100 protein-coding genes, 1 tRNA gene, 1 pseudogene and 2 CRISPR repeat arrays are annotated in these 115,343 nt (G+C 53.8%); of the genes and pseudogenes, 60 read left to right on the top strand and 42 right to left on the bottom strand.

The window, feature by feature from the left end:
• Positions 1-266: 266 nt before the first annotated feature.
• Positions 267-650 carry a biofilm formation regulator BssR gene (gene bssR / locus OGX80_RS10910; RefSeq protein WP_024130501.1) on the top strand — a complete coding sequence of 128 codons (384 nt, stop codon included), beginning with the start codon at positions 267-269 and terminating at the stop codon, positions 648-650.
• Between the two features lie 103 nt (positions 651-753).
• Entirely contained in the window at positions 754-1,869 is a 1,116-nt protein-coding gene (locus OGX80_RS10905) for a PQQ-dependent sugar dehydrogenase (RefSeq protein WP_115181798.1), read from the top strand.
• On the opposite strand, the gene OGX80_RS10900 is transcribed toward OGX80_RS10905, so the two are convergent.
• Entirely contained in the window at positions 1,866-2,492 is a 627-nt protein-coding gene (locus OGX80_RS10900; RefSeq protein WP_049008548.1) for a glutathione S-transferase family protein, read from the bottom strand. The two genes, OGX80_RS10905 and OGX80_RS10900, sit on opposite strands and share 4 nt — an antisense overlap.
• 244 nt (positions 2,493-2,736) lie before the next feature.
• Between OGX80_RS10900 and dacC the strand changes: the two genes are divergently transcribed.
• Positions 2,737-3,939 carry a serine-type D-Ala-D-Ala carboxypeptidase gene (gene dacC, locus OGX80_RS10895; protein ID WP_024130500.1) on the top strand — a complete coding sequence of 401 codons (1,203 nt, stop codon included), beginning with the start codon at positions 2,737-2,739 and terminating at the stop codon, positions 3,937-3,939.
• A gap of 106 nt (positions 3,940-4,045) precedes the next feature.
• Here the strand turns inward: dacC and deoR are convergent, their stop codons facing one another.
• The gene (gene deoR / locus OGX80_RS10890) at positions 4,046-4,804 is read right to left on the bottom strand and encodes a DNA-binding transcriptional repressor DeoR (RefSeq protein WP_058668858.1); all 759 of its coding nucleotides are present in this window, start codon (positions 4,802-4,804) and stop codon (positions 4,046-4,048) included.
• 71 nt (positions 4,805-4,875) lie between these two features.
• Positions 4,876-5,484 (bottom strand): undecaprenyl-diphosphate phosphatase, encoded by a 609-nt coding sequence (gene ybjG / locus OGX80_RS10885; protein ID WP_012133117.1) that lies wholly within the window; start codon positions 5,482-5,484, stop codon positions 4,876-4,878.
• Positions 5,485-5,796: 312 nt separating this feature from the next.
• On the opposite strand from ybjG, the gene OGX80_RS10880 reads away from it, so the two are divergent.
• Entirely contained in the window at positions 5,797-7,029 is a 1,233-nt protein-coding gene (locus tag OGX80_RS10880; protein WP_058668863.1) for an MFS transporter, read from the top strand.
• A 38-nt stretch (positions 7,030-7,067) separates the two neighbouring features.
• On the opposite strand, the gene OGX80_RS10875 is transcribed toward OGX80_RS10880, so the two are convergent.
• Together OGX80_RS10875 and OGX80_RS10870 are read right to left on the bottom strand one after the other, a co-directional pair.
• A complete protein-coding gene (locus tag OGX80_RS10875) occupies positions 7,068-7,883 on the bottom strand; it encodes a Cof-type HAD-IIB family hydrolase (RefSeq protein ID WP_012133115.1) in 816 nt (271 codons plus the stop codon).
• A complete protein-coding gene (locus tag OGX80_RS10870) occupies positions 7,883-9,091 on the bottom strand; it encodes an MFS transporter (RefSeq protein WP_024130499.1) in 1,209 nt (402 codons plus the stop codon). Before OGX80_RS10870 ends, OGX80_RS10875 begins: the two co-directional genes overlap by 1 nt.
• A gap of 86 nt (positions 9,092-9,177) precedes the next feature.
• Here OGX80_RS10870 and OGX80_RS10865 point away from each other — a divergent pair, with 86 nt between their 5' ends.
• A complete protein-coding gene (locus OGX80_RS10865; protein WP_071259595.1) occupies positions 9,178-9,720 on the top strand; it encodes a TetR/AcrR family transcriptional regulator in 543 nt (180 codons plus the stop codon).
• Positions 9,721-9,887: 167 nt separating this feature from the next.
• Here the strand turns inward: OGX80_RS10865 and OGX80_RS10860 are convergent, their stop codons facing one another.
• On the bottom strand, positions 9,888-11,573 hold the full coding sequence (locus OGX80_RS10860; protein WP_115181797.1) for an aspartate:alanine antiporter: 1,686 nt from the start codon (positions 11,571-11,573) through the stop codon (positions 9,888-9,890).
• Between the two features lie 270 nt (positions 11,574-11,843).
• Between OGX80_RS10860 and OGX80_RS10855 the strand changes: the two genes are divergently transcribed.
• Positions 11,844-12,221, top strand: coding sequence for an inner membrane protein YbjM (locus OGX80_RS10855; RefSeq protein WP_024130498.1), 378 nt, complete (start codon positions 11,844-11,846; stop codon positions 12,219-12,221).
• A 30-nt stretch (positions 12,222-12,251) separates the two neighbouring features.
• Here OGX80_RS10855 and OGX80_RS10850 read toward each other — a convergent pair whose 3' ends face one another.
• Complete coding sequence (locus tag OGX80_RS10850) at positions 12,252-12,515, bottom strand: GrxA family glutaredoxin (protein WP_115181796.1); 264 nt, start codon at positions 12,513-12,515, stop codon at positions 12,252-12,254.
• Positions 12,516-12,685: 170 nt separating this feature from the next.
• On the opposite strand from OGX80_RS10850, the gene OGX80_RS10845 reads away from it, so the two are divergent.
• The 12 genes from OGX80_RS10845 to OGX80_RS10790 all read left to right on the top strand — a co-directional run bounded on the left by OGX80_RS10845 (position 12,686) and on the right by OGX80_RS10790 (position 23,782).
• Positions 12,686-12,976, top strand: a complete 291-nt coding sequence (locus OGX80_RS10845) for a YbjC family protein (RefSeq protein WP_049009778.1) — start codon at positions 12,686-12,688, stop codon at positions 12,974-12,976.
• A complete protein-coding gene (gene nfsA, locus OGX80_RS10840) occupies positions 12,960-13,682 on the top strand; it encodes a nitroreductase NfsA (protein WP_071259591.1) in 723 nt (240 codons plus the stop codon). The genes OGX80_RS10845 and nfsA overlap by 17 nt, the downstream gene beginning before the upstream one ends.
• 52 nt (positions 13,683-13,734) lie before the next feature.
• A complete protein-coding gene (rimK, locus tag OGX80_RS10835) occupies positions 13,735-14,637 on the top strand; it encodes a 30S ribosomal protein S6--L-glutamate ligase (protein WP_024130496.1) in 903 nt (300 codons plus the stop codon).
• 89 nt (positions 14,638-14,726) lie between these two features.
• Entirely contained in the window at positions 14,727-15,203 is a 477-nt protein-coding gene (locus OGX80_RS10830) for a YbjN domain-containing protein (RefSeq protein WP_047457888.1), read from the top strand.
• Between the two features lie 417 nt (positions 15,204-15,620).
• Complete coding sequence (gene potF, locus OGX80_RS10825; RefSeq protein ID WP_012133103.1) at positions 15,621-16,733, top strand: spermidine/putrescine ABC transporter substrate-binding protein PotF; 1,113 nt, start codon at positions 15,621-15,623, stop codon at positions 16,731-16,733.
• 97 nt (positions 16,734-16,830) lie between these two features.
• Positions 16,831-17,964 carry a putrescine ABC transporter ATP-binding subunit PotG gene (potG, locus tag OGX80_RS10820; protein WP_012133102.1) on the top strand — a complete coding sequence of 378 codons (1,134 nt, stop codon included), beginning with the start codon at positions 16,831-16,833 and terminating at the stop codon, positions 17,962-17,964.
• Positions 17,965-17,973: 9 nt separating this feature from the next.
• Complete coding sequence (potH, locus tag OGX80_RS10815; protein WP_012133101.1) at positions 17,974-18,927, top strand: putrescine ABC transporter permease PotH; 954 nt, start codon at positions 17,974-17,976, stop codon at positions 18,925-18,927.
• Entirely contained in the window at positions 18,924-19,769 is an 846-nt protein-coding gene (potI, locus tag OGX80_RS10810; RefSeq protein ID WP_012133100.1) for a putrescine ABC transporter permease PotI, read from the top strand. The genes potH and potI overlap by 4 nt, the downstream gene beginning before the upstream one ends.
• A gap of 60 nt (positions 19,770-19,829) precedes the next feature.
• The gene (locus tag OGX80_RS10805) at positions 19,830-20,318 is read left to right on the top strand and encodes a YbjO family protein (protein ID WP_012133098.1); all 489 of its coding nucleotides are present in this window, start codon (positions 19,830-19,832) and stop codon (positions 20,316-20,318) included.
• A 40-nt stretch (positions 20,319-20,358) separates the two neighbouring features.
• A complete protein-coding gene (rlmC, locus tag OGX80_RS10800) occupies positions 20,359-21,489 on the top strand; it encodes a 23S rRNA (uracil(747)-C(5))-methyltransferase RlmC (RefSeq protein ID WP_115181795.1) in 1,131 nt (376 codons plus the stop codon).
• 132 nt (positions 21,490-21,621) lie between these two features.
• Positions 21,622-22,329, top strand: a complete 708-nt coding sequence (locus OGX80_RS10795) for a response regulator transcription factor (protein ID WP_047457883.1) — start codon at positions 21,622-21,624, stop codon at positions 22,327-22,329.
• Entirely contained in the window at positions 22,313-23,782 is a 1,470-nt protein-coding gene (locus OGX80_RS10790; RefSeq protein WP_115181794.1) for a sensor histidine kinase, read from the top strand. Before OGX80_RS10795 ends, OGX80_RS10790 begins: the two co-directional genes overlap by 17 nt.
• Positions 23,783-23,819: 37 nt before the next feature.
• On the opposite strand, the gene artJ is transcribed toward OGX80_RS10790, so the two are convergent.
• The 6 genes from artJ to OGX80_RS10760 form a co-directional block, all read right to left on the bottom strand.
• Positions 23,820-24,551, bottom strand: coding sequence for an arginine ABC transporter substrate-binding protein ArtJ (gene artJ / locus OGX80_RS10785; protein WP_012133094.1), 732 nt, complete (start codon positions 24,549-24,551; stop codon positions 23,820-23,822).
• 263 nt (positions 24,552-24,814) lie between these two features.
• On the bottom strand, positions 24,815-25,483 hold the full coding sequence (gene artM, locus OGX80_RS10780; RefSeq protein WP_012133092.1) for an arginine ABC transporter permease ArtM: 669 nt from the start codon (positions 25,481-25,483) through the stop codon (positions 24,815-24,817).
• Positions 25,483-26,199: an arginine ABC transporter permease ArtQ gene (gene artQ, locus OGX80_RS10775; protein ID WP_049009773.1), complete on the bottom strand. Its 717-nt coding sequence runs from the start codon at positions 26,197-26,199 to the stop codon at positions 25,483-25,485. The genes artM and artQ overlap by 1 nt, the downstream gene beginning before the upstream one ends.
• Positions 26,200-26,205: 6 nt before the next feature.
• Positions 26,206-26,937 carry an arginine ABC transporter substrate-binding protein ArtI gene (artI, locus tag OGX80_RS10770; RefSeq protein WP_024130494.1) on the bottom strand — a complete coding sequence of 244 codons (732 nt, stop codon included), beginning with the start codon at positions 26,935-26,937 and terminating at the stop codon, positions 26,206-26,208.
• Between the two features lie 17 nt (positions 26,938-26,954).
• Entirely contained in the window at positions 26,955-27,683 is a 729-nt protein-coding gene (gene artP / locus OGX80_RS10765) for an arginine ABC transporter ATP-binding protein ArtP (RefSeq protein WP_024130493.1), read from the bottom strand.
• A 392-nt stretch (positions 27,684-28,075) separates the two neighbouring features.
• Entirely contained in the window at positions 28,076-28,591 is a 516-nt protein-coding gene (locus OGX80_RS10760) for a lipoprotein (protein WP_115181793.1), read from the bottom strand.
• 128 nt (positions 28,592-28,719) lie between these two features.
• Between OGX80_RS10760 and OGX80_RS10755 the strand changes: the two genes are divergently transcribed.
• The 3 genes from OGX80_RS10755 to OGX80_RS10745 all read left to right on the top strand — a co-directional run bounded on the left by OGX80_RS10755 (position 28,720) and on the right by OGX80_RS10745 (position 30,786).
• On the top strand, positions 28,720-29,043 hold the full coding sequence (locus OGX80_RS10755) for a heavy metal-binding domain-containing protein (protein WP_012133087.1): 324 nt from the start codon (positions 28,720-28,722) through the stop codon (positions 29,041-29,043).
• Entirely contained in the window at positions 29,040-29,870 is an 831-nt protein-coding gene (locus OGX80_RS10750; protein WP_071259576.1) for an N-acetylmuramoyl-L-alanine amidase, read from the top strand. The genes OGX80_RS10755 and OGX80_RS10750 overlap by 4 nt, the downstream gene beginning before the upstream one ends.
• A 292-nt stretch (positions 29,871-30,162) precedes the next feature.
• Positions 30,163-30,786, top strand: coding sequence for a helix-turn-helix domain-containing protein (locus OGX80_RS10745; protein ID WP_012133085.1), 624 nt, complete (start codon positions 30,163-30,165; stop codon positions 30,784-30,786).
• 85 nt (positions 30,787-30,871) lie between these two features.
• Here the strand turns inward: OGX80_RS10745 and OGX80_RS10740 are convergent, their stop codons facing one another.
• Together OGX80_RS10740 and OGX80_RS10735 are read right to left on the bottom strand one after the other, a co-directional pair.
• Positions 30,872-31,372, bottom strand: a complete 501-nt coding sequence (locus OGX80_RS10740; protein ID WP_115181787.1) for a type II secretion system protein GspB, cryptic system variant — start codon at positions 31,370-31,372, stop codon at positions 30,872-30,874.
• Complete coding sequence (locus tag OGX80_RS10735) at positions 31,372-32,949, bottom strand: ExeA family protein (RefSeq protein WP_115181786.1); 1,578 nt, start codon at positions 32,947-32,949, stop codon at positions 31,372-31,374. The genes OGX80_RS10740 and OGX80_RS10735 overlap by 1 nt, the downstream gene beginning before the upstream one ends.
• A 300-nt stretch (positions 32,950-33,249) precedes the next feature.
• On the opposite strand from OGX80_RS10735, the gene gspC reads away from it, so the two are divergent.
• The 15 genes from gspC (at position 33,250) to OGX80_RS10660 (ending at position 49,514) form a co-directional block, all read left to right on the top strand.
• Positions 33,250-33,981 carry a type II secretion system protein GspC gene (gspC, locus tag OGX80_RS10730; RefSeq protein ID WP_024130492.1) on the top strand — a complete coding sequence of 244 codons (732 nt, stop codon included), beginning with the start codon at positions 33,250-33,252 and terminating at the stop codon, positions 33,979-33,981.
• 13 nt (positions 33,982-33,994) lie between these two features.
• Complete coding sequence (gene gspD / locus OGX80_RS10725) at positions 33,995-35,917, top strand: type II secretion system secretin GspD (RefSeq protein ID WP_115181785.1); 1,923 nt, start codon at positions 33,995-33,997, stop codon at positions 35,915-35,917.
• Positions 35,918-35,931: 14 nt separating this feature from the next.
• Entirely contained in the window at positions 35,932-37,410 is a 1,479-nt protein-coding gene (gene gspE / locus OGX80_RS10720) for a type II secretion system ATPase GspE (RefSeq protein WP_012133077.1), read from the top strand.
• On the top strand, positions 37,410-38,618 hold the full coding sequence (gspF, locus tag OGX80_RS10715; RefSeq protein ID WP_104868859.1) for a type II secretion system inner membrane protein GspF: 1,209 nt from the start codon (positions 37,410-37,412) through the stop codon (positions 38,616-38,618). The genes gspE and gspF overlap by 1 nt, the downstream gene beginning before the upstream one ends.
• A gap of 2 nt (positions 38,619-38,620) precedes the next feature.
• Positions 38,621-39,070 (top strand): type II secretion system major pseudopilin GspG, encoded by a 450-nt coding sequence (gene gspG, locus OGX80_RS10710; protein WP_012133075.1) that lies wholly within the window; start codon positions 38,621-38,623, stop codon positions 39,068-39,070.
• Positions 39,070-39,555, top strand: a complete 486-nt coding sequence (gene gspH / locus OGX80_RS10705) for a type II secretion system minor pseudopilin GspH (protein ID WP_012133074.1) — start codon at positions 39,070-39,072, stop codon at positions 39,553-39,555. Before gspG ends, gspH begins: the two co-directional genes overlap by 1 nt.
• A complete protein-coding gene (gspI, locus tag OGX80_RS10700) occupies positions 39,548-39,928 on the top strand; it encodes a type II secretion system minor pseudopilin GspI (RefSeq protein ID WP_110494437.1) in 381 nt (126 codons plus the stop codon). The genes gspH and gspI overlap by 8 nt, the downstream gene beginning before the upstream one ends.
• Complete coding sequence (gene gspJ / locus OGX80_RS10695) at positions 39,925-40,590, top strand: type II secretion system minor pseudopilin GspJ (protein WP_115181783.1); 666 nt, start codon at positions 39,925-39,927, stop codon at positions 40,588-40,590. The genes gspI and gspJ overlap by 4 nt, the downstream gene beginning before the upstream one ends.
• Positions 40,587-41,603, top strand: coding sequence for a type II secretion system minor pseudopilin GspK (gene gspK, locus OGX80_RS10690; RefSeq protein WP_115181782.1), 1,017 nt, complete (start codon positions 40,587-40,589; stop codon positions 41,601-41,603). Before gspJ ends, gspK begins: the two co-directional genes overlap by 4 nt.
• A 15-nt stretch (positions 41,604-41,618) precedes the next feature.
• Complete coding sequence (gspL, locus tag OGX80_RS10685; RefSeq protein ID WP_115181781.1) at positions 41,619-42,764, top strand: type II secretion system protein GspL; 1,146 nt, start codon at positions 41,619-41,621, stop codon at positions 42,762-42,764.
• On the top strand, positions 42,761-43,246 hold the full coding sequence (locus OGX80_RS10680; protein WP_012133069.1) for a type II secretion system protein M: 486 nt from the start codon (positions 42,761-42,763) through the stop codon (positions 43,244-43,246). The genes gspL and OGX80_RS10680 overlap by 4 nt, the downstream gene beginning before the upstream one ends.
• A complete protein-coding gene (locus OGX80_RS10675) occupies positions 43,243-44,040 on the top strand; it encodes a prepilin peptidase (RefSeq protein WP_115181780.1) in 798 nt (265 codons plus the stop codon). The genes OGX80_RS10680 and OGX80_RS10675 overlap by 4 nt, the downstream gene beginning before the upstream one ends.
• 264 nt (positions 44,041-44,304) lie before the next feature.
• Entirely contained in the window at positions 44,305-46,971 is a 2,667-nt protein-coding gene (locus OGX80_RS10670; RefSeq protein ID WP_115181779.1) for a glycosyl hydrolase family 18 protein, read from the top strand.
• 133 nt (positions 46,972-47,104) lie between these two features.
• Positions 47,105-47,548: a type III secretion system invasion protein IagB gene (iagB, locus tag OGX80_RS10665; protein WP_047457844.1), complete on the top strand. Its 444-nt coding sequence runs from the start codon at positions 47,105-47,107 to the stop codon at positions 47,546-47,548.
• 145 nt (positions 47,549-47,693) lie between these two features.
• Complete coding sequence (locus OGX80_RS10660; protein WP_115182343.1) at positions 47,694-49,514, top strand: glycoside hydrolase family 19 protein; 1,821 nt, start codon at positions 47,694-47,696, stop codon at positions 49,512-49,514.
• Between the two features lie 150 nt (positions 49,515-49,664).
• Here the strand turns inward: OGX80_RS10660 and OGX80_RS10655 are convergent, their stop codons facing one another.
• From OGX80_RS10655 to poxB, 4 genes are all read right to left on the bottom strand, one after another.
• The gene (locus tag OGX80_RS10655) at positions 49,665-50,678 is read right to left on the bottom strand and encodes a 3-beta-hydroxysteroid dehydrogenase (RefSeq protein ID WP_115181778.1); all 1,014 of its coding nucleotides are present in this window, start codon (positions 50,676-50,678) and stop codon (positions 49,665-49,667) included.
• Positions 50,679-50,776: 98 nt separating this feature from the next.
• Positions 50,777-52,207: an SDR family oxidoreductase gene (locus tag OGX80_RS10650; protein WP_286471188.1), complete on the bottom strand. Its 1,431-nt coding sequence runs from the start codon at positions 52,205-52,207 to the stop codon at positions 50,777-50,779.
• Between the two features lie 10 nt (positions 52,208-52,217).
• The gene (ltaE, locus tag OGX80_RS10645; protein ID WP_115181777.1) at positions 52,218-53,219 is read right to left on the bottom strand and encodes a low-specificity L-threonine aldolase; all 1,002 of its coding nucleotides are present in this window, start codon (positions 53,217-53,219) and stop codon (positions 52,218-52,220) included.
• 38 nt (positions 53,220-53,257) lie between these two features.
• Positions 53,258-54,976: a ubiquinone-dependent pyruvate dehydrogenase gene (gene poxB, locus OGX80_RS10640; RefSeq protein WP_115181776.1), complete on the bottom strand. Its 1,719-nt coding sequence runs from the start codon at positions 54,974-54,976 to the stop codon at positions 53,258-53,260.
• Positions 54,977-55,129: 153 nt separating this feature from the next.
• Here poxB and OGX80_RS10635 point away from each other — a divergent pair, with 153 nt between their 5' ends.
• On the top strand, positions 55,130-55,564 hold the full coding sequence (locus OGX80_RS10635; RefSeq protein WP_024130489.1) for a DoxX family protein: 435 nt from the start codon (positions 55,130-55,132) through the stop codon (positions 55,562-55,564).
• 89 nt (positions 55,565-55,653) lie between these two features.
• Here the strand turns inward: OGX80_RS10635 and hcr are convergent, their stop codons facing one another.
• The 4 genes from hcr to aqpZ all read right to left on the bottom strand — a co-directional run bounded on the left by hcr (position 55,654) and on the right by aqpZ (position 60,203).
• Positions 55,654-56,622 (bottom strand): NADH oxidoreductase, encoded by a 969-nt coding sequence (gene hcr / locus OGX80_RS10630; RefSeq protein WP_024130488.1) that lies wholly within the window; start codon positions 56,620-56,622, stop codon positions 55,654-55,656.
• A gap of 11 nt (positions 56,623-56,633) precedes the next feature.
• On the bottom strand, positions 56,634-58,286 hold the full coding sequence (gene hcp, locus OGX80_RS10625; RefSeq protein WP_024130487.1) for a hydroxylamine reductase: 1,653 nt from the start codon (positions 58,284-58,286) through the stop codon (positions 56,634-56,636).
• Between the two features lie 145 nt (positions 58,287-58,431).
• Positions 58,432-59,331 carry a LysO family transporter gene (locus OGX80_RS10620; protein WP_012133055.1) on the bottom strand — a complete coding sequence of 300 codons (900 nt, stop codon included), beginning with the start codon at positions 59,329-59,331 and terminating at the stop codon, positions 58,432-58,434.
• A gap of 176 nt (positions 59,332-59,507) precedes the next feature.
• Positions 59,508-60,203 (bottom strand): aquaporin Z, encoded by a 696-nt coding sequence (gene aqpZ / locus OGX80_RS10615; protein WP_024130486.1) that lies wholly within the window; start codon positions 60,201-60,203, stop codon positions 59,508-59,510.
• 289 nt (positions 60,204-60,492) lie between these two features.
• Here aqpZ and OGX80_RS10610 point away from each other — a divergent pair, with 289 nt between their 5' ends.
• The 3 genes from OGX80_RS10610 (at position 60,493) to macB (ending at position 65,358) form a co-directional block, all read left to right on the top strand.
• Entirely contained in the window at positions 60,493-62,151 is a 1,659-nt protein-coding gene (locus OGX80_RS10610) for an ATP-dependent endonuclease (RefSeq protein WP_115181774.1), read from the top strand.
• A 166-nt stretch (positions 62,152-62,317) separates the two neighbouring features.
• Positions 62,318-63,415 (top strand): macrolide transporter subunit MacA, encoded by a 1,098-nt coding sequence (macA, locus tag OGX80_RS10605; protein ID WP_370662145.1) that lies wholly within the window; start codon positions 62,318-62,320, stop codon positions 63,413-63,415.
• A complete protein-coding gene (gene macB / locus OGX80_RS10600) occupies positions 63,412-65,358 on the top strand; it encodes a macrolide ABC transporter ATP-binding protein/permease MacB (protein WP_233644121.1) in 1,947 nt (648 codons plus the stop codon). Before macA ends, macB begins: the two co-directional genes overlap by 4 nt.
• A 136-nt stretch (positions 65,359-65,494) precedes the next feature.
• Here macB and cspD read toward each other — a convergent pair whose 3' ends face one another.
• Positions 65,495-65,716, bottom strand: coding sequence for a cold shock-like protein CspD (cspD, locus tag OGX80_RS10595; protein WP_000447499.1), 222 nt, complete (start codon positions 65,714-65,716; stop codon positions 65,495-65,497).
• 150 nt (positions 65,717-65,866) lie between these two features.
• On the opposite strand from cspD, the gene OGX80_RS10590 reads away from it, so the two are divergent.
• The 9 genes from OGX80_RS10590 to cas6f all read left to right on the top strand — a co-directional run bounded on the left by OGX80_RS10590 (position 65,867) and on the right by cas6f (position 78,961).
• A complete protein-coding gene (locus tag OGX80_RS10590) occupies positions 65,867-65,941 on the top strand; it encodes a hypothetical protein (RefSeq protein WP_213164981.1) in 75 nt (24 codons plus the stop codon).
• A gap of 98 nt (positions 65,942-66,039) precedes the next feature.
• Positions 66,040-66,360 carry an ATP-dependent Clp protease adapter ClpS gene (gene clpS, locus OGX80_RS10585; protein ID WP_012133050.1) on the top strand — a complete coding sequence of 107 codons (321 nt, stop codon included), beginning with the start codon at positions 66,040-66,042 and terminating at the stop codon, positions 66,358-66,360.
• A gap of 30 nt (positions 66,361-66,390) precedes the next feature.
• Positions 66,391-68,667 carry an ATP-dependent Clp protease ATP-binding subunit ClpA gene (gene clpA, locus OGX80_RS10580; RefSeq protein WP_012133049.1) on the top strand — a complete coding sequence of 759 codons (2,277 nt, stop codon included), beginning with the start codon at positions 66,391-66,393 and terminating at the stop codon, positions 68,665-68,667.
• A 242-nt stretch (positions 68,668-68,909) separates the two neighbouring features.
• A CRISPR array of direct repeats spans positions 68,910-70,804; the repeat unit is 28 nt; unit sequence GTTCACTGCCGTACAGGCAGCTTAGAAA.
• A 113-nt stretch (positions 70,805-70,917) separates the two neighbouring features.
• The gene (gene cas1f, locus OGX80_RS10575) at positions 70,918-71,895 is read left to right on the top strand and encodes a type I-F CRISPR-associated endonuclease Cas1f (RefSeq protein ID WP_115181772.1); all 978 of its coding nucleotides are present in this window, start codon (positions 70,918-70,920) and stop codon (positions 71,893-71,895) included.
• Positions 71,892-75,122, top strand: a complete 3,231-nt coding sequence (cas3f, locus tag OGX80_RS10570; RefSeq protein WP_233644120.1) for a type I-F CRISPR-associated helicase Cas3f — start codon at positions 71,892-71,894, stop codon at positions 75,120-75,122. The genes cas1f and cas3f overlap by 4 nt, the downstream gene beginning before the upstream one ends.
• Before the next feature lie 17 nt (positions 75,123-75,139).
• On the top strand, positions 75,140-76,462 hold the full coding sequence (gene csy1, locus OGX80_RS10565) for a type I-F CRISPR-associated protein Csy1 (protein ID WP_115181770.1): 1,323 nt from the start codon (positions 75,140-75,142) through the stop codon (positions 76,460-76,462).
• Positions 76,450-77,385: a type I-F CRISPR-associated protein Csy2 gene (gene csy2, locus OGX80_RS10560; RefSeq protein WP_115181769.1), complete on the top strand. Its 936-nt coding sequence runs from the start codon at positions 76,450-76,452 to the stop codon at positions 77,383-77,385. The genes csy1 and csy2 overlap by 13 nt, the downstream gene beginning before the upstream one ends.
• Before the next feature lie 10 nt (positions 77,386-77,395).
• Complete coding sequence (gene csy3, locus OGX80_RS10555; protein WP_115181768.1) at positions 77,396-78,397, top strand: type I-F CRISPR-associated protein Csy3; 1,002 nt, start codon at positions 77,396-77,398, stop codon at positions 78,395-78,397.
• A 9-nt stretch (positions 78,398-78,406) separates the two neighbouring features.
• Positions 78,407-78,961: a type I-F CRISPR-associated endoribonuclease Cas6/Csy4 gene (gene cas6f / locus OGX80_RS10550; protein ID WP_115181767.1), complete on the top strand. Its 555-nt coding sequence runs from the start codon at positions 78,407-78,409 to the stop codon at positions 78,959-78,961.
• 446 nt (positions 78,962-79,407) lie between these two features.
• Here the strand turns inward: cas6f and OGX80_RS10545 are convergent.
• The 3 genes from OGX80_RS10545 to OGX80_RS10535 form a co-directional block, all read right to left on the bottom strand.
• A tRNA-Ser gene (locus OGX80_RS10545) sits at positions 79,408-79,495 on the bottom strand.
• A 147-nt stretch (positions 79,496-79,642) separates the two neighbouring features.
• Positions 79,643-80,320 (bottom strand): isochorismatase family protein, encoded by a 678-nt coding sequence (locus OGX80_RS10540; protein WP_049011452.1) that lies wholly within the window; start codon positions 80,318-80,320, stop codon positions 79,643-79,645.
• A 21-nt stretch (positions 80,321-80,341) separates the two neighbouring features.
• Positions 80,342-81,208 carry a pirin family protein gene (locus OGX80_RS10535; RefSeq protein WP_058668951.1) on the bottom strand — a complete coding sequence of 289 codons (867 nt, stop codon included), beginning with the start codon at positions 81,206-81,208 and terminating at the stop codon, positions 80,342-80,344.
• 108 nt (positions 81,209-81,316) lie between these two features.
• Between OGX80_RS10535 and OGX80_RS10530 the strand changes: the two genes are divergently transcribed.
• Positions 81,317-82,228 carry a LysR family transcriptional regulator gene (locus OGX80_RS10530; protein WP_012133045.1) on the top strand — a complete coding sequence of 304 codons (912 nt, stop codon included), beginning with the start codon at positions 81,317-81,319 and terminating at the stop codon, positions 82,226-82,228.
• A 145-nt stretch (positions 82,229-82,373) separates the two neighbouring features.
• Positions 82,374-83,002: a CRISPR direct-repeat array (repeat unit 28 nt; unit sequence GTTCACTGCCGTACAGGCAGCTTAGAAA).
• A 140-nt stretch (positions 83,003-83,142) separates the two neighbouring features.
• Here the strand turns inward: OGX80_RS10530 and infA are convergent.
• The 5 genes from infA to trxB form a co-directional block, all read right to left on the bottom strand.
• Positions 83,143-83,361, bottom strand: a complete 219-nt coding sequence (infA, locus tag OGX80_RS10525; protein WP_001040187.1) for a translation initiation factor IF-1 — start codon at positions 83,359-83,361, stop codon at positions 83,143-83,145.
• A gap of 284 nt (positions 83,362-83,645) precedes the next feature.
• Positions 83,646-84,350, bottom strand: coding sequence for a leucyl/phenylalanyl-tRNA--protein transferase (gene aat / locus OGX80_RS10515; protein ID WP_012133041.1), 705 nt, complete (start codon positions 84,348-84,350; stop codon positions 83,646-83,648).
• A gap of 44 nt (positions 84,351-84,394) precedes the next feature.
• A complete protein-coding gene (gene cydC / locus OGX80_RS10510) occupies positions 84,395-86,116 on the bottom strand; it encodes a heme ABC transporter ATP-binding protein/permease CydC (RefSeq protein WP_115181765.1) in 1,722 nt (573 codons plus the stop codon).
• A complete protein-coding gene (cydD, locus tag OGX80_RS10505) occupies positions 86,117-87,883 on the bottom strand; it encodes a heme ABC transporter permease/ATP-binding protein CydD (protein ID WP_115181764.1) in 1,767 nt (588 codons plus the stop codon).
• Positions 87,884-87,995: 112 nt separating this feature from the next.
• Positions 87,996-88,964: a thioredoxin-disulfide reductase gene (gene trxB, locus OGX80_RS10500; RefSeq protein WP_012133038.1), complete on the bottom strand. Its 969-nt coding sequence runs from the start codon at positions 88,962-88,964 to the stop codon at positions 87,996-87,998.
• A gap of 547 nt (positions 88,965-89,511) precedes the next feature.
• Here trxB and lrp point away from each other — a divergent pair.
• From lrp to OGX80_RS10460, 8 genes are all read left to right on the top strand, one after another.
• Positions 89,512-90,006: a leucine-responsive transcriptional regulator Lrp gene (lrp, locus tag OGX80_RS10495; RefSeq protein WP_000228469.1), complete on the top strand. Its 495-nt coding sequence runs from the start codon at positions 89,512-89,514 to the stop codon at positions 90,004-90,006.
• A 134-nt stretch (positions 90,007-90,140) separates the two neighbouring features.
• Entirely contained in the window at positions 90,141-94,007 is a 3,867-nt protein-coding gene (locus OGX80_RS10490; RefSeq protein ID WP_233644119.1) for a DNA translocase FtsK, read from the top strand.
• Positions 94,008-94,129: 122 nt separating this feature from the next.
• Positions 94,130-94,741, top strand: coding sequence for an outer membrane lipoprotein periplasmic chaperone LolA (gene lolA / locus OGX80_RS10485; protein WP_024130482.1), 612 nt, complete (start codon positions 94,130-94,132; stop codon positions 94,739-94,741).
• A gap of 10 nt (positions 94,742-94,751) precedes the next feature.
• Positions 94,752-96,095: a replication-associated recombination protein RarA gene (gene rarA / locus OGX80_RS10480; protein WP_024130481.1), complete on the top strand. Its 1,344-nt coding sequence runs from the start codon at positions 94,752-94,754 to the stop codon at positions 96,093-96,095.
• Between the two features lie 91 nt (positions 96,096-96,186).
• Positions 96,187-97,479 carry a serine--tRNA ligase gene (gene serS, locus OGX80_RS10475; protein ID WP_233644118.1) on the top strand — a complete coding sequence of 431 codons (1,293 nt, stop codon included), beginning with the start codon at positions 96,187-96,189 and terminating at the stop codon, positions 97,477-97,479.
• A gap of 241 nt (positions 97,480-97,720) precedes the next feature.
• On the top strand, positions 97,721-100,165 hold the full coding sequence (gene dmsA, locus OGX80_RS10470; protein ID WP_104868845.1) for a dimethylsulfoxide reductase subunit A: 2,445 nt from the start codon (positions 97,721-97,723) through the stop codon (positions 100,163-100,165).
• Between the two features lie 10 nt (positions 100,166-100,175).
• Positions 100,176-100,793 (top strand): dimethylsulfoxide reductase iron-sulfur subunit DmsB, encoded by a 618-nt coding sequence (gene dmsB / locus OGX80_RS10465; RefSeq protein WP_012132456.1) that lies wholly within the window; start codon positions 100,176-100,178, stop codon positions 100,791-100,793.
• A gap of 1 nt (position 100,794) precedes the next feature.
• The gene (locus OGX80_RS10460) at positions 100,795-101,658 is read left to right on the top strand and encodes a dimethyl sulfoxide reductase anchor subunit family protein (RefSeq protein ID WP_114848450.1); all 864 of its coding nucleotides are present in this window, start codon (positions 100,795-100,797) and stop codon (positions 101,656-101,658) included.
• Between the two features lie 97 nt (positions 101,659-101,755).
• On the opposite strand, the gene ycaC is transcribed toward OGX80_RS10460, so the two are convergent.
• The gene (ycaC, locus tag OGX80_RS10455; protein ID WP_012133028.1) at positions 101,756-102,382 is read right to left on the bottom strand and encodes an isochorismate family cysteine hydrolase YcaC; all 627 of its coding nucleotides are present in this window, start codon (positions 102,380-102,382) and stop codon (positions 101,756-101,758) included.
• A 313-nt stretch (positions 102,383-102,695) separates the two neighbouring features.
• On the opposite strand from ycaC, the gene OGX80_RS10450 reads away from it, so the two are divergent.
• Positions 102,696-103,844 (top strand): MFS transporter, encoded by a 1,149-nt coding sequence (locus OGX80_RS10450; protein WP_110494425.1) that lies wholly within the window; start codon positions 102,696-102,698, stop codon positions 103,842-103,844.
• A gap of 40 nt (positions 103,845-103,884) precedes the next feature.
• On the opposite strand, the gene OGX80_RS10445 is transcribed toward OGX80_RS10450, so the two are convergent.
• The 5 genes and pseudogenes from OGX80_RS10445 to OGX80_RS10425 form a co-directional block, all read right to left on the bottom strand.
• Positions 103,885-104,319: a PTS sugar transporter subunit IIA gene (locus OGX80_RS10445; RefSeq protein WP_115181762.1), complete on the bottom strand. Its 435-nt coding sequence runs from the start codon at positions 104,317-104,319 to the stop codon at positions 103,885-103,887.
• A 50-nt stretch (positions 104,320-104,369) separates the two neighbouring features.
• A complete protein-coding gene (locus OGX80_RS10440) occupies positions 104,370-105,281 on the bottom strand; it encodes a transketolase family protein (protein WP_058668959.1) in 912 nt (303 codons plus the stop codon).
• The gene (locus OGX80_RS10435) at positions 105,281-106,078 is read right to left on the bottom strand and encodes a transketolase (RefSeq protein WP_058668960.1); all 798 of its coding nucleotides are present in this window, start codon (positions 106,076-106,078) and stop codon (positions 105,281-105,283) included. The genes OGX80_RS10440 and OGX80_RS10435 overlap by 1 nt, the downstream gene beginning before the upstream one ends.
• A 12-nt stretch (positions 106,079-106,090) precedes the next feature.
• Positions 106,091-107,352 (bottom strand): annotated as a pseudogene (gene ulaA, locus OGX80_RS10430) (PTS ascorbate transporter subunit IIC).
• Between the two features lie 17 nt (positions 107,353-107,369).
• Positions 107,370-107,645 carry a PTS sugar transporter subunit IIB gene (locus OGX80_RS10425; protein ID WP_058668962.1) on the bottom strand — a complete coding sequence of 92 codons (276 nt, stop codon included), beginning with the start codon at positions 107,643-107,645 and terminating at the stop codon, positions 107,370-107,372.
• A 121-nt stretch (positions 107,646-107,766) separates the two neighbouring features.
• Between OGX80_RS10425 and OGX80_RS10420 the strand changes: the two genes are divergently transcribed.
• Complete coding sequence (locus OGX80_RS10420) at positions 107,767-108,615, top strand: MurR/RpiR family transcriptional regulator (protein ID WP_058668963.1); 849 nt, start codon at positions 107,767-107,769, stop codon at positions 108,613-108,615.
• A 94-nt stretch (positions 108,616-108,709) separates the two neighbouring features.
• Here the strand turns inward: OGX80_RS10420 and pflA are convergent, their stop codons facing one another.
• The 4 genes from pflA to ycaO form a co-directional block, all read right to left on the bottom strand.
• Complete coding sequence (pflA, locus tag OGX80_RS10415; RefSeq protein ID WP_024130479.1) at positions 108,710-109,450, bottom strand: pyruvate formate lyase 1-activating protein; 741 nt, start codon at positions 109,448-109,450, stop codon at positions 108,710-108,712.
• Between the two features lie 191 nt (positions 109,451-109,641).
• Positions 109,642-111,924 (bottom strand): formate C-acetyltransferase, encoded by a 2,283-nt coding sequence (pflB, locus tag OGX80_RS10410; protein ID WP_012133023.1) that lies wholly within the window; start codon positions 111,922-111,924, stop codon positions 109,642-109,644.
• 51 nt (positions 111,925-111,975) lie between these two features.
• A complete protein-coding gene (focA, locus tag OGX80_RS10405) occupies positions 111,976-112,836 on the bottom strand; it encodes a formate transporter FocA (RefSeq protein ID WP_024130478.1) in 861 nt (286 codons plus the stop codon).
• A gap of 405 nt (positions 112,837-113,241) precedes the next feature.
• Entirely contained in the window at positions 113,242-115,002 is a 1,761-nt protein-coding gene (gene ycaO, locus OGX80_RS10400) for a 30S ribosomal protein S12 methylthiotransferase accessory factor YcaO (RefSeq protein WP_024130477.1), read from the bottom strand.
• Positions 115,003-115,343 lie beyond the last annotated feature (341 nt).

Here is a 115,343-nt window from a genome sequence, read left to right as displayed (position 1 = left end):
AAGCCGATTTTCGGCTGGCGGGTTACATTGCTCATAGCTTAAAAATTGTTCAGTTATTGGAATGGTCAGGGCAGGGATTCTACAGAGATCCGGGCAAAAAATGTATCGCTATCTCATCGCCTGTGCGGGTAAGCGCGCCACGGGGTTTATAGCAAATATGTAAAGTATGTTAATACCGAGTGAATTATTGATCTCAGGCAGCACTTTGTTCAAAAAATGACCATACTATTAAGTTGCAGTATGGTTGGAAAGAGGAGGAACAAGGTATGGTCGTTGACAGACTAAGAACCGAGCTACTTAACAAGCTGATAAACGCCCGAATCGATCTCGCCGCTTATTTGCAGTTAAGAAAGGCGAAAGGCTATATGTCAGTCAGCGAAAGTGATCATCTGCGTGACAACTTTTTTGAACTGAATCGTGGACTTCACGATAAATCACTGCTGCAAGGTCTGCATCTGGATCAGGAAGAATGGAATGCTTTACATCGTGCTGAAGGCGCACTGGCAGCCGCCGCAGTATGTCTCATGAGCGGACACCATGACTGTCCGACGTTTATCGCCGTCAACGCAGAGAAACTTGAAAACTGTCTGACAACATTGACGCTGAGTATCCAGAGCCTGAAAGCGCAATCACCGCTTGAACAGGTCTAAGTCAGGGGGAGGCGACTCCCCCTTTTCGTTAAGTTTTTGTAAAAATCATTCCGCGCTGTCCCTTGCTGACTACGCTTTAACGCAGGGTCATACAGGAGGCGGTATGCGTCGGACACTTTTCTCTGTTGCCTTATTGGCACTGTTTTCTCCCTTCGTGAATGCAGAAACCCCGGCGGTGAAGGTGGAGGTTTTGCAGACCAAACTTGATCACCCCTGGGCGCTGGCTTTTCTGCCGGATAATCGCGGTATGTTGATAACTCTCAGAGGCGGCCAGCTTCGTCACTGGCAGGCGGATAAAGGGCTTTCCGATCCGATAACGGGCGTGCCGAAGGTCTGGGCGAACGGGCAGGGGGGATTACTGGACGTGGCGCTCGCGCCTGATTTTGAGCAGTCTCGCCGCGTCTGGCTCAGTTTTTCTGAGGCCGATCGCGAGGGGAAAGCCGGAACGGCGGTTGGCTTCGGGCGACTCAGCGATGACCTGAAACATCTGGAAGAATTCCAGACTGTTTTTCGTCAGATGCCGAAACTCTCAACCGGTAATCATTTCGGCGGACGACTGGTATTTGATGGCAAAGGCCATCTGTTTATCGGGCTTGGCGAAAATAATCAGCGCCCTACCGCACAGGATCTGGACAAGTTGCAGGGCAAAGTGGTGCGCCTGACCGACCAGGGGAGCGTGCCGCCGGATAATCCCTTTGTGAATCAGACCGGCGCGCGCCCTGAGATCTGGTCGTACGGCATACGTAACCCGCAGGGTATGGCGATAAACCCGTGGAGCGGTGCGCTGTGGTTGAATGAGCATGGCCCGCGCGGCGGCGATGAAATCAATATTCCCGAAAAAGGTAAAAATTATGGCTGGCCGCTGGCAACCTGGGGCATCAACTACAGCGGCTTTAAAATCCCGGAAGCGAAAGGTGAAATTGTCGAGGGAACGGAGCAGCCGATCTTCTACTGGAAAAAATCGCCAGCGGTCAGCGGCATGGCGTTTTATAACAGCGACACGTTCCCTCAATGGAAGCAGAAACTGTTTATAGGCGCGCTGAAAGAGCAGGATGTGATTGTCCTGAGCGTTAACGGCGATAAGGTGACGGAGGACGGACGGATTCTGGGCGACAGAGGGAAACGTATTCGCGATGTGCGCACAGGACCCGACGGTTATTTATATGTCTTAACCGACGAGTCCGACGGAGAACTGCTGAAAGTCAGCCCACGCGCTTAGCTGACCGGGATCATCACCGTTTTACGAAACGCCGGGCGTTCGGTAAGTTGCTGATACCAGCGCTCAAGGTGAGGGCGCGGCGTCCAGCTCAGGCCAACGTTAAACAGGTTGTAGACGAAGGGGGCGATCGCGATATCCGCCGTGCCGAACTCCGCGCCGGAGAACCAGGTCTGGCTGGCCAGCGCCTCATCAAGAATGCCAAACAGGCCGTCGCAGACGTTGGCGCCGGCGTCGATCGCCGCCTGGTCGCGCTGCTCCGGCGGGGTGCGGACTAAACCCATCAGGATCACGCGATGCGCCGGGCTTAACGTCTGGTTTGCCCAGTCCATCCACTTTTCCCCTTCTGCCCGTCGCGCCGGAGAGTCTACCCACAGACGTTTTTGCCCATACTGCGCCGCCAGATAGCGGACGATGGTATTGGACTCCCAGAGCAAAACGTCCGTTTCATCATCGCGCAGCAGCGGCACCAGGCCATTCGGGTTCATCGCCAGATAGTCAGCGTCATGATTCAGCCCGAACTGCCCGCCTGCCAGAATTTGCGTATAAGGCAGCTCCAGTTCATCGAGCGTCCATCGCACTTTTTTGACGTTGGTTGAGTTATTCCGTCCCCACAGCGTAATCATAGTTACCCCTCAAATTGTTCTGCAATCGGTATCCGACTCGTCCCATGGTGGGATAAAGCTAACATTTACGCAACAGCTTGCAAAAAAATCCTCACGGAGGCAGCGCAGCGTGGCGTTATTGCATAAACTTTAAAAACTTTACCAACTTACGGTTTCTTTAAGTTCGTTAGTGCGTTATTACTCACCGCACTTATAACACGGTGGTATGGCGTGTTTTTTTGGAATGGATACTCGGGTGGCATTTATGACGCAATACTCTTCTTCCCTTCGTAGTCTTGCTGCGGGTTCAGCACTCTTATTCCTTTTTGCGCCGACGTTACAGGCGGCTGAGCAGACAACGGCGCCGCCGAGCGTTGATGCGCGCGCGTGGATTTTAATGGACTATTCCAGCGGCAAGGTGCTGGCGGAAGGCAACGCCGACGAGAAACTGGACCCCGCCAGCCTGACCAAAATTATGACCAGTTACGTCGTCGGGCAGGCGCTGAAGGCCGGAAAAATTCAGCTCACGGATATGGTGACGGTAGGAAAAGACGCCTGGGCCACGGGCAACCCGGCTCTGCGCGGTTCGTCGGTCATGTTCCTTAAACCCGGAGATCAGGTCTCGGTATCCGATCTCAACAAGGGTGTGATTATTCAGTCGGGTAACGACGCCTGTATTGCGCTTGCGGATTATGTTGCCGGGAGCCAGGAGTCGTTCATTGGTTTGATGAATGGTTACGCGAAAAAACTGGGGCTGACCAACACAACGTTCCAGACGGTTCACGGCCTGGATGCGCCGGGGCAGTTTAGTACCGCGCGTGATATGGCGCTGCTGGGCAAAGCGCTGATCCATGATGTGCCGGAAGAGTACGCCATTCACAAAGAAAAAGAGTTCACTTTCAACAAGATTCGCCAGCCGAACCGTAACCGCCTGCTGTGGAGTTCTAATCTGAACGTTGATGGCATGAAAACCGGGACAACGGCAGGCGCCGGATACAATCTGGTGGCCTCTGCGACTCAGGGAGATATGCGTTTGATCTCCGTCGTGCTGGGGACGAAAACCGATCGCATCCGTTTTAATGAGTCAGAGAAATTGTTGACCTGGGGCTTCCGCTTCTTTGAAACGGTGACACCCATTAAACCTGACGCGACGTTCGTGACTCAGCGCGTCTGGTTTGGGGATAAGAGCGAGGTGAATCTGGGCGCGGGAGAGGCGGGTTCCGTGACGATTCCACGCGGACAGCTGAAAAACCTGAAGGCCAGCTTTACGCTGACGGAACCGCAGCTAACCGCGCCGTTGAAGAAAGGCCAGGTTGTCGGCACTATCGACTTCCAGCTCAACGGAAAGTCCATTGAACAGCGTCCGCTGATGGTGATGGAAAACGTGGAAGAGGGCGGCTTCTTTGGGCGGATATGGGACTTCGTCCTGATGAAATTCCACCAGTGGTTTGGCGGCTGGTTCTCTTAATCGCGGTGACGGTGCCGGATGGCGTTAACGCTTATCCGGCCTACGATACGTGCATATTTGTAGGCCGGATAAGGCGCGGCAGCGCCGCCATCCGGCAAACCCTACATCAATACATCAACGTAATGCGCTGCGCTTTGGCATAATCGACAAACTCATCGTCGGGGCGGCAGTCGCTCACTACCGCATCAAAACGCGTTAATTCGCCCATCCGCGCGGGTCGCACCTTGCCGAATTTACTGTGATCCACCACCAGGACATGGTATTGCGCCATCGACATGGCCCAGTGTTTCACCGGCAGTTCTTCGAGGTTAAAACAGGTTGCCCCTTTGCTGATATGAACGCCTGCGGCGGAATAAAAGGCGATATCAGGGCAGATATTATTCAGGGTTTCCTGAAAATCGAGCGGTTTGAAAATGGCGTTGCTGGCGTGAAATTCCCCGCCGCACAGAATCGCCCGGCACAGCGGTTTTTCCTGGAGCGCCAGAAACGTATTCAGGGAATAACAGACGGCGGTGAAAGGCAATTCGTTATCAATGGCTTCAATGATCCACGGCGTAGTGGTGCCGCAGTCAAAAAAAATCGTCTGATGCGCCTGTACCAGACCGGCGGCCAGCTGCGCGGCGCGGCGCTTCTCTTCAACCAGACGGGATTTTTGATCGCTCAATAAATAATGGCTGGCGCTGCGGGGTTCCAGAACAATATACCCGCCCAGTAACACGACGGGCGCGCTTTTATTATTCAGGTCGCGACGAATGGTCATCTCCGATACGCCCAGCAGAGTCGCGGCTTCTTTCAGGTGTAATTTATCGCTGCGTTTTAGCGCTTGCAGCAATTGACCAATACGCTCGTCGCGTCGTGTTTCCATAATTCCCCTGGACAGTTGAATAAGCACTCTGCACAGTACAGAGCGCTTAATACTACTCTTTTTTCACCAGGTTAGTCACGTACCCAGCCTTTACGAATGGGCAGCGCGAAGCAGACGCGGTAGCACGTTTGTAGGCCGTGGTAGAGAGCAACCCCATATTTTTGCCACAGCATTTGCGTGCTCAGGCAGCCGATCATCCCGACCAGCAAACCGCCGAGCATATCCAGCGGCCAGTGAACGCCGAGGTAAACGCGTGACCAGGCAACCGTCACGGCCAGCGCCATGAGCAGTACGCCAGACCAGACGCGGTGCCAGAATAAAAACGCCAGCGCAAAGGTAAAGACAACGGTGCCGTGGTCGCTCGGGAAGGAGTCATCGGGCGCGTGATGCAGGAAGTTATAGCCGATACGATCGACAAAAGGGCGATCGTGCGGGAAAAGATGCCCCATTATCCAGGAGATCGTCAGGCTGATGAGCAGCGCGATACCCATTTTAATCACCAGCTGGCGTTGAGCGCAGACCCGATCGCGCGGCCCCCATAACCAAAGCACAACGGCCAGCAGCGGCACGATGTTAATCAAATCTCTGGCAATGAAAATGGCCAGAGCGATCATCCACTGTGCGGAGTCGGGGGTGGCATTGATTAAGTAAAACAGCGAGTTGTTAAGGTTTTCCAGCATAACATCCAGACTCAGTGCAGTGATTAAACGAAACGACCCTACGTGCTCCGGGTAAGGGCGAGAATACAAAGTGCCGCAACGGGGGGAAAGCGGTATTGTCTTATTTATCTGTAAAATGAGGAGATTTAAGACAATGGCGCGAGCTTATTCGCCATGATAGCGCCAGCAACTTAAATTAACCTTAAAGCAAAAGGTCACGAAGGATGATTATGTAAAAATGTGCGCATTTTGTTTTTAAATCACATAATTCGCTATCTCAGGTAACGTACTTTCATTACACTTTGCGCGATTTTTTATTTGCGAAGAGATTGCATGCAAAACCTTTCACAAACAGGCGTCCGGCTCGGACGTCAGGCACTGCTTTTCCCTCTCTGTCTGGTGCTTTACGAATTTTCTACGTATATCGGCAACGATATGATCCAGCCGGGGATGCTGGCGGTGGTGGAACAGTATCAGGCCGGGATCGACTGGGTTCCGACCTCGATGACCGCCTACCTGGCGGGTGGGATGTTTTTGCAGTGGCTGTTAGGGCCGCTGTCGGATCGTATTGGACGCCGCCCGGTGATGTTAGCGGGCGTGATCTGGTTTATCGTCACCTGCCTTGCCACACTGCTGGCGCAAAACATTGAGCAGTTCACCCTGCTGCGTTTTTTGCAGGGGGTAAGCCTGTGCTTTATTGGCGCCGTGGGGTACGCCGCCATTCAGGAATCCTTTGAAGAAGCGGTGTGTATCAAAATTACGGCGTTAATGGCTAACGTTGCCCTGATTGCGCCGCTGCTGGGGCCGCTGGTGGGCGCCGCCTGGGTGCATGTTCTGCCGTGGGAAGGGATGTTTGTTCTGTTTGCCGTACTGGCGGCGATTGCTTTTGTCGGCTTACAGCGCGCGATGCCGGAGACCGCGACCCGCCTCGGCGAGAAGCTGTCGCTTAAAGAACTGGGGCGGGATTACAAGCTGGTGCTGAAAAACGTGCGGTTTGTTGCCGGCGCGCTGGCGCTGGGGTTCGTCAGCCTGCCGCTGCTGGCGTGGATTGCCCAGTCGCCGATTATTATCATCAGCGGTGAGCAGCTCAGCAGCTATGAATATGGCTTGTTGCAGGTTCCTGTCTTTGGCGCGTTGATTGCCGGGAATCTGGTGCTGGCGCGGTTGACCTCCCGGCGAACGGTGCGCGCATTGATTATCATGGGCGGCTGGCCGATTGTGGCGGGATTGCTGATCGCCGCAGCCGCGACGGTGGTCTCTTCCCATGCATATTTATGGATGACGGCGGGTCTGAGCGTCTACGCCTTTGGCATCGGCGTGGCGAACGCGGGGCTGGTGCGTCTGACCCTGTTCGCCAGCGATATGAGCAAAGGCACGGTTTCTGCGGCGATGGGGATGTTGCAGATGCTGATCTTTACCGTGGGTATTGAAGTGAGCAAGCATGCTTATCTGAGCGGCGGCAACGGCTTATTCAGCCTCTTCAACCTGGCGAACGGCATTCTCTGGCTGCTGCTGATGGTTATCTTCCTGAAAGACAAACGGGTAGGGGATTCACGGGAAGGGTGAGGCCCTCCGGCGCAGCGCCATCAGGCCTCAAAGAGGCATTACCCACTGAACGGGGCTTCGTTTTTCAGCACGCGGTCGATAACGTCCAGCACGCCTTCCGCGTTATTCGAGCCCGCCCGATATTTCGCCGCAGAGGCCACCGCCGCTCCGGCGTTTTCCATCGCAAAACTGAAGCCGGCCTGACGCAGCATCTCAATATCATTGCCGCCGTCGCCAAACGTCACGACCTCATCATTGTTAATCCCCCAGCGTTGTTGCAGCAGACGCAAGCCGTTCGCTTTGTGTACGCCGGGAATGATCAAATCGATGCTGCCGTAACCGGTGTGAACCGGCACCATGATATCGCCAATCGCATCATGCAGCGCCGTCTGAACCTGGGGAATACGGTCATCAGTAATGTTGAGGCCGAATTTAAAGAACACGTCATTGATGTTGTCGAAGCTGTCCACGAACTCAAGGCGATGGTAGTACATCGCCGCAACCTGTTTCAGTTCATCGTTGTACTGTTTCAGGGTATAGGCGCTGTTTTTACCGCAGGCGATGATTTCAATATCCGCGCGGGTCAGCAGATGATCGACAACGGCAGCAAAATCCTCTTTCGCCAGTTCGCCGTTGAACACGTCTTCGCCCTCGCTGACCACCCAGCCGCCGTTTTCAGCGACAAAGGCGATTTCGTGGGCGATCTCTGGAAAGAAAGAGATTAACTGGTAATACTGATTACCGCTGGCGACCACAAAACGGATGCCTTTCTGCTTCATTAGCCGATACTGCGCCATAAACCGGTCGCGATTATAGGTTTTTTGATCGCTCAAAAAGGTGCCGTCCATGTCTACCGCAATTAGCTTGATACCCATTAACTATTCTCCATAACAGATTGAGTGTTTGATGTTGGTTTGGCGACAGCCTTTGCGACAAGAGCGGCCAGGATGACCAGCGCCAGCACAACCAGCATTGCGCTGCGCAAACCATAATGTTCGCCAAGATAGCCCAGCAGCGGTGGCCCCACCAGGAAGGCCAGATAACCGGTTGTCGCCACCACGCTGACGCGGGTTGGCGCGTCCGGGCCGGTATCGCTGGCCGCTGAAATCGTTAGCGGGAAGCCAAGCGACGCCCCAAGCCCCCAGAGAATAACGGAAACGCCCGCGACCCAGGCGCTGTCGACGAAGATAATCAGACCAATACCGAGCGCCCCCATTAGCGCGCTGGCGCGGACTACCGCCACGCGGCTATAACGGTCGATAAACCAGCCGCCGGTAAAGCGCCCGACGGTCATACCGAGCGTAAAGCCCGCATAAATCAGCGAGCCAGACGTTGGGCTGAAGCCGTGACCATCCACCATCAGAAGCGGCAGCCAGTCGTTGGCGGACCCTTCAGCGAAAGCCATTGCCAGTACCACCACGCCGATCAACAGTAGCTGGACATCGCGATAAAAAGGTACGCCTTTTTCCGTTGTGTGGGCGCCGTCGGCGGCGTTTTTCCCCGTGCCGTCGGGAATGGCGCGAATAGCAATAAAAATGGGGACGATCGCGACGAGAGCCGCCAGCAGGATATGAGCGTTGGCAGGGACGTTAAAGGCGGTTAGCGCCATGCCGACGCCAGCGCCAGCCAGCGTACCGAAGCTGTAAAAACCGTGCATCATCGGCAGGACGGTTTTATTCATTTCACGTTCAACCGCCGCCCCTTCGACGTTGATAGCGACTTCGGCGGCGCCAAAGCTGGCGCCGAATACGCCTAAGCCAAGCGCAAAAACCAGCGGAGAAGCGAACCACAGCGCAATGCTGAGGATAACCATCCCCGCAACGGCGCAGGACATGGTGGTCTGAATGACGTTGCGCGTGCCAAATCGCTTTACCAGCCAGGCGGAGCACAGAATACCGCTCATCGAACCGATGGAAAGCCCAAACAGCACCGCCCCCATTTCTGCCGTTGAGACCGAGAGGATATCGCGAATGGCGGGGGTGCGGGTTGCCCATGAGGCCATCAACAGCCCTGGCAAGAAGAAGAACATAAAAAGCGCCCAGGTCCGGCGTCTTAAGGCTTTACGTGATGAGATGGCGGTCATTGATTCAAACTGAAAAAAGAGAATACAGAGGACAACACTAGCAAGTTTGTGTACATTTGTACACAAACGTGATGAGAGGAAAAGCAGTGCGACGAGCTAACGATCCCCTGCGGCGAGACAAAATCGTTCAGGCCACGCAGGAAGCGATAATAACGCATGGCATTCACGGCGTTACGCACCGCAAAATCGCGGCGATAGCGCAGGTGCCGCTCGGGTCGATGACCTATTATTTTTCGGGAATCGATGAGTTGCTGATCGAGGCGTTAAGCCGGTTTACAGAAACAATGTCGCACCAGTTTCAGTCATTCTTTGCCGATGTCACGAACGTTCAGGAAGCCTGTCACGCCATTACCGACATGATCTACAGCTCGCTGGTGACCACGCCAGATAATATGGAGCTGATGTACCAGCTGTATGCCTTCGCCAGCCGAAAACCGGCGCTGAAAACGGTGATGCAGAACTGGATGCAGCGCAGTCAGCAAACGCTGGAGCAGTGGTTTGAACCGGTGACCGCCCGCGCGCTGGACGCGTTTATCGAAGGCATGACCCTCCATTTCGTCACCGACAGAGCGCCTTTAACGCGGGACGATATTCTGGTCATGGTGAAGCGTATTGCCGGGCAGGCGTGAAATTCAGGCAACAAAAAACCCATCAACCTTGAACCAAAATGGCGGGGTTGATGGGCTCCACAAATTGGGGACATCAAAGAAAAGCAGTGGCACTAGTTATGACTGACGCCTTGAAGAAAAGTTCTGCTTACCTGCAAAAATTTTTCACTTAAAGGCAAACTTCAGTTTTATCCTAAGCCCGGCCAGATGATGACAATAAGTGTCCCCGCCAGCGTTAACAGAACGTTGGCTATCGCATAGGTTCCCGCATAGCCTAATGCCGGAATGTTGCTGCGCGCCGTGTCGCTGATGATCTCCATCGCCGGAGCACAGGTGCGCGCGCCCATCATGGCGCCGAAGAGCAGGGCGCGGTTCATACGTAATACATAAGCGCCGAACAGGAAGCAGATAATGACCGGCACCAGGCTCACCACAAGACCGGCAATCAACATTTGCCCGCCGACCGCGCCAAGCCCGTTCCCGATGCCGCTGCCCGCGCTCAGGCCGACGCCGGCCATAAAGACCATCAGACCAAACTCTTTCACCATGTTCAGCGCGCCCTGCGGGATGTACCCGAAGGTGGGGTGGTTAGCTCGCAGGAAACCGAGCATGATCCCGGCGAACAGCAGTCCGGCGGCGTTGCCGATGCCAAAGCTGAAATTACTGAACTGGAAGGTGATCATCCCGATCATCAGGCCGATGATAAAGAAGGCGCAGAAGGCCAGCAGATCGGTTACCTGACTGTGAATCGAGATAAAGCCGATACGGTCCGCGACGGTTTTCACGCGACGCGCATCGCCGCTCACCTGCAAGACGTCGCCTTTATTCAGCACCACGTTGTCGTCGATCGGCATTTCAATCTGGCTGCGGATCACGCGGTTAAGGAAGCAGCCGTGGTCGGTCAGCTTCAACTGGGCGAGACGGCGGCCTACGGCATTGTGGTTTTTCACGACGATCTCTTCGGTCACGATGCGCATGTCGAGCAGGTCGCGGTCGAAGACTTCTTTGCCGTTACGGAAGCTGGGGTCCAGCCGGGCATGTGCATCCGGGTAACCGACCAGGGCAATCTCATCGCCCATCTGCAATACCGCGTCGCCATCCGGGTTTGCCAGAATACCGTTACGGCGGATGCGCTCAATGTAGCAACCGGTCTGACGATAGATGCCCAGCTCGCGCAGATTTTTCCCGTCGGCCCAGGCCACCAGTTCCGGGCCAACGCGATAAGCGCGGATGACCGGCAGATAGACCTTGCGGTTGGCATCGGTATCCAGGCCGCGCTCGCGGGCAATCTGCTGGGCGCTGGTTTGCAGATCCTGATGTTGCAGTTTCGGCAGGTAACGTGCGCCGACAATCAGGCTGACCAGGCCGATGAGGTAGGTCAGCGCGTAGCCCAGGCTCAGGTTGTCCAGCGCGACCGAGAGCTGCGAACTCTCCATACCGGAATGGCGTAACGTGTCGCCTGCGCCGACCAGCACAGGGGTCGAGGTCATGGAGCCCGCCAGCATACCGGCGGTCAGGCCGATATCCCAGCCAAAGAGCTTACCCAGCCCTAATGCGATCAGCATCGCGCTACCGACCATGACCAGAGCAAGCATCAGGTAATTTTTGCCGTCGCGAAAAAAAATAGAAAAAAAGTTGGGGCCAGCTTCGACGCCGACACAAAAAATAAACAGCATAAAGCCCAGATTTAGTGCATCGGTGTTAATACTAAAGTGCTGCTGCCCTAATAATAGGGAGACCACTAAAACGCCAATGGAATTACCGAGTTGGACTGAACCCAGGCGTAACTTACCCAGACATAGCCCGAGAGCCAGGACCACAAATAATAACAGGATGTAATTCCCATTTAACAAATCTGCGACGTTTATATTCACGGAGACTAACTTCTTGTTTACCAGTAAGCTGTTGAAAGAAATGACAATTTACGCTAATGTTTTTGCCAGAAATTATGAGGCGTCGGCATCGTATCGGCGCTCAAATAAAAGCAGCACAACAATTTAATTCGCTAGTTTAATCTCATTACGTATCAACGGCTATAAGAATCGTGTGGGTGTGTTTTTGGCATGGAATGCCGAACGACTTTATCTGACTGGACGCCTTCGGGCGAAAAAAGTGTTCGATAGAGATAGTGTCAGGAGGAACGATTGAAACATAAACAAGGTTGGGCGGGTGCAATCTGCTGCTTTGTACTCTTTATTGTGGTGTGCCTTTCATTAACGATGCATATGAAAGGGGCATTTCGGGTTGCCGGGCATCCTGAGATTGGGCTGTTGTTTTTTACGTTACCTGGCGCGGTGGCCAGTTTTTTTTCCCATCGCAGAGAAGTCATTAAACCTCTTATCGGCGCCATGCTGGCCGCACCATGTTGTCTGGTTCTGATGCGATTTGTTTTTATGCCTACGCGCTCCGTATGGCAAGAACTGGCGTGGTTGTTCAGTGCGGTGTTCTGGTGTGCGCTCGGCGCGCTTTGCTTTTTATTTATCAGCAGCCTGTTTAGTCAGCGGCGTAAAAAGAACCGATAACGCCCTCCGGGAGAGGGCGTAAAGCAGCGATCAGGCGAACAGGTTCAGATTCTCTTTTGCCCAAACCTCAAAATCGGTGTAACCGCCGATGTGTTTCTGATCGACAAAAATCTGCGGTACGGTCTCTACCGGTTTACCCACGGTTTTTTCCAGATCCGCTTTGGTAATGCCTTCAGCATGAATATCAATATAGCGATAGTTAAAATCATCGCGCTCAGTGCTCAGTTTTTCTGCTAACTCTTTCGCACGCACGCAATACGGGCACCCTGGGCGACCAAAAATAACGGTAAACATTGTTTTTTCCTCGAACTCATAGCCTTGTGACGAATGGCGGCTATGATGCCGTTAAACGACGCGTCTGAAAAGCAGGTTGCGCCTGTTGCTTTGATACCTATAGGCTATATCTGTTAAACACGATAAACCTGAACGCGTTACACTGAGCATCCGTTATCCGGGAGGCCCTTATGCGCTCGATTGGCGCTTTACCCAAAAGCGTGTTGATTCTGGAAATTCTCGGTATGGTTTTGCTGGCAGCGGCGTTGCTGTCGCTCAATCAGTACCTCACATTACCCGCGCCGATGAACAGCCCGCTGGCGGTAACGGTGATGATATTTCTCGGTATCCTGCTTATGCTTCCCGCTGCGGTGGCGCTGATGTGGCGGATCGCGCAGCTTATTGCGCCGCAACTGATGACGCGCTCACCCGATTCTTCTTCCCGTTCAGCAAGAGAAAAACCGCATGACTCCAACCATTGATTTAATCCGTGGTCACCGTTCTATTCGTCATTTCACCGATGAGCCGATTTCCGATGCGCAGCGTGAGTCGATTATTGCTGCCGCGCGGGGAACCTCAAGCTCCAGTTTTTTACAGTGCAGTTCCATTATCCGCATTACCGATAAAGCCATGCGCGAAGCGCTGGTGCCCCTGACGGGCGGGCAAAAGCACGTTGCGCAGGCCGCGGAATTCTGGGTTTTCTGCGCTGATTTTAATCGTCACTTACAGATTTGCCCGGACGCGCAGCTCGGGCTGGCGGAACAACTGCTGCTGGGCACGGTCGATACGGCGATGATGGGGCAAAATGCGCTGACCGCTGCCGAATCCCTGGGGCTGGGCGGCGTCTACATCGGCGGTATCCGCAATCATATTGAAGCGGTTACGGAACAGCTGAAATTACCGAAATATGTCCTGCCGCTGTTTGGGCTGTGCCTCGGCTGGCCTGCGGATAACCCTGGCGTTAAGCCGCGCCTGCCCGCAGAACTGGTGGTGCATGAAAATCACTATCAGCCTGTGGATGCCGCGCTGCTGGCGCAATATGATGAGCAGATCGCGGAGTATTACCTGACCCGCGACAGCAATACGCGCCGCGATACCTGGAGCGACCATATTCGTCGTACCATCATCAAAGAGAATCGCCCGTTTATTCTGGACTATTTGCATAAACAGGGTTGGGCGACGCGCTAACACCCGGTGTATGATACGCAGGCTTTTACCAGGTCTTTTAGAGAGGTGCAGGGTGAAAATTGCCATATTGTCCCGGGACGGAACGCTCTATTCTTGTAAACGCCTGCGCGAAGCGGCGATGAAGCGCGGCCATCTGGTCGAAATACTCGATCCGCTTTCCTGCTATATGAACATCAGCCCGGCGGCCTCTTCTATTCACTATAAAGGCCGCCAGTTGCCGCATTTTGATGCCGTCATCCCCCGTATTGGCTCCGCCATCACGTTTTACGGTACAGCGGCGCTGCGTCAGTTCGAAATGCTGGGTAGCTATCCGCTGAACGAATCCGTGGCGATTACCCGCGCGCGCGATAAACTGCGTTCGCTACAGTTACTGGCCCGGCAGGGAATTGACTTGCCTGTTACTGGCATTGCGCATTCGCCGGATGACACCAGCGATCTGATCGACATGGTCGGCGGCGCGCCGCTGGTGGTAAAACTGGTGGAAGGTACGCAGGGCATTGGCGTGGTGCTGGCGGAAACCCGGCAAGCCGCAGAGAGCGTGATTGATGCGTTTCGTGGCCTCAACGCGCACATTCTGGTGCAGGAGTACATCAAAGAGGCCAGAGGGCGTGACATCCGTTGTCTGGTCGTGGGCGACGAAGTGGTGGCGGCCATTGAGCGGCGGGCAAAAGAGGGCGATTTTCGCTCCAACCTTCATCGCGGCGGTATGGCGAGTATCGCCAGTATCACGCCGCGTGAACGAGAGATCGCGATAAAAGCGGCGCAGACGATGGGGCTGGATGTCGCTGGCGTCGATATTCTGCGCGCGGAGCGTGGGCCGCTGGTCATGGAAGTGAACGCCTCTCCGGGTCTGGAAGGGGTAGAAAAAACGACGGGTGTGGATATCGCCGGGCGAATGATCCAGTGGATCGAGCGTCACGCCACCCCCGAATTTTGCCTTAAAACGGGCGGTTAATCGCAATATCGTTCCCGATCGTGGTATGACGCGGTCTTTTTGCGTAAGCTGTGCCGGTAATTTTTTATCGTAAGAGGTAGCACATTATTATGACATCACTGGTCGTTCCTACTCTGGATACGTTGCGTCAATGGCTCGACGACCTGGGCATGAGTTTTTTTGAATGTGATACCTGTCAGGCGCTGCATTTGCCCCATATGCAAAATTTTGACGGCATTTACGATGCGAAAATCGACCTGGTGGATAACACGGTGCTGTTTTCCGCAATGGCGGAGGTAAGACCCTCTGCGCTGCTGCCGCTGGCTGCCGATCTGTCGGCAATTAACGCCAGTTCGTTAACGGTGAAAGCGTTCCTGGATATGCAGGATGATAATCTGCCAAAACTGGTGGTTTGCCAGTCTTTATCCGTTATGCGGGGCGTGACGTATGAACAGTTCGAGTGGTTTGTTCGTCAGAGCGAAGAGCAGATTTCTATGGTGATTCTGGAAGCCGGAGCGCATCAGCTGCTGTTCAGCGCAGAAGAAGACGCGCAAAAAAGTAGCGCTGAAAATCATTTTCTTCACTGAAATCTGCGCACATGCAACCTGAAGAATGACGCGTATAACGCAGTCGCTGCCAGAGCGGCTGCTGTTTGCATTTTTTTATTCTGCCTTTAACCTTTCTTTAAAGAATAATTCACCTCCTTTCCGCCTGTTTCGCTTTATCACATAGACAAAACCTGCATAAAAAATTGATAAAAGGCGTTTTTTAATCTGAGCTATAGCCTCGAACCCTGGCTAAAGTTATTCTTGCGAAGCTTTTACACGTCATCCTTCAGACAACCTCCTGAATGATTTTGTGTATTTATGGCGAGCAATGACGGCAGGGAGAGAGCCCTCTCTTCTGTAACTGTGTCGAGTGACAAAATATGCACGTTTCTTGCATATCTTAGAATGCAACTTTTTTGGTTCGTTTGTTAACGAACTTTCAGAAGGAAAGAGATTATGACCGCCTTAAATAAAAAATGGCTATCGGGTCTGGTTGCGGGTGCTCTGATGGCCGTCTCTGCCAGCACGCTCGCCGCTGAACAAAAAACACTGCATATCTATAACTGGTCTGATTATATCGCCCCGGATACGGTCGCGAACTTTGAAAAAGAGACCGGTATCAAAGTGGTCTATGACGTCTTCGACTCCAACGAGGTACTGGAAGGGAAACTCATGGCCGGGAGCACCGGCTTCGACCTGGTTGTCCCGTCGGCCAGTTTTCTGGAACGCCAGCTCACTGCGGGCGTATTCCAGCCGCTGGATAAAAGCAAACTACCTGGCTGGAAAAACCTCGATCCAGAGCTGTTGAAGCTGGTAGCGAAGCACGATCCTGACAACAAATATGCGATGCCGTATATGTGGGCGACCACCGGTATCGGTTATAACATCGATAAAGTCAAAGCGGTGCTGGGGGCTGACGCGCCGGTCGATAGCTGGGATCTGGTGCTGAAACCTGAAAATCTGGAAAAACTTAAAAGCTGCGGCGTCTCCTTCCTTGATGCGCCTGAAGAGGTGTTCGCGACCGTGCTGAACTACCTGGGGAAAGATCCCAACAGTACCAAAGCGGATGACTACACGGGGCCTGCGACCGATCTGCTGCTGAAGCTGCGCCCGAACATTCGTTATTTCCACTCGTCTCAATACATAAACGATCTGGCGAACGGCGATACCTGCGTGGCGATTGGCTGGGCAGGGGACGTATGGCAGGCGGCTAACCGCGCGAAAGAAGCGAAAAACGGCGTGAATATCTCCTTCTCCATTCCGAAAGAGGGGGCGATGGCGTTCTTTGATGTGTTCGCGATGCCTGCTGATGCGAAAAACAAAGAAGAGGCTTATCAGTTCCTCAACTACCTGCTGCGCCCGGATGTGATCGCCCACATTTCCGACCATGTGTTCTACGCCAACGCCAACAAAGAAGCGACGGCGCTGGTCAGCGCTGAAGTGCGTGACAACCCGGGCATTTATCCGCCAGCGGATGTGCGAGCGAAAATGTTCACGCTGAAAGTGCAGGAACCGAAGATCGACCGTGTGCGTACGCGTGCCTGGACGAAGGTGAAAAGCGGTAAATAAGCCGCTGTATCAGAACGTTGCCCGGTGAGGTTTTCCGGGCAATGCGCACTTTTATGGTGCGTTTGCACTGATTTTTGTTTATGCCGGAGAGCACCCCGTGAACGACGCGACCCCCCGCCCACAGGCGAAAACTCGTAAAGCGCTGACGCCGCTTCTTGAAATCCGCAACCTGACAAAATCATTTGATGGTCAACACGCCGTGGATGATGTCAGCCTCACCATCTATAAAGGCGAAATATTTGCGCTGCTTGGCGCATCGGGCTGCGGGAAATCCACGCTGCTGCGTATGCTGGCCGGATTTGAACAACCCTCCGCCGGGCAAATCATGCTCGATGGCGTCGATCTGGCGCATGTCCCGCCTTATCTGCGCCCTATCAATATGATGTTTCAGTCCTATGCGCTGTTCCCCCATATGACGGTGGAGCAGAACATTGCGTTTGGGCTGAAGCAGGACAAGCTGTCGAAGGCGGAAATCACCGCGCGCGTGAACGAAATGCTGGGGCTGGTGCATATGCAGGAGTTCGCTAAACGTAAGCCTCATCAGCTTTCCGGCGGCCAGCGTCAGCGTGTGGCGCTGGCGCGTAGCCTGGCGAAACGCCCGAAGCTGTTGCTGCTCGACGAACCAATGGGTGCGCTGGATAAAAAGCTGCGCGACCGGATGCAGCTGGAAGTCGTCGATATTCTTGAGCGCGTTGGCGCGACCTGCGTGATGGTAACGCACGATCAGGAAGAGGCGATGACGATGGCCGGGCGAATTGCGATCATGAACCGTGGGAAATTCGTGCAGATTGGCGAACCGGAAGAGATTTATGAACATCCGACCACCCGCTACAGCGCGGAATTTATCGGTTCTGTGAATGTCTTTGAAGGCTTGCTGAAGGAACGTCAGGATGATGGGTTGGTCATTGATTCGCCGGGGCTGGTGCATCCTCTGAAGGTGGATGCGGATGCGTCCGTTGTCGATAACGTTCCGGTGTATGTCGCGCTGCGCCCGGAAAAAATCATGCTGTGCGACGCGCCGCCAGAAGACGGCTACAACTTTGCCGTGGGTGAAGTGGTGCATATCGCCTACCTCGGCGATTTGTCGATTTATCATGTGCGGTTGAAAAGCGGCCAGATGTTGAGCGCTCAGTTACAGAACGCGCATCGCTATCGCAAAGGATTGCCGACCTGGGGCGATGAAGTGCGTTTATGTTGGGATGCGGACAGCTGTGTGGTGTTGACGGTTTAAGGAGCGAAAATGAGTACACTTGAACCTCCGGCTCGCGATAAAAAGCCCGGCGGCCTGACGCTGTGGCTGGCGCGGATGCAAATGAAGCATGGGCGTAAGCTGGTCATCGCGGTGCCGTACCTTTGGCTGATCCTGCTTTTCCTGCTGCCGTTTCTGATCGTGTTTAAAATCAGCCTGGCGGAGATGGCGCGGGCGATCCCGCCCTATACCGATCTGATGGCGTGGGCCGACGGGCAGCTATCCCTGACCCTCAACCTGGGAAACTTCCTGCAACTGACGGACGATCCGCTCTATTTTGACGCCTATTTGCAGTCTTTGCAGGTGGCGGGCGTTTCGACTCTCTGCTGTTTGCTGCTGGGGTATCCGCTGGCCTGGGCGGTGGCGCACAGCAGGCCGTCAACGCGTAATATTCTGCTGTTGCTGGTGATCCTGCCGTCCTGGACCTCGTTTTTGATCCGCGTTTACGCCTGGATGGGGATTCTGAAAAATAACGGCGTGCTGAACAACTTCCTGATGTGGCTGGGGGTTATCGATCATCCCCTGACGATTTTGCACACCAATCTGGCGGTGTATATCGGTATTGTCTACGCCTATCTGCCGTTTATGGTGCTGCCGATTTATATCGCGCTGACGCGCATTGACTATTCGCTGGTGGAGGCCTCGCTGGATCTGGGCGCGCGTCCGCTGAAAACCTTCTTTAGCGTCATTGTGCCGTTAACGAAAGGGGGCATAATTGCCGGATCGATGCTGGTGTTTATTCCGGCGGTGGGGGAATTTGTGATCCCGGAACTGCTCGGCGGGCCAGACAGCATTATGATCGGTCGCGTACTGTGGCAGGAGTTCTTCAACAACCGCGACTGGCCGGTGGCCTCTGCGGTGGCTATCATCATGTTATTACTGCTGATTGTACCGATTATCTGGTTCCATAAGCATCAGCAAAAAAGCGAGGGGGAACTCGGATGAATACTTTACCGGTGGTTCGTTCGCCCTGGCGAATTGTTATTCTGGTGCTCGGGTTTACCTTTCTGTATGCGCCGATGCTGATGCTGGTCATCTATTCGTTTAACAGCTCGAAGCTGGTGACTGTCTGGGCGGGGTGGTCTACGCGCTGGTATGGCGAGCTGTTCCGGGATAGCGCGATGATAAGCGCCGTCGGCCTGAGCCTCACGATTGCCGCTTGCGCCGCGACAATGGCGGCTATTCTGGGGACGATTGCCGCCGTGGTAATGGTGCGTTTTGGCCGTTTTCGTGGAGCGAATGGCTTTGCGTTTATGATCACCGCGCCGCTGGTTATGCCGGATGTGATTACCGGGCTGTCGCTGTTGCTGCTGTTTGTGGCCCTGGCCCATGCTATCGGCTGGCCCGCAGATCGCGGAATGCTGACAATCTGGCTGGCGCACGTTACCTTCTGTACGGCCTATGTGGCGGTGGTTATTTCATCGCGTCTGCGCGAACTGGATCGCTCGATTGAAGAGGCGGCGATGGATCTTGGCGCGACGCCGTTAAAAGTGTTCTTTGTGATTACGCTGCCGATGATCATGCCTGCGGTGATCTCTGGATGGCTGCTGGCTTTCACGCTGTCGCTGGACGATCTGGTGATCGCCAGTTTTGTCTCTGGCCCGGGGGCGACGACATTGCCGATGCTGGTCTTCTCCAGCGTGCGTATGGGGGTTAACCCGGAGATTAACGCGCTGGCGACCCTTATCCTCGGCGTGGTAGGCATTGTCGGTTTTATCGCCTGGTATCTGATGGCGCGCGCAGAAAAGCAGCGGATGCGTGATATCCAACGTGCAAGACGCGGCTGAAGAAACTAAAATCTGCCAACCTGGCAACACGTTACCGTGGGCAAACGCGGTAACGTTTTCATGGAAGACGATTCGTTGGGATTTTTTAAGAAATCATCCTCATCACATGCCCGTTTAAATGTACCCACGCTGGTGCAGGTGGCGGCGCTCGCGATTATTTTGATCCGCTGCCTCGATTTGCTGATGATTTTTAACACGCTCGGCATGCGGGGAATGGGGGAGTTTATTCATCGCAGCGTGCAAACCTGGAATCTGACGCTGGTGTTTTTAGGCAGCCTGGCGCTGGTCTTTACTGAAATATATTGCGCGTTTTCGCTGGTGAAAGGGCGCAACTGGGCGCGCTGGGTGTACCTGCTCACGCAGGTTATTGCCACAGGTTATCTGTGGGCGGCGTCGTTGGGCTATGGCTACCCGGAACTGTTCAGTATTGCCGGGGAGTCGAAACGCGAAATTTTGCGCACGCTGGTGATGCAGAAATTGCCGGACATGCTGGTTCTGATGCTGCTCTTTATTCCTGCGGGCAGCAGGCGGTTCTTCCGTTTGCAATAACGTGTATAATCCTCGCCCCTGGTAATATGAAGGTCTTTGTATGCAGTGCGCACTCTACGACGCCGGTCGCTGTCGATCCTGTCAGTGGATAGTCCAGCCGATCCGCGATCAACTCTCCGCCAAAACCGCCGATCTAAAGGGGCTGCTTGCCGATTTTTCAGTTGAACAGTGGTGTGCGCCGGTCAGCGGCCCGGAGCAGGCCTTTCGTAATAAAGCCAAAATGGTGGTCAGCGGCAGCGTGGAAAAGCCGCTGTTAGGCATGTTGCATCGCGATGGCACCCCGGAGGATTTGAGTGACTGTCCGCTCTATCCCGACACGTTTGCTCCCGTTTTCGCCACGCTGAAGCCGTTCATCGCCCGTGCCGGGTTAACGCCTTACAACGTGGCGCGCAAACGCGGCGAGCTGAAATACATCCTGCTGACGGAAAGCCAGTTCGATGGCGGCATGATGCTGCGGTTCGTGCTGCGCTCAGAAACCAAACTGGCGCAGCTGCGCGCGGCGCTGCCGTGGCTACAGGCGCAGTTACCGCAGCTGAAGGTTATTACCGCGAATATTCAACCGGTACACATGGCGATTATGGAAGGGGAGACGGAGATCTTCCTGACGGAGCAGCAGGCGCTGGCAGAACGTTTTAACGATGTGCCGCTGTGGATCCGTCCGCAGAGCTTTTTCCAGACCAACCCGGTCGTTGCGAGCCGTCTGTATGCGACGGCGCGTGACTGGGTGCGTCAGCTGCCTGTTCATCACATGTGGGATCTGTTTTGCGGCGTCGGGGGATTTGGTTTGCACTGCGCCACCCCGGAAATGACGTTGACGGGCATTGAGATCGCACCAGAGGCAATCGCCTGCGCGAAGCAATCCGCCGCAGAACTGGGGCTGACGAATCTTCATTTTCAGGCGCTGGATTCTACGCAATTCGCGACCGCGCAAGGAGAGGTGCCGGAACTGGTGCTGGTGAACCCGCCGCGTCGCGGCATTGGAAAAGCCCTGTGCGACTATCTTAGCCAGATGGCGCCGGAATACATCATCTACTCCAGTTGCAACGCGCAGACGATGGCAAAGGACATTGCCAACTTGCCGGGCTACCGTATTGAGCGTGTTCAACTTTTCGATATGTTCCCGCATACCGCGCATTATGAAGTGTTAACGCTGTTGACCAAAGCACACTGACCGGTAGGCCGGGTAAAGCGAAGCCGCCGCCTGGCGCAACGTCCGCACAAAGTTCAACAAAATGTGAACTCTTCCCCCCTGTGAAATCGGGTAAGCTTAAGTTATTGGCATTGAGAGAATGAAGGCTTACCCATGAAGCAGATCCTGCTGGTGGAAGATGACCACGACATCGCGGCGCTCCTGCGCCTCAATTTAGAAGACGAAGGCTACGCCATTACTCACCAACCGGATGGGGGCAAGGCGTTACAGTGCCTTGAAACCCAACCCTGGGATGCCGTGATCCTCGACCTGATGCTCCCCAACGTTGACGGTCTGGAAATTTGTCGTCGCATCCGTCAGATGACCCGCTACCTGCCGGTGATTATTATCAGCGCCCGCAGCAGCGAAACGGACCGCATTACCGGGCTGGAAACCGGGGCAGATGATTACCTGGCAAAACCCTTCTCGGTGCAGGAGCTGATCGCGCGCATCAAAGCGCTGTTTCGCCGTCAGCAGGCTATGGGGCAGGCACAGACTGCCGGGCATATTCAGGCTCATGGCCTGACGCTTGATCCGCTGGCGCGTACGGTGCGCTTGCACGGTCAGGACGTGGACCTCACGCCGCGTGAATTTGAGCTGCTGTACTTCTTTGCCCGTCATCCCGGCGAAGTCTTTTCGCGTCTGGCGCTGCTGGAACAGGTCTGGGGCTATCAGCACGAAGGGTATGAGCACACCGTCAACACCCACATTAATCGCCTGCGCATCAAGATTGAAAAAGATGCCGCTGAACCGGAGATTATTCGTACCGTCTGGGGCAAAGGTTACAAATTTGCGGAGCTGAACCATGATGCGGCGCTTTAGCCTGAGCCAGCGGCTGACGCTGCTGTTCATTCTGCTGCTGATGCTCTGCGCCACCGTTGCCTGCGCGGTGCAACTCTACAGCAGCATGCAGTACGGCAACGCGATGGTGCAGCGGCTGTCCGGCGGGCTGGCGCAACAGATTGTGCAGCGTGAACCCATTCTGGATGCGCAGGGCAGGGTTGACCGCAGCGTGCTGAAGCCGTTGTTTGACCGCCTGATGACCTTTAACCCGAGCGTTGAGCTGTATGTCGTCTCTTCTGACGGCGAACTGCTGGCCGATGCCGCGCCGCCGGGCCATATCCAGCGGCAAAAGATCGATATTAGTCCATTGCAAACCTTTCTCAGCGGCGCAGCGATGCCCGTCTATGGCGACGATCCGCGTAGTCAGAGTCAGAAGGTTTTCAGCGTTACCCCTTTACGTCAGGATGGTGAGCTTAAAGGCTATTTGTACATCATCCTGCAAGGTGAAGAGTCAAATGCGCTGGCAGAAATGGCCTGGCATAAAGCACTCTGGAGTACGGTGTTGTGGTCCCTGCTATGGGTGGCGCTGTTCGGCCTGCTGGCGGGGTTACTGATCTGGTACTGGGTGACGCGCCCGGTAAAACGCCTGACGATGGACGTTGCCGGGCTGGAGCAGGACAGCATTACCGCCATCAAACAGCTGGCGGCACAGCAGCCGGAGACCACGGTGAGTGATGAAGTTGCGGTGCTGCGCAATACTTTTATCGAGCTGGCGCGCAAAATCGCCGGTCAGTGGGATCAACTGGCCGACAGCGACCGGCAGCGCCGGGAGTTTATCGCCAATATCTCGCATGACTTACGCACGCCGCTGACGTCATTGCTGGGCTACCTGGAAACGTTATCGCTTAAATCCGCTACGCTGACGCCGCAGGAAACGCAGCAATATCTCGCCACCGCGCTGCGTCAGGGGCACAAGGTGCGGCACCTGTCGCAGCAGCTTTTCGAGCTGGCGCGGCTTGAGCATGGCAGCATTAAACCGCAACTGGAGCGCTTTGCTATTGGTGAGCTGATTCAGGATGTGGCGCAAAAATTCGATCTGACAATAGAGACCCGGCAGTTGCATTTGCAGGTCGATATGCCGCATTCCCTGCCGCTTATCAATGCTGACGTCTCAATGATAGAGCGGGTAGTGACGAATCTGCTGGATAACGCCGTGCGCCATTCGCCGCAGGGGAGCACTATCCGGCTGAAGGTCTGGCAGGAGGAGGCGCAGCTACAGGTAGAGGTCAGCGACAGCGGGCCAGGTATCGACGAAGCGTTGCGTGAACAACTGTTCCAGCGACCATCGGTGCTGGGGCATCAGGCGTCGCGGGAAGATCGCGGAGGGTTAGGGCTGCTGATTGTAAGACGGATGCTGGAACTGCACGGCGGTGGGATCAGGCTGATGGATTCGGTGAGTGGCGCGCGCTTTAGGTTCTTTGTGCCCTTATAGAATTGCCGGATGGCGCAGCGCCATCCGGCAAGGAAGATTACTGCGGGAACCACTGATCGCTGATTTTCTGATAAGTGCCATCAGCTTTGATTGCCGCCAGCGCGGTGTTCAGTTTTTCCAGCAGCGCTTTATTATCCGGGCGCACAGCGATGCCAAGGCCGGTGCCGAAGTATTGCGGATCGGTCACTTTTTCTGTTGCCGCGCCCAGTTGCGGATTGGTTTTCAGCCACTCATTCACCACGGCGGTATCGCCGAATACGCCATCAATACGGCCATTTTTCAGGTCGATAATCGCATTCTGGTAGCTGTCATAAGCTACGGTTTTCACTTCAGGATGCTTATCTTGCAGGTATTTCTGGTGCGTGGTGCCGTTTTCCATGCCGATACGTTTCCCTTTCAGGTCGGCAAAGGTTTTATAGCTGTCTTTTTTCGCAATCACCAGCGCAGAGTTGGCATAGTAAGGGCTGGTGAACGTCACCTGTTTGCTACGCTCAGGGGTAATATCCATACCAGAGATAACCGCGTCATATTTTTTGAATTTCAGCGCCGGGATCAGGCTGTCAAACGCGTGGTTGGTAAAAGTACAGTCGGCCTGCATTTGTTTGCATAACGCAGTCGCCAGATCGATATCGAAACCGACGATTTTATTGCTCGCATCCAGTGATTCGAACGGCGGGTAAGTAGCGGAAACGCCGAAATTGATTTTATCGGCAGCTGAGGCGCCAGCGGCGAAAGTAGCGAGTAATGCGGCCAGAACTAACTTTTTCATGGTGGAACTCCCGTCTGTCAATCTTATGATTATTCACCGTGTCTGCGGCATGGGTTTACAATGCCATTTAATGAATTTATATGCAATAAAAATGATTAAGTATTTTTGTTATTATAAAAAAAGACGGACAGCTTAGTGGCTTGTCCGCCTTTATGATTTCGTTTTATGCATTTATGTCGATAATTTTGTAGGCTGGATAAGGCGCTTGCGCCATTGCCTGATGGCGACGCTGACGCATCTTATCAGGCCTACATATGATGTTCTTAATTCCTGCGCTCAAACGCCAGCGCTTTACGCTCGATGAGGCGCATCAGCAAGGTTAACAAACCGTTGACGATCAGATAAATCACGCCAGCCGCGCCAAACACCATCACATCGTAGGTACGACCGTACAGCAGCTGGCCGTGGCCCATCACTTCCATCAGCGTAATGGTGTACGCCAGGGAGGTGCTTTTGAAGACCAGCACCACCTCATTGGAGTAAGAGGAGAGGGCGCGTTTAAACGCGTACGGCAGCAGGATCGCCAGGGTATCTTTTTTGCTCATCCCCAGCGCGCCGCAGGACTGCCACTGGCCTTCCGGGATCGCGCGAATCGCGCCATAGAACAGCTGCGTGGTATAGGCCGCGCTGTTGAGCGACAGGGCAAGTAAGGCGCATAGCCACGGCTCGGACAGCAGGTGCCAGAGTACCGGGTAATCCTGTAACGACGGGAATTGCCCCGGGCCGTAGTAGATCAGGAAGATTTGCACCAGCAGCGGCGTACCGGTAAACAGCGTAATGTAGCCGCGAACCAGCCATACCAGCACCGGCGTTTTCAGCGTCAGAATGATGGTGAAAATCAGCGCCAGGATCAGCGCGACGATGATAGACGCAACCGTCAGCGTCAGGCTGGTGTGCAGCCCTTTCATCAGTTCAGGTAAATACTCAAACATCAGCCTGGTCTCCGCTCAAAACGTGTCGCGCGCAGGTCAATGCGTTTGAGAATGTACTGACTCACCAGCGTAATCACCAGATAGATAGCCGCAGCCACAATGTACCAGGTGAACGGCTCCTGAGTGCGCGTGGCGATGCTTTTTGTTTGCAGCATCAGATCGTTCACGCTGATAAGGCTGACCAGCGCGGTATCTTTCAGCAATACCAGCCACTGGTTGCCCAGCCCTGGCAGCGCATGACGCCACATTTGCGGCATCACCAGGCGGAAGAAAATCGCGGTTTTTGATAAGCCTAACGCCTGACCGGATTCCCACTGTCCAGACGGAACCGCTTTCAGCGCGCCGCGCAGCGTTTGCGACGCGTATGCCGCATACAGCAACGACAGCGCGATGACGCCGCACAGGAACGGGCTGACGTCGAAGTCTTCAATCTGCATCTGCAACGGGATTTGCACAAACCCCAGGTTGATGGTGAAGCCATCAGACAGCATCAGCAGAAGCTGAGAGGAACCGAAATAGATAAACAGCACCACCAGAATTTCCGGCAGGCCGCGCAGAATCGTGACCAGTGCGGAACCTGTCCAGGCTATCGGGCGCCATTTTACGGACTCCCAGACGGCAAAAATCATAGCGAGGACGAGGCCGATGATCAGCGCACAAACGGCAAGGCCGACGGTCATCCCGGCGGCGCTTGCTAAAGGAAAAAATTCGTTCATCAAGTCTTACTTCTGGAACCATTTGTTGTAGATGGTTTCGTACGTGCCATCTTGCTTCACTTTTTCCAGCGCAGTGTTGAATTTCTGCTGTAGTTCCGTGTTGCCCTGGCGTACCGCGATACCGAGGCCGGTGCCGAAGTAATCTTTGTCGGTCACTTTATCGCCAACCGGCGCCAGCTTCGGATTATCTTTCAGCCATTCAGTGACCACGGCGGTGTCGCCGAACACGCCGTCAATACGACCATTTTGCAGATCCAGCTTCGCGTTCTGGTAGCTGTCATAAGGCACGGTGGTGATTTCCGGGTGCTTATCCATGATGAACTTCTGGTGGGTAGTGCCATTCTGTACGCCCACTTTTTTGCCTTTCAGCTGGTCGATGCTGGTGTATTTACCCTGCTGACCGATGAACAGTGCGGAGTTGTCATAGTAAGGCGTGGTGAACAGAACCTGCTTTTCACGCTCAGGCGTGATGTCCATACCGGCCATCACCGCGTCGAAACGACGGAACTTCAGGCTTGGGATCAGGCTGTCAAACGCCTGGTTGGTAAAGGTGCAGGTCGCGTCAATCTCTTTACACAGCGCATTGGCCAGATCGACGTCAAAGCCGACGATTTTGTTACTGGCATCCATAGATTCGAACGGAGGGTAGGATGCTTCCGTGGCGAAACGGATGGTTTGAGCTGCTGTAGCGGAAAGGCTAAAGCCTGCAATTAGCGCGGCAATCAGAACTTTTTTCATTGTCATTGTCCCGAATCTTAGTGAGATAAATAGTTTTTGAATGCATCGGTCTGCGGGTTCGCAAAGCAGCTCGCATCCCCTTGCTCGACGATGTGACCGTTTTCCATATAGATCACCCGGCTGGCGGTTTTACGCGCCACTTCTACTTCGTGAGTGACGATCACCTGGGTAATTTTGGTTTCCGCCAGTTCACGAATAATACTGACGATTTGCGCGGTGATTTCCGGGTCCAGCGCGGCGGTTGGCTCGTCAAACAGCAGCACCTGCGGCTCCATCATTAACGCACGGGCGATAGCCACACGCTGTTGCTGACCGCCGGAAAGATGCAGAGGATAGCGATCGCTGTAAGGTTTCAGACGCAGACGTTCCAGCAGCTTCTCGGCACGCGCCAGCGCCTGGTCTTTTGACAGACCCAGCACGCGGCAGGGCGCTTCAATCAGGTTTTGTTGTACCGTGAGATGCGGCCAGAGATTGTATTGCTGAAAAACCATGCCTACGTTCTGGCGCAATTCACGAATCGCCTTATCAGAAGGCGTTTTCGTGAAGTCGAAATGATTTCCTGCGATAGTGAGCGTGCCGGAGCGCGGCATCTCAAGCAGATTGAGTACACGCAGCAGCGAGCTTTTACCCGCTCCGCTTGGGCCAAGTAACACCAGCGTTTCGCCCTGAGGGCAATCCAGCGTGATATCGAACAGCGCCTGATGCGCGCCGTAGAAGCAATTAATGCCGTTTAATTGAATACTCATTGATTCTCGTATGCTGGCAGTCTGATAACTGTACACGTCATCCTTCATGCTGCCTCTTTGTTGGCTGCTGAGTGACTCGTCTCACCCTGAGACTCGCCCTTACGAACCGTTGCTCGCGACGTTCAAATCTGTTCCTGACAGATTTGTCACTCCAGTCACTTGCCGCCTCGACGCATCATGAATGATTTTGTGTATGTTGAGGCCGCAGATAGTACCTTTGACAGAATAGTTATGCAATATTTATGCGTTAAAAGTTAAATGCAAACCGCATTCTTCACTAAACATAGCACAAAATAGCGGGGGCGGTAGGCGGCAAGAATAATTGTCGGCATTCTATGCAGAATGCCAGACGATTTGTGGGGCTTATGATTTATCGACGTTTTGTCGGGTGATCAGCGGTTTTCGACGGACTGGCGCAGCGTACCGGCTGGCGCGTGGACGCTGCCGCCAAGATAACGCACATCATCAATAACCCAGCACTGACCTTCATGGATCATCAGCACTTCGTCGCGCCAGGTCTGGTCGCCTTGCTTCAGCTCCACGCGCAGTGGGATGTTGCGGGCGTCGCGATTAGGAATGGTGGACGCGCTGGCTACGCTGGCGCTATCCGGGAAGGTGGTGCGGCTGGAGAACGGGTCGCTGCTCATCAACTGGCGGTGTTCGCTGTCACGGCTGGCGTCAGAGAGCAGTTTTGCCAGGTTGTCGCTTAAGTAAGGGCGAAGGGCGGTAATGTCGTTAGTACGGTTTTGAATGCGGTAGTCATAAAATTGTTGAGCCACGCTGTCCGGCCCGCCTTCTATGCACGACCCGCTGCGCGGGCCATTGTCTTTATAAGCAGGAGTGACGGTTGTGCAGGCACTGAGCAGCAGTGCGCAAGGGACGAGCAGAGAGAGTTTGCTGTAGCGCATAGTGATTTCCTTATAAGCGATCTGCCAAAAAGCGATCTACGATAATCAATTATATCATTTTCAATGATAGCGTATCGGTCTGATAATGCGTTTGAGATCGAGTGCTTAGGTAAACAAGGAGATCGGCTATGCAGTTTTCGACAACCCCGACGCTGGAAGGGCAGAACATCGTGGAATATTGCGGTGTGGTAACGGGTGAAGCCATTTTGGGCGCCAACATTTTCCGTGACTTCTTCGCGGGTATTCGCGATATCGTCGGCGGACGTTCGGGTTCCTATGAAAAAGAGTTGCGTAAAGCGCGTGAAATCGCTTTTCAGGAACTGGGCGAACAGGCGAAAGCGCTGGGTGCGGATGCGGTTGTGGGCATCGACATTGACTATGAGACCGTAGGCAAAGACAGCAGTATGCTGATGGTGAGCGTCAGCGGGACGGCGGTAAAAACGCGCCGATGAGACACCTGCTCTGGCTGGTCGCGTTCGCGCTTCTGTTAACCGGGTGCGCGGGCGAGAAAGGGATTATTGATAAAGACGGGTATCAGCTGGATACCCGTCATCAGGCACAGGCGGCGTACCCGCGCATCAAAATCCTGGTCATCCACTACACGGCGGATGACTTTGATACCTCTCTGGCGACGTTAACGGATAAAAACGTCAGCTCGCACTATTTAATTCCTGCTGTACCGCCGCTTCACCGTGGCAAGCCGCGTATCTGGCAACTGGTGCCAGAGCACGATCTGGCGTGGCACGCGGGTATCAGCTTCTGGCGTGGCGCAACGCGCATCAACGACACGTCCGTTGGTATCGAACTGGAAAATCGCGGCTGGCAAAAGTCGGCGGGAATGAAATACTTCGCCCCGTTTGAACCTGCGCAAATTCAGGCCCTGATCCCACTGGCGAAAGAGATCATTGCCCGCTACGACATTAAGCCGCAAAACGTGGTGGCGCATGCGGATATTGCCCCGCAGCGTAAGGACGATCCTGGCCCTCTGTTCCCCTGGCGCGATCTGGCGGCGCAGGGCATTGGCGCCTGGCCTGATGAACAGCGCGTGGCGTTTTATCTGGCGGGACGCGCGCCCAATACGCCAGTCGATCCCGCATCATTGCTCGACTTGCTTTCGCGTTATGGTTACGAGGTCAAACCGGAGATGACCGCGCGTGAACAGCAGCGGGTGATCATGGCGTTCCAGATGCATTTCCGCCCGGCGTTATGGAACGGGGTGGCGGATGCGCAAACGCAAGCGATTGCTAATGCGTTACTGGAAAAATATGGCCAGAATTAATGGCGCTGGCGTCGTGATAAAAGTCAGTTAACTTGTTTATTTTCATCGAAATTCATTTTGGATAAAAATCAAATTAATCTATGGTTAATTGACTTTAAATTCCCCTCATCTATGATTGATTTTATCAGGAAGATATTTCTTATACGCTAAAAGTCGTGAAACTTAGCGCGCACAATCTTTTTTTTGCTTAATTTTATTTTTAACCAGGTTGAATCAGTGAGTGACATTAAGCTGAGGTTATCACTCGTCGCTTGTCATTAAATTTAAATCAATATTCTTTGAAAGGCATAATATGTTAAGCATTTACGGTAAGAAAATTCGTCCGCATCATGAAATGGAACGTATTATTTCTTTAACGTCAGGTTATAAAGAAAAAACCTTAAAAAAATGGCAGAAAATCACCACCAGTGACTCGGAATATATTCATATTATCGTGAGCGGTGACGTTGAATTTCGCCGTACCTCCGATGAGTTATGTATGTTTACCCTGCAAGGGCAGTGTATCTTTGGGTTATCTGCCATATTTTATGGTTCTCTGCATATGTATGGGCTTGCTCGTACCAATACCGTCGTGCGCTCAATCAAAAAAGATGAGTTTATGCGTCTGTTGACTGAACACAGTTTATGGCCAGATCTCACCAGGGTGCTGTCATGGTATATTTGCCTGCTTAGCAAACGTGATGATGTTTTGGTTGCCCGTAGCGCTTACTCTGTTATTCGTGAATTTTTAATCGAAATTAATGAGCTGATTATTCATCATAACCGTGACATCAATGTATACGACTATATTCAGGAGTATACGAATTTTGCCCGCAGTACGATCATCAAAATTCTCTCTGATCTTAAAAAAGGAAACTATATCGTCATTGAGAAAAGCCGATTAATGTCGATGACGACCTTGCCAGAAAAATATTAATCACATTTCCCATCGTCTCCTCTTCAGCTAATGAAGCGGAGGCCTTTGGGAGCGCATTAAGGCGTAATGATGTTTTCTTGCGTCATCAATCATCGGGCGGTTCCGGTATTTTTCCCTGCTGATAGTCCTCTTTTTGCTCCTGTAACGCTTGCAGGAAACGCGCTTTCAACGATGGCGTCTGTTCTTCCGCGCCGGGCAATGCCCGATCCGAGAGATCGCCTTCCGGCGCTTGCCGCCAGTCGCTGTCTTGACTTACCGGCGCTTCATCCTGCAATGGGGGTAACGCCTGGGGAGCAGGGGCCGGTTTGGGGACTGGCTGCGGGAATGGCTTCGAAATATAAACATAGTGCATCTCAGAAAGCCGGGTATCCGGGTTTTCCACTTTTGTCGGTTTCGGCTCAGACGTCGGATGCTGACAGTTCCAGTAAATATGGGCATACAGTCCGGCAATAATAAACGTGCAGAGGGTCAGCAGCCACATCATGGCGCGGAACAGCACTTTTTGGGGCGCCGGAAGGCGCCAGGCAAAATAGACCGCTTCTCCCGTCGTGAAACTGCGCTGTGCAGCAAGGCAAATGGTGGACATTATTTCGTGTTCCCTTGCGTTTTATGTTCCTGCTTCTGGCTTAGTGTTTGCGCCAGTACGCCCGGAACGCTGTTGGTTGCGCGCATTAACTGCATCAGCGTCTCTTCGCCGGCGATGCCGTCGACATGCAGTCCTGCCTTACCCTGAAATTCACGGGTGCGTTTTGCCAGTTCAGCCGTCCAGCTTCGCGAGTGGGTCAGCGGTTCATTCAACGTCTGGCTTAGCGTTTGATCCAGCCACGCCAGGTCTTTATCGCCGCTGGTCGCGCTAATCTCATCTTTCCCTTGCGGCGTTAAACGATGCAAAAGCGTGTAATTTCCGGTGGCGTGTTGATTAAACCAGTGTCTGCTTACCTGCCAGGTTCGGTTATTGATCAGAAGATCGAGCGACTGTTTATCAACGTGGGCCACGACGGCGTAATTCAGGTGATTACCCGTTTTGATCTCTCCTGCCCACGGATAACCTTCCTGTTCCAGCGCCTGTAAAGACGTATTCCCCTGACGACACATCAGGTTCACTCGCGCTGCGTTCTGGCATAGCGCATCGTTCGCGGAAGCATCATAACCCCACATAAGATAGAGCTGATGCATGGCGTCCGACTGATTAACCACCTCATTTTCAATGGTGGGCATAACAGGCGCAGTCGCCTCAGGCAGCGTCTTTTTCCAACTGGCCGGAACCGGCACTTGTTGCGGCAGGCGAGACGCGATCGCGCCGGAAAAGTACCAGCCGCAGCAGGCGAACAGGACGGAGGCAAACAGCCCTGCGGTTGCCAGGCGTTTACCGCGCGGCGTGGGCGGCAGGAGTTCACCGGCAGCCAGGCGTAAATGGCGTGGGGAAACCTGTATCGCCCGCTCGGTCCATGCGGCAAGCAGCGCCAGATGCGCCAGTTTATTGAGTCCGGTTACGCGGCCTTTGGTCAGCGCATGCATTCTGCGCACCCGCGCGGGCGTCAGTGGCGAGGTATCGACGTTTTGTTCGTCCATCTGTGCCCCGACGTAGTCGATATATTCACGGCAGGTCAGCGAACGTAGCGCAAGGCAGGTATGAACGCGGGGCTGTAAACCAGAATGATCCAGAAGACGGGATTTCTGATCGGGAGAGCCGGTCAGAAGAATCGTGAGCGGGAAGTTCAGCTCTTGCGCCCGCGTCAGCAACATACCCAGAACATCCCAACAATTATCTTTCATGGCCTGTGCCGTGGAGAGGATCAGCAGTTTGCCTTTTTTATTACGCGAAGGCGTTTCCTCATGCCATTGGCGCAAAATGGCATCAATGGCATAAATTTTGTTTTTACCCTCTTTAACGGCAGGGTTCAGTTTATAGAGCAGCATACTGGCGCTCAGTTTGGGGAAGGCGTTAATGGCCAGCGCAGGTGTGCCGCCGTTACGCAGTTTTTCCACAAAGGCATTGTCTAATTCAGGTTCGTCAGAAAACAGACCGATGATGCCGGGCACGTTGGTTTTTTCCTGCAACAGGGAAAAGATGTCCTGATGATAATGAACGAAAAACTCCCCCGTTCGCCGGGTGAGTTTGCCAAACGGCTGAGCGGAAAATTTAAAATGATGCTGATACATGGTGTCTCGCTGTACTTTCTGGCTTCTGGAAACGTTGCGCTAAAAATAATTGAGCGGGTTTATTCGGGCAAATACCGGACAGGAGAAAATTACTCTGATTATTTTCGCTAACACCAGTAAGTGAAATCGTCAATGTTTTTCTGCAATAAAGTTGCCGGGAAAGCGAGTGGTCGACTTTCTTGCCGCTCATTACTATTTGCCGCACCGATTGGCGCAGCTGGTGCTGCAAAATTTAGCTTTATTAAAGGAATTTAAATAATGAGGATGCAGCTTTTCTCCCGATTGATTGCACCCTGCATGATGTTTGTTTTACTGATATTCAGCGGACATCAAGGGTATGTCGTTTTTAAAAACTATAATAAGGTTACAAACAAGTTAAATAACAGAAAAATTAACGTGCGTAAAAATGACGAAAAAGAAAAGTCATTTGCGCTTTTTCAACCTGCCGTCTGGCAGCGAAATACGCCAGCAGCGGTTAAATCACCGCTCTCTGCCGAGATTGAAGGCATCGTCAGCAGCGATGAAAAATGGCTATCGTTTGCCGTTATTAAAACGCCTGCGGGACAGCAAAGTTATCGCGAAGGCGAAAGCCTCGTGGGAGTGAGTGACGCCTGTATTGAGGAGATCAATAACGACAATGTGGTGGTTAATTATGAAGGTACTACGCAGGTACTGGCATTAAAGAAACCTGATTATTTCAGAGGCGGTGTTGAAAGCGGCCCGCTACAAAAACCGACAAACGATGCCGGTGCAGAGAGCCTGCATCTTAATGATGTCCTGGTGCTAAAACCGTTTATTGAAAAAGGTCGTCTGGAAGGGTACGAAATCAACCCGCGCAATGCTTCGTCTTTCTTTCAGAACAGTGGGCTGGAGAAGGGCGATGTGGTTGTGAAGGTGAACAGTACCGATATGACGAAAGAAGAGCAGGCGAAAAGCATCATTGCTGGCTGGTCAAAAATGAAAGAAGCGGCGGTAGTCGTAAGACGTCACGCTCACCTGGAAAATATTCAGGTCAATGTTTTAAACAACTAACAAGTGAATTGCCATGAAGAAATTTCCGTGGGCGTGCGTGGCGCTGACAACTCTGGCGTTATATTCCAGTTCGCTCTTTGCGGCGAATTTTAGCGCCAGTTTTAAAAATACTGATATTCGTGAATTTATTGATACGGTTGGCCGTAATCTCAATAAAACGATTCTGGTCGATCCGTCGGTACAGGGAACCGTATCGGTTCGGACGTATAACGTTTTGACCGAAGATGAATACTATCAGTTTTTCCTCAGCGTGCTGGATTTGTACGGACTTTCCGTGATTCCGATGGATAACGGCATGGTGAAAGTGGTTCGTTCATCCGTTGCGAGAACCGCGGGAACGCCGATTGCCGACAGCAAAAATCCCGGTAAAGGGGATGAAATTATTACCCGCGTCGTGCGGATGGAAAATGTACCGGTACGCGAACTGGCGCCGCTGTTGCGCCAGCTGAACGATGCGACCGGTATCGGCAACGTGGTGCACTTTGAGCCGTCGAACGTCCTGCTGCTCACCGGTAAAGCCTCGGTGGTGAACCGCCTGGTCGATCTGGTTCAGCGCGTCGATCGTTCCGGCGTACAGCGGCGCGAAATCGTTCCGCTGCACTACGCCTCTGCGAAAGAACTTTCGGATATGTTGAATAACCTCAACAACGAAGAGCAAAAAGGGCAGAACGCACCGCAACTGGCGACCAAAGTGGTGGCGGATGAGGAGACGAATAGCCTGGTCATTAGCGGCAGCGAAGAAGCGCGGGCGCGTACCCGCACGCTGATAGCGCAGCTTGATCGCGAGCAGAATAACGAGGGGAATACCCGCGTCTTTTACCTGAAATATGCCAATGCCGCCAAAGTGGTGCCGGTGTTAACGGGCATTGGAGAGCAGATGAAGGACAAGCCGGGCGCAGCGAAAAGTAAATCGCCGGTTGCCGCGACCGATCTGAATATTACTGCCGACGAGTCGACAAACTCACTGGTGATCACCGCGCAGCCGAACGTGATGAACTCGCTTGAGAAGGTGATCGACAAGCTGGACATTCGCCGTCCCCAGGTACTGGTGGAAGCCATTATCGCTGAAGTGCAGGATGGCGCCGGAACCGATCTCGGCGTGCAGTGGACGAGTAAACACGGCGGCGTACAGTTTGGCGCAACCGGTCTGCCGATCGGCCAGGTTAAGAACGGGACGATAAAAGGCGTGAATTTTACCGGTATGGCGACAGGTTTCTTTAACGGCGATTTCGGCGCGCTGATGACGGCGCTGTCGACCAACGGCAAAAACGACATTCTCTCCACGCCGAGCGTGGTGACGCTGGATAACAAAGAAGCGTCGTTTAACGTTGGTCAGGATGTGCCGGTGCTTTCTGGTTCGCAGACGACGACGGGCGACAACGTCTTTAACACCGTTGAGCGTAAGACGGTGGGGACGAAGTTGAAGATCCTGCCGCAGATTAATGATGGCGACATGATCCACATGAAGATCGAGCAGGAAGTTTCCAGCGTGGACGCCAGTTCGACGGAGGATTCGTCTTTAGGCCCAACCTTTAACACCCGCACGATCAATAACGAGGTGATGGTTCACAGCGGGCAGACGGTAGTGCTGGGAGGGCTTATCGAAAATGTCACCAAACAGAATGTGTCGAAAGTGCCGCTGCTTGGCGATATTCCTCTGGTGGGGCAACTGTTCCGCTACACCTCGCAGGATACCACCAAGCGAAACCTGATGGTCTTTATCCATACCACCGTTCTGCGCGATGACGATAACTACAGCGCCGCGTCGAAAGAGAAATACGACCAGGTGCGCGCGCGCCAGCAGCAGCGTATGGAGGAGAAAAAAATGGGCATCCTGGAGCCGGACGATAACGCCATTCTGCCCGCGTTCCCGTCGCCCGTAAAAACCAGCACTGCTGCGCCAGCCACGGCGTCGCGCAATCCGTTTAAAGAGTAAGCCGGGGGTGTCGCGTGGATGAATTAAGCAAAAATTTGTGCAGCAGCAGCTTCGCAAAAGACAACGGTGTGCTGCTTTATCACAACGACGTATATATCCGTGAGGATGCGCCCGCGTTTGCCCTGCTGGAGATGCGTCGCGTGCTGGGGCGTGCCTTTACGCCGGTAACATTAACGCCAGAAGCGTTTGAAGAGATGCTGGCTAAAATCTGGCAGCAGAATAGCGGTGTTTCGCAGCAGCTGGTTGATGATATGGATGCCAATATCGATCTGATGGCGTTAACCGAGGAGATCCCCGATAACGAGGATTTGCTGGATAACGATGAAAACTCGCCGGTTATCCGTCTGATTAACGCCATTCTTGGCGAGGCGGTGAAGGATGGCGCGTCGGATATCCATATCGAAACCTTTGAGCGCACGCTGAGTATCCGTTTTCGCGTTGACGGCGTGCTGCGTCCTGTATTGCAGCCCGCGCGTAAGCTGGCGCCGCTGCTGGTATCGAGGATTAAGGTGATGTCTAAACTGGATATCGCCGAAAAACGCCTGCCGCAGGACGGTCGCATCTCCCTGCGCATTGGGCGTAAAGCGGTGGATGTGCGTGTCTCAACCATCCCGTCGCAGTATGGCGAGCGGGTGGTCATGCGTCTGCTGGATAAAAGCAACCTGAAGCCGGATATCAATAAACTGGGGCTGATCGACGAAGAACTCGAACAGCTCAAAGGACTGATTGGCCGCCCGCACGGGATTATCCTGGTGACCGGGCCGACCGGGTCCGGTAAGAGCACGACGCTTTACGCCATCCTCTCGGCGCTAAACGGCCATGAACGCAATATTCTTACCGTTGAAGATCCGATCGAATATGAACTGGAAGGCGTGGGGCAGACGCAGGTTAACCCGCGAGTGGATATGACGTTTGCCCGAGGCCTGCGCGCGATCCTCCGTCAGGACCCGGATGTGGTGATGATCGGTGAAATTCGTGACGGCGAAACCGCGCAGATTGCGGTTCAGGCGTCGCTTACCGGCCATCTGGTCATGTCTACGCTGCATACCAACAGCGCGGCGGGAGCGATTACCCGGTTGCGCGATATGGGGCTGGAGTCGTTTTTAATTGGTTCATCGCTGCTTGGCGTCATTGCCCAGCGTCTGGTTCGTCGGCTGTGCCCTCACTGCCGTGCCGTCAGTCCGCTGGATGATAATGAAAAACCGCTGTTCAGCTTTATGGAGAGCCCCCCCGACGTGATTTATCGCGCCGTGGGGTGTGAACAGTGCCGCCAGAGCGGTTACCAGGGACGCGCCGGTATTCATGAGTTTCTGCTGGTGGACAGCGCGATGCGCCGCGCTATTCATGAAGATAAAGACGAAATGTCGATTGAAACTCAGCTGTTTAAGCAGGCCTACAGCCTGCGGGAAAATGGTTTGTTGAAGGTGATCTCCGGCGTCACCTCGCTGGAGGAAGTGATGCGTGTTACCGCCGAGCGCGGAGGTGACGAATAATGGCCTGGTTCGCATGGACGGCTACGGATGCCGCCGGGAAAACCCGGCGCGGCGCCTTGCAGGCTGAAGGCCCAAAGCAGGTGCGCCAGACGCTGCGCGAACAGAAGCTGATGCCGATCAGCATTACGCTCACCCGCGAGCGCGCCGCCGGAAAGGGGGCTCAGAAAGGCGCAAAACTTTCGACACCGGTGCTCTCAATGTTTACCCGCCAGCTGTCGACGTTGGTTAATGCCGCACTGCCGCTGGAGAGTGCGCTGAAGGCGATTTCTAAGCAGACGGAAGACAAAAAGCTGGCGGTGATGGTCGGTGAGATCCGCGATAAAGTGGTGGAAGGGCACACGCTTTTCGACGCTTTCAGCCAGTTTCCGCGTACTTTCGACAAGCTCTATTGCACGCTGGTGATGGCAGGGGAAAAGACCGGGCATCTCGGCGGCGTGCTGGAAAAGCTGGCTGAATACAACGAACAGCGACAGAAAATGAAAAGCAAGCTGTCGCAGGCGATGGTCTATCCCATCACCCTGACGGTGGTGGCGATTGCGGTTATCTCCATTCTGCTGGTGGCGGTGGTGCCGCAGGTCATCGAACAGTTTGTGCATATGAAGCAGCAGTTGCCCGTCACCACCCGTACCCTGATTGCGGTCAGCGATTTTTTGCAGGCTTACGGAATGGTTATCGGCGGCGGCCTTGTCGGATCGTTTATCGCTTTTAACGCCTGGCTTAAAAAAGAGCGTCATCGTTTTGCATATCACCGCTGGCTGGTGAACCGTTCGCCGCTGAAAAAACTGGTCTGTGCAATAAACAGCGCCCGTTACATCCGCACCCTGAGCATTTTACAGGCCAGTAGCGTGCCGTTGCTGGAAGGTATGTATATCGCGATGGACGGTATTGAGAATCTGTATGCGCGTCAGGTACTGGAACAGGCGGCGGATACCGTGCGTCAGGGCGCGTCATTATATAACGCACTGGAGCAGGCCAGATTATTTCCGCCAACCATGCTTTATATGATTGCTTCTGGCGAAGAGAGCGGCGAACTCGGTTCATTAATGGATCGCGCCGCCGAAAACCAGGAGTCGGCATTACAACATCGCATTACATTAACGCTGTCGGTATTTGAACCGGCGCTGGTGGTGACGATGGCGACGGTGGTTTTATTTATCGTACTGTCAATATTACAACCGCTTCTTCAGCTCAATAATATGGTGGGTTAATTATGTCTGTGAAAAAAAATAGCCTGAAAGGTCAGGCCGGGTTTACTTTGCTCGAATTAATGGTGGTCATCGTTATTCTTGGTGTTCTGGCCAGCATGGTGGTGCCGAATCTGATGGGGAATAAAGAGAAAGCGGATGCGCAAAAAGCGACCAGCGATATTGTCGCCCTGGAAGGCTCGCTGGATATGTATAAGCTCGATAACCATCGCTACCCAACCACCGAACAGGGGTTGCAGGCGTTGGTGACGAAGCCGGAGATCGCGCCGATTCCCAACGGCTATCGTGCTGACGGTTATATTCGCCGTCTGCCGCAGGACCCGTGGGGAAATGATTACATTCTGGTTAGCCCTGGCGAACATGGCGCGGTAGATGTTTTCTCCTCCGGCCCGGATGGTGAAGCGAATACCGCCGATGATATAACGAACTGGTCTTTAGATAAAAAAGATAAGTAATGAATAAGCAACGTGGATTTACATTGCTGGAAATTATTCTGGCGCTGGTTATTTTTGCCAGCTGCGCCATGATGGTGGTTTCGACAATACCCTCACGCAGCGGCGCAGATATATTAGGCCAGCAATTACAATCCCTCGTTGAATATGGTTCTGATCGGGCAGTGATGGACGGAAATATTGTCGGGCTGGTGATGACGCCAACGGAATATCAGCTGGTGAAGTGGGCCGGGGAAAACGGCGGGCGTCACTGGGCGCCGCTGACAGCCGGGCGTATTTTCACCCACGGACAGTTTCCTGAAGAGATGCATGTTTCGCTCGCTCCCCAGCGTCTGGCGGCCACGCCTGATGCCGACCCGCAGGTGCTCTTTTTACCGGATGGGGAAATTAGCCGATTCACGCTGACGTTGCAGAGCTATGACAAACAGCACCATTTCCGCGTGGTGTCGCAGGGCGCTTCACCCGTTTTGGTAGAGAACAATGACTAAACCGGAAGCGAAAGAACAGGGCATGACGCTGTTGGAAGTCATGGTGGCGCTGGTGATCTTTTCTACCGCCGCGCTGGCGTTGATGAATTCCGTCTCGCTGAATGTGCGTTTTACGCACGGTCTTGCCGATACGCTACAGGCCAGTTGGGTTGCGGAAAACCAGCTCGCGCAAGCGCAGCTTGCAAAAAGCGTTTTTCCCGACGTCGCTGAAGAAGGCAGTGAAACGATGGGCGGACGCAGCTGGAACTGGCGCAAACAGCGGGTGAAAACCGATGACAAGGCGTTTGCCGATGAAGTCCAGGTGTATGCCGAAGGCGAAGAGGGCCAGCCGGTCATCACGCTGCGGGTTGTCCCGCCGAAGGAGCGCAAATGAATACGCCACTCCGTCGCCAGCAAGGTTTTACGCTGCTGGAGATCATGATTGCGCTGACGATTTTTGCCGTGATCAGCACCCTTGCCTGGCAAATCCTTGACGGCGCGATGCGCACCACCACGGCAACGGATGCTGCGGCGACGACGCTTAATCAGCTTCAGCGAGCCTGTAACCTGCTGGAGCGCGATTTCTCTCAGCTCCAGCCGCGCGCGCCGCGCAATGAAACGGATGTGTTCCGTCTGGATCAACATGCCGTTGAGCTGACGACGGTAAGCGGCGTCAGTGGGCAAATTCAGCTGGAACGCGTGCGCTGGCGGCTGGAGGCGCATCGCCTGTGGCGTGATGTCTGGCCTGACATTGATAGTCCAGATGACGTGAGTCCAGAAGAAGTACCGATTTTAAGCAACGTTAAAGCGATGAAGTGGCGATTCTGGCGACAGGGCTGGCAGACGACATGGCTTGAAACCGCCCATCAGCCGGAAGGCGCCGAACTGACGCTGACGATGGAAAACGGGGATACCTGGCGCTGGGTGTTTATGACGCCGGGAGACATGCCGGAAATCCAGGGAGAAAAGAAAGACGAAAGCGCTGAGGCTGCACAACCCACGCCTGCTGACGTTACGGCATCGGTTCCGCCAGCACGCGGTGGAGAACAGCAATGAACACGCAATCGGCGCAAAAACAGCGCGGCGTCGCGCTGCTGGTGGTGTTGATTTTGCTGGTGATGATGTCAGCGCTGGCGGCAAAGATCGGTCAGCAGTTTTGCCGAAATTTGCAGAAAACCCGCTATCAGGTCAGTCAGCAGCAGCTGCGCTGGGCGATGCAAGGCCAGGCTGCGGCGATAAAAGATCGTCTGCAAACCGACGCCAGCGGTGAGAGCAATGGATTATCGCCAGAAGGCGCGTGGCACGAACCGCTGGAAACTCAGGGTGAGAACTATACCGTCGTGAGCCAGATTGAGGACGCCCAGACCTGCTTTAACGTGAACAGTCTGCTGGCCATTGACCCTGCGCCTCCTGCGGATAGCGCCGCCGCGCAGCCGACAAAGCCGGTGAAAGAGCAGATCGTTGAACAGTTGCTGATCGACAGCGGCATCAGTACGGCAGCGGCGGAAGAGGTTTATCAACAACTGGTGGATTATCTGGACGCTGACAACACAACCGCAAAAGAGGCTCTGGAAAGCGATGCCTGGGCGGGCGTGACGCCGCAGCGCCTTCCTGCGAATCAGATGATGCGCACCATCAGCGAGATAAAACGGTTGCCGGGTTTTCCGGTGGCGGCTTATCCCCGCGTCAGCAAGGTGCTGTGCGCGCTGCCTGATACGGAGAGCAAAGTGGATGTGAATACCCTGAAGCCCGGGCAGGCGCAGCTGTTGTCTGCGCTGTCTGCGGGGACGTTAAGTGAGGATGACGCAGCACGGCTGATTGCCTCGCGCCCGGAAGAAGGGTGGGCGTCGGTTGACGCGTTCAGTAAAACGCTCGAAACAAACTATCCGCAGAGCAAAGCGATCCTCGTGCAGATGCAGGCGTTTGTTGCGGTGAACAGTCACTATTTCCGGGTCGAGAGTACCGGTAATACTGATGATTTAACGCTGCGCGTTGTCAGCCAGATTCATGTCGATCGTGACTCTGGCGAGGTGAGAACCTGGCAACGCCGTTACCGAATGATTGAATAAGAAAAGTCATAGTCTATGAAACAGGTACTTTTTATTCGTCCCGATGCAAACGTGGACGGGAAAATTGAGTGGTGCGTCTCCGGTAGCCAGCAGGTGGCAACGCTGGAAAGTCGGGATGCGCTGAGAACGCTTGCCGTAAATCCCCTGGCGACACGCGTTTGTTTGCTGTTACCCGCCAGTGAGATGGTGTTCCGTCATTTTACCCTGCCCAAAAAAGGGTTATCGACGGCCTCCACACCGTTTTCATGGCTGGCGGAAGAGACGCTGATCGGCGATGTGGACTCGCTACACTGGACGGTATTGCGGAAAAAAGGGCGGGAAGTGGATGCCGTGGCTATTGACGCCACCTGCTTTGAGCGCTGGCTTGCGCTGTGCGAAGAGGCCGGACTGAAGGTGATTCAGGTATTGCCGGACGCCATTCTGCTGCCGGTAAACGAAGGCGGCAGTACGCTGGTTTCCTGTGACGAAAGCTGGTGGCTGCGCTTTCCGCCGTTCGGCGCCTGCGAAGCGGATGCTACGCTGCTGCCGCTGTTGCTGGCGCAAGGCGGCGATGGCGAAGTGCGCTGCTACGGCGAAGCGCCTGCGGGTATCGATGTCACTGAACAACTGCCGTGGCAGCATCCGCTGGTATTGATTCAGCCGCAATGGAAAGCGTGTCGCGCCAATATGCTGCATGGCGCATTTGCCGCCTGCGGCAAAGAGGTGGGGCGATTTCGTCATCTGAGGACAGCAATGGCGGTGTCTGCGCTGCTGTCGATGGGATTGCTGATTGGCCCGCGCGTGGCAATGGCATGGATGTTGGTTCAGCAGGAAAATCAGGTACAGGCCGAGATTGCCCAGGTCGCTCAACACTATTTCCCGAGTCTGCGGCAGAAAACCAATATCAAATACCATTTTGGTCAGAATATTAAAAAACAGAGTAAAGGTATTTTTCTGCAACTTGAAGCGCTGGAACAGGTTAAACAGTCTGTGCCTGCTATTGAGATAAATGAAGTGGAATATGACAACGCGCAGAATGTGTTGACGCTGAATGCGGCCTCGCCGAACGCGCAGGCGCTACAGGATTTCGTTACGCAGGCCACTCCCCATTTTGACTTTGCGTTACAACCGGTTTCGAACCAGTCACCCTATACGGCGATCGTGACGGGGAAATATAAATGAAAGAGCGAATTGCACAATTAAAAGCACGCTATCAAAACTACAGCGATCGCGAGCGTGGTCTTATTACGCTATGTGCGGCGGCGATGTGCTGCGCGGTAATTTATTACGGCGGCATTATTCCGCTGGATCATATGATTCAAAACAGTCAATCCACGTTAATGCGGCAAAAAGAGACGCTGCGCTGGATGCGGGACGAAATCGATAAAAATCATTTACAGGCGAAAGTCTTAAAAACGAACAACCCGCGAACAGTTATTGAAGAGAGCGCGAAAGAGATCCATCTCGCGTTGTCTGATATTCGTCAGGATGAACGCTCACTCTCTTTTGTTGTTGAACAGGTCAATATTTATGAACTGAAAAACTGGCTACGTGAAGTGAATGTTACGTCCGGCGTTCAGTTGCAAAAAATGGATTTGCGGCCGGTCGATCGTCAAAGCGACGTGAAAGCCAATATTACTCTGAGCTGGAATAAAAACGCATGAATACGATCATGTTGTTTCGGGAAAGCTGGCCGATTGGGTTTTGCATAATGAGCGCCTGTCTGGGCGGAATCCTCGGCAGTTTTCTTGGCGTAGTCAGCGAGCGCGTTCCCGCAATGGTGATGGAAAAGGAAGGGGCGGGGAATTTACTTTTTCCTGCCTCGCACTGCGCGGACTGCGGGCATCAACTGGCCTGGTGGGAAAATATTCCGTTACTGAGCTGGTGCGGCCTGCGCGGTCGTTGCCGCTATTGCCAGTCTGTGATTCCCCTGCGCTTGCTGTTGGTGGAGTTAGCCAGCGCGCTTTTTTTTGCGGCAACGGCGGCGGTGCTCCCTTCCTCTGTCACGCTGATCGCGCTGTGGGTTTTATGGTGCGGTCTGCTGCCGCTCACGATGATTGATGCGAAATATATGCTGTTGCCGGATAGTCTCACGCAGCCGCTGCTGTGGGCTGGGCTGCTGCTGCATTGCGTTTTCCACACGATGCCGTTGGCGAGCGCGTTATATGGCGCCGTTGCGGGGTATCTCATTTTGTGGCTGGTGTACTGGAGTTTTCGCCTGCTGACGGGGCGGGAAGGGCTTGGACAGGGCGATTTTAAGCTACTGGCGGCGCTGGGGGCGTGGTGCGGCTGGCAGGCGTTACCGTTATTAATTCTGGTTGCGGCATTAAGCGGTATTGTGCTGTATGGCCTTTTTTACTCTGGCGTAAATAAAGCGGGGCAAATTCCTTTTGGTCCCTGTCTGGCCTTTTCGGGAATGGTGATGTTTATCTTCCAGACATTGCAATTCACATTCTGACGCGGTTGGTCAAGCGTTTTTTTAAATTCTTTCGCCAAGGGAATAAAGGGAACTTATTTATTTTCCAGATTATCATTGTCGCATAAGTCAATAGAATTAATGCTTATGCCATTTTAGGGAGGAGCGTAAAGCGAAATAGATTATTTCATTTTTATAATGGGTTGGTTTCCGTTGTCTTAAATAAATTACTGTTTGCAATTCGTCCATGCTCTAAGGAATGCATGGCTGTTAAATATTCACGAATAAAATTATCAGGAATTAATAATGAAATTTATGAAGCCTAAATATCTGGCACTTTTTGTGGCAGCAGCGACAAGTCCGGTTTTTGCCGCTGCGCCGGGTACGCCGTCTATTACCAGCGGCAATGATAAATTCGCTATTGTGGAAGTGGATCAGGCTGCGCAGGATTATAACAACCTGGTGAAAGTTCATAACGATGGCGTGGACGTCAAGGTGGAATGGAACGTCTGGAGCGGCGATGCGCCGACCTCCGCGAAAGTGCTGTTGGATGGTAAGACCGTATGGTCTGGCGCAGGTAGCGCTGCCGGTTCTGCGACCTTCAAAGTCAAAAAAGGCGGTCGTTATCAGGAGCAGGTTGAGTTATGTAATACCAGCGGGTGTACGAAAAGCGCCAGCAAGCTGATTATTGTGGCGGATACCGACGGTAGCCATCTGCTGCCGCTGAATACCACCATGAAGGAAAACAATAAAACGTTTGCTCAGCATACCGATAAAGTGGTGGGCGCGTACTTCCCGGAATGGGGCGTGTATGGCCGTAATTTCCCGGTGGATAAAATCCCGGCGGCTAACCTGAACCATATCCTGTACGGCTTTATTCCCATTTGCGGCGGCGACGGCATCAATGACAGCCTGAAATCCATCGAGGGCGGCAACAGTTTTGAAGCGCTGAAACGCGCCTGTAATGGCCGACAGGACTATACCGTGGCGATCCACGATCCGTGGGCGGCGCTGCAAAAACCGCAGGCTGGCGTCTCTAACTGGGATGACCCGTATAAAGGCAACTTCGGTCAATTGATGGCGCTGAAAAAAGCGCACCCGGATCTGAAAATCCTGCCATCGGTTGGGGGATGGACGCTTTCCGATCCGTTTTTCCAGATGCATGACAGCGCGATTCGCGCGCGGTTTGTTGCTTCCGTTAAGGATTTCCTGAAGACCTGGAAATTCTTCGACGGCGTAGATATTGACTGGGAATTCCCGGGCGGCGGCGGTCAGAATGAAACGCTGGGCAACCCGCAGCAGGATAAAGCGACCTACACGGCACTGATGCACGATCTGCGCACCATGCTTAACGAACTGTCTGCCGAAACCGGTCGGACTTACGAGTTGACCTCCGCTATCGGTTCCGGTCAGGACAAAATTGAAGACGTGGATTACGCCCAGGCGCAGCAGTATATGGACCACATCTTCCTGATGAGCTACGACTTCTACGGCGGCTGGAGCAACACCGATCTGGGGCACCAGGCGGCGCTGCACGGCGCAGAGTGGAAACCGGACACCAAATACACCACGGAAAATGGCGTCAATGCGTTGCTGGCGCAGGGCGTGCAGCCAGGCAAGATCGTGGTGGGCGCGGGGATGTATGGCCGCGGCTGGACTGGCGTGCATGGCTATACCGGCGACAATCCGTTTACCGGTACGGCTACCGGCCCGGTGAAAGGCACCTGGGAGCCGGGCGTGGTTGATTATCGTCAGATTGTTAACGAATACAAAGGCAAACCAGGCTGGGAATACCGTTACGACGCTGCGGCGGAAGCGCCGTATATTTTCAATAAATCCACCGGCGACCTGATTACCTATGAAGACGCCCGTTCTGCGGCGGCGAAAGGTAAATACGTCCTGGCTAACAACCTCGGCGGCCTGTTCTCCTGGTCTATCGACTCTGATAACGGCGACATTCTGAACGCGATGAACGAAAGCTTGCTGGGTGGGGGGTCTACGCCGGTTGAGCCGGTTGTGACCAACCATGCGCCAGTCGCGACCGCAGTTGACCAGGTCGTAACCGGCCCGGCGACGGTCACGCTGGACGGTTCTGCCTCTACCGACCCGGATGGCGATGCGATCACCTATAAGTGGACGCAGATCTCCGGTCCGTCCGTAACGCTGAACAAGAGCACCAGCGCGAAAGCGAGCTTTAACGTCGCCGCCGTCTCCAGCAATCAGAATCTGGCGTTCCGTCTGACCGTTACCGATGCGAAAGGTCTGAGTAACGCCATTGACGTTCAGGTTGTGAACAAAGCGCCAAAAGCGAACCAGGCCCCGGTTGTGAATCCGCTGGAAACGGTGTCGCTTGAAGCAGGCGCAACCTACACGCTGAATGCGCAGGCTGCCGATCCTGATGGCGACGCGTTGACCTACGCCTGGAGCGTGCCGGGCGACATGAACGCGACGGGGACGGACACCTCCAGCGTGACCATCACCGCGCCGGAAGTAAGCTCCGCCTCGACTTACACCGTCAGCGTCGTGGTCAGCGATGGTAAAACCAGCGTGCAGTCCAACGTGCAGATTAACGTTACGCCAAAAGCGGCGCCGGTGCCGTCCGACGAAGGGACGACGCCGTCTGATGAAGGCGCGGCAACCGGCGGTTGCGACAGCCCGGTTGATGCCAATGCCAGCCACTACGCGGCATGGGACGCCAGCAAAATCTACAACAATGGCGATACCGTCAGTTTTGATCACCTGGTGTGGAAAGCGAAGTACTGGACGCAGGGCAATCAGCCAGGCTTCGGCGTGGACGCGTGGGAACTGGTCAGCCAGGTGAAATTCAACTGGCGTTCCGATGTGGTTTACAACGGCGGTGAGACTACCACCTATCAGGGGTCTGTATACCGCGCCAAATGGTGGACGCAGGGTGATAAACCCGGCAACAGCGACGTGTGGGTGAAAGAAAGCGCCGCCGCAGACTGTCAATAATCCTCTTACCTTAATAATGCGGATACGTTATCTATCCGCGAAGGGTAGCCGCCCCTGTCTGGGGGCGGCCATCTCTAAAAAATAATGTGCATAACGAACAAGGAGCAGATCACCCCGACAACCGGATAAAAATATGAAACGTTTAATTTTGTTGTTATTGATGTTAAGCCAAAGCGCGTTTGCCAACTGCTGGGACAGAGCCGCAAATTATTATCATGTTGACCCTTATTTATTATTTGCCATTGCGCAAGTCGAGTCTGGCATGAATCCCTATGCGGTAGGACGAAATCACGACGGAACGAGGGATGTCGGGTTGATGCAAATAAATAGCTCGCATTTTTCAGCGCTGAAACGCCGTGGCATTGATGAGTATCGACTGATGCTGGAACCCTGTACATCTATTATGGTCGGCGCGTCGATCTTATCCGATATGATCAAAGTATATGGTTATAACTGGGAGGCGGTAGGCGCATATAACGCCGGGGTTAAAAAAGAGAATTACCCGCAGCGCATGATTTACGCGCATAAAGTCTGGGAAACATACCAGCGTATAAAAATGACCACGCAATATAAATAAATCCAGCCGCTTTTATTTTTTGAAGAATTCCTGCTGGTGTTCTTCGAAAAGTAAAACCCCAGGTTCTGACGTTTGTTTATTCGTGTTGTTAATGGACAACGCAGAATTTGAATTAATCACTATTATACATAAAGGAAAAATTGAAATGAGCAAAAGGACATTATTGAGTGTACTCATTGCGGGTGCCTGTACGGTGCCGTTTATGGCGCAAGCAAATACATTGCAGGCCAGCAGCAGTGAGCCTTACACCATAAAAGCCAGCGATCTGGCGAAAAAGGAGCAGGAGCTGACAAATTTCCCGTTGATGGCTTCGGTGAAAGAGACGATCCAGACGCTGGATAATGCCCAGGTAGAACTCATTGAACCCGGTCGCGCCGCCAACCCGGAAAACGTCAAACGCGTTGAGGGAATCATCAAAGCCAGCGACTGGGAATATCTTTTCCCGCTGCGTGCTAAAGAATATACCTACAGCAATTTCCTGAAAGCAGTCGGCAAATTCCCGGCGCTGTGTAAGACCTATAACGATGGTCGCGACAGTGATGCGATTTGCCGCAAAGAGCTGGCAACGATGTTCGCCCACTTTGCGCAGGAAACCGGCGGCCATGAGAGCTGGCGTCCAGAGGCCGAATGGCGTCAGGCGCTGGTGTATGTGCGTGAAATGGGCTGGAGCGAAGGGCAGAAAGGCGGCTATAACGGCGAATGTAACCCGAGCGTCTGGCAGGGGCAAACCTGGCCGTGCGGCAAAGACAAAGATGGTGAATTCCTGAGTTACTTTGGCCGCGGTGCGAAACAGTTGTCCTATAATTACAACTACGGGCCGTTCTCTGAAGCGATGTACGGCGACGTTCGCACGCTACTGGATAAACCGGAACTGGTTGCCGATACCTGGCTGAACCTGGCGAGCGCTATTTTCTTCTTCGCCTACCCGCAGCCGCCGAAACCTAGCATGTTGCAGGTCATCGATGGCACCTGGCAGCCGAACGCGCATGATAAGGCTAACGGTCTGGTGCCCGGCTTTGGCGTCACCACCCAGATTATCAACGGCGGCGTTGAATGCGGCGGCCCGACGGAAATCGCGCAGTCGCAGAACCGTATCAAATACTACAAAGAGTTCGCTAACTACCTGAAAGTACCGGTTCCGGCAGATGAAGTGCTGGGCTGCGCCAACATGAAGCAGTTCGATGAAGGCGGCGCGGGCGCATTGAAGATCTACTGGGAACAAGATTGGGGATGGAGCTCGGATACGCCGGACGGCAAAACCTATGCTTGCCAACTGGTGGGTTATCAGACGCCATTCAGCGCGTTTAAAGAGGGGGATTACACGAAATGTGTACAGCATTTCTACAATGTGAACATCATTAATGATGACGGTTCTTCGACTAAACCGGATGAAGAGCCCGTAACGCCAACACCGGCTGATGATACGCCTGCACCTGCGCCAGTGCCGGATGAAACGCCAGCAGAGCCGACCACCGTTAACCATGCGCCGGTAGCCCATATCGCAGGGCCGATTGGCGCGGTAGATGCGGGGGCGCAGGTCTCTTTGAGCGCGGAGGGGTCGACCGACGAAGACGGCAACAAACTGACCTACACCTGGCGTGCTCAGGATGGTCAGACCGTGTCTGGCGAAGACAAAGCGGTTGTAACCTTCGCCGCGCCGGAAGCGGCGACCGCTCAGCAGTACGAGGTGAGCCTGACCGTCAGTGATGGTGAGCTGAGCAGCAGCACCTCTTATCTGCTCAACGTGAAAGCGAAAGCGGCAACGCCATCTCAGGACGACGGCGCTTCGGGTTCGTATCCGGCATGGAGCGCGAACAGCAAGTACAATGCGGGCGATATCGTGAATAACCACGGTAAGCTGTTCCAGTGCAAACCATTCCCGTATAGCGGCTGGTGTAATACGGCGCCGGCCTATTATGAACCCGGCGCGGGTCTGGCATGGTCTGACGCGTGGAGCGCGCTGTAATGACAATATAAAACGACAACGCCTGAAATGCCCGATGGCGAAGGCTTATCGGGCCTGTGGCGGGTGAGTCGTATCTATTGTGCCATCCGGTACAATAACAATCTGACGGCAACCTGATGGTTGCCGTTTTTTGTGTTCACTGTGCGCCGGTCAGCGCGGTAGCTTGCCGTGATCGCGCAGCCAGGCGGCGGTACGCTCAATGCCTTCATCCAGCGTGACGATGGGCTGATAGCCCAGTTCCTCCTGGGCGCGCGTGGTGTCCAGCGTAAAATCGAAATTCAGCTTGGAAACGCCGTAGTGCGTCAGCGTCGGCTCTTTCGCCGATTTATTGCCGAAACGCTCCATGCTGCGGGCGATCATATCCAGCATCGGATACGGAACCGAACGGATTCGGCAATCAATGTTTAATTCATCAATCAGCTTCTGCACAATGCTGCGCAGCGTCCGGTGTTCACCGTTTGTGATGTTATAGATCCGACCAGAAGGCAGCTTGTCACTGTTTTCCTGGCTTGCCAGCCACATCGCATGGACGGCGTTTTCATAATAAGTCATATCCACCAGCGCGCTGCCGCCGTGCGGCAACAGAACGCTGCCGTAGTGGTGCATCATATGCGCCAGACGCGGAATAAAGACTTTATCGTGTGGGCCAAACAGACTTTGCGGGCGCAGGACGGTAAAACGCGTCTGCGGGTTGGCCTGCGCCAGCAGGTTAATCACCTCTTCACCGGCCGCTTTGCTGCGTGCAAATTCGTTGGCGAAGCGGTGCGGACGAAAATCCTCTTTGATATCGCGATGGTGGTGATAATCAAAATAGAGTGACGGAGAGGAGATATGAATAAAGTTACGTACGCCCCAGGCGACGGCCCATTCGCCGAGGCGTCGGGTGGCGCGGACGTTCGCCAGATCGAAGGCTTCCTGGGTTCCCCACGGCGAGGTGAAACTGGAGCAGTGCCACAGCGTATCAATGCCTGCGAGCATCACTTTTGCCTGCGAAGAGACCAGCTCGGTCAAATCCGCATGGACAAATTCCGCTCCCATTTTTTGCAGCAGCTTGCCCATCGCTTCATTGCGACCGGTAGCTCTGACGCTGATGCCTTTATTGCGCAAAAACTCAACCGCGTTTCGACCTAAGCCGCTGGTGGCGCCGGTAACCAGTACCTTCATATCAATCCACTGTGGTTAATAGAACTTCGTGCGCATTCTTCCGTGAATTACGTTGGTATGCAATGGGAAACATGAAAGAATACAGTATGTTTTTATGATTAATCTGTGATTTGTTCTGCAAGCCGGGCAATTCGCTTTGCCATACCCCGGAAAATAAAGAGATGCGCCGGGATCATCAGCAGCCAGTAGAAAAGGCCGGGCATCCCGTGCGGGTGCCACCAGGCGCGCACGTCAATTTGCCGGTGATCGCCTTTATCTTCAAGGGTAAAGCTCAGACGGCCAAGGCCCGGCGCTTTCATGCCAAACAGTAAGGTCAGCTGCTTTTCCGGCTCGACAATGATGACTTTCCAGCTGTCCACCGTGTCGCCGGTCTGAAGAAGCGCGTGTTCAGGTCGGCCTTTTGCCAGTCGATGCCCCACCAGCAGATCCATTGCCGCACGCGTCTTCCAGAGAATATTGCCAAAGAAATAGCCTTCTTTGCCGCCGAGACGGTTGATCACCTGCCACAGGGCTTTCCGGCTGGCGGAGGTTTTAACCGTGAATCCGGCCTGTTTGGCAAAATAGCCATACTCTGATCGCCAGCGGGCAAACGCCTGGGCGTCGTATCCCCAGTCGCTGGAGTTGACCAGTTTTTCTTCCTCCTTCAGCGTGCGACGCACGGCATCGTCAAAGGTGATAAGCGTCTGGGGAACCAACGTCCGCAGTTCGGTATCATCGGCCAGCAGGTCATGTTTCAGCCCCTGGATCAGCGCTTTTGCCGTGGTCGGCGGAACGGACGTAATGACATTTAAAAACCAGACTGAAATCCAGCGGGTCGGAAAAGGGATGGGGATCAGCAGGCGATGTTTGCCGCTGACGGCCATAAAGTGCTTGAACTGCTCCTGATAGCTTAAGACCTGCGGCCCGGCGGCTTCGAGAACCCGGTGCTCGCAGGCAGGGTGATCCAGCAACGCCACCAGATAGTGCAGCAAATTTTCCAGCGCGATGGGCGTGGTTCGGGAGCGCACCCAGCGAGGCGGCGTCAGCACTGGCAGGTTGTAGACCATATCGCGCATCACTTCGAAGGCGGCTGAACCTGCGCCGACGATAATGCCGGCGCGCAGTTCAGTCACCGGCACGCCGGATTCGCGCAGCGTCTCCGCAGTTAACTGCCGGGCGCGCAAATGGTCAGACTGCTCATGTTTCGGCGCCTGCAACGAGCTGAGGAATATGAGCTGTTTGACCGGTACTTCACGCAGCGCATCGCGCACGTTCATCGCAACCTGGCGCTCATGGGCAATAAAATCGCCGCCTTCGCCCATGCCATGCACCAGATAATAGACGGTGTCGACTTCGCGGAGCAGCGCGGGCAGATTATCCGGCCAGTTGAGATCGACTTTATGACAACTGACGTTAGCCAGTTGCTGTTTTTCCAGCCGTTCGATGCGACGTGCCGCCGCCAGAATCTGATGCCCTTGCGCGCTGAGCGCCCGCACCAGATGTTGACCAATGTAACCACTGGCGCCAAGAACCAAAATACGTTGCGGCACGTCCGTCTCCTTAGCGGGTTAAAAAGGCGCGCCAGTGGGCGGCGACTTCAGCAAGCTGTTCACGCGATACGTCCAGATGCGTCACCAGACGCACGATCGGCGACGCGTTGATCAGCACGTCATGTGCCTTCATGTATTCGCCCAGCGCCGCCGCGTTCTCTTCACCAACGCGGACAAACAGCATATTGGTGTCGTGACGCATAACATCCGCGCCAGCTTCACGCAGTTGCTCCGCCATCCAGGCCGCGTTGTCGTGATCGTCCTGTAAACGTGCGACGTTATTCTTCAACGCGTACAGCCCGGCAGCCGCCAGAATGCCCGCCTGACGCATACCGCCGCCGGTCATTTTGCGCCAGCGGATGGCGCGCTTAATGTAGTCCTGGTTGCCGACTAACAGTGAGCCTACCGGCGTCCCCAGACCTTTTGACAGGCAAATGGTGAATGAATCGCAGTATTGAGTAATGTCTTTCAGTTCGCAGCCGTAGGCGACGACCGCGTTAAAAATACGCGCGCCGTCAACGTGCAACGCCAGACCGCGCTCGCGGGTAAATTCCCACACCTGTTTTAAATATTCGCGCGGCAGCACTTTACCGTTGTGGGTGTTTTCCAGACTGAGTAAGCGAGTGCGGGCAAAATGGATATCATCCGCCTTGATCTTCGCGGCGACCTTATCCAGCGGCAACGTACCGTCTGCGGCGGCATCAATGGGCTGCGGTTGAATGCTGCCCAGCACCGCCGCGCCGCCTGCCTCGTACAGATAGTTATGCGCGCCCTGACCGGCGATATACTCTTCGCCGCGTTCACAGTGGCTGAGCAGAGCGACCAGGTTAGCCTGAGTGCCGGTGGGTAAAAAAATCGCCGCGTCTTTGCCAGAAAGCTCAGCGGCGTATTGCTGGAGGGCGTTGACGGTTGGGTCATCTCCGTACACGTCGTCCCCGACCGGGGCGGCCATCATCTCTTCGAGCATGGCACGACTCGGCCGGGTAACGGTATCACTACGTAAATCGATCATTGCACATCCCTATAGTTTAAAAGGCGATGTGCATTGTTTTACCTTAGCCAGTTGGTTTTCGCCAGTTCGATCACTTCATCACCGCGCCCGCTGATGATCGCGCGCAGCATATACAGGCTAAACCCTTTGGCCTGCTCCAGTTTGATTTGCGGCGGAATGGCCAGTTCTTCTTTCGCCACGACCACATCGACCAGTACCGGACCGTCGATAGACAGCGCGCGTTGCAGCGCCTCGTTGACGTCGGCGGCTTTTTCAACGCGGAGCCCTGTAATGCCGCAGGCTTCAGCAATGCGGGCGAAGTTCGTGTCGTGCAGTTCGGTGCCGTCGGTGAGGTAGCCGCCCGCTTTCATCTCCATTGCCACAAAGCCCAGCACGCTGTTGTTGAAAACAACAATTTTTACCGGCAGCTTCATCTGTACGACAGAGAGGAAATCGCCCATTAGCATACTGAATCCCCCGTCGCCGCACATGGCGATCACCTGACGGCCCGGTTCGGTGGCCTGGGCGCCTAACGCCTGCGGCATGGCATTGGCCATTGAACCGTGGTTAAACGATCCCAGCAGACGGCGCTTACCGTTCATTTTCAGATAACGCGCCGCCCATACGGTCGGCGTGCCGACGTCGCAGGTAAAGATGGCGTCATCTGCGGCGAAACGGCTGATCTGCTGCGCCAGATATTGCGGGTGAATCGCTTTCTCGCTCGGTTTGGCTAAATCATCCAGCCCTTTGCGCGCGTCGCGATAGTGCTCCAGCGCTTTATCAAGGAATTTACGATCGGTTTTTTCTTCCAGCATTGGTAATAACGCGGCGAGCGTGGAGCGAATATCGCCGACCAGCGCCATATCGACTTTACTGTGCGCGCCAATGCTTGCCGGGTTGATATCGATTTGAATGATTTTGGCGTCGGTCGGGTAAAAGGCGCGATAGGGAAACTGGGTGCCGAGCAGGATCAGGGTGTCAGCATTCATCATCGTATGGAAACCGGATGAGAAGCCGATCAATCCCGTCATGCCCACATCGTAAGGGTTGTCGTACTCCACATGCTCTTTGCCGCGCAGCGCATGAACAATTGGCGCTTTAATTTTGGCGGCGAATTCCACCAGTTCTTTATGCGCGCCCGCGCAGCCACTGCCGCACATCAGGGCGATATTGCTGGAGTAACGTAATAGCTGTGCCAGTTTTTTCAGCTCTTCTTCGGCCGGGGTCACGATCGGCAGCGGGGCATGATACCAGTGGGTGCTGGCGCTTTCCGGCGCCGGTTTCAGCGCAACGTCGCCCGGCAGCACTACGACGGAGACGCCACGGTTAAGCACCGCTTTACGCATGGCGATCGCCAGTACCTGCGGGATCTGCTCCGGGGTGGAAACCAGCTCGCAATAGTGGCTGCATTCGCGAAACAGCTCTTGTGGGTGGGTCTCCTGAAAGTAGCCGCTGCCGATTTCGCTGGAAGGAATGTGGGCGGCGATAGCCAGAACCGGGACGTGATTACGGTGGCAATCGAACAGACCGTTAATCAAATGCAGGTTGCCAGGCCCGCATGAACCCGCGCACACCGCCAGTTCACCGGTGAGTTGCGCTTCCGCGCCAGCGGCAAAGGCGGCGACCTCTTCATGGCGCGTCGACATCCAGTCAATTGTCCCCATCCGGTTCAGGCTGTCGCTCAGGCCGTTCAGGGAGTCGCCTGTCACGCCCCAGATACGTTTCACGCCAGCCTGTTCAAGTGTTTTTGCAATGTAAGCGGCAACGGTTTGTTTCATGGTTTTCCATCTCCTGTAATGTGATACCGGTTACAAGTTTAGATGAAGATAATCGTTACGCTTTGTCATCACCCCTTATTTTCAGCAGCTATATTTCAACCGACAGAACGCGTAATTTAATGGCAAACCAGCCGGAACCAGGAGTCAATTCAGATGGTTACAACGTTATTAAATGCAGTGAACCGTATGCTGACGCATGAAGATTTTGGCAAGTTTCTGTTACGCCTCGCGGTAGGGGGGCTGATGCTGTTTCACGGCCTGCATAAACTGTTCGACGGTATTGATGGCATTAGCAATATGCTGATTGCAAAAGGATTGCCCGGGTTTATCGCCTATGGCGTGCTGGTGGGCGAGGTGATTGCGCCTTGCCTGATTGTGCTGGGTATTCTTACGCGTCCTGCCGCGCTGGTGCTGGCATTGACGATGGTGGTGGCGTGGTTAATGGTCGGCACCGGGAAAACCTGGCAACTGGATGCCGTCGGCGCATGGGCGATAGAAAGTTTAGTTTATTTCTTTATTGGCGCGCTGGCGGTGGCGTTTCTGGGGGCGGGGCGGTTCTCTGTTGCGGGAAATTCGGCCTGGCGGTGAAGAATTGCCGGATGGCGGCGTAAATGCCTTACCCGGCCTGCCGAAAAATGGCAGGCCGGGTAAGCGAAGCGTCATCCGGCAATGAGAGCTTATGCCAGAACTAAATCGCCCTGCGGATGGCAGGAGCAGGCCAGCACATAACCGTCGGCGATTTCCGCATCGGTCAGCGTCATGGTGCTGCTGACCGTATATTCACCGGAAACCACTTTGGTTTTGCAGCAGCCGCACACGCCAGCACGACATGCCACGGTTACCGGAACTTTATTGCTTTCCAGCGCGTCCAGCAGCGTGGTGCCGACAGGCGCGTAAAACTCCTGCGCCGGTTGCAGTTTGGTGAACTTCAGACCCTCCGTTGCCGCTTCGGCAACTGGTGTAAAGAACTTCTCTTTAAAGAAGCGCGTTACGCCGAGCGCTTTCACTTCCTGCTCAACCATGTCCATATACGGCGCCGGGCCGCAGGTCATGACGGTGCGCGATGCCAGGTCCGGCACGTTTTTCAGTAATTCAGTGGTCAGGCGACCCGCCACGAAACCGTGGGTCGCATTGTTCTCCGCCACCAGCGTGACCGGGTACTGACGCCATTCCTCAGCGAAAATCACATCCTGCGGCGAACGCACGTTGAAGATCACCTGCACATCTGCCTGCGGGCGGTATTTTGCCAGCCAGCGACGCATCGACATAATTGGCGTGACGCCGCAACCGGCCGCCAGCATCAGGAACTTGTCTTCGGCTTTGTCTTCACAGATAAAGTCGCCCATCGCATCGGACAGCCAGATATAGTCGCCGCGTTTCACCTCGCGGGTTAACCACTGTGAACCTGCGCCTTCATCAATGCGACGGATCGTCAGCGTAATGTACTCGCTCACGCCCGGCGTGGACGAAATGGTGTAGGCCCGCAGCGTATCCGCAGAGTTGCGAACGCTGACCAGTGCATACTGACCGGCACGGTACGGATAGTGATCGTGACACAGTAATGAGAGAGTCCACACATCCGGGGTTTCCTGATGGATGTGATGTACCTGCATCCGCCACGGACACTGAGTGGTTGGCATCGTCATTCTAAAACTCCTTACGCGCTCAACAGTTGCTGCATATCTTCTTCAACGGTGGTGACCTGACGCAGGCCAAATTTCTCGTTGAGGACAGCCAGCAGATCCGGGGTGAAGAAACCTGGCGCAGTCGGCCCGGTCACGATGTTTTTCACGCCCAGAGACAACAGCGTCAGCAGGATGACGATCGCTTTCTGTTCGAACCAGGAGAGCACCAGAGACAGCGGCAGGTCGTTCACGCCACAGCCCAGTTTTTCTGCCAGCGTGACGGCCAGAATGATGGCGGAGTAAGCGTCGTTACACTGACCGGCGTCAACCAGACGCGGCAGACCTTCGATGTCGCCGAATTCCAGTTTGTTGAAGCGGTATTTACCACAGGCCAGCGTCAGAATCAGGCAGTCATCCGGTACGCTGGTCGCGAAATCGGTGAAGTAGTTACGTTCGCCACGCGCGCCGTCACAGCCGCCCACCAGGAAGATGTGACGCAGTTTTTCGCGGCTGACCAGGTCGATCAGGCTGTCTGCTGCGCCCAGCAGCGTCTGGCGACCGAAACCAACGGTGATCAGATGCGGGATTTCGCTGTACGGGAAGCCTGCCATCTGCTGCGCCTGGGCGATAACCGGAGAGAAATCTTCGCCTTCCAGGTGATTTACGCCCGGCCAACCGACGATGCTGCGCGTCCAGATACGGTCATCATACGCGCCAACGGTCGGGTCGATGATGCAGTTAGAGGTCATCACGATAGGGCCAGGGAAGCGGGCGAATTCAACCTGCTGGTTCTGCCAGCCGCTGCCGTAGTTACCGACCAGGTGTTTGAATTTACGCAGTTCCGGGTAACCGTGCGCGGGCAGCATTTCACCGTGGGTATAGACGTTCACGCCAGTCCCTTCGGTCTGCTCCAGCAGGTTGTACAGATCTTTCAGGTCGTGACCGGAGATCAGGATGCACTTACCTTCAACCGCTTTCACGTTAACCTGAGTCGGGGTCGGGTGGCCGTATTTGGTGGTTTCACCGGCATCCAGGATGCTCATCACTTTGAAGTTCATCTGGCCGATTTCCATAGAACATTCCAGCAGAGCGTTCATATCGGAAGGCCAGGTGCCCAGCCACGCCATGATTTTGTGGTACTGCGCGTAGATGTCATTGTCATACTGACCCAGAACGTGGGCGTGCTCCATGTACGCTGCCGCACCTTTCAGGCCATACAGGCAAAGCAGACGCAGGCCGAGGATGTTCTCGCCAATAGCGGCTTTGTCTTTGTTCGGGGTGAACTCGGCGGCCTGACGTTGCAAATCGCCCAGATCGTCGCTGACCAGTTGCAGGTCGGCCATCGGGTTGTTTACCGTGGCGCTTGCATCGATGTTCTGGCACTGCGCTTTCAGCGATTCGCGCAGGGCGATCGCTTCACGGGCATAGCCGACGATACGCGGAGAATCGAAGTTAACGTTGGTCAGAGTGGAGAAAAATGCACGCGGGGCAAAGTTGTCAACGTCATGATCGATGATGCCATATTCACGGGCTTTAGCAGCCCATGCAGACAGACCTTGCAGGGACGCAATCAGCAGATCCTGGAGATCGGACGTTTCCGCTGTTTTACCGCACATACCCTGCGCGTAGGAGCAGCCGTTCCCCGCCGGAGTACGGATGGTTTGTTCACATTGCACACAAAACATGGTCACACCTTTTTTAAAGTTATATTTAATATACATGTTTAAGGTTATGCCTGCGCGCAAAGGGATAAAAGTGATTTCTTACATAATTTACAGGGAGATTGATTTAGCGCAATTTTGGCGGCAGGGTTCTACCGCCAGGGAGGTATCAGGCTGAGAAAAAGGCCATCAGGATCGGCACCAGCAGGCTGAGGATAAAACCGTGAACGATGGCGGCAGGCACCATCTCCAGACCGCCTGTACGCTGAAGTACCGGCAACGTGAAGTCCATCGACGTGGCGCCGCATAACCCTAACGCGGTGGAGCGACTGCGACGAACCAGACCGGGGATCAGCATAATCGCTATCAGCTCGCGCGCCAGATCGTTAAAGAAAGCGGCGCTGCCAATTACCGGGCCGAACGATTCGGTCAATAAAATGCCGGACAGGGAATACCAGCCGAAACCTGATGCCATTGCCAGCGCGGTTTTGATCGGCAGGCCGAGAATGAGCGCATTGATGACTCCGCCGAGCATAGAGCTGGCGACCACCACCACGGCGACAATCATCCCCCGGCGATTCAGCACAATCTGTTTTAAGGTCATGCCATTGTTTCGTAACTGGATGCCGATCAGGAATAATAAGAAGATCAGCGTATATTCGCTGGCCTCCGTGGCGTGTTTGAGAAATGCCAGCCCGCTGAGGCCAAGCAGAAAACCCAGCACCACGACGCCGCATAATTTAAGTGACTCAAGCGCCATCGCGATACGTGAAGGTAATTTCTCCTGCTGGTGGTTGTGTCGCCACGGTAGCGAACGTTCCAGCCAGAATAATGCCGCGATGTTGCACAGCAAAATAACGGTAATACTGACAGCGGAATAATGAAAAATAGCGAGCAAATTACTGGCGAGATTATCCAGGAACGCCAGGCTGATCCCCATAAAAAAGAGAATGACGTAGACAATCCAGCTTAACAGCCGGTTGATCAGTTTTAATGCGGCCTGATGCTGAAGCGGAATGAGGTAGCCCACAATCAGTGGAACCAAAATGATTAAAAGTCCTGAAAACATGAACAACCGGGTCCTTTATATGCGAGACAGCGCAATGACACTACCCAATAAAGGCGGTCAGGTAAAGGAGCAAAAAAAAAGCCGGGTGGCGCTAATGCTTACCCGGCCTGCTTATTGTACTGTACCGCAGGTCGGGTAAGGCGTAGTCGCCACCCGACACCACGGACTTCACTCAATTAATCGCGTTTTTCAAGCAGCGTGCGGTACAGCACGCCACCCAGAATACCGCCGATAATCGGCATCACCCAGAACAGCCACAGTTGTTGTAATGCCCAACCGCCCTGGAAGATCGCAACCGCGGTGCTGCGCGCCGGGTTCACAGAGGTGTTGGTGACCGGAATACTGATCAGGTGAATCAGGGTTAACGCCAGACCAATGGCGATCGGGGCAAAACCCGCCGGGGCGTGTTTGTCCGTCGCGCCATGAATGACCAGCAGGAAACCGGCGGTCAGCACGATTTCAATGACGATGGCGGAAAGCATGGAATAACCGCCAGGGGAATGTTCGCCGTAACCGTTAGAGGCAAAACCGCTGGCAGCGGCATCAAAGCCTGCTTTACCGCTGGCAATCAGATACAGCACCGCCGCGGCAATAATACCGCCGACAACCTGAGCGATAATATAGCCAATGACCTCTTTTGCCGGAAAACGACCGCCAGCCCATAAACCTAATGTCACTGCCGGGTTAAAATGTCCGCCGGAAATATGACCTACGGCGAATGCCATTGTCAGTACGGTCAGACCAAAAGCCAGCGCGACACCCGCAAAACCAATTCCCAGTTCAGGGAATGCCGCAGCCAGAACGGCGCTTCCGCAGCCACCGAAAACGAGCCAGAATGTACCGAAACATTCGGCTGCTAATTTTCTAAACATAACCACCTCAAATAATAAAATTAACCACATTGAATATGCGGCTGTTTTTTTATCGTCATAAAAGGGTGACGACATAATGCAGGAAACTATATTTTAAGAACGAACGTCACCCAATCACCAGTTAAAAAAATTCAGTTAGTTTGATTTAGGGCAATGTGGTGTGAATCCTTGTTCTGATTTGTCTTAATAAGAGTGTAGTGCACGGACTTAATGCTGCAATTATCACGCCACACAACGGATTTTGTCGTTATACTGCGGAAAGGATAAGTTGTTCATTTCTGGAGGATACATGATTCTCGAACGCGTTGAGATTGTGGGTTTTCGCGGGATCAATCGATTATCGTTGATGCTGGAGCAAAACAACGTGCTGATTGGGGAGAACGCGTGGGGGAAATCCAGCCTGCTGGATGCCTTAACTCTGCTGCTGTCGCCAGAATCGGAACTGTATCATTTCATCCGCGAGGATTTCTGGTTTCCCCCCGGAGATATTCAGGGACGTGAACATCATCTGCATATTATCCTCACTTTCCGTGAATCTCAGCCAGGCCGCCATAGGGTGCGTCGATACCGCCCGCTGGAGGCATGCTGGTCTCCCTGTCAGGATGGCTTTCACCGTATTTTCTACCGCCTGGAGGGGGAGAGCGCGGCAGATGGCAGCGTGATGACGCTGCGCAGCTTCCTTGATGGCGACGGCCACCCGCTGCCGGTCGATGATATTAATCGCCAGGCACACCATCTCATTCGTTTGATGCCGGTACTGCGCCTGCGCGATGCGCGCTTTATGCGACGCATCCGTAACGGTACGGTGCCCGATGTTCCCGATGTTGAAGTTACCGCCTGCCAGCTGGACTTTCTGGCGCGAGAGCTGGCGACCCGTCCGCAGAATTTAACGGACGGGCAGATCCGCCAGGGGCTTTCGGCGATGGTACAGCTGCTGGAGCATTACTTTTCCGAGCAAGGCGCGGGGCAATCCCGTCATCGGTTGATGCGTCGCCGTTCGAACAACGAACAGCGTAGCTGGCGCTATCTGGACATTATTAACCGGATGATCGACAAACCCGGCGGCCGCACGCATCGCGTGATCCTGCTGGGGCTGTTCTCCACGCTGTTACAGGCAAAAGGGACGCTGCGGCTGGATAAAGATGCCCGACCATTATTATTGGTTGAAGACCCGGAAACGCGTCTGCATCCGATTATGCTGTCGGTGGCATGGCAGTTGTTGAATCTTTTACCGCTGCAACGTGTGGCAACGACCAATTCCGGCGAGCTGCTGTCGCTGACGCCTGTGGAGCACGTTGTCCGTCTGGTGCGTGAATCTTCACGGGTCGCGGCCTGGCGACTGGGGCCTGGCGGGCTGAGCGCGGAAGATGGTCGCCGCATCGCCTTTCATATTCGTTTTAACCGGGCCTCGTCGCTGTTTTCCCGCTGCTGGCTGCTGGTGGAAGGCGAAACGGAAACCTGGGTTATCAACGAACTGGCGCGCCAGTGTGGGCACCACTTCGATGCCGAAGGGATTAAAGTGATCGAATTCGCCCAGTCTGGCCTGAGACCGCTGGTAAAATTCGCCCGCCGGATGGGGATTGAGTGGCATGTGCTGGTGGATGGCGACGAAGCCGGGAAAAAATATGCCGCAACGGTGCGCGGTTTGCTGAATAACGACCGGGAAGAAGAGCGTGAGCACCTGACGGCATTGCCTGCTCTGGATATGGAACATTTTATGTATCGGTCAGGATTTGCTGATGTCTTTCATCGGGTGGCGCAAATACCGGAAAACGTCCCGATGAATATGCGGAAAATTATTTCGAAGGCGATCCACCGCTCGTCAAAGCCTGATTTAGCCATTGAAGTGGCGATGGAGGCAGGGCGACGCGGCGTTGACGCGGTGCCGACGCTGTTCAAAAAAATGTTCTCCCGCGTACTCTGGCTGGCGCGCGGGAGAGCGGATTAACGGCGAAACAGCTGCGACATCTGTGGCGGAATGCAGCCCAGCAATGGATAGCGACGGCGATATTCGGCGCGTTTTTCAGTGTTTGTTTATTTACCGTTAAGGTTTATCTTCCCACTCTGGTGGATATCTCGGGGAATGTTGGATCGTTATGAAGCTCAAGGGAAAAATGAAAAAGCGCTATATTCTTATCGCCCTCATTATCATCGTGGCGATGTTTACGCTCTGGCGAACGTTAAATGCGCCGCTACCCCACTATCAAACGCTGATTGTCCGTCCGGGCGACCTCCAGCAGAGCGTGCTGGCGACGGGGAAACTGGATGCGCTGCGCAAAGTGGATGTCGGGGCGCAGGTCAGCGGCCAGCTTAAAACGCTGTCGGTCGCAATTGGCGACAAGGTGAAAAAAGATCAGCTGCTTGGCGTTATCGATCCTGAACAGGCGGAAAACCAGATCAAAGAGGTGGAAGCCACGCTGATGGAATTACGCGCTCAGCGCCGACAGGCTGAAGCCGAGTGGAAACTGGCGCGCGTCACCCTGTCACGCCAGCAACAGCTGGCGAAAACCCAGGCGATTTCGCGACAGGAACTGGATACGGCCGCGACGGAAATGGCCGTCAAACAGGCGCAAATCGGCACGATTGACGCGCAGATTAAACGTAATCAGGCTTCTCTTGATACGGCAAAAACCAACCTGGATTACACCCGCATTGTCGCCCCGATGGCAGGCGAGGTGACGCAAATCACCACCTTGCAGGGACAGACGGTGATTGCCGCTCAACAGGCGCCAAATATCCTGACGCTGGCGGATATGAGCACCATGCTGGTGAAGGCGCAGGTTTCCGAAGCTGACGTTATTCACCTGCGTCCCGGACAAAAAGCCTGGTTTACCGTGCTGGGCGACCCTCAGACCCGCTATGAAGGCGCGCTGAAAGATGTCCTGCCCACGCCTGAAAAAGTGAACGACGCTATTTTCTATTACGCGCGTTTTGAAGTTCCTAACCCGAAAGGGATTTTGCGCCTGGACATGACCGCACAGGTGCATATTCAGCTCACGGACATTAAAAACGTGCTGACGATTCCGCTGGCGGCGCTTGGCGACCCGGTCGGCAACAACCGCTACAAAGTCACGCTGTTGCGTAACGGCGAAACCCGTGAACGCGAGGTGTCGATTGGCGCGCGTAACGATACCGACGTGGAGATCGTCAAGGGACTGGAAGAGGGCGATGAGGTGGTGATCAGCGAGAGCAAACCTGGAGCCGCGCAATGACGGCATTGCTTGAGCTGAGCAATATTCGCCGCAGTTATCCGTCAGGTGAAGAACAGGTCGAGGTGCTGAAGGGCATCTCCCTGCAAATTCATGCCGGAGAGATGGTGGCGATTGTCGGCGCGTCCGGTTCCGGTAAATCGACCCTGATGAATATCCTCGGCTGTCTGGATAAACCCACCAGCGGCACCTATCGGATTGCGGGGCGGGATGTCTCCACGCTCGACAGCGACGCGCTGGCGCAACTTCGCCGCGAACATTTTGGTTTTATCTTCCAGCGTTATCATTTGCTCTCACATCTGACGGCGGCGCAAAACGTTGAGGTGCCCGCCGTTTATGCCGGTACGGAGCGCAAACGACGGCTGGAGCGGGCCGAAGAGTTGCTGCAACGGCTGGGGCTGGGCGATCGGGTGGATTATCAGCCTTCGCAGCTCTCCGGCGGGCAACAGCAGCGGGTGAGTATTGCGCGCGCGCTGATGAACGGCGGGCAGGTGATCCTCGCCGATGAACCGACCGGGGCGCTCGACAGCCATTCCGGCGATGAAGTGATGGCGATTCTGCATCAACTGCGCGATCGGGGGCATACGGTCATTATCGTGACCCACGACCCGCAGGTTGCCGCCCAGGCTGAACGGGTGATTGAAATCCACGATGGCGAGATCGTGCGTAATCCGCCGTCGCAGAAAACGCAAGCGGGGAAAGGCATCGCAGAGCCCGTCGTCAAAACGGCCTCCGGCTGGAGCCAGTTTGTCAGCGGATTTCGTGAGGCGCTCACGATGGCGTGGCTGGCGATGGCCGCCAATAAAATGCGCACCTTACTCACCATGCTGGGGATTATTATCGGGATTGCGTCGGTGGTGTCGATCGTGGTGGTCGGCGATGCGGCAAAACAGATGGTACTGGCGGATATTCGCGCCATTGGCACCAATACTATCGATATTTACCCCGGTAAAGACTTCGGCGACGACGATCCGCAATATCAGCAGGCGCTGAAATATGACGATTTGAATGCGATTCAGAAGCAGCCGTGGGTAACGTCCGCGACGCCTGCCGTATCGCAAAATCTGCGGCTTCGCTATGGCAACATCGACGTGGCCGCCAGCGCCAATGGCGTCAGCGGCGACTATTTTAACGTCTACGGCATGACCTTTAGCGAGGGGAACACGTTCAACAGAGAGCAGTTGAATGGCCGGGCACAGGTGGTGGTGCTCGACAGCAACACGCGGCGTCAACTTTTCCCCAATAAAGCGAAAGTGGTGGGCGAAGTGATCCTGGTCGGCAATATGCCTGCAACGGTGATCGGCGTGGCCGAAGAGAAACAGTCTATGTTCGGCAGCAGTAAGATCCTCCGCGTCTGGCTGCCGTACAGCACGATGTCCGGGCGGGTGATGGGGCAGTCATGGCTGAACTCCATCACCGTTCGGGTGAAAGAGGGATTTGACAGCGCGCAGGCTGAGCGGCAGCTTACCCGCCTGCTGACGCTGCGCCACGGGAAGAAGGATTTCTTTACCTGGAATATGGACGGCGTCTTGAAAACCGCCGAAAAGACCACACGTACTCTTCAACTGTTCCTGACGCTGGTTGCGGTTATCTCACTGGTGGTAGGGGGGATTGGCGTAATGAACATTATGCTGGTTTCCGTCACTGAACGAACCCGGGAGATTGGCATCCGTATGGCGGTAGGCGCGCGCGCCAGCGATGTGCTGCAACAGTTCTTAATTGAAGCGGTGCTGGTGTGTCTGGTCGGCGGCGCGTTGGGGATCGGGCTGTCGATGCTGATCGCCTTTACGCTACAGATGTTTTTACCCGGCTGGGAAATCGGCTTCTCGCCCGTCGCGCTCCTGACGGCGTTCTTGTGCTCGACGTTTACCGGGATACTGTTTGGCTGGTTGCCCGCACGTAATGCGGCACGACTCGATCCGGTAGATGCGCTGGCGCGGGAGTGAATCTTGCCGGATGTTTGTCTGCCGGGTAAGGCGCGTCAGCGTCGCTATTCGGCAAAAAGCAATGGCGCAGAAATAAAAATGCCAGCCGATCGGACTGGCATTTTGACTGCGGGATGTACACAATGAGACAGAAGAGCTATGCAACGGCTTCTGCTTCGATGGGCACGATGACACTGGCATGATTGCCTTTTGGCCCCTGGTGGACATCAAACCGGACAGACTGCCCGGCTTTAAGCGTTCTGTAACCATCCATTTGAATGGTGGAGTAATGGGCGAAAATATCTTCGCCGCCGCCTTCAGGGCAGATGAAACCAAACCCTTTGGCATTGTTGAACCACTTTACAGTACCCGTTTCCATGCTTCGACATCCTTCGTAAATCTTATATAAGTAAGATGGAATGAACCGGTGGCGGAGTGGGGGCTGTTCAAAACCTCGCCAACTCTCGAAACTACAATTTAGAGAAATCAGGCGGGGCGTCAAGCGCCAGGCGGGGTGGATGGGGTAAAAATGAATCAAAAATTTGAAGCAGTTAACGCTATTGCCGGTAATGTGACAGATGTCGCGGATGACAGAGATAGATGATAGTTATCTATTAATTGGGGTAGATTGATTGCGTGCATAGGCTCTTGTCAGCGGCAGTACGTTCTGCCGGTAACCGTAACCGAAGATGACGACTGACAATGGGTAAGACGAACGATTGGCTGGATTTTGACCAGCTGGCGGAAGATAAGGTGCGCGACGCGCTAAAACCGCCATCTATGTATAAAGTGATATTAGTCAATGATGATTACACTCCAATGGAGTTTGTTATTGACGTGTTACAAAAATTCTTTTCTTATGATGTAGAACGTGCAACGCAACTGATGCTTGCGGTTCACTATCAAGGTAAAGCTATCTGTGGCGTATTTACCGCCGAGGTCGCGGAGACCAAAGTGGCGATGGTGAACAAGTATGCGAGGGAGAACGAGCATCCGTTGCTGTGTACGCTGGAAAAAGCCTGAATGCAGGCGTAAAAATTGGGGGAGGTGCCTATGCTCAATCAAGAACTGGAACTCAGTTTAAACATGGCTTTCGCCAGAGCGCGCGAGCACCGACATGAGTTTATGACCGTCGAGCACTTGTTACTGGCGTTGCTCAGTAACCCATCGGCCCGCGAAGCGCTGGAAGCGTGCTCCGTGGATTTGGTGGCGCTCCGTCAGGAACTTGAAGCCTTCATTGAACAAACCACACCCGTACTGCCTGCCAGCGAAGAAGAGCGCGACACACAGCCGACGTTGAGTTTTCAGCGCGTGCTGCAACGTGCGGTCTTTCACGTTCAGTCCTCCGGGCGCAGTGAGGTAACTGGCGCGAATGTGCTGGTGGCTATCTTCAGCGAACAGGAATCCCAGGCGGCCTATCTGCTGCGTAAGCATGAAGTCAGCCGCCTCGACGTGGTGAACTTTATTTCTCATGGGACGCGAAAGGACGAGCCGAGTCAGTCTTCTGACCCCGGCAATCAGCCAAATAGCGAAGAACAAGTTGGCGGGGAGGAACGTATGGAGAACTTCACGACTAACCTTAACCAGCTTGCTCGCGTGGGCGGAATCGATCCGCTGATTGGCCGTGAAAAAGAGCTGGAGCGTGCCATTCAGGTGCTGTGTCGCCGCCGGAAAAATAACCCGCTGCTGGTGGGTGAGTCCGGCGTCGGTAAGACGGCGATTGCCGAAGGTCTGGCCTGGCGTATTGTCCAGGGCGATGTGCCGGAAGTGATGGCGGATTGCACCCTCTACTCGCTGGATATCGGCTCGCTGCTGGCGGGCACCAAGTATCGCGGCGATTTCGAAAAACGTTTTAAAGCGCTGCTCAAACAGCTGGAACAGGACACCAACAGCATCCTGTTTATTGATGAGATCCACACCATTATCGGTGCGGGTGCAGCGTCGGGCGGCCAGGTGGATGCCGCAAACCTGATTAAACCGCTGCTCTCCAGCGGTAAGATCCGCGTGATTGGTTCCACGACGTATCAGGAATTCAGCAACATTTTCGAAAAAGACCGCGCGTTAGCGCGTCGCTTCCAGAAAATTGATATCACTGAGCCGTCCGTGGATGAGACTGTGCAGATCATCAACGGCCTGAAACCGAAGTACGAAGCGCACCACGATGTTCGCTACACGGCGAAAGCGGTGCGTGCGGCGGTAGAGCTGGCGGTGAAATACATCAACGACCGTCATCTGCCGGATAAGGCGATTGACGTCATCGACGAAGCCGGTGCGCGTGCTCGTCTGATGCCGGTCAGCAAGCGCAAGAAAACCGTCAACGTGGCGGATATTGAGTCCGTGGTGGCGCGCATCGCGCGTATTCCTGAGAAGAGCGTCTCGCAGAGCGATCGCGATACGCTGAAAAACCTCGGCGACCGCCTGAAAATGCTGGTCTTCGGGCAGGATAAGGCAATTGAAGCGCTGACCGAAGCGATCAAAATGAGCCGTGCGGGTCTCGGTCATGAACATAAACCTGTCGGTTCGTTCCTGTTCGCGGGGCCTACCGGGGTAGGGAAAACCGAGGTAACGGTACAGCTTTCCAAAGCGCTGGGTATTGAGCTGCTGCGGTTTGATATGTCCGAGTATATGGAACGCCACACCGTAAGCCGCCTGATCGGCGCGCCTCCAGGATATGTCGGTTTCGACCAGGGCGGTCTGCTGACCGATGCGGTTATCAAACATCCGCATGCGGTTCTGCTGCTGGATGAAATTGAGAAGGCGCATCCAGATGTCTTTAACCTGCTGTTGCAGGTGATGGACAACGGCACGCTGACGGACAACAACGGGCGTAAAGCGGATTTCCGCAACGTGGTGCTGGTGATGACCACCAACGCCGGTGTGCGTGAAACTGAGCGTAAATCGATTGGCCTCATCCATCAGGACAACAGTACGGACGCGATGGGTGAAATCAAGAAAGTGTTTACGCCGGAGTTCCGTAACCGTCTCGACAACATTATCTGGTTCGATCACCTGTCTACTGAAGTGATCCATCAGGTTGTTGATAAGTTTATCGTCGAGTTGCAGGTTCAACTGGATCAGAAAGGCGTCTCCCTGGAAGTGAGTCAGGAAGCGCGTGACTGGCTGGCAGAGAAAGGCTATGACCGCGCGATGGGCGCACGTCCAATGACGCGCGTCGTCCAGGACAACCTGAAAAAACCGTTGGCAAACGAGCTGCTGTTCGGTTCACTGGTTGGCGGTGGCCAGGTGACCGTTGCGCTGGATAAAGAGAAAAATGAGCTGACGTATGGCTTCCAGAGTGCGCAAAAGCACAAACCGGAAGCCGCGCATTAATCTCGTAACCGGTAAAATCTGAACGCCAGTCGCGTTCAGATAAACTCGCTAAAATCCGTAATCTCTTTTGAGGTTACGGATTTTTTTTGCCGTCATGCCCCGGATACCTGGAAACCCTTTTTTTGAGTGTTTTTTTAACGCTATGATTTTTATGTGTTTATATTAGGTGGCGATAAAAGGGTATTTAATCATTTCGTTGATATTTTTCTTTATTAACACCATGATAGCGACGAACTGCTTCAGTTCACTGCCGTACAGGCAGCTTAGAAATGCACTCTTCCATCAACAAGATACACCAGAACGTTCACTGCCGTACAGGCAGCTTAGAAAATTGACGCCAACTTGTCTTCGTTACCATCGTGGTTCACTGCCGTACAGGCAGCTTAGAAATCACGAATTGTATAGCCGCCAGTGTCCGTAGGGTTCACTGCCGTACAGGCAGCTTAGAAAGCTCCGGAGACGTAACCGGAACACAACTTAAAGTTCACTGCCGTACAGGCAGCTTAGAAAAGTCAGCGCTGACGTAGTACCCATAGAATGTGCGTTCACTGCCGTACAGGCAGCTTAGAAACCGGACGAACCGGGCGAAGTGGTAGCAATGGGAGTTCACTGCCGTACAGGCAGCTTAGAAAAGCGCATTGCTACGCACCAGTTGCACTTCCAGGTTCACTGCCGTACAGGCAGCTTAGAAAATTAGGTATCAACGATTCCTGGGGGGCGCACGGGTTCACTGCCGTACAGGCAGCTTAGAAACAGACTGCGGAGCCGCTTTCGCTGGTTCCCGTGTTCACTGCCGTACAGGCAGCTTAGAAAATATTGTGCTGATGGGGGACTGGAACAGCAATGTTCACTGCCGTACAGGCAGCTTAGAAATCACTGATACTCCAGGTTCGGGCGACCTGCTGGTTCACTGCCGTACAGGCAGCTTAGAAACAACGGCATGGTTAATATTTCCCAGGCGGTTTGTTCACTGCCGTACAGGCAGCTTAGAAAATTACGTGAATAACCCCAACTTGATGAGCCGGGTTCACTGCCGTACAGGCAGCTTAGAAAGAAACCTGAAGTTGTGATGTTACATTCAGCAGGTTCACTGCCGTACAGGCAGCTTAGAAATGGCAGATACGCTGGTAACTTCTTTTCTGTGGCGTTCACTGCCGTACAGGCAGCTTAGAAAGGGTAATGAAGTCTGGTTTCCGTGATGGCGTGGTTCACTGCCGTACAGGCAGCTTAGAAAGGTGGCCTGCGCTGCGGTAGTCGTCATCATTAGTTCACTGCCGTACAGGCAGCTTAGAAAACTTACGCGCCATGTAGTCGGGCATATGACTATGTTCACTGCCGTACAGGCAGCTTAGAAATTTGGGCGTGGCTGTGCTGTGCTGGTGGATTCGTTCACTGCCGTACAGGCAGCTTAGAAAGCGCGTCTGCATACCAATAAGGGAATGCACCTTGTTCACTGCCGTACAGGCAGCTTAGAAAAGTGAGAGACGTTAACCGCATCATAAATGAATGTTCACTGCCGTACAGGCAGCTTAGAAAAGCCGTTAGGCTGCCCTACCACACTCACCGATGTTCACTGCCGTACAGGCAGCTTAGAAATCCATTGCTCACCGAACGTGAAGCCGATCTCCGTTCACTGCCGTACAGGCAGCTTAGAAATCTCCAACTGGCAGTGCAGCTAAAAGTTTACGGTTCACTGCCGTACAGGCAGCTTAGAAACGTATGTCTCCACCAGCGCAATATCTTTGCTGGTTCACTGCCGTACAGGCAGCTTAGAAATTGTTAGCGTTGAAGCAAGCCTGCTGTAAGGCGTTCACTGCCGTACAGGCAGCTTAGAAAACGCTCGATAAAGGAAGGGATGGCCTGTGTAAGTTCACTGCCGTACAGGCAGCTTAGAAATTATTTGTCGGGCACAATAAATGTCGCCTCAAGTTCACTGCCGTACAGGCAGCTTAGAAATGAATCTGCGCCAGCAGGAATACTGCCATTTCGTTCACTGCCGTACAGGCAGCTTAGAAATACAGGAGCGGAGAGTGCTCGTGTCAATATGGGTTCACTGCCGTACAGGCAGCTTAGAAAATATTGCAGGTCGCTGGACTACGCAACCCGTTCGTTCACTGCCGTACAGGCAGCTACCACACCACAAATGTAATTATTTATTTTGAAAGCTCTTTTGTTGATTTTTATCATTTCATCTGCCAGACCCTCATCAGTACTATCGATAACACATAAAATGACGGGGTTTAAATAGATATGTCTGCAAATTCAATTATGCCTTCGGATTTAAAAACCATTCTGCACTCCAAACGCGCCAATATATATTATCTTGAAAAATGTCGTGTGCAGGTAAATGGTGGGCGAGTTGAATACATTACGAGTGCAGGTAATGAATCATATTACTGGAATATTCCTGTCGCGAATACTACGGCGGTGATGCTGGGTATGGGCACGTCAGTGTCACAGGCGGCGATGCGGGAGTTTGCAAGGGCTGGCGTGATGGTTGGCTTCTGTGGCACTGATGGTACGCCGCTTTATTCCGCAAATGAAGTTGATATTGATGTGTCATGGTTGTCACCGCAAAGTGAATATCGGCCGACTGAATATTTACAGCATTGGGTCTCTTTCTGGTTTAAAGAAGAAAAAAGACTGATCGCGGCAAAGATGTTTCAGAAAATAAGATTGCAGCAAATAGAAAAATATTGGTTAGCTCCATCATCACAGAAAATATTTCAGCCAGACCGGGAACGATTAAATGATATTATCACGCGCGCGGATGAGTCTATGGCGCAAGCAGAGGATCATACTCATTTAATGCTCAAAGAGGCGCAATTAACAAAAGCGCTGTATAAGCTGGTGAGCCAGACCGTTGGATATGGCGATTTTACCCGAGCAAAACGGGGCGGTGGTCTGGATATGGCGAATCGGTTTCTGGATCAGGGTAATTATCTGGCATACGGATTAGCGGCTGTTGCGGCATGGGTTACAGGGCTCCCACACGGTCTGGCGGTTATGCACGGTAAAACGCGTCGCGGCGGCCTGGTCTTTGATTTGGCCGATCTTATCAAAGACGCGCTTGTCATGCCGCAAGCGTTTATCGCGGCAATGGAGGGGGAGGATGCACAGGCGTTCCGCCAGCGCTGTATTAATAGATTTCAGCAATCTGATGCTTTAGATTTAATGATCACCACGCTTCAGGACACGGCGCGACAGCTGGCTGAGGATAGCGAATGAATGTGCTGATTATCTCTCGCTGCACCAAACGCGCTCGCGAGGAGAGTTGCCGTATACTCGATCAGTTTGCTGAGCGAACGGGAGACGCGGCCTGGCAGACCATCATCACCTTAGAAGGCGTTAACACGCTGCGCCGTTTATTACGGAAAACCGCAAGGCGTAATACTGCGGTTGCCTGCCACTGGTTGAAGAAAAACGGGCAAATGGAATTGCTATGGATTGTCGGCAATATACGTCGTTTTAATGCGCAAGGGCGTGTTCCTACCAACCGAACCACACAAACGCTTATCACGAACACCGATGAACATCGGTGGCGATGTGCGGAAAGCATTGCGCTGTTAGCAGCGATTGCGGGCTTGTTTCATGATTTTGGTAAGGCAGGATTCTGTTTTCAGGAAAGCCTGACGAAAAAAACAGCTAAAAGTTATCAACCTTATCGCCATGAATGGGTTTCGGTACGCCTGTTTCAGGCGTTTGTCGGTGAGCAACATGATGAACAGTGGCTGGCAAAACTCGGTGAGTTGTCTGCGGATGACGACGCTGAACTTCTGGCTCGATTGCGCAAGGATAACCCCTGCTATTCTGACAGCCCTTTTCGTACGCTTCCACCGCTTGCCAGCGTCGTCGCCTGGCTAATTTTGTCTCATCACCGTCTTCCTGAAAACCTGCGTGGCGACAACGAGCTGGAGGGATGTCAGAGCTGGCTTGAAAATCAGCTTAATGCAGACTGGAACGCCGTGAATCATATAAAAGAAGGGTGGCGAGACGTCGATTTTCGTAATGTCTGGGTTTTTCCATCAGGTACGCCTGTACAAAGTCGCGTCTGGCGGGAGAAAGCACGTCAGATCTCCCGGCGCGCTAAGAATGCCGCGGCATTAAAACAGTGGGGACAGATGGATCAACTGTTCACGCTGCATATGGCGCGTTTTTGTCTGATGCTGGCCGATCACTTCTACTCTTCCAGCCATCCTCACCCAACGTGGCAAGATCCTGATTATTGTGTATGGGCAAACAGCGAACGGAAAAATGGCACGCTAAAACAACGGGTTGATGAGCATCTGACCGGTGTCGCGCATCACGCATTGCTTCTGGGGAGACAACTGGCGCGTGTGCGTTCGTCGCTTCCGGCGATTGCAAGGCATAAAGGTTTTCGTGAGCGTTCGGGTAATCCGCTTTATCACTGGCAAAATAAAGCCTGGGATGTAGCTGCCGCGCTGCGTGAGAGGAGTCGGGAAGAGGGGTTTTTCGGCGTCAATATGGCTTCGACGGGCTGCGGGAAGACGTTTGCCAATGCACGAATAATGTATGCGCTGGCAGATGAGCAGGAAGGCTGTCGCTTCACCGTGGCAATGGGGTTACGCACGCTGACGCTGCAAACCGGCGATGCGTTGCGTAATCGACTGAAGCTGGACGACGACGACCTGGCGGTACTGATTGGCTCGGGTGCGGTGAAGCAGTTGTGGCAGAAGGAAAAAGAACCGGAACCAGACAGGGATAGCGCCTCGGCGAAGGCATTGTCTGAAGAACAGCAATATGTTCATTATGAAGGCAGTGTGCAAACGGGGGCGCTGGAAAAATGGTTGAGCGGCGACAGGAAATTGTCGGCGTTAGTCAGTGCGCCTGTTTTAGTGACAACCCTCGATCATTTGATTTCGGCGACGGAAGGCGTGCGTGGCGGGAAGCAGCTACCGGCGATGTTGCGCTTGCTGACCAGCGATCTGGTGCTGGATGAACCTGATGATTTTGATATTGCCGATCTGCATGCCGTTTGCCGCCTGATGAACTGGGCCGGGATGCTGGGAACCCGCGTGCTGCTCTCGTCGGCAACGCTGCCGCCGGATCTTATCCAGGCCATGTTTGCCGCCTGGTTTGCCGGGCGCAAAATATGGCAGGCGTCCTGCGGCGCGTCAGAGAAACCGATGAATATTTGCTGCGCATGGTTCGATGAAAAAGGCGCGAAGGTGGAGCACATCGCGGATGGACGCAGCTTTAGCATTGCGCATAAAACATTTGTTGAGCAGCGGGCGGCAATGCTGGCGGCAAAACCTCGTCTGCACTTTGGGCGTATTTCGCCCGTATCTCCGGCGTCGCCAGAGGTGAGCGATGTCATTACCTGCGTGGCCCGCGCCGTGCATACGGAAATGCAGGTTTTACATCACGCGCATAAAGAGACGCATCCCGGTGGTAAGACCGTGTCATTGGGTTTAGTCAGGTTCGCGAATATCGATCCGCTGGTCGCTGTCGCAAAAGCGTTAATGGCGATCCCTTCGCCGCAGGATGTCTGTATCCATTATTGTGTCTACCATGCCCGGCACCCGCTGGCGGTGCGTTCAGCCATCGAAAAATGTCTGGATAGCGCATTTACTCGCCATCACCCCGATACGCTCTGGCAACATCCCGATATTGCAAAAGCTCTCAATCTCCGCCCGGAGAAGCATCACCTTTTTGTCGTGTTAGGGACTTCCGTCATGGAGGTTGGCAGGGACTGGGACAGCAGTTGGGGCATCATCGAACCCAGCTCTATGCGAGCCATTATTCAGTTCGCCGGACGTATACAGCGCCATCGACGCGTCGTTCCAGAGAACGAAAACCTGGTGATTCTCAGCAGTAATATTAAAGCGCTGAGAAAGCGCTCTCCCGCGTTTTGTAAGCCGGGATTTGAAAATAAGGATCATCCATTAGCCAGTCACGATCTGCGTGAACTATTACCACCGCAGGATTATCAGACGATCACTGCATTGCCACGTATTTTGCCTGCAAATGGTGAAAATAAACTGGCGGAACTGGAGCACATGCGGCTCAGGGAAGAATTACTCAGCAGTAAGAGCCGGCAGATTATTGCCGCAAACTGGTGGCGTAAACCGCTCACCTGGAATGCCTGGCTACAGCGTAAGACACCGTTTCGTCAGTCGCAGCCGGAAGCCAGATTTTTTCTGCATATGGAAGAGGAAGAGAGCGAGCCTTATTTCGCATTTCATACTGAAAACGGCAACATCAAGGCTTCCGATAAATTTGTTCTGCAGGACGTTGAGTATGCAGAGGGAACAGACCGTTGGGGATGTACGGACTACCGCCAGGTGTTGCTGGCGTTGGCCGATGCCCAACAGACTGAGATTAACCGCGTAGGTGAAATTTTCGGTGAGATCAGCGTACCTGTAAATGAAGAGGATGTGACGAGCGACTGGCGTTACCACCCGTGGTTGGGTGTTTACAGGGATATTAATTAAGAACGTCGGGAGCAGTTATGACAACCGAAGCACTGACCCATTTTATTACCGATTACATTGCCTCGCGAAGGCAGCCAAAGCTGGAAGCCTTTGAAAAAGAGGCTGCAAAGCGACTGGCGCAGGGTGAAGATGCCAGTACCATCGCCCTGGAACGTCAGGCGCTTGAGGCACGCTATCAACCGCAAAATTGGTTGACGGATGCGGCAAGGCGAGCAGGGCAAATTAGCCTGGTGACGCATGCGGCTAAATTTACCCACGGGGATTCAAAAAGCAGCAGCATATATCGCGATACCGTGGGTGAAGAGGGGTATTTAAGCACTGCGTCGCTTAAGAGCCTCCCGACGGATGCCGTTGGAAACGCCGCCGCGCTTGACGTCGCGAAATTGTTGCAAACCGACGTCGAGGGTGACTCGCTGCTGGCTTGTCTGAAACGGGGTGAACATCAACCGCTTCACGCCTTTGCTGAGAATGACGCTCAACTGACGCAGTGGGTGGAAGGGTTTAATCGTGCGTTAACGCCCACTCAGCCGACATCGCATAAACTCGCTAAACAGGTCTATTTCCCCGTAGTCAATGATTACCATCTGTTGTGTCCGTTGTTTGCTACCTCGCTGGCGCAGGTGTTGCATGAAAAACTCGTCGCATCTCGCTTTGGAGAAGAGGTGAAAGCGGCACGCGATGCGCGCAAAGCGGGTAAATGGCATCCGCAGCCCGATGTTCGTTATCCAGACATGGCTGAAATGCATTTTGGCGGTACCAAGCCACAGAATATTTCTGCGTTGAACAGCGCGCGCGGTGGGCGTATCTGGCTGCTGCCGTCGCGGCCGCCTCAATGGCTGAATCTGGATAAAGCGCCGCAAAATATGCGCAATCTCTTTGCGTTGCGCGGCGCGTTTAATCGGGCCGCGTCAGGTATTATTTCCCGTATGGTGTTTCTGCTGAAAGAAAATACTGAGAAGAATAATCACGCTATTCGCAATGCGCGAGCAGCGTATGTTGATGAGCTTATCGACCTTCTTTTCATGCATGCCGCCACTTTCCAGCAGGCGTCCTGGCAAGGCTGGACACGAAATAATACCGATCTCCCCCTCCATCAGCAGCTTTGGCTCGATCCCTGGCGCGGCCAGACGGATGAAACTTTCCGTCTTGAACATGACAAAGATGACTGGCAAATAAGCGTTGCGGATGATTTCGCACGCTGGCTGAACTATCGGCTTAATAAGGCGCGTCTGGATGTGGGGCTTGTTGAGCGCCGGGAATGGCGGACGCAATCGCTGTTTCGCCAGCGGATGCGGGAAATGGAAGCGATTTTGCGGGAGGCGCTGAAATGCGTTATCTGATTTTATTGCCCCATATCCGTATTGAGAATGCGAATGCCGTTGCCGGGTTAACCTGGGGTTTTCCGGCGATAAGCCATTTCCTGGGGTACGTGCATGCGCTTTCCCGTAAAGTGCGCGCCACGCATGGCGTGCATTTTGATGGTTGCGCGGTGATCAGCCATCATTCTCATGTTCAGGCATATTCCTCGGGGCGTGACTATCAGTTTGCGCTTACGCGTAACCCTTTGACTAAAGAAGGGAAAACGGCCTCGTTCAATGAAGAAGGAAGAATGCACCTTACCGTCTCCCTGGTGATTGAGTGCCAGGGTGAAATCGTGAATGGCGAATACGGCAAAGAGGCGTTTTGTTCGCGGTTGAAAATGCTGTGTCAGAGTCAAAAGCTGGCGGGCGGAAGTATTGTCAGTCTGCGCGATCCGCAGGTATTTTCTGCGCCGGATGATGAAAAACAGCTCCGTCAGATCCTCTGGCGGCTGATGCCGGGTTTTGCTCTTTGCGACCGCAGCGAATGGCTGACAACGCATTATCACCAGCGTCGACAACAACAGCCGGAAAGCACATTACTGGATGCCTGGTTAGATTTTGCCGCAATCCAGTACCTCGCTATACCACCGGAAGAGGGGGACAACGCCCAATGGGAATATCAGCCTAAGCCGATGCCTGGTTATCTGGTGCCGCTGATGTGCGGCTATCAGCGTATTTCTCCGCTTTATTCCCCCGGAGAGGTTGCCAGTGCGCGCGATAATTCGACGCCGTTTGCGTTTACCGAGGCGGTGTATGGCGTAGGAGAATGGCGTGGGTTGCATCGTGTTACGGATATTCAGCCGCTTCTCTGGCGCTACCGCACAACCGACACTGGCTACTATTGCTCTGCAATGCCTGTCGCAGACGACTTTACGTTTAACGAAGACGACGATTTAGAATAAGGACATGACTATGGCAAAGGCTCCTGTATCTGTAAAAACCGCTTCTGTACTGGCATTTGAGCGCAAACTCGCTACGTCCGATGCGATGATGTATGCGGGTAACTGGCAAAGCGATCATTGGCAACCGATTGAAATTCAGGAAAAGGCGGTTCGAGGAACGATTTCCAATCGGCTGAAAAATGCGATTTCCAGCGATCCGGCGAAGCTGGATGCGGAAATTCAAAAAGCAAACCTGCAACGTGTGGATATTGCGGCCTTACCGGCAGATGCCGACACCTTGAAAGTGGTGTTTACGCTGCGCGTGTTGGGTAATTTATCTACGCCATCGGTATGTAATGATATGGCATACCAGGATGCGCTTCAGCAGGTTATTGATGGCTATATCAATGAGTATGGATTTGGTGAACTGGCGCGCAGGTACGCCACGAATCTGGCAAACGGACGTTTCCTGTGGCGCAACCGCATTGGCGCTGAGCAGATCCAGGTGAATGTCGCGGTCAGTGGGCAGGAATGGATTTTTAACAGTCACAACTATTCCCTGCGTGAGTTTGAGCAGGAAGATGCTTCGCTGAGCCAACTGGCGGCGATAATCGAAAAAGGATTAAGCGGTCAGGAATGGGTCATGCTGACTGTCGAAGCGCAGGTGCGTCTGGGCGCCGGGCAGGAGGTTTTTCCTTCGCAGGAACTGGTGCTGGACAGTAACAGCAGTAAAAGCAGGGTGTTATACCAGGTCAGTGGTGTTGCGGGCATCCACTCGCAGAAAATCGGCAACGCTTTGCGTACCGTCGATACGTGGCACCCAAAAGTAGAAGAATTGGGCGCGATTGCGGTAGAACCCTATGGCTCAGTAACCAGTCGTGGCGTAGCGTGTCGCCAGCCGAAGGATAAAATGGATTTTTATACCTTACTGGATAACTGGGTCACTAAGGGTATGAAACCGGATGCCGCTCAGCAGCATTATGTGATGGCGGTACTGGTTCGCGGCGGCGTATTTGGTGAGAAAAGCGAATAAGGAGCGATGATGGATCACTATTTTGATCTCCGTATCCTGCCAGACCCCGAATTTAATACTGAAATGCTGATGGCGGCGTTATTTGCCAAACTGCATCGTGCGTTAGGCGCAAGGGGAAAGGGGGATATTGGCGTTAGCTTCCCCCAGTTTGGCGTGACGCCAGGATCGTGCTTGCGTCTTCATGGTTCGTTATCGGCGTTACAGGAACTTGAGGCCGGTTCATGGCGCAAGGGGCTGAATGATTATTGCCAGTGTATGGCGATAACGCCTGTTCCGGCTGTAAAAGGCTGGCGCACGGTGAGTCGGGTGCAGGTGAAAAGCAGTCCGCAACGGTTATTGCGGCGTTCCGTCAGGAAGGGATGGTTAACGGAAGAGCAGGCGCAACTGCGCCTGGTGGAGTCAACCGAACAGCATAGCGATTTGCCTTACCTGAACGTTAAGAGCTTGTCGAATCAGCAACAATTTCGGGTGTTTATTCGCCACGGTGAACTGCGTTCTGAACCTGTTAGCGGGACATTCACAAGCTATGGATTAAGTTCTACGGCGACCATTCCCTGGTTCTGAGAAGCCTGATGGCGCTTCGCTTATCAGGCCTACAGAGCGCCACTCGTAGGCCGGATAAGGCGCGAGCGCCGCCATCCGGCGATGTGCAACAGGTGAAAAAAAAGCCCGTACTTTCGTACGAGCTCTTTTTCTGAATATGGCGGTGAGGAGTCACTTCGTTTATCAGACAACGTAGGCCGGATAAGGCGCGAGCGCCGCCATCCGGCGATGTGCAACAGGTGAAAAAAAAGCCCGTACTTTCGTACGCGCTCTTTTCTGAATATGGCGGTGAGGGGGGGATTGACTCGCTTCGCTCGCCCTGCGGGCAGCCCGCTCTCTGCGTTCGCGGTCTGTCCAACTGGCTGCCGCCAGTTGTCGAACCCCGGTCGTGGGTTCTCATCCCCCCACAGTGCGTACAACATGCGAAAAAAAAGCCCGTACTTTCGTACGAGCTCTTTTTCTGAATATGGCGGTGAGGGGGGGATTCGAACCCCCGATACGTTGCCGTATACACACTTTCCAGGCGTGCTCCTTCAGCCACTCGGACACCTCACCATATTGTATTGCTGCCTGACCGCTTGGGGGGCAACGGGGCGCTACTATAGGGAGTTGCGCCAAAACGGTCAAGCAGAATTTACGCTTTAATTATCGTTTGGTTACGCAATGAACATATTCCCTGCCCTGGGGGCGCAGGGAATATGATTAGCGCTGTGAATCCAGTATCTCACCGTTTTTCACCACTTCCTGCGCTTTGCTGTAACTCTCGATCAACAACTGATACGCCGGGAACACTTTGGTGTAGACCTCAGCCCACTCTGCTGCGTCTTCACGGTTCCAGGTGCTCTGCAACTCGGAAGCCACTGCGGCGGTATCCATCGGTACGACGCCCGCCTGAACAACGCGTGCCAGCGTGATCTCCTGGGCCATTTTGCTGTAGGTGCCGGAAGCATCAATGACAGCAAACACTTTATAACCTTCCGCGACTGCGCTAATCGCCGGGAATGCCATGCAAACGCTGGTAATCGTACCGGCGATGATCAGCGTTTTACGGCCGGTCGCTTTTACCGCCTGGACGAAATCAGCGTTATCCCAGGCGTTGATCTCGCCTTTACGGGCAATATACTGCGCGTGCGGTGCATTGGCGTGGATCTCCGGGATCAGCGGGCCGTTCGGTCCCTGCGGTACAGATGCCGTCGTAATGACCGGCATCTTCGACAAGGTTGCCATTTTGGCCAGTGCGGCCGCACGGGCGCGCAATTCAGGCATCGGCATATCGCCAACGGTCTGGAAAAGCCCGCTCTGGTGGTCGATTAACAGCATAACGGAATCGTTAACGTCAATTACCGGGCGCAAACCATTAAAATTAGCAGGACTGGACATATTGTGTACTCCTCAATGTTTTCAGATTTGGCCAAAACGGCCGGAGTTGAAATCGCGTACGGCTTCTGCGATTTCTTGTTTTGTGTTCATGACAAATGGGCCGTAACCGACAATGGGCTCATTCAGCGGCTCGCCCGACAACAGCAGAACGCTGGCATCGCTACTGGCTTCGAGATACAGGTTTTCACCTTCCTGGCTTAACACCACCAGTTGCGCTTCATTTACCGGTGTTGTGCCATTCACCGTAATACTTCCTTTCAGGACGACCAGCGCGGTGCTCCATCCTTCAGCAACGGGCAGCGTAAGATGACGATCGCGTTGCAGGCGCATATCCCAGACATTCAACGGCGAGAAGGTATGCGCCGGGCCTTTCACATCCTGATAGCGGCCCGCAATAATGCGCGCGGTTCCGGCTTCGTCAGGCAGCGTTACGGCAGGGATGAGATCGCTGCTGATGCTTTGATAACCCGGCACCGCCATTTTGTCTTTCGCGGGCAGGTTCACCCACAGTTGCACCATTTCCAGCTCGCCTCCCTGTTGGGTAAAGGCTGAAGAATGAAACTCTTCATGCAAAATGCCTGCGCCTGCGGTCATCCACTGCACATCGCCAGGGCCGATGACGCCGCCTCGGCCTGTTGAATCGCGGTGCTCAACTTCGCCGCTGTAAACAATCGTGACGGTTTCAAAGCCGCGATGCGGGTGTTCTCCCACTCCACGTTTTTCGTTTTCGGCGCCAGGGGCAAAGGTATGCGGCCCGGCATAGTCCAGCAGCAGGAACGGGCTTAACTGCTCTGCATGGGACTGATAAGAGAAGAGCGAACGAACCGGAAATCCATCGCCAACCCAGTGCGGGCGAGGTGCGGTATAGACGCCTGTAATCTGTTTCATGGTGGTCTCCTCGATGGCGTTGTTTTGATGTAAATAAGCTTATATCTATGACAATGATCTGAGTAGTCGCTAAAATAGACCTTACCGTTCTATAAACAGGACAATGTAATGACAAAACCGGATCTCAATGATTTTGCGTGGTTTGTTCATGTCGTCGAGGAGGGGGGATTTGCGGCGGCAGGGCGAGCGCTGGATGAACCAAAGTCAAAGCTTAGCCGACGTATTGCGCAACTGGAGGAACGGCTGGGCGTTCGCCTTATTCAACGAACCACGCGGCAATTTAATGTCACTGAAGTCGGGCAGACCTTTTATGAACATTGTAAGGCAATGCTGGTGGAAGCACAGGCGGCGCAGGATGCGATAGCCGCCTTACAGGTCGAGCCGCGCGGCATTGTAAAACTGACATGTCCAGTGACGTTGCTACATGTACATATCGGCCCAATGCTGGCGAAGTTTATGGCGCGTTATCCCGATGTGTCGTTACAACTTGAAGCAACCAACCGCCGTGTTGACGTGGTTGGCGAGGGCATTGACGTTGCAATTCGCGTCCGGCCGCGTCCTTTTGAAGACAGCGATCTGGTGATGCGCGTGCTGGCGGACAGGGGGCACCGTTTGTTTGCCAGCCCGGCGCTGGTACAGCGTATGGGAAATCCTTCTTCGCCAGCAGAACTGCATCACTGGCCCGGACTGAGCCTGGCTTCAGGTAAACATATCCACCGCTGGGAACTCTTTGGTCCGCAGGGCGCGCGCGCTGAAGTTCACTTTACACCGCGTTTGATCACCACAGACATGCTGGCGCTGCGTGAAGCGGCCGTTGCGGGCGTCGGCCTCGTTCAGTTACCTGTTTTAATGGTGAAAGACCAACTGGCTGCGGGGGAGTTGGTTGCCTTGCTGGAAGGATGGGAACCCAGAAGAGAGGTGATTCATGCGGTGTTTCCGTCCCGCCGTGGATTGTTGCCGTCCGTACGCGCGCTGGTGGATTTTTTGACAGAAGAGTATGCGCGGATGGTGGAGGATTAAAACAGAGCGCAATATACCCTTTTTTATTTTATGTTACTAACCTATTGATTTTATTGTATATATATAACTTGGGTGAAAAAGGGTCTGACAGGAAGAAGTTGCGTTTTTCTTCAATAAATCAACGTGATTGTCTGATATTATTCCTGTTCACTGCCGTACAGGCAGCTTAGAAAAGCCATTCATTTGATGCGGACATTATCCTTACGTTCACTGCCGTACAGGCAGCTTAGAAATCGGGCTACTCAAACGATTCGAGTAAAACTAAGTTCACTGCCGTACAGGCAGCTTAGAAACAGCGCCGCCAGCGTTCTGATGTTTTCGATGGGTTCACTGCCGTACAGGCAGCTTAGAAAAGGCACATTCAGGTAATCAGCCCATGGCGTTTGTTCACTGCCGTACAGGCAGCTTAGAAAAGCTACTGCAACCACGATGCCAATCACCGTACGTTCACTGCCGTACAGGCAGCTTAGAAAACCAGCATCATTGAACCGACGGCGCAGCAGTTGTTCACTGCCGTACAGGCAGCTTAGAAAAGTCACGCAGAGCAAGACCGTTATCCCACTTGTGTTCACTGCCGTACAGGCAGCTTAGAAAGCTGGTGTGCTTAATGGTGATGCTGGCGACCGGTTCACTGCCGTACAGGCAGCTTAGAAAAGTTATGAGCTGGCTATTGGGTGCGAAAGCACGTTCACTGCTGTACAGGCAGCTTAGAAAGTAACGTCCAGTCTGTAGCGTTATCGACAAAAGTTCACTGCCGTACAGGCAGTTCAGTATTTAATGTAGAAGGAAGGGACGCAGCGGGGAATAAAAATAACGTTAATTCGCATCAACGGTATTCATGCAGGAAAGGGACAACAAAAAGGCCGGATAAACCGACCTTTTTTTATCTTTACGCCACCCGGGCGTGAAAACGATCAGCGACTACGGAAGACAATGCGGCCTTTGCTCAGGTCGTACGGGGTCAGTTCAACAGTCACTTTGTCGCCCGTCAGGATGCGGATGTAGTTTTTACGCATTTTACCGGAGATGTGTGCAGTAACCACGTGACCGTTTTCTAATTCTACGCGGAACATGGTATTAGGTAACGTTTCGAGAACGGTACCCTGCATTTCAATATTGTCTTCTTTGGCCATCTAATCCTCTGGGGTATCACTACCGTAATTTGAACCGGCAAGATAATGCCGAAGTTCTTTAAATAAGTAAAGATTTGCGCGTTTAAAACGCAGCAAATCAGGTTTGGCGCATTACTCCGAAAAACACGGCAAAGCCGCACTTGAAGCGCAACGTATAAGGGAGCGATGAGATAAACGATGGGCGTTACCTGACGCGAACGGTTCCTTAACGGCGGCGGGGTAATGGGCATAACCTGCTCTGCGGCACAATTATAACACCCTGACAAAAAATGTGCCGAAAACATTCACGCCTGAGGCGAAAATAACGTGCGTGGCACCCAGAAATGACCCGGTAATCGCTGTTGCCGTAATGATCCCAGATGCTCAAGGTATTGCCTGCGGGGAATTTCGACAGCGCCAAGCGATGCCGTGTGGCTATTCAGCACCTGGCAGTCGATTAATTTTCCACCCTGACGAATAAATTCAGCGCAAAAAACAAGCAGCGCGGTTTTGGAGGCGTTCTCCTGGCGACTGAACATCGATTCGCCGCAAAACAGGGTGCCTTGTGAAACGCCATACATGCCGCCGACGAGCGCGTTGTGTCGCCATACTTCGATGGAATGCGCATGCCCCAGCTCATGTAAGCGGTGATACGCTTCCACCACATCGCGCGTGATCCAGGTTCCTTCGTCACGATCGTTGGCGCAGCCTTCAATAACCTGACCAAACGCATAATTAAGCGTGACGCGATAGGGCGATCGTTTGTGAAAACGCTTCATGCTGCGGCTGATGTGTAATGTTTCAGGCTGCAAAATAGCGCGAGGATCGGGTGACCACCAAAGAATAGGATCGCCCGGTGAAAACCACGGGAAAATACCCCGCTGATAGGCCATCAATAAGCGGGCAGGGCTGAGATCGCCACCAAGCGCCAATAAACCATTGGGTTCACGTAACGCGCCTTCCGGCGAGGGGAAGGCGATTGAGTGGCGAGAAAGCTGAACCAGGCGCATGACCGCAGAACTCCAGTACGCAAGTCGGATCGTTCAATAATAGCTTACAGACGTTGCTTAAACTGGTAATAACGACCCTGCCTGGCTAACAGATCTGCGTGATTACCTTGCTCAATAATTTGCCCGTTGTCCATCACTATTATTTGATCAAAACGCGACAGCCCGCGCAGACGGTGCGTGACCATTAAAACGGTTTTCCCGCGCATAACCTCTGTCAGCAATTCAAGCATCTGGCTTTCGGTTGTCGCGTCCAGCCCCTCAGTGGGTTCATCGAGCAGCATGAGCGGCGCATCGTGCAGCAGGGCACGGGCGATAGCCAGACGACGAAGCTCGCCGCCTGACAGCTGACGTCCGCCTTCGCCTAGCCAGCTGTTAAGTCCGCCATCCTCCAGCAGCTTTTCCAGCCCGACACGGCGCAGCATCTCTGAGAGCGTATCGTCGTTTGCGTCTGGCGCTGCCAGCAGCAGGTTGTCACGCAATGTGGCGCTGAACAGGTGTACTCGCTGCGACACCACGCTAATGGTGCGACGCAGGGCCGCTTCATCCAGCGTTGAAATTGGTTGATCGTTAAGCAGAATATCGCCGCTCTGCGGGTCCCAGGCGCGGGTGAGCAGTTGCAGCAATGTCGATTTCCCGCAGCCGGTGCGTCCGAGAATAGCGATATGTTCTCCGGGCGCGACTTGCAGAGAAAGGGCATCCAGCGCTTTTTGCGGCTGCTCCGGGTAACTGAATGAAACGTCACGCAGCGTCAGCGTTACCTGCCGGGGAGCCGCTGCTTCGCCATCCGGGAAGGTCACTTCAGGCTGCTGCTCGGTCAGTTCGGTAATACGCAGCGCAGAGGCGATGACCTGGCCAAGATGTTGAAACGCGCCGGTAACGGGAGCAAGCGCTTCAAATGCCGCCAGTGCGCAAAAGACAAACAGCGCTATCAGCGCGCCAGGCTGGCTGTTATCGCCGACGCCGCCGGAAGCCATCCATAACATCAGCATTACCGCCAGTGCGCCAATCAGCAGCATTAAGGCCTGGGATAGCGCCGTTAATTCAGACTGACGTCGCTGGGCTTCATGCCACTGTAATTCCGTGGCTTCCATTTGCGCCCGATAGCGCGAGCTGGCGCCAAATATTGTCAGTTCCGCCTGACCCTGTAGCCAGGCGGTTAACTGCTGGCGATACTGACCGCGTAAATGGGTTAAGTTCTGCCCGGTGCTTTTTCCGGCGCGATAGAAGAGCGGCGGCATAATAAACAGCGTCAGCAGCATAATGCCGCCCAGCGTAATCGCAAGGGTGAAATCGAGAACACTCAGCCCCAGCGTGACCACCATAATCACCACAAACGCGCCAACCAGCGGAGAAATAACGCGCAGGTAGAGGTGATCCAGCGTATCGACATCGGCGACGACGCGGTTCAGCAGCTCGCCCTGACGATAGCGGGCAAGACCAGCAGGGGAGAGCGGCAGCAGCTTGCTAAACGTATGAATACGCAAATGTTGCAATACGCGGAAGGTGGCGTCATGGCTGACCAGACGCTCGAAATACCGGCCCGCAGTACGGGTGATCGCCGCACCGCGCACGCCAGCAGCCGGCAGCATGTAGTTAAAGCTATAGATACCCGCCACACCGACTACGGCTGAGGCGGAGAGGAACCAGCCAGAGAGCGTCAGCAAACCGATACTGGCCAGTAGCGTGACGATGGCCAGGATAATACCGAGCGTTAACATCCACTTATGACGTTTATACAGCGTCAGATACGGTAGCAAGGCACGCATTTAAATGTCCTCCTGACGATGAGCCAATAGTGTCGCAAACGCGCCGTTGGCGCTGCTGAGTTGGGTATAATCACCTTGCTCGATGATCTGCCCGTCCTGCATAACCCAGATCACGTCCCAGTCGGCAAGATCTTCTAACTGATGCGTCACCATCAGCGTGGTCTGGCGTTTTGATGCGGCATTCAGCGCCTGCATTACACGCTGCTCGCTGTGGGCATCCAGACTGGCGGCGGGTTCATCCAGCAACAACAATTTGCAGGGATTCAGCAGGGCGCGGGCAACCGCAACCCGCTGCGCCTGACCGACGGAAAGGCGACCAGCGTGATCGCCAGTCGGCGTGTCTACGCCTTGCGGCAACAGAGGTAAAAACTCACTGACCCAGGCGCTGTCGAGAGCCGCCTGTAGCGCTTGTTCACTGGCATCCGGGCGGGCAAGCAGGACGTTTTCACGGAGCGTGCCAGCCGGTAATTGTGGGTTTTGCCCCACCCAGGAGAGATGTTTTCGCCAGGATTCCGGGGATAAATCACGAAGTTCAACGCCGTTAATGCACAGGGAACCCTGATAAGAGAGAAAGCCTGACAGCGCGTTTAACAGCGAACTCTTTCCTGAACCGCTGCGGCCAACCAGTACGGCGCGCTGACCTGCGGCCAGTGTGAAATTCAGCGGTCCTGCAAGCGTTTTACCTTCCGGCGAGGTAATTATCAGATCCTGCGCTTCAAGGGTTACCGGTTCTTTCCCGGAAAGTTCGACATCACCGCGTTCCGGGTGAGCGAGAGGCGTTTCCATAAAGGTTTTCAGGCTGTCAGCCGCACCTACCGCCTGTGCTTTGGCATGGTAAAAGGTGCCCAGATCGCGCAGTGGCTGGAAAAACTCCGGCGCCAGAATCAGCGCCAGGAAGCCGGCGGCAAGCGTGACGCCCGTCCCGTAATGGCCGAAATTAAGTTCGCCGAGGTAGGAGAAACCGAAATAAACCGCGACCAGCGCAATGGACAGCGACGTGAAGAACTCCAGTACCCCGGAGGATAAAAAGGCGAGACGCAGGACTTCCATTGTGCGCTGGCGAAAATCTTGTGAAGCGACACGAATGCTTTCCGTTTCTGCTTCACCGCGCCCGAAGATGCGCAGCGTCTCCATACCGCGTAAGCGGTCGAGGAAATGCCCGCTCAGGCGGGCAAGCGCCTGGAAATTACGGCGGTTAGCGTCGGCGGCGCCCATTCCCACCATCGCCATAAATAATGGGATCAGCGGTGCGGTGCCGAGCAAAATTAGCGCGGCGGCCCAGTTTGACGGGAAAATCGCCGCCACAATCAACAAGGGAACGCAGACAGCAAGCGCCATTTGCGGCAGATAGCGGGCATAGTAATCATGCATATCGTCAATCTGCTCCAGCACCAGCGTCGCCCAGCTACCAGCCGGTTTACCCTGAATCCAGGCTGGCCCTGCCTGTTGCAGGCGATCCAGCACCTGGCGGCGGATCTCAAATCGGATATGCTGCCCGGCATGAAAACCCACCCGCTCGCGCAGCCAGACCACCCAGGCGCGCAGGACAAACACCAGCATCAGTACGATGAAGGGGAGCAGGAGGGCTTCGCGGGGAATATTGTCCATGATCATATGCTGGAGAATGCGAGCCATGATCCAGGCCTGAGCGACAATCAGTACGCCACTCACGAAACCCAACAGGCGTGAAATGTTCAGCCAACGTTGGGAAATTACACTTTGCTGTTTTAACCAGCGGGTCAATTCTTTTTGACGGGTTTTATTCATTGCACGCTTAGCAGGTGAGTTATCGGAATTTTTGGCACGGCAATGTTACAACGGGGCAAAAATAAAGGCGACTTATAGTCGCCTTTTTTACTTTTGTTACTGATTTGTAAAACTATTTGCACGCGTCAGCCAGACCGTCAAGGTAGCGTTCAGCGTCCAGCGCCGCCATGCAACCTGTGCCCGCTGAGGTGATTGCCTGACGATAAATATGGTCCATCACGTCGCCTGCGGCGAACACGCCGGGAACGCTGGTCTGCGTGGCGTTACCGTGGATGCCGGACTGGACTTTGATATAGCCGTTTTCCAGTTCGAGCTGACCTTCAAAAATCGCGGTGTTCGGGCTGTGGCCGATGGCGACAAACAGGCCTGCAACGTCAAGGGATTCAATGTTGTCCGGGTTTTGCGTATCACGCAGACGCAAACCGGTAACGCCCATCTGATCGCCGGTCACCTCTTCCAGAGTGCGGTGGGTGTGCAGCACGATGTTGCCGTTTTCCACTTTATCCATCAGGCGCTTGATCAGAATTTTTTCGGCGCGGAAGCCGTCGCGACGGTGAATCAAATGCACTTCAGCGGCGATGTTCGCCAGGTATAACGCTTCTTCAACCGCCGTGTTGCCGCCGCCGATGACCGCGACCTTCTGGTTGCGGTAGAAGAAACCGTCGCAGGTGGCGCAGGCAGACACGCCACGGCCTTTAAATGCTTCTTCAGACGGCAGGCCGAGGTAGCGTGCGGAAGCGCCAGTTGCGATGATCAGCGCATCACAGGTGTATTCGCCGCTGTCGCCGGTCAGACGGAAAGGACGGTTTTGCAGATCCACGCTATTGATGTGATCGAAGATGATTTCAGTATCAAATTTCGTCGCATGTTCGTGCATGCGCTCCATCAACAGCGGCCCGGTCAGATCGTTCGGATCGCCAGGCCAGTTTTCCACTTCCGTCGTGGTGGTCAGTTGACCGCCTTTCTCCATACCGGTAATCAGAACCGGTTGCAGGTTTGCGCGCGCAGCGTAGACCGCAGCGGTATATCCCGCCGGTCCAGAACCCAGGATAAGCAGTTTACTGTGTTTGGTCGTGCCCATGAGATCCCCATAGTTGTTGGCAGACAATGGGCAGGATTGTAGGGAATTTGCAGACGTAAAAAAAGAGTATAGCGATTTTGTTAACAATATGTGTAATAGCAGGAACCGATGAATGGGCGGATTTAGGGCTGCGATATAACGCTTTCTACTTAAAATCGGTCAGTTATAAGGTGATAAAATGACGATTTAGCGCCGCTCTTAATGAATAACTGGCATGTTGTACTAAAAATCGATGTTTTGCTTTGACAATCCCCTGCTGTTTTGCGAAAACATCTTCTGGAAGAAAAAAACAGTGTTATGTGTGTGCTGCATAATCATGCATATAAGCACCATGTTTACCGGGCTAGTGAAATCTACGCATGGCGTGGACAGACGCCATTCGTGATGTCGATAGCTGCCATCCGGCAACGGTCTTCTCACCATAGGCCCTGGCATTGCGCGCCGTTAATCCCTCTGGGTTCGGTCTATTGTGATGGGCATCGACTCTGAACAGTGATGTTAGTAGAGTCAGGCAGGAGTAGGGAAGGAATACAGAGAGACAATAATAATGGTAGATAGCAAGAAGCGCCCTGGCAAAGATCTCGACCGTATCGATCGTAACATTCTTAATGAGTTGCAAAAGGATGGGCGTATTTCTAACGTCGAGCTTTCTAAACGAGTGGGACTTTCACCGACGCCTTGCCTTGAGCGTGTCCGTCGGCTGGAAAGACAGGGTTTTATTCAGGGCTATACGGCGCTGTTAAACCCGCATTATCTGGATGCATCACTTCTGGTTTTTGTTGAGATTACTCTGAATCGTGGCGCTCCAGATGTGTTTGAACAATTTAACGCCGCAGTACAAAAACTTGAAGAAATTCAAGAGTGTCATTTAGTTTCCGGTGATTTCGACTACCTGTTGAAAACACGCGTGCCGGATATGTCAGCGTACCGTAAGCTGCTGGGTGAAACCCTGCTGCGTCTGCCTGGCGTGAATGACACACGTACTTACGTGGTAATGGAAGAAGTCAAACAGAGCAATCGTCTGGTAATTAAGACGCGCTAACACGGAACAGGTGCAAAATCGACGTAGTTTGATTACACTCCTGTTAATCCATACAGCAACAGTGCCGGGGCAACCCGGTGCTGTTGTCCGTTTTAGCATCGGGCAGGAAAAGCCCGAAACCTGGAGAGCCTTTTTTGAGCCAGGAATACACTGAAGACAAAGAAGTCACATTGAAAAAGTTAAGCAGCGGGCGCCGACTTCTGGAAGCGTTGCTGATCCTTATTGCCCTTTTTGCCGTCTGGTTGATGGCAGCCTTACTTAGCTTTAACCCTTCAGATCCCAGTTGGTCGCAAACCGCATGGCATGAGCCTATCCATAATTTGGGTGGTGCGCCGGGCGCGTGGCTGGCTGACACGCTGTTCTTTATCTTTGGCGTGATGGCCTACACCATCCCGGTGATTATCGTTGGCGGCTGCTGGTTTGCCTGGCGGCACCAGAGCAACGACGATTACATCGACTATTTTGCCGTGTCGCTGCGCATTATCGGCGTCCTGGCGTTGATTCTTACCTCCTGCGGATTAGCCGCAATTAATGCTGATGATATCTGGTACTTCGCGTCCGGCGGCGTCATTGGCAGCCTGTTAAGCACCACGCTTCAGCCTCTGCTGCACAGCAGCGGGGGAACGATTACGCTGCTGTGCGTCTGGGCAGCCGGTCTGACGCTCTTCACCGGCTGGTCCTGGGTGAGCATTGCAGAAAAACTGGGTGGCTGGCTGCTGAATATTCTCACCTTCGCCAGCAACCGTACTCGCCGCGATGACACCTGGGTCGATGACGACGAGTATGAAGATGATGATGAATACGAAGATGAAGCGGTGGGCGCACAGCGCGAATCCCGACGTGCGCGCATCCTTCGTGGCGCCCTGGCGCGCCGTAAGCGGCTGGCAGAGAAGTTCAGCAATCCGCGTGGGCGACACACGGATGCGGCGCTTTTCTCCGGCAAGCGTATGGATGATGAAGACGATATCGAATACAGCGCGCGTGGCGTGGCCGCCGATCCTGATGATGTGCTGTTCTCCGGCCATCGTGCGACGCAGCCGGAATATGAGGAATACGATCCTCTGCTGAATGGACATTCGGTCACGGAGCCTGTTGCCTCCGCCGCTGCGGCGACAACGGCAACGCAAGCCTGGGCGGCGCCTGTCGATCCAGTTATGTCTGCACCGTCGGTGCCGGGTGCTGAAGCCGCGCCTGCGCAACCGGTGGTGGAATGGCAGCCTGTTCCGGGGCCGCAAACCGGCGAGCCGGTCATTGCGCCCGCGCCGGAAAGTTATCCGCCGCAACCACAATATGCGCAGCCGCAAGCGCCACATCATGAACCGTGGCAGCAACCTGCGCCGACCGAGCCGCAAGCGCAGTATTACGCTGAACACGCGTATGAACAGCCTGTGCCGCAGGTGCAGGAACCTGCGGCGGAACAACCCTGGCACCCTGAGCCGGTTTATCCGCAAGAGCCTGTTTATCAACACGAGCCGACTTTCGAGCCGCAACCGGCTTACCCGCAGGAACCGGTTCAGGATACGTATTACCAGCAGCAGCCTGCTGTTGAGCCACCGTCTGCGGTGGAGCCTGAGCCTGTAGCAGAAGAAATTAAACCCGCCCGCCCGCCGCTCTACTACTTTGAAGAAGTGGAAGAGAAACGCGCGCGTGAGCGTGAGCAACTGGCTGCGTGGTATCAGCCGATTCCTGAGCCAGCGAAAGCGCCGGAGCCGGTTAAACCATCGGCACCGACAGCAGCTTCTGTGCCGCCTGTTGAATCCGTTGCCACGGTTGCGCCGTTGGCGGCAGGCGTCAAAGATGCAACGCTGGCCGCAGGCGCGGCGGCGGCATCCGCTGCACCTGCGTTTAGCCCGGTAAGCGGTGGTGCGCCACGCCCACAGGTTAAAGAGGGGATTGGCCCGCAACTGCCTCGCCCTAACCGCGTTCGCGTTCCGACCCGCCGTGAGCTGGCCTCGTATGGCATAAAATTACCGTCTCAGCGTATCGCGGAAGAGAAAGCGCGTGCGGCGGGGCGTCATCAGTATGATGCCGAAACGCAGTATACCGATGATGAAATTGATGAGATGCAGCAGGATGAGCTGGCACGTCAGTTCGCCCAGTCTCAGCAGCATCGTTATGGTTCCGAATATCAACATGATGCTCCTCAGGCAGAAGATGAGGATGCAGCAGAAGCTGAACTGGCTCGCCAGTTTGCCTCTTCACAGCAGCAGCGCTATGCCGGGGAACAGCCTGCGGGAGCCCATCCGTTCTTGCTGGATGATTTTGAATTCTCGCCGATGAAAGCGCTGGTGGATGAAGGCCCGCATGAGCCGTTGTTTACTCCCGGCGTGATGCCTGAGCAGCCTGTTGCGCCGCAACAGCCCGTCGCGCCACAGCAGCAGTATCAACAGCCGCAGCATCCCGTCGCGCCGCAGCAACCGTATCAACAGCCGCAACAACCGACCGCGCCACAGCCGCAGGAAAGCCTGATCCATCCGTTGTTGATGCGTAATGGCGACAGTCGTCCGTTGCAGAAACCTACCACGCCGCTGCCGTCGCTGGATCTGCTGACGCCGCCGCCGAGCGCAGTGGAACCGGTCGATACTTTCGCGCTGGAACAAATGGCGCGCCTGGTCGAAGCGCGTCTGGCGGATTTCCGCATTAAAGCTGACGTGGTGAACTATTCCCCAGGGCCTGTTATTACCCGTTTTGAGCTGAATCTGGCGCCGGGCGTGAAAGCCGCGCGTATTTCTAACCTGTCACGCGATCTCGCGCGTTCACTGTCAACCGTTGCGGTACGCGTGGTAGAAGTGATCCCTGGTAAGCCTTACGTGGGCCTCGAACTGCCGAACAAAAAACGTCAGACCGTCTACCTGCGTGAAGTGCTGGATAACGCTAAATTCCGCGAGAATCCGTCGCCGCTCACCGTGGTGCTGGGTAAAGATATCGCTGGCGATCCGGTTGTGGCCGATCTGGCGAAAATGCCTCATCTGCTGGTTGCGGGGACGACGGGTTCCGGTAAATCGGTTGGGGTCAATGCCATGATCCTCAGCATGCTGTATAAAGCGCAGCCGGAAGACGTGCGTTTCATCATGATTGACCCGAAAATGCTGGAACTTTCGGTCTATGAAGGCATTCCACATCTGCTGACCGAAGTGGTTACCGATATGAAAGACGCCGCCAACGCACTGCGCTGGAGCGTTAATGAAATGGAACGCCGCTATAAGCTGATGTCGGCGCTTGGCGTGCGTAATCTGGCAGGCTATAACGAGAAAATTGCCGAAGCGGCACGGATGGGGCGTCCGATTCCAGACCCGTACTGGAAGCCGGGCGACAGCATGGATGCCCAGCATCCGGTGCTGGAAAAACTGCCGTATATCGTGGTTCTGGTCGATGAATTCGCCGATCTGATGATGACCGTCGGTAAGAAAGTTGAAGAGCTGATTGCGCGTCTGGCGCAGAAAGCGCGTGCCGCAGGTATTCACCTGGTGCTGGCGACTCAGCGCCCGTCGGTTGACGTTATTACCGGTCTGATTAAGGCCAACATTCCGACGCGTATCGCCTTTACCGTATCCAGTAAGATCGACTCACGCACGATCCTCGATCAGGGCGGCGCGGAATCCCTGCTGGGGATGGGGGATATGCTTTATTCCGGCCCGAACTCAACCATGCCGGTACGTGTTCATGGCGCGTTTGTCCGCGACCAGGAAGTGCATGCGGTGGTGCAGGACTGGAAAGCGCGTGGTCGCCCGCAATACATTGACGGCATCACCTCGGATAGCGAAAGCGAAGGGGGCGGCGGCGGTTTTGACGGCGGCGAAGAGCTGGACCCGTTATTCGATCAGGCGGTGAGCTTTGTGACCGAAAAACGCAAAGCGTCCATTTCTGGCGTTCAGCGTCAGTTCCGTATCGGTTACAACCGTGCGGCGCGCATTGTCGAGCAGATGGAAGCCCAGGGCATTGTCAGCGAACAAGGCCATAACGGGAACCGCGAGGTGCTGGCGCCACCGCCGTTCGAATGATTGCAAAGATCGGTAAATAAATAAGAATTCAGTATTTTCTTCTTTCCTCATGCTGATTTTTGGCCTGGAATAGAGAGCAGAGGGAACTCCCCATCGGGAGTGACGTATTTTGAGGAATAATGATGAAAAAAATCGCAATCACCTGCGCATTACTCTCCGGCTTTGTGGTGAGCAGCGTATGGGCGGATGCCGCCAGCGATCTGAAAAGCCGTCTGGATAAAGTCAGCAGCTTCCACGCCAGCTTTACGCAAAAAGTGACTGACGGCAGCGGCGCCGCCGTTCAGGAAGGCCAGGGCGACTTATGGGTTAAGCGTCCTAATCTGTTTAACTGGCATATGACGCAGCCCGACGAGAGCATTCTGGTCTCTGACGGGAAAACGCTATGGTTCTTTAACCCGTTTGTCGAGCAGGCGACGGCGACCTGGTTAAAAGATGCGACGGGCAATACGCCGTTTATGCTGATAGCCCGTAACCAGTCCAGCGACTGGCAGCAGTACAACATCAAACAAAATGGCGATGACTTTGTGCTGACGCCAAAAAGCAGCAGCGGTAACCTGAAGCAGTTCACCATTAATGTGGGTCGTGACGGGACTATTCATCAGTTCAGCGCAGTGGAACAAGACGATCAGCGCAGCAGCTATCAGCTGAAATCTCAGCAGAATAGCGCTGTCGATGCATCAAAATTTACCTTTACTCCGCCGCAAGGTGTAACGGTAGACGACCAACGTAAGTAGAGGCGCATGAGTGAGCAATCTGTCGCTCGATTTTTCTGATAATACCTTTCAGCCACTGGCCGCGCGTATGCGGCCAGAAAATTTAGCGCAGTATATTGGTCAGCAGCATCTGCTGGCTGCGGGTAAGCCTTTGCCTCGTGCAATTGAGGCCGGGCACCTGCACTCGATGATTTTGTGGGGGCCGCCCGGTACGGGCAAAACCACGCTGGCCGAAGTGATTGCCCGCTATGCCAATGCTGACGTCGAACGCATTTCCGCCGTGACTTCTGGCGTAAAAGAGATTCGTGAAGCCATTGAACGCGCCCGCCAGAACCGTAATGCCGGGCGCCGCACTATTCTGTTTGTCGATGAAGTCCATCGCTTCAACAAGAGCCAGCAGGATGCGTTTCTGCCGCATATCGAAGACGGCACGATTACGTTTATTGGCGCGACGACCGAAAACCCGTCCTTCGAGCTGAACTCGGCTTTGCTGTCACGCGCCCGCGTGTATCTCCTCAAATCCTTAACGACTGAAGATATTGAGCAGGTGCTGAATCAGGCGATGGATGATAAAGCGCGTGGTTATGGCGGCCAGGATATCGTTCTGCCGGACGAGACGCGCCGGGCGATCGCCGAACTGGTGAACGGAGATGCGCGTCGGGCGTTAAATACGCTGGAAATGATGGCAGACATGGCGGAAGTGGATGACAGCGGTAAGCGAGTATTATTGCCCGCATTACTGACCGAAATCGCCGGGGAGCGCAGCGCGCGCTTTGATAATAAAGGCGACCGCTTTTACGATCTCATCTCCGCATTGCATAAATCGGTGCGTGGCAGCGCCCCGGACGCGGCGCTTTACTGGTATGCCCGGATCATTACCGCTGGCGGCGACCCGCTGTATGTCGCCCGACGTTGCCTGGCGATTGCTTCTGAAGACGTCGGCAATGCCGATCCTCGCGCAATGCAGGTGGCGATTTCTGCGTGGGATTGCTTTACCCGCGTCGGCCCTGCGGAAGGGGAACGGGCGATAGCCCAGGCGATTGTTTATCTGGCCTGTGCGCCGAAAAGTAACGCGGTTTATACCGCGTTCAAAGCGGCGCTGGCCGATGCCCGTGAACGCCCGGATTATGACGTGCCTGTGCATCTGCGCAATGCGCCGACGAAACTGATGAAAGAAATGGGCTATGGCCAGGAATACCGCTACGCGCATGATGAGCCAAACGCCTACGCCGCAGGCGAGGTTTATTTCCCGCCGGAAATAGCGCAAACACGCTATTATCATCCCACAAACAGGGGTCTTGAAGGCAAGATTGGCGAAAAGCTCGCCTGGCTGGCTGAACAGGATCAAAATAGCCCCACAAAACGCTACCGTTAGCGCGATCGTTGCGGTAATGTTGGCACTGTATCCCTGTGACTGCAGGCTGTGGTCACGTTTCCTATTTTAATTCGATAAGCACAGGATAAGCATGCTCGATCCCAATCTGCTGCGTAATGAGCCAGACGCAGTCGCTGAAAAACTGGCACGCCGGGGCTTTAAGCTGGATGTAGATAAGCTGCGCGCTCTTGAAGAGCGTCGTAAAGTTTTGCAGGTCAACACGGAAAACCTGCAAGCAGAGCGTAACTCTCGATCGAAATCCATCGGCCAGGCGAAAGCGCGCGGGGAAGATATCGAGCCTTTACGTCTGGAAGTGAACAAGCTGGGCGAAGAGCTGGATGCGGCAAAAGCTGAGCTGGAGAGCTTACAGGCTGAAATTCGCGATATCGCGCTGACCATTCCTAACTTACCGGCTGATGATGTACCGGTAGGTAAAGATGAAAACGACAACGTTGAAGTCAGCCGTTGGGGAACCCCGCGTGAGTTTGATTTCGACGTCCGCGATCATGTGACGCTGGGTGAAATGCACGCCGGTCTCGACTTCGCGGCTGCGGTTAAACTGACCGGTTCTCGTTTTGTGGTAATGAAAGGGCAGATTGCCCGTATGCACCGCGCGCTGTCGCAGTTCATGCTGGATCTGCACACCGAACAGCATGGTTACAGTGAAAACTACGTGCCGTATCTGGTGAACCACGACACGCTGTACGGTACAGGGCAGTTGCCGAAATTTGCGGGCGATCTGTTCCATACTCGTCCGCTGGAAGAAGAGGCTGACAGCAGCAACTATGCGCTGATCCCGACGGCGGAAGTGCCGCTGACTAACCTGGTGCGTGATGAAATCATCGACGAAGATGCGTTGCCGATCAAAATGACTGCGCATACGCCATGCTTCCGTTCTGAAGCGGGTTCTTACGGTCGTGACACGCGCGGTCTGATCCGTATGCACCAGTTCGATAAAGTTGAGATGGTGCAGATTGTGTGTCCAGAAGAGTCAATGGATGCGCTGGAAGAGATGACCGGCCATGCTGAGAAAGTGCTTCAGTTGCTGGGTCTGCCGTACCGTAAAATCGTTCTGTGTACTGGTGACATGGGCTTTGGCGCATGTAAAACCTACGATCTCGAAGTATGGATCCCGGCGCAGAACACCTATCGTGAAATCTCTTCCTGCTCGAACGTATGGGATTTCCAGGCGCGTCGTATGCAGGCACGCTGCCGCAGTAAGTCCGACAAGAAAACCCGTCTGGTTCATACTCTGAACGGTTCCGGTCTGGCGGTTGGGCGTACTTTAGTTGCCGTGATGGAAAACTACCAGCAGGCTGATGGCCGCATCGAAGTTCCAGAAGTATTACGTCCGTATATGAACGGACTGGAATATATCGGCTAATCCCCGCTTCTCTCTGCTTAAAAAGCGCCTCCGGGCGCTTTTTTTTATGCCTGTTTGACACCGGACAAGAATGGTTACCCCTTTGGGGGTAATACTACCTTCGAATGAAGATTAGCATTTATCGCTGATTTTTCTCATATTCATTATATACAAAACTATATAGCGATTTATTCGCTGTATAAATAACTACATAACGAAGTGTCTGGCTTTTATCAATCGTGAGCAAGCAAAGTGAGTCATCATGAAAACGAATATCCCCGATGCTGTACTGGCAGCTGAGGTAACTCGTCGAGGCCTGGTAAAAACGACAGCAATAGGCGGGCTGGCAATCGCCAGTAGCGCATTGACTCTGCCATTTACCCGGATCGCCAATGCGGCTGACGCTATCAGCCCCAGCGCATCCAGCGAAAAAATTATCTGGAGCGCTTGCACCGTTAACTGCGGAAGCCGCTGCCCGCTGCGCATGCATGTGGTGGACGGTGAAATCAAATATGTTGAAACGGACAATACGGGCGATGATAACTATGACGGTCTGCATCAGATTCGCGCCTGTCTGCGCGGGCGTTCTATGCGCCGCCGGGTTTATAACCCCGATCGTCTGAAATATCCAATGAAGCGCGTTGGCAAACGTGGTGAAGGTAAGTTTGAGCGCATCAGCTGGGACGAAGCCTATGACATTATCACCACCAATATGCAGCGTCTTATCAAAGACTACGGCAATGAATCCATCTATTTAAACTATGGTACGGGTACGCTTGGCGGCACGATGACGCGCTCCTGGCCGCCAGGAAAAACACTGGTTGCCCGGCTGATGAACTGCTGCGGCGGTTACCTCAACCACTACGGCGATTACTCATCCGCGCAAATTGCCGCCGGGTTAAATTACACCTACGGCGGCTGGGCGGACGGTAATAGTCCTTCCGACATTGAAAATAGTAAGCTGGTTGTGCTGTTTGGTAACAATCCGGGGGAAACCCGTATGAGCGGCGGCGGGGTAACCTATTACCTCGAGCAGGCACGGCAAAAATCAAATGCGCGGATGATTATTATCGATCCGCGTTATACCGATACCGGCGCGGGTCGTGAGGATGAGTGGATTCCGATTCGCCCGGGTACGGATGCGGCGCTGGTAAATGCGCTGGCATACGTCATGATCACCGAAGATATGGTCGATCAGCTGTTCCTCGACAAATACTGTGTGGGTTATGACGAAAAAACCTTACCCGCCAGCGCGCCGAAAAATGGTCACTACAAAGCCTATATTCTGGGACAGGGTAGAGACGGTATTGCGAAGACGCCGGAGTGGGCGTCGCAGATCACCGGTATCCCGGCGGCGCGCATTGTAAAACTGGCGCGTGAAATCGGTAGCGCCAAACCCGCTTATATCAGCCAGGGCTGGGGGCCGCAGCGTCATGCCAACGGCGAAATCGTTACTCGCGCAATCTCTATGCTGGCGATCCTGACCGGCAACGTCGGCATTAACGGCGGCAACAGCGGTGCGCGTGAGGGATCTTACGATTTGCCGTTTGAGCGTATGCCAACGCTGGAAAACCCGGTCGAGACCAGCATTTCGATGTTCTTATGGACCGATGCCATTGAGCGCGGGCCGGAAATGACGGCGCTGCGTGACGGGGTTCGCGGCAAAGATAAACTCGACGTTCCCATCAAAATGATCTGGAACTATGCCGGTAACTGCCTGATTAACCAGCATTCCGAAATTAACCGTACGCATGAAATTTTGCAGGATGACAAGAAGTGCGAAATGATCGTCGTTATCGACTGTCATATGACCTCTTCAGCGAAATATGCCGATATTCTGCTGCCGGACTGCACCGCTTCTGAGCAGATGGACTTCGCGCTGGATGCCTCCTGCGGGAACATGTCCTACGTTATTTTCACCGATCAGGCCATTAAACCGCGCTTTGAGTGCAAGACTATCTATCAGATGACCAGTGAGCTGGCGAAGCGTCTCGGCGTGGAGCAGCAGTTTACCGAAGGGCGTACGCAAGAAGAGTGGATGCGTCATCTGTACGAACAGTCGCGTCAGGCGATTCCCGAACTGCCGACATTTGAAGCATTCCGCAAGCAGGGCATCTTTAAGCAGCGCGACCCTGAAGGTCATCACGTTGCCTATAAAGCCTTCCGTGACGATCCGCAGGCGAACCCGCTGACAACGCCGTCGGGCAAAATCGAAATCTATTCGCAGGCGCTGGCAGAGATTGCGGCAACCTGGGAACTGCCGGAAGGCGATGTGATCGATCCGTTGCCGATCTATACGCCGGGCTTCGAAAACTACAGCGATCCGTTGACCAAAGACTATCCGTTGCAATTAACGGGCTTCCACTACAAATCTCGCGTGCACTCTACCTATGGCAACGTGGACGTTCTGAAAGCTTCCTGCCGCCAGGAGATGTGGATTAACCCGATGGACGCGCAAAAACGCGGCATCAGCAACGGCGACAAAGTGCGTATCTTCAACGGTCGCGGCGAGTTGCATATTGAGGCGAAAGTGACGCCGCGCATGATGCCGGGCGTCGTTGCGTTGGGCGAAGGCGCCTGGTATGACCCGGATGCAAAACGCGTGGATCAGGGGGGATGTATTAACGTCCTGACGACCCAGCGTCCTTCTCCTCTCGCTAAGGGGAATCCGTCCCATACGAACCTCGTTCAGGTTGAGAAGGTATAAGGAGTAACCGATGACAACCCAATATGGATTTTTTATTGACTCCAGTCGTTGCACCGGTTGCAAAACCTGCGAACTGGCCTGCAAAGACTACAAAGATTTAACCCCGGACGTCAGCTTCCGCCGCATCTATGAATATGCGGGCGGCGACTGGCAGGAGGATAACGGCGTCTGGCACCAGAACGTCTTTGCCTACTATCTCTCCATCTCCTGCAACCACTGCGAAGACCCGGCCTGCACGAAAGTGTGCCCGAGCGGCGCGATGCACAAACGCGAGGACGGTTTTGTGGTGGTGGATGAGGATGTCTGCATCGGCTGTCGCTACTGCCATATGGCCTGCCCGTACGGTGCGCCGCAGTACAACGCCGCCAAAGGCCACATGACCAAATGCGACGGTTGTCATGACCGCGTTGCCGACGGCAAAAAACCGATCTGCGTCGAGTCCTGCCCGCTGCGCGCGCTGGACTTTGGCCCGATAGAAGAACTGCGGAAGAAACATGGCACGCTGGCGGCCGTTGCGCCGCTGCCGGGCGCGCACTTCACCAGACCGAACATTGTGATTAAACCCAACGCCAACAGCCGCCCGACCGGGGATACCACGGGTTATCTGGCAAATCCGAAGGAGGTGTAAGATGGGAAGTGGATGGCATGAATGGCCGCTGATGATCTTCACGGTTTTTGGCCAGTGCGTGGTCGGCGGTTTTATCGTTCTGGCTCTGGCACTGATGAAAGGCGAGTTGCGTACCGAATCTCAACAGCGTGTGCTGACCGGCATGTTTGCTCTGTGGGTGCTAATGGGAATTGGCTTCATCGCGTCTATGCTGCATCTGGGGTCGCCAATGCGCGCCTTCAATTCGCTGAACCGCGTGGGCTCGTCGGCATTGAGTAATGAAATTGCCAGCGGCTCGCTCTTTTTTGCCGTCGGCGGGATCGGCTGGTTACTGGCGGTGCTGAAAAAGCTCTCTCCGGCGCTGCGTAATCTCTGGCTGGTTGTGACGATCGTGCTGGGCGTTATCTTTGTCTGGATGATGGTGCGCGTGTATAACAGCATTGATACCGTACCGACCTGGTACAGCATCTGGACGCCGCTGGGCTTCTTCCTGACGCTGTTTATGGGGGGGCCGTTGCTGGGTTATCTGCTGCTGCGTATTGCGGGCATCGATGGCTGGGCGATGCGTCTGCTGCCCGTAATTTCAGTCCTCGCACTGGTGGTCAGCGCCATTATGTCAGTGATGCAGGGAGCGGAGCTGGCGACAATTCATAGCTCCATCCAGCAGGCTTCTGCGCTCGTACCGGATTATGGTTCGCTGATGGCCTGGCGTATTGTGGTGCTGGTCGTGGCGCTGTGCTGCTGGATTGTGCCGCAGTTGAAAGGTTATCAACCTGCGGTTCCGCTGCTGTCGGTGGCGTTTATCCTGCTGCTGGTGGGGGAACTGATTGGTCGCGGCGTATTCTACGGGCTCCATATGACCGTGGGAATGGCGGTGGCGAGTTAATCCATAATATGCCGGATGGCGGCTCGCGCCTTATCAGGCCTACGGATCGTGTAGGCCTGATAAGCGAAGCGCCATCAGACAATATGTCCCTGGTCTTTTACTTCTGCTTAGTTAACGTGTCGTAGCTGGTCATCAGATTGCGATAATCAGGAATGTGATTAGAGAACAGCGTCGCCAGACCTTCGATATCATTACGCCAGTCGCGGTGTAACTCACACGCCACGCCAAACCATGTCATTAATTGCGCGCCAGCCTGCGACATGCGATCCCAGGCGGAGTGACGGGTAATTTCATTAAAGGTGCCTGAAGCATCGGTCACGACAAACACATCGAACCCTTCTTCAATCGCAGAGAGGGCGGGGAAGGCCACGCACACTTCCGTGACAACCCCCGCAATGATGAGCTGCTTCTTACCTGTCGCCTTAACGGCTTTCACGAAATCTTCATTGTCCCACGCGTTGATGTTTCCGGGGCGTGCAATGTAGGGGGCATCGGGGAACTGTGCTTTCAATTCCGGCACCAACGGCCCGTTTGGCCCCGTTTCGAAACTGGTGGTAAGGATGGTGGGGAGGTTGAAGTATTTGGCTAAATCGCCAAGTGCGAGAACGTTATTTTTGAATTTGTCAGGATCGATGTCTCGTACAAGAGACAGTAGCCCCGCCTGGTGATCAACTAAAAGAACCGCAGCATCATTTTTATCGAGACGAACGTAAGGCTTAGTCATTATCTTCTCCTGATGAGAGTTAGCGTTACATCAAAAGCCATTCCGGTGTGTTGTCTTCCCCAAAAGCATAGACCGGAAAAATGATGTTGCAGGAACCATGAAATTTTTCGACTGAACGAAACGCGGCAGTTTTGTTTTAGGTCAATTAAAACAATAACATGATGTTTATCAGACGCTGCTCTTTCATGCCATGAATCAGTATTTCAAATCGAAGGGCGGGAAAGCGCGTAATGCCGCGATTCGGGTAGATTGACAATGTTTTTGTTGGTGGCATGATGCGCATGAAATTTGAACTTCCTCACGGTTTTTATCCATGTCCATCTATACCCGGCCCGTCATGCTTTTGCTGTGCGGCCTGCTTTTGTTGACCCTGGCGATCGCAGTATTAAACACGCTCGTCCCCTTGTGGCTTGCCCAGGAAAGCCTGGCAACCTGGCAGGTCGGTATGGTCAGTTCGTCCTACTTTACCGGGAATCTGGTTGGGACGTTGCTTACCGGGTATTTAATCAAGCGCCTGGGCTTTAACCGCAGTTACTATATTGCCTCGCTCATTTTTGCGGCGGGTTGCGTAGGGCTGGGCATGATGATTGGTTTCTGGAGCTGGCTGGCCTGGCGCTTTGTTGCCGGCGTGGGCTGCGCCATGATTTGGGTCGTGGTGGAAAGCGCTCTGATGTGCAGCGGAACATCCCGTAATCGTGGGCGGTTGCTGGCTGCGTACATGATGGTCTATTACGTGGGAACGTTTTTGGGGCAACTGCTGGTCAGTAAAGTTTCGACAGAATTAATGAGCGTCCTGCCGTGGGTAACCGGCATGATTCTGGCGGGCATTTTGCCGCTGCTCTTTACCCGTATCCTGAACCAGCAGTCGGAAGAACACGATACGACGCCGATTACGTCAATGCTGAGACTGCGTCAGGCGCGGTTAGGTGTAAACGGGTGCATTATTTCCGGGATTGTACTGGGATCGCTGTATGGCCTGATGCCGCTGTACCTTAATCATCAGGGGATTAGCAATGCGAGCATCGGTTTCTGGATGGCCGTGCTGGTGAGCGCCGGTATTTTAGGCCAATGGCCGATTGGTCGTCTGGCCGATAAGTTTGGTCGTCTTCTGGTGCTGCGTGTACAGGTCTTTGTGGTGATCCTCGGCAGTATTGCCATGCTGACTCAGGCTGCGATGGCGCCCGCCTTATTCATTCTGGGGGCGGCAGGCTTTACGCTCTATCCCGTCGCGATGGCCTGGGCTTGTGAAAAGGTAGAACGTCATCAGCTTGTGGCAATGAACCAGGCGTTGCTGCTCAGCTATACCGTAGGCAGCCTGCTTGGGCCGTCATTTACCGCGATGCTGATGCAGAATTACTCTGATAATCTGTTGTTTATTATGATTGCCAGCGTCTCGTTTGTTTATTTGCTTATGCTGCTGCGCAACGCAGGACATACGCCGACTCCTGTGGCGCACGTTTAATTTATGTGACTCGTCTGGCTAAGCTGGCTGGTCGAAACGCTCAGGTATGAAGAGCGGAATGAAGCTGCGCCAGACGGGTAATACTGGTCAACCGTTGTAAACGCTCCGCTTCATCCAGCCAGCACATCAGTTGTTGAATCCTTTCTATATGTTGCGTGCTGTCGGCGGCGGCAAGGATGATCACCAGCCGTACATTCGGGTGATCCTGGAAGTGTACCGCGTCTTTCAGAGACAAAAGCGACAGATGTGTTCTGGTACTGGCAACGCCTTCTTCCGGGCGGGCATGCGGTAATGCAAACTCAGGGCTTAATATATACCATGGGCCATGTTGTTCTGTTTCGCGGATTATCGCCTGCGCATATTCAGTTGTTATCACCCCTTGTTCTTCCAGTGGTAAGCAGGCCAGTTTTACGGCCTCTTGCCATGTGTCGCATCGTTCATGAAACTGGCTGGCAGAAAATAGTGCATGTACCATTGTTTTCTCCTTTCTCAGAAGGCAGACCGCATCGCGGTCTGCCAGACTGACTATCTGAGTGCGTCGCAGAGTGCCGACGCTGAAATTCCATATTTCTCTTTTAGCTGGCGGCTGTTACCCGATTCTGTAAATGTGTCATGCGTCCCGAGACGAGTCAGGCGTATACCTGACGCTTCCTCTGCCAGCACTTCCGCAACTTGCCCGCCCAGCCCGCCGTTTATCGTATGATTTTCAATTGTTGCGATATGGGGACAATCCGCGATTAACGCCAGGAATCGCTGGCGGTTAAATGGCTTCAGCGTGGCGACATGAATCAGTTTTCCCCGCTTACCCTCGGAACATAACTGCTCATAACCCGCGCTCGCCTGTTCCAATACGGTGCCTTCGTAGAGAATAGCGAAATCATTACCGGAATCGGCAACGGCTGCGATGTCTGTTACTCGCGGAACGACCGATTTATCGCGAACGGGCATTGGTTCCCGTGCAACGCGGATATAGACGGGGCCATGAATGTTTACTGCCTGTTCAAATGCGGCTTCAACTTCTTCTGCATCGGCAGGCGTCAGAATCGTGATCCCCGGTAGCACGCGCGTTAAGGCCAGATCTTCCAGCGCATGGTGTGATGCGCCGTCCGGACCGTCATCCATGCCAGGATGACTGCCTACTAATTTAATATTCGCTTTTGCATAGCATGCCTGGCGAAGCTGTGTCCATGCGGTGCCGGTAACGAACATCGCGAAGTTAACATAGAACGGAATATTGCCCTCCAGTGCTTGGCCTGTGGCAAAACTCATGGCGGAACCTTCGGCAATGCCCATTTCAAAGAATGCATCAGGCCAGACCTTCTGAAATTGATCCGTGCGGGTGGAACTGGCCAGATCGCTGTCGATCACGACAATCGGATAACCTTTCGCTTTTAGGGTAAGCAGCGCATTACCAATTTCATCGCGTGGTGCTTTCATTACTGTAATTCCTCCATTGCCTGCTGGTATTGCTCTGTATCTGGGGTTTTTGAATGCCAGTCTCCGTTATTTTCCATATAGCTGACGCCACTGCCTTTGGTTGTGTGGGCAATAATCGCCACCGGCTTGCCTTTCAGATGGCGTGATAGCATCAGCGTGTCGGCAACCTGATGCATATCGTTGCCATTTTGCAACTCAAGGACATGCCAGCCAAAATTGCGGATTTTATCGGCCAGCGGTTCAAGGTTGATTACCTCGTTAACAGGATCGTGCGAGGAGAAACCGTTGTAGTCGACGATCGCGACCAGGTTATCCATTCGCATGTGTCCCGCTTGCTGCAATGACTCCCAAATCTGACCTTCGTGCATTTCTCCGTCGCCAATGATGGCGAAGACGCGGTGGGGATCCTGAGCGTGCTTTTTCGCGGCGGCCATACCTAATGCGACCGAGAGCCCCTGGCCTAACAGCCCGGTGGTTGCGTCAACTTCAGGTAGTGATTTCACACTGGGATGACCCTGCAGACGTGAGTTGATCTGACGGAACGAGTTGAATTCGCTGCGGTCAATTTTTCCTTTCTGGAACAACAGAGCGTACTGTGCGGCGACGGCATGGCCTTTGCTCATTACCACCCGAGCGCGAGGAGACTCATCAAGATCAATTTCCTGATGATAAATCCAGGTCAGGATATCAATAATCGAGAGCGCTCCACCCGGGTGCCCAATGCCGGATTCATAAATCATGGTCACAATATCGCGGCGAGCTGCCAGCGCGTGAGACTTCAGTTTATCAATGTTCATGTTCACTCCTTATCAGGGCAGCATTTTGCCGATGTAATACACCACCAGCCCAAGAGCAACGAAATCGGTTTCCGGGAAGCTGGTGCCAGAAAGGCCTACGGATTCCATAATGGGGTAGATCAGCGCGGGGCCGATGCCGATGAGAATGCCGGTAATAAAGCTGCCCGCCACGGCACCTTTCCATCCCCCGGAGGCGTTACCAAAAACGGCTGCCGTTGCCCCAATAAAGAAATAAGGAATGGCGACGGGGATGATGACCGTCTGACCAATCAACGCGAGTATGCCCATTACCACCAACCCACCAACAAATGAGGAGATAAAGCCGAGGACGGTAGCGGTTGGTGCATAGGGGAATACCACCGGACAGTCGAGTGCTGGTTTGGCGTTTGGAATGAACTTCTCTGAGATCCCCAGAAACGCCGGGACGATCTCAGACAGTAACAGTCGCACCCCGGTAATGATGATGTAGAGTGAAGCGGTAAAAGTCAGGGATTGAAATAACGGATAGACCAGCCAATGCATTCCGCCTGCTACGGCCGTCACGGCGGTTTTCCCGGCAGCCAGCGCGGCGATGTAGTAGAAAATGCTGACCGAAATGGATACGGAGACAATGTAGTCTTTAAAGATCCCCAGCCATCCGGGCAGATTCAACTTTTCCGTTGACTCTTTAGGGTCGCCGACTTTCGAGCCAATCCATCCCGAAGCGGCGTAGGCCAGCGTGACGTAGTGGCCCATAGCGATTTCATCATTGCCGGTGATCTTGCGCATCCACGGTTGGGCGATGGCCGGATAGATGCAGGCAGCCAGCCCTAACAGTACAGAACCCACAATAATCGTCGTACCATCACTGTAACCCAGAGCTTTTAGCGTTACAGTAAGCAGAGCGGAGAGGTACAGATTATGCTGACCGGTTAAAAAGATATATTTAAATGGTGTAAAACGGGCAAAAAACAGATTCCAGCCAAAACCGATAACCATAATCAGTGAAACACACATGGCGAATTTTGTTTGTGCTAATCCGGTTAGTGCTTCAGCCAGCGGCATCACACCCTTAAGCCCAAATCCGTCGCTGAACAGCGTCTGGAAATTTCCCAGAGAGGTGACGGCCAGTCCGGCACCACCGGCAAAGACCAGAAAGCCGACAATGGTTTTGAACGTGCCGGATAATACTTTCTCAATCGGCTTACGTTGAATTAACAGGCCGATTAATGCAATAAATCTAAAAGTGGGGTTACACCCAGAATGTCGAATACAATAAACCTGAGGAGATCCATATTGCCTCCGGAAGAGGTTAGTTGTCCTGAATTACGCTGGTGAGCGCGGTTTCCATTTCTTCGCTATTCATCAAGTCGGTTATACCGATAGCTCTGAATCCGGCAGCTTCAATTTCATCGGTGAGGTCGCGCATGGTGATAACAAAGTCAATTCCTTGCCAGGTGGCAAGCCCGGACAAGACGTCGTGTTCGAGCTCAATATCCCAGCCATGCTTATCGATGATTTTTTGCGCTTTGATTTTGAGCATCAAGGAACTGCCCATGCCGGTACGACAGACAATAAGACCTTTCATTTGCTTTCTCCTGTTTTGTAAAAATAATTATTTTCCATTGCGTGTAATGTGAAAAAAATTATTATCTTAAGCTAAGCAGAAAGATGTGATTGTGTTTGCATTTTGAGCAAAAAGGCGAAAAATGAGCCAAATTAATACTAACTTACTGATAAATATTAGAAATGAAGCTGCCGGGCTCAGTCCGATCCTGGAGAAAGTGGGCCGTTTTGTGACGGAAAATCCTGACTTTGTGATGCGGCACACTATTACTGAGTTGGCCGATTCTATTGAAACCAGTGAAGGAAGTATTACGCGCTTTTGTCGCGCGTTTGGCTTTAAAGGCTTTTCTGATTTCAGAACTGCACTGGCGCTGGAGCAGGGGGCCGCGCGCCCTGAAGAACAAGGTAATGAGGAGATATCCTCTGTGATGGCGAGTATCCGCGACAGTCATGCCATTATTAATACTCAGGAGCTACAGGCTGCGGCTGCGTGGCTTAACCAGGTCAATAATGTGGCGATTTACGCTGTCGGTACGGCGGTACCTGTCGCGCTGTTTTTGCAGATGAACCTGATCAAAATGGGCAAAGCTGCGAGTTTTGTCGATCGTTTTTATCTCACAACCTCATCCATGATGGTTGAACCGCAGAGCCAGGGAATTATTGTGGTGCACACCGAGCAGACGTCGGCAGATATGATGCAGGCTCTGGCATTGGCAAAACAACATAGCGCGCGGATTCTTTCGCTGACGCGGGGCACTTTTGCGCCGCTTAGCCGTCTTTCTGACTGGAACTTACAAGCCGCCGTGGCGCTGAAAGGGGAAGGTGAGTATGGTTTTGCCGAGATTGCCGGTGCGATGATGGTCGCAGATAAATTGCTTAATGCGCTGGAAGAACAGGATGAACGCTATGCGGAATGTCGCAAAGCGCATCAGAAGAGTATTTTCTCGATTGAGAGCGTAGCGAACAAGCTATCGGAATATTTTATGTCGTAGTTCGCTTCTTGAATAATGACGGAGATCTGGCCTGTCGTCTGTAGGCCGGATAAGACGTTTTCGCGTCACCATCCGGCGATACCGACAAAATAACTCAGTACATCACTTTATGACCGTACTGCTCAAGAATACCTTTTACGCGCTCCATGGTTTCTTTCTTCGGCGGTTTAACGCCATCAAGCTTGTATTCTTCGCCCATTGCGACCCATTTGTGTTTGCCTAACTCGTGATAGGGCAGCAGTTCGATTTTTTCAACGTTGCCCATATCGCGGGTGAATTCGCCCAGACGGTGTGCTGAGTCGTCATCGTCAGACCAGCCCGGCACCACAACGTAGCGAATCCAGGTCTTAATGCCCTTTGCGGAGATGTATTTGGCGAACTCCAGCGTGCGATGGTTGGATACGCCAACCAGATTCTGATGAATCTCGTCATTCATCTGCTTCAGGTCAAGCATCACCAGGTCGGTGACTTCCAGCAGTTCATCGATGACCGGATCGTAGCGGCGAACAAAGCCGTTGGTATCAAGACAGGTATGGATGCTTTCTTTCTTACAGGCGCGGAACCAGTCGCGAACAAACTCTGCCTGTAAGATCGCTTCGCCGCCGGAAGCCGTTACGCCGCCGCCGGATGCGTTCATAAAGTGGCGGTAGGTGACGACCTCTTTCATCAGATCTTCAACGGTAACTTCTTTGCCGCCATGCGTATCCCAGGTGTCGCGGTTATGGCAATACAGGCAGCGCATCAGACAGCCCTGGAAGAACGTAATAAAGCGGATGCCCGGGCCGTCAACAGTGCCACAGGATTCAAAGGAGTGAATGCGACCAATAACTGACATTGCGGTGTTTCTCCAGATGTGGCCCATCCGGGGCCGTGTTAGTGCACAGTTATTAACTGTGTCGAGTCTGTTTTGGCAGTCATCCATTGAGTATAGATAGCTGGCGAAAGAGACTTAGTTGTTAAAAAGGCCCCACTTACGTGGAGCCTTTATTGTACGCTTTTTACAGTACGATTTCAGTCAAAACCCAATTACATGGTCTGAGTGAAGGTACGAGTAATAACGTCCTGCTGTTGTTCTTTAGTCAGGGAGTTAAAACGTACTGCGTAACCTGATACACGGATGGTCAGCTGCGGATATTTTTCCGGGTGTTCCATCGCGTCCAGCAGCATTTCACGGTTCATCACGTTCACGTTCAGGTGCTGACCACCTTCGATGGACGCTTCGTGGTGGAAGTAACCATCCATCAGACCCGCCAGGTTGGTTTTACGTACTTCGTCGTCTTTACCCAGTGCGTTAGGAACGATAGAGAAGGTGTAAGAGATACCATCTTTAGCGTAAGCAAACGGCAGTTTTGCAACGGAGGTCAGAGAGGCAACAGCACCTTTCTGGTCACGGCCGTGCATTGGGTTAGCACCTGGTCCGAACGGCGCGCCAGCACGACGACCGTCTGGGGTGTTACCGGTTTTCTTACCATACACAACGTTAGAAGTGATGGTCAGAACAGACTGAGTCGGGATAGCGCCACGGTAAGTGGTCAGTTTCTGAATTTTCTTCATGAAACGTTCTACCAGGTCAACCGCCATGTCATCAACGCGAGAGTCGTTGTTACCAAACTGCGGGTATTCGCCTTCGATTTCGAAGTCTACAGCCAGGCCGTCTTCGTCACGAATCGGTTTAACTTTCGCATATTTGATTGCAGACAGGGAGTCAGCAGCAACGGACAGACCTGCGATACCACACGCCATGGTGCGGATAACGTCACGGTCGTGCAGCGCCATCAGAGAGGCTTCGTAGCTGTACTTGTCGTGCATGTAGTGGATAACGTTCAGCGCGGTGACATACTGTTTAGCCAGCCAGTCCATGAAGTGATCCATGCGGTCCATCACTTCGTCGAAGTTCAGAACGTCGCCTTTGATCGGTTCAGATTTAGGACCAACCTGCATTTTCAGTTTTTCATCAACGCCGCCGTTGATTGCGTACAGCATGGTTTTCGCCAGGTTTGCACGCGCACCGAAGAACTGCATTTGTTTACCAACAACCATCGGGCTTACGCAGCAAGCGATAGCGTAGTCATCGTTGTTGAAGTCTGGACGCATCAGGTCATCGTTCTCGTATTGCAGAGAAGAGGTGTCGATGGACACTTTAGCGGCGAATTTCTTGAAGTTCAGCGGCAGTTTTTCAGACCACAGAACGGTGATGTTCGGCTCAGGAGACGGACCCATGGTGTACAGGGTGTTCAGGAAGCGGAAGCTGTTTTTGGTAACCAGAGTACGGCCGTCAACGCCCATACCGCCGATAGATTCAGTTGCCCAAATCGGGTCGCCAGAGAACAGTTCATCGTATTCCGGCGTACGCAGGAAGCGAACCATACGCAGTTTCATGACCAGGTGGTCAATCATTTCCTGTGCGTCTTGTTCGGTGATTTTGCCTGCTTTGATATCACGTTCGATGTACGCATCCAGGAAGGTGGATACGCGACCGAAGGACATTGCTGCGCCGTTCTGAGACTTAACAGCGGCCAGGTAGCCGAAGTAGGTCCACTGGATAGCTTCCTGAGCGTTGGTAGCCGGACCAGAGATATCGCAGCCGTATTTAGCCGCCATCTCTTTGATCTGACCCAGCGCGCGGTGCTGTTCAGCAATTTCTTCACGCAGACGGATAGTCGCTTCCAGGTTTACGCCGTTTTCCAGGTCAGACTGCAAAGAGACGAACTGGGCGTATTTGTCTTTCATCAGGAAGTCGATACCGTACAGCGCAACGCGACGGTAGTCACCGATGATACGGCCACGGCCATACGCATCCGGCAGACCAGTCAGAACACCGGATTTACGGCAGTTCAGAATGTCTTTGGTATAAACATCGAATACGCCCTGGTTGTGGGTTTTGCGGTATTCGGTGAAGATTTTTTTCAGCATCGGGTCCAGCTCGCGATTGTACGCTTTGCAGGAACCTTCAACCATTTTGATACCACCGAACGGGATGATCGCACGTTTCAGCGGAGCTTCAGTTTGCAGACCAACGATTTTCTCAAGCGCTTTATTGATGTAGCCAGCGTCGTGAGAAGTGATGGTAGAAGCAACGGAGGTGTCAAAGTCAACAGGCGCGTGAGTGCGGTTTTCCTGTTTAACGCCTTCCATTACGCTGTCCCACAGTGCAGTGGTCGCATTCGTCGCGCCAGCCAGGAAGGACTCATCACCCTCGTACGGAGTGTAGTTTTTCTGAATGAAGTCACGGACGTTTACTTCATTCTGCCAGTCACCTTTGGTAAAACCTTCCCAGGCTGTGGCTAACTTTTCATTAAGCTCGGACATGTAACACCTACCTTCTTAAGTGGATTTTTTATTTACTGCGTATAACGCTCATCAGCAATGATGATCGTCGCCACGCAGGTAAATGACCCAGTATGTCAACCCGACCAATAAACCGCCGCCGATAATGTTACCGATTGTGACCGGAATCAGGTTATCGGTGATGAAATTCATCACGGTCAGGTGAGAAAAACTTTCCGGACTGGAGCCCACTGCGGCCCAGAATTCCGGTGTGGCGAAGTCACGGATTACAATCCCCATCGGAATCATAAACATGTTTGCGATGCTGTGCTCAAAACCGCTGGCAACAAACATGGCGACGGGCAATACCATGATAAACGCTTTGTCCATCAGGCTACGACCCGAGTAGCTCATCCACACGGCCAGGCAAACCATCAGGTTAGCCAGGATACCCAGGCAGACAGCTTCAATAAAAGTATGATGCATCTTGTGGTCGGCGGTTTGCAGGACGTTAAGCCCCCATCCGCCGTTGGCGGTCATATACTCGCCGGAAAGCCACATCAACAACACAAAGAGCAGACAACCGATCAGGTTACCAAAATAAACGTTGAGCCAGTTTTTTGCCAGTTGGCCCCATGTGATTCGGCCGCTCGCTTTCGCGACAACAATCAGCACTGTTGATGTGAAAAGATCTGCGCCGCAGATAACACAGAGAATCAGCCCCAGCGAGAAGCAGATGCCTCCAACCAGTTTCGCCATACCAAAAGGCATTGTGCCTGTACCGGTTGTGGCGGTGATATAGAAAACAAAGGCAATGGAAATGAACACACCCGCGGTAATCGCCAGATAGAAAGTCTTCAGCGGATGTTTCGTTGCTTTATAGACACCTGCCTCTTCGGCCACTTTGGCCATTGCAGCAGGGAGTAATAGATCAAAAGGGTTGTCAGCTTTCACACTAACTCTCTCTTTATTAAGTCGGCGACGAGATACTAACAAAGCATTATAGATGAGAATTTGATATAGATCATATCTCGCCTGGCTTATAGGCCCGCAAGATGCGTGGTTTTTACGCGATTGCGGTGTAAATATTTGATTATCCAAATAAAAATAAATTTTAAAAATTATAAAGTGAGTTGAATTTTTTCGCTGAGCCTCCCCGATGGCAGTTAATTAAAATGGAGTAATTGGCAAATAAAGTAACACCAGCACATTAATATCTGTAATATCAACTACCAATATTTAACCTTGTTATTACATTTATTTTCGTTTGCCAAAAAAATAAAAAAACAGGGCGCATAAAGCGCCCCGTAATATAGCTCAGTCGATTGTTTAAACCTACCTACAGTAGGTTATTCGCTTCTATTTTGACCAGTGAGCGGCCTTGGCGCGCTGCAATTTCTCATAGGCTTTCAGCAGAGACTGATGTGAGGCGAAAGCATGCAGATCGCTATCAACCGCTTGCAGCCCATAAAATGCCGCTTCGCCACTCAGTGCCGCGCTGGCCGCTTCAACAGCTTCGGCGCCATACATCCGAACGAAAGCATTCAGGTATTGCAGCGGTTCGCGGTCTTCTTCCTGCGCCAGAAGCAGCAGCGTTTGCAGACAGCGGTAGTAGTTCGCACGTTCAGCGCTAAAGATGGAGGCGTTGAATTCCATCGTCCACTCTGTCCAGATCAGCGCCTGCTCCAGATCGCCGCCAGCCAGCGCCAGCATTGCTTTAAGCTCACCGATGCGCAGGGTATACCAGCCATTATCCGGGCCTGTCGCCAGACCAAGTAACTCGCGCACGCGGGTAAAGTCATCAAAGCCTTCTTCATCTAATTGTTCAATCAGATTGAGGTAAGCCTCTTTCTCCCATGCGCTGCCCGGCAGGGCGAGGAGGGTTTCGCGCAGATGGCTGCCCATGCTGTTGTTGGCGAGCCACAGATCTTCTGCCGGATAAATATCAGACATGCCCGGCACAATAATGCGGCAGGCATAAACGCCGAGGTGCTCATAGTCGGCAATATAGACCTCTTTATCTTCCGCATTGAAGATTGCCATCAGCGTGGCGAACTCTTCTTCCGTGGTGCCGGAGAAACTCCAGTCAGCAAACGGGTAGTCGGCATCCTGCTTGAACAGATCCCAGGAGATCAAACCGCTGGAGTCAATGAAGTGCGTCTCAAGGTTGGTGTGTTCAGCCACTTCTTCGTCGTCGAACGTTGGCGGGGTAAAGACATCAAGATCTTTCAGCCCACGGCCCTGCAACAGCTCGGTGACGGTGCGCTCCAGCGCAACGCCGAAATCAGGATGCGCGCCGAAGGAGGCGAAGCAGGTGCCGTTGGCCGGGTTGAACAGGACGACGCAGATAACCGGATACTGACCGCCCAGCGAGCCGTCATAAGCGAAGATTGGGAAACCTTCCGCCTCCAGTTTAGCGATGGCCTCTACCACTGCCGGGTAGCGTGCCAGCACATCGGCTGGAATTTCCGGCAGGCTAATGCTTTCGGCGATGATGCGGTTTTTAACATGACGTTCGAACACTTCAGACAAACCCTGCACACGCGCTTCGTTGCGGGTGTTACCGGCCGACATTCCGTTGGAAACGTACAGGTTGCCGATAATGTTCATCGGAATATACACGGTGTGATTATCAGACTGGCGGGTAAACGGCAGGCCGCAGATACCGCGATCTTCGTTACCGGATTGCAGGTCGATAAGCATGCTTCCAGCCAGCTCGTTTTCCGGGTCGTAGAACGCGCGCAGACGGTCATCCAGTAACCCTTCCGGCAGGGCGTCGTCATCGGTTAGCGGGAACCATTTTTCATTCGGATAATGCACGAACGGGCCATTGGCGATGGTTTCACCCAGCCAGAAATCGGCGAAGAAATAGTTGGTGGACAGACGCTCAAAATATTCACCCAGCGCGGAAGCCAGCGCGGCTTTTTTGGTTGCGCCTTTGCCGTTGGTAAAGCACAACGCGCACTCTTTGTCGCGAATATGCACAGACCAGACGTTAGGCACCGGATTCAGCCAGGAGGCCTCTTCAATATGAAAACCGAGGTCGAGTAGTTTTTGCTGGAAGCGAGCGATGGAATCTTCCAGGGCGGCGTCTTTGCCGGGGATAAATGTTTGCGTCATGAAAATCACTTTTGTCGTACGGAAAGCGCGCAATGATACGGGTTTTATGTTGACGGCGCTATCGCCGCCGCCCCGGCAGCGTAAATAAAAGTGCGTAGTAGCGTCGTTCCTGTGAATGCCGGGGATCGTCAATGACGCCCGCGCGGCGCAAATCCAGAATGGTCGAAGGCCAGCCGGGTAAAACGGGCTACCTGACAGCGAATCTATCGGTTTTATGTCGTCAATCCGATAGATTCTGTTGTGTGACGTAGCGCGCATTTTTGGCCTGATGAGTTTTACCCATTGCGGCGCGTGTCACTGAATGATAAAACCGATATCCACAGGAATAACTTATACCCAAT

Origin of the sequence: Citrobacter sp. CK194 (assembly GCF_030333395.1) — a bacterium.
GTDB classification, from domain to species: Bacteria; Pseudomonadota; Gammaproteobacteria; order Enterobacterales; family Enterobacteriaceae; genus Citrobacter_B; species Citrobacter_B koseri.
This window is presented reverse-complemented; position numbering and strand designations above follow the sequence as displayed.

Excerpts from the sequence above, each read along its gene's own strand:
- bssR (WP_024130501.1), top strand. The coding sequence starts at position 267 with ATGGTCGTTGACAGACTAAGAACCGAGCTACTTAACAAGCTGATAAAC.
- OGX80_RS10905 (WP_115181798.1), top strand. The coding sequence starts at position 754 with ATGCGTCGGACACTTTTCTCTGTTGCCTTATTGGCACTGTTTTCTCCC.
- OGX80_RS10900 (WP_049008548.1), bottom strand. The coding sequence starts at position 2,492 with ATGATTACGCTGTGGGGACGGAATAACTCAACCAACGTCAAAAAAGTG.
- dacC (WP_024130500.1), top strand. The coding sequence starts at position 2,737 with ATGACGCAATACTCTTCTTCCCTTCGTAGTCTTGCTGCGGGTTCAGCA.
- deoR (WP_058668858.1), bottom strand. The coding sequence starts at position 4,804 with ATGGAAACACGACGCGACGAGCGTATTGGTCAATTGCTGCAAGCGCTA.
- ybjG (WP_012133117.1), bottom strand. The coding sequence starts at position 5,484 with ATGCTGGAAAACCTTAACAACTCGCTGTTTTACTTAATCAATGCCACC.
- OGX80_RS10880 (WP_058668863.1), top strand. The coding sequence starts at position 5,797 with ATGCAAAACCTTTCACAAACAGGCGTCCGGCTCGGACGTCAGGCACTG.
- OGX80_RS10875 (WP_012133115.1), bottom strand. The coding sequence starts at position 7,883 with ATGGGTATCAAGCTAATTGCGGTAGACATGGACGGCACCTTTTTGAGC.
- OGX80_RS10870 (WP_024130499.1), bottom strand. The coding sequence starts at position 9,091 with ATGACCGCCATCTCATCACGTAAAGCCTTAAGACGCCGGACCTGGGCG.
- OGX80_RS10850 (WP_115181796.1), bottom strand. The coding sequence starts at position 12,515 with ATGTTTACCGTTATTTTTGGTCGCCCAGGGTGCCCGTATTGCGTGCGT.
- OGX80_RS10845 (WP_049009778.1), top strand. The coding sequence starts at position 12,686 with ATGCGCTCGATTGGCGCTTTACCCAAAAGCGTGTTGATTCTGGAAATT.
- nfsA (WP_071259591.1), top strand. The coding sequence starts at position 12,960 with ATGACTCCAACCATTGATTTAATCCGTGGTCACCGTTCTATTCGTCAT.
- OGX80_RS10830 (WP_047457888.1), top strand. The coding sequence starts at position 14,727 with ATGACATCACTGGTCGTTCCTACTCTGGATACGTTGCGTCAATGGCTC.
- potF (WP_012133103.1), top strand. The coding sequence starts at position 15,621 with ATGACCGCCTTAAATAAAAAATGGCTATCGGGTCTGGTTGCGGGTGCT.
- potH (WP_012133101.1), top strand. The coding sequence starts at position 17,974 with ATGAGTACACTTGAACCTCCGGCTCGCGATAAAAAGCCCGGCGGCCTG.
- potI (WP_012133100.1), top strand. The coding sequence starts at position 18,924 with ATGAATACTTTACCGGTGGTTCGTTCGCCCTGGCGAATTGTTATTCTG.
- OGX80_RS10805 (WP_012133098.1), top strand. The coding sequence starts at position 19,830 with ATGGAAGACGATTCGTTGGGATTTTTTAAGAAATCATCCTCATCACAT.
- rlmC (WP_115181795.1), top strand. The coding sequence starts at position 20,359 with ATGCAGTGCGCACTCTACGACGCCGGTCGCTGTCGATCCTGTCAGTGG.
- OGX80_RS10795 (WP_047457883.1), top strand. The coding sequence starts at position 21,622 with ATGAAGCAGATCCTGCTGGTGGAAGATGACCACGACATCGCGGCGCTC.
- OGX80_RS10790 (WP_115181794.1), top strand. The coding sequence starts at position 22,313 with ATGATGCGGCGCTTTAGCCTGAGCCAGCGGCTGACGCTGCTGTTCATT.
- artJ (WP_012133094.1), bottom strand. The coding sequence starts at position 24,551 with ATGAAAAAGTTAGTTCTGGCCGCATTACTCGCTACTTTCGCCGCTGGC.
- artM (WP_012133092.1), bottom strand. The coding sequence starts at position 25,483 with ATGTTTGAGTATTTACCTGAACTGATGAAAGGGCTGCACACCAGCCTG.
- artQ (WP_049009773.1), bottom strand. The coding sequence starts at position 26,199 with ATGAACGAATTTTTTCCTTTAGCAAGCGCCGCCGGGATGACCGTCGGC.
- artI (WP_024130494.1), bottom strand. The coding sequence starts at position 26,937 with ATGAAAAAAGTTCTGATTGCCGCGCTAATTGCAGGCTTTAGCCTTTCC.
- artP (WP_024130493.1), bottom strand. The coding sequence starts at position 27,683 with ATGAGTATTCAATTAAACGGCATTAATTGCTTCTACGGCGCGCATCAG.
- OGX80_RS10760 (WP_115181793.1), bottom strand. The coding sequence starts at position 28,591 with ATGCGCTACAGCAAACTCTCTCTGCTCGTCCCTTGCGCACTGCTGCTC.
- OGX80_RS10755 (WP_012133087.1), top strand. The coding sequence starts at position 28,720 with ATGCAGTTTTCGACAACCCCGACGCTGGAAGGGCAGAACATCGTGGAA.
- OGX80_RS10750 (WP_071259576.1), top strand. The coding sequence starts at position 29,040 with ATGAGACACCTGCTCTGGCTGGTCGCGTTCGCGCTTCTGTTAACCGGG.
- OGX80_RS10745 (WP_012133085.1), top strand. The coding sequence starts at position 30,163 with ATGTTAAGCATTTACGGTAAGAAAATTCGTCCGCATCATGAAATGGAA.
- OGX80_RS10740 (WP_115181787.1), bottom strand. The coding sequence starts at position 31,372 with ATGTCCACCATTTGCCTTGCTGCACAGCGCAGTTTCACGACGGGAGAA.
- OGX80_RS10735 (WP_115181786.1), bottom strand. The coding sequence starts at position 32,949 with ATGTATCAGCATCATTTTAAATTTTCCGCTCAGCCGTTTGGCAAACTC.
- gspC (WP_024130492.1), top strand. The coding sequence starts at position 33,250 with ATGTTTGTTTTACTGATATTCAGCGGACATCAAGGGTATGTCGTTTTT.
- gspD (WP_115181785.1), top strand. The coding sequence starts at position 33,995 with ATGAAGAAATTTCCGTGGGCGTGCGTGGCGCTGACAACTCTGGCGTTA.
- gspF (WP_104868859.1), top strand. The coding sequence starts at position 37,410 with ATGGCCTGGTTCGCATGGACGGCTACGGATGCCGCCGGGAAAACCCGG.
- gspG (WP_012133075.1), top strand. The coding sequence starts at position 38,621 with ATGTCTGTGAAAAAAAATAGCCTGAAAGGTCAGGCCGGGTTTACTTTG.
- gspH (WP_012133074.1), top strand. The coding sequence starts at position 39,070 with ATGAATAAGCAACGTGGATTTACATTGCTGGAAATTATTCTGGCGCTG.
- gspI (WP_110494437.1), top strand. The coding sequence starts at position 39,548 with ATGACTAAACCGGAAGCGAAAGAACAGGGCATGACGCTGTTGGAAGTC.
- gspJ (WP_115181783.1), top strand. The coding sequence starts at position 39,925 with ATGAATACGCCACTCCGTCGCCAGCAAGGTTTTACGCTGCTGGAGATC.
- gspK (WP_115181782.1), top strand. The coding sequence starts at position 40,587 with ATGAACACGCAATCGGCGCAAAAACAGCGCGGCGTCGCGCTGCTGGTG.
- gspL (WP_115181781.1), top strand. The coding sequence starts at position 41,619 with ATGAAACAGGTACTTTTTATTCGTCCCGATGCAAACGTGGACGGGAAA.
- OGX80_RS10680 (WP_012133069.1), top strand. The coding sequence starts at position 42,761 with ATGAAAGAGCGAATTGCACAATTAAAAGCACGCTATCAAAACTACAGC.
- OGX80_RS10675 (WP_115181780.1), top strand. The coding sequence starts at position 43,243 with ATGAATACGATCATGTTGTTTCGGGAAAGCTGGCCGATTGGGTTTTGC.
- OGX80_RS10670 (WP_115181779.1), top strand. The coding sequence starts at position 44,305 with ATGAAATTTATGAAGCCTAAATATCTGGCACTTTTTGTGGCAGCAGCG.
- iagB (WP_047457844.1), top strand. The coding sequence starts at position 47,105 with ATGAAACGTTTAATTTTGTTGTTATTGATGTTAAGCCAAAGCGCGTTT.
- OGX80_RS10660 (WP_115182343.1), top strand. The coding sequence starts at position 47,694 with ATGAGCAAAAGGACATTATTGAGTGTACTCATTGCGGGTGCCTGTACG.
- OGX80_RS10655 (WP_115181778.1), bottom strand. The coding sequence starts at position 50,678 with ATGAAGGTACTGGTTACCGGCGCCACCAGCGGCTTAGGTCGAAACGCG.
- ltaE (WP_115181777.1), bottom strand. The coding sequence starts at position 53,219 with ATGATCGATTTACGTAGTGATACCGTTACCCGGCCGAGTCGTGCCATG.
- poxB (WP_115181776.1), bottom strand. The coding sequence starts at position 54,976 with ATGAAACAAACCGTTGCCGCTTACATTGCAAAAACACTTGAACAGGCT.
- OGX80_RS10635 (WP_024130489.1), top strand. The coding sequence starts at position 55,130 with ATGGTTACAACGTTATTAAATGCAGTGAACCGTATGCTGACGCATGAA.
- hcr (WP_024130488.1), bottom strand. The coding sequence starts at position 56,622 with ATGACGATGCCAACCACTCAGTGTCCGTGGCGGATGCAGGTACATCAC.
- hcp (WP_024130487.1), bottom strand. The coding sequence starts at position 58,286 with ATGTTTTGTGTGCAATGTGAACAAACCATCCGTACTCCGGCGGGGAAC.
- OGX80_RS10620 (WP_012133055.1), bottom strand. The coding sequence starts at position 59,331 with ATGTTTTCAGGACTTTTAATCATTTTGGTTCCACTGATTGTGGGCTAC.
- aqpZ (WP_024130486.1), bottom strand. The coding sequence starts at position 60,203 with ATGTTTAGAAAATTAGCAGCCGAATGTTTCGGTACATTCTGGCTCGTT.
- OGX80_RS10610 (WP_115181774.1), top strand. The coding sequence starts at position 60,493 with ATGATTCTCGAACGCGTTGAGATTGTGGGTTTTCGCGGGATCAATCGA.
- macA (WP_370662145.1), top strand. The coding sequence starts at position 62,318 with ATGAAAAAGCGCTATATTCTTATCGCCCTCATTATCATCGTGGCGATG.
- macB (WP_233644121.1), top strand. The coding sequence starts at position 63,412 with ATGACGGCATTGCTTGAGCTGAGCAATATTCGCCGCAGTTATCCGTCA.
- cspD (WP_000447499.1), bottom strand. The coding sequence starts at position 65,716 with ATGGAAACGGGTACTGTAAAGTGGTTCAACAATGCCAAAGGGTTTGGT.
- clpS (WP_012133050.1), top strand. The coding sequence starts at position 66,040 with ATGGGTAAGACGAACGATTGGCTGGATTTTGACCAGCTGGCGGAAGAT.
- clpA (WP_012133049.1), top strand. The coding sequence starts at position 66,391 with ATGCTCAATCAAGAACTGGAACTCAGTTTAAACATGGCTTTCGCCAGA.
- cas1f (WP_115181772.1), top strand. The coding sequence starts at position 70,918 with ATGTCTGCAAATTCAATTATGCCTTCGGATTTAAAAACCATTCTGCAC.
- cas3f (WP_233644120.1), top strand. The coding sequence starts at position 71,892 with ATGAATGTGCTGATTATCTCTCGCTGCACCAAACGCGCTCGCGAGGAG.
- csy1 (WP_115181770.1), top strand. The coding sequence starts at position 75,140 with ATGACAACCGAAGCACTGACCCATTTTATTACCGATTACATTGCCTCG.
- csy2 (WP_115181769.1), top strand. The coding sequence starts at position 76,450 with ATGCGTTATCTGATTTTATTGCCCCATATCCGTATTGAGAATGCGAAT.
- csy3 (WP_115181768.1), top strand. The coding sequence starts at position 77,396 with ATGGCAAAGGCTCCTGTATCTGTAAAAACCGCTTCTGTACTGGCATTT.
- cas6f (WP_115181767.1), top strand. The coding sequence starts at position 78,407 with ATGGATCACTATTTTGATCTCCGTATCCTGCCAGACCCCGAATTTAAT.
- OGX80_RS10540 (WP_049011452.1), bottom strand. The coding sequence starts at position 80,320 with ATGTCCAGTCCTGCTAATTTTAATGGTTTGCGCCCGGTAATTGACGTT.
- OGX80_RS10535 (WP_058668951.1), bottom strand. The coding sequence starts at position 81,208 with ATGAAACAGATTACAGGCGTCTATACCGCACCTCGCCCGCACTGGGTT.
- OGX80_RS10530 (WP_012133045.1), top strand. The coding sequence starts at position 81,317 with ATGACAAAACCGGATCTCAATGATTTTGCGTGGTTTGTTCATGTCGTC.
- infA (WP_001040187.1), bottom strand. The coding sequence starts at position 83,361 with ATGGCCAAAGAAGACAATATTGAAATGCAGGGTACCGTTCTCGAAACG.
- aat (WP_012133041.1), bottom strand. The coding sequence starts at position 84,350 with ATGCGCCTGGTTCAGCTTTCTCGCCACTCAATCGCCTTCCCCTCGCCG.
- cydC (WP_115181765.1), bottom strand. The coding sequence starts at position 86,116 with ATGCGTGCCTTGCTACCGTATCTGACGCTGTATAAACGTCATAAGTGG.
- cydD (WP_115181764.1), bottom strand. The coding sequence starts at position 87,883 with ATGAATAAAACCCGTCAAAAAGAATTGACCCGCTGGTTAAAACAGCAA.
- trxB (WP_012133038.1), bottom strand. The coding sequence starts at position 88,964 with ATGGGCACGACCAAACACAGTAAACTGCTTATCCTGGGTTCTGGACCG.
- lrp (WP_000228469.1), top strand. The coding sequence starts at position 89,512 with ATGGTAGATAGCAAGAAGCGCCCTGGCAAAGATCTCGACCGTATCGAT.
- lolA (WP_024130482.1), top strand. The coding sequence starts at position 94,130 with ATGAAAAAAATCGCAATCACCTGCGCATTACTCTCCGGCTTTGTGGTG.
- serS (WP_233644118.1), top strand. The coding sequence starts at position 96,187 with ATGCTCGATCCCAATCTGCTGCGTAATGAGCCAGACGCAGTCGCTGAA.
- dmsA (WP_104868845.1), top strand. The coding sequence starts at position 97,721 with ATGAAAACGAATATCCCCGATGCTGTACTGGCAGCTGAGGTAACTCGT.
- dmsB (WP_012132456.1), top strand. The coding sequence starts at position 100,176 with ATGACAACCCAATATGGATTTTTTATTGACTCCAGTCGTTGCACCGGT.
- OGX80_RS10460 (WP_114848450.1), top strand. The coding sequence starts at position 100,795 with ATGGGAAGTGGATGGCATGAATGGCCGCTGATGATCTTCACGGTTTTT.
- ycaC (WP_012133028.1), bottom strand. The coding sequence starts at position 102,382 with ATGACTAAGCCTTACGTTCGTCTCGATAAAAATGATGCTGCGGTTCTT.
- OGX80_RS10450 (WP_110494425.1), top strand. The coding sequence starts at position 102,696 with ATGTCCATCTATACCCGGCCCGTCATGCTTTTGCTGTGCGGCCTGCTT.
- OGX80_RS10445 (WP_115181762.1), bottom strand. The coding sequence starts at position 104,319 with ATGGTACATGCACTATTTTCTGCCAGCCAGTTTCATGAACGATGCGAC.
- OGX80_RS10440 (WP_058668959.1), bottom strand. The coding sequence starts at position 105,281 with ATGAAAGCACCACGCGATGAAATTGGTAATGCGCTGCTTACCCTAAAA.
- OGX80_RS10435 (WP_058668960.1), bottom strand. The coding sequence starts at position 106,078 with ATGAACATTGATAAACTGAAGTCTCACGCGCTGGCAGCTCGCCGCGAT.
- OGX80_RS10425 (WP_058668962.1), bottom strand. The coding sequence starts at position 107,645 with ATGAAAGGTCTTATTGTCTGTCGTACCGGCATGGGCAGTTCCTTGATG.
- OGX80_RS10420 (WP_058668963.1), top strand. The coding sequence starts at position 107,767 with ATGAGCCAAATTAATACTAACTTACTGATAAATATTAGAAATGAAGCT.
- pflA (WP_024130479.1), bottom strand. The coding sequence starts at position 109,450 with ATGTCAGTTATTGGTCGCATTCACTCCTTTGAATCCTGTGGCACTGTT.
- pflB (WP_012133023.1), bottom strand. The coding sequence starts at position 111,924 with ATGTCCGAGCTTAATGAAAAGTTAGCCACAGCCTGGGAAGGTTTTACC.
- ycaO (WP_024130477.1), bottom strand. The coding sequence starts at position 115,002 with ATGACGCAAACATTTATCCCCGGCAAAGACGCCGCCCTGGAAGATTCC.